This is a genomic window from Citrifermentans bremense R1 (genome assembly GCF_000426865.1).
Taxonomy (GTDB): domain Bacteria; phylum Desulfobacterota; class Desulfuromonadia; order Geobacterales; family Geobacteraceae; genus Geomonas; species Geomonas bremensis.
Window position 1 is genome coordinate 1 of the sequence record NZ_AUGE01000006.1, and the last position, 115,343, is coordinate 115,343.

Annotated in this window: 89 protein-coding genes and 1 tRNA gene (1 of these 90 running past the window's edge); 72 read left to right on the forward strand and 18 right to left on the reverse strand. The window is 61.7% G+C overall.

Annotation, left to right across the window (positions count from 1 at the left end; all coding sequences use genetic code 11):
* Window positions 1-777 (reverse strand): phosphate ABC transporter permease subunit PstC (gene pstC / locus K419_RS21680; RefSeq protein WP_035496968.1); only part of this gene is annotated, 777 nt, incomplete at its 3' end.
* A 267-nt stretch (window positions 778-1,044) separates the two neighbouring features.
* Entirely contained in the window at window positions 1,045-2,316 is a 1,272-nt protein-coding gene (locus K419_RS22750) for a two-component system sensor histidine kinase NtrB (RefSeq protein ID WP_084154133.1), read from the reverse strand.
* 784 nt (window positions 2,317-3,100) lie between these two features.
* On the opposite strand from K419_RS22750, the gene K419_RS0106350 reads away from it, so the two are divergent.
* From K419_RS0106350 to K419_RS0106395, 10 genes are all read left to right on the forward strand, one after another.
* On the forward strand, window positions 3,101-4,096 hold the full coding sequence (locus K419_RS0106350) for a sulfate ABC transporter substrate-binding protein (RefSeq protein ID WP_026840848.1): 996 nt from the start codon (window positions 3,101-3,103) through the stop codon (window positions 4,094-4,096).
* A gap of 40 nt (window positions 4,097-4,136) precedes the next feature.
* The gene (locus tag K419_RS23045) at window positions 4,137-4,292 is read left to right on the forward strand and encodes a YezD family protein (RefSeq protein WP_012530156.1); all 156 of its coding nucleotides are present in this window, start codon (window positions 4,137-4,139) and stop codon (window positions 4,290-4,292) included.
* Window positions 4,293-4,515: 223 nt separating this feature from the next.
* Window positions 4,516-5,724, forward strand: a complete 1,209-nt coding sequence (metK, locus tag K419_RS0106360) for a methionine adenosyltransferase (protein WP_026840849.1) — start codon at window positions 4,516-4,518, stop codon at window positions 5,722-5,724.
* Between the two features lie 25 nt (window positions 5,725-5,749).
* Entirely contained in the window at window positions 5,750-6,232 is a 483-nt protein-coding gene (locus K419_RS0106365; RefSeq protein ID WP_026840850.1) for a hypothetical protein, read from the forward strand.
* Between the two features lie 101 nt (window positions 6,233-6,333).
* A complete protein-coding gene (locus tag K419_RS0106370) occupies window positions 6,334-7,599 on the forward strand; it encodes a radical SAM protein (RefSeq protein WP_035496947.1) in 1,266 nt (421 codons plus the stop codon).
* Between the two features lie 20 nt (window positions 7,600-7,619).
* A complete protein-coding gene (locus K419_RS0106375; RefSeq protein ID WP_026840852.1) occupies window positions 7,620-8,621 on the forward strand; it encodes an ABC transporter substrate-binding protein in 1,002 nt (333 codons plus the stop codon).
* A gap of 2 nt (window positions 8,622-8,623) precedes the next feature.
* Window positions 8,624-9,421 carry an ABC transporter ATP-binding protein gene (locus K419_RS0106380; protein ID WP_026840853.1) on the forward strand — a complete coding sequence of 266 codons (798 nt, stop codon included), beginning with the start codon at window positions 8,624-8,626 and terminating at the stop codon, window positions 9,419-9,421.
* A gap of 9 nt (window positions 9,422-9,430) precedes the next feature.
* Window positions 9,431-10,318 (forward strand): ABC transporter permease, encoded by an 888-nt coding sequence (locus K419_RS0106385; protein WP_026840854.1) that lies wholly within the window; start codon window positions 9,431-9,433, stop codon window positions 10,316-10,318.
* 13 nt (window positions 10,319-10,331) lie between these two features.
* Window positions 10,332-11,156, forward strand: coding sequence for a nucleotide-binding protein (locus tag K419_RS0106390; protein ID WP_026840855.1), 825 nt, complete (start codon window positions 10,332-10,334; stop codon window positions 11,154-11,156).
* A 90-nt stretch (window positions 11,157-11,246) separates the two neighbouring features.
* On the forward strand, window positions 11,247-11,711 hold the full coding sequence (locus K419_RS0106395) for a GNAT family N-acetyltransferase (protein WP_026840856.1): 465 nt from the start codon (window positions 11,247-11,249) through the stop codon (window positions 11,709-11,711).
* Window positions 11,712-11,774: 63 nt separating this feature from the next.
* On the opposite strand, the gene K419_RS0106400 is transcribed toward K419_RS0106395, so the two are convergent.
* Genes K419_RS0106400 through cooS form a run of 4 tightly spaced genes read right to left on the reverse strand, consistent with a single transcriptional unit; the run spans window position 11,775 to window position 16,304 of the window.
* A complete protein-coding gene (locus tag K419_RS0106400; RefSeq protein WP_026840857.1) occupies window positions 11,775-12,572 on the reverse strand; it encodes an ABC transporter ATP-binding protein in 798 nt (265 codons plus the stop codon).
* Window positions 12,569-13,327 (reverse strand): ABC transporter permease, encoded by a 759-nt coding sequence (locus K419_RS0106405; protein ID WP_026840858.1) that lies wholly within the window; start codon window positions 13,325-13,327, stop codon window positions 12,569-12,571. The genes K419_RS0106400 and K419_RS0106405 overlap by 4 nt, the downstream gene beginning before the upstream one ends.
* Window positions 13,328-13,329: 2 nt before the next feature.
* A complete protein-coding gene (locus K419_RS0106410; protein WP_026840859.1) occupies window positions 13,330-14,289 on the reverse strand; it encodes an ABC transporter substrate-binding protein in 960 nt (319 codons plus the stop codon).
* 14 nt (window positions 14,290-14,303) lie between these two features.
* Window positions 14,304-16,304: an anaerobic carbon-monoxide dehydrogenase catalytic subunit gene (gene cooS / locus K419_RS0106415; protein WP_026840860.1), complete on the reverse strand. Its 2,001-nt coding sequence runs from the start codon at window positions 16,302-16,304 to the stop codon at window positions 14,304-14,306.
* A gap of 417 nt (window positions 16,305-16,721) precedes the next feature.
* Here cooS and cysT point away from each other — a divergent pair, with 417 nt between their 5' ends.
* The 3 genes from cysT to K419_RS0106430 are packed head-to-tail and all read left to right on the forward strand — an operon-like array spanning window position 16,722 to window position 19,528.
* Window positions 16,722-17,552 (forward strand): sulfate ABC transporter permease subunit CysT, encoded by an 831-nt coding sequence (cysT, locus tag K419_RS0106420; protein ID WP_026840861.1) that lies wholly within the window; start codon window positions 16,722-16,724, stop codon window positions 17,550-17,552.
* Between the two features lie 26 nt (window positions 17,553-17,578).
* Window positions 17,579-18,460: a sulfate ABC transporter permease subunit CysW gene (gene cysW, locus K419_RS0106425; RefSeq protein WP_051292899.1), complete on the forward strand. Its 882-nt coding sequence runs from the start codon at window positions 17,579-17,581 to the stop codon at window positions 18,458-18,460.
* A gap of 3 nt (window positions 18,461-18,463) precedes the next feature.
* A complete protein-coding gene (locus K419_RS0106430; protein WP_026840863.1) occupies window positions 18,464-19,528 on the forward strand; it encodes a sulfate/molybdate ABC transporter ATP-binding protein in 1,065 nt (354 codons plus the stop codon).
* Window positions 19,529-19,780: 252 nt separating this feature from the next.
* Here the strand turns inward: K419_RS0106430 and K419_RS0106435 are convergent.
* Window positions 19,781-19,857, reverse strand: a tRNA-Arg gene (locus K419_RS0106435).
* A gap of 68 nt (window positions 19,858-19,925) precedes the next feature.
* Window positions 19,926-20,621, reverse strand: a complete 696-nt coding sequence (locus K419_RS0106440; RefSeq protein WP_026840864.1) for a DUF1573 domain-containing protein — start codon at window positions 20,619-20,621, stop codon at window positions 19,926-19,928.
* Window positions 20,622-20,870: 249 nt separating this feature from the next.
* On the opposite strand from K419_RS0106440, the gene K419_RS0106445 reads away from it, so the two are divergent.
* Window positions 20,871-22,943: a DUF3426 domain-containing protein gene (locus tag K419_RS0106445; RefSeq protein ID WP_026840865.1), complete on the forward strand. Its 2,073-nt coding sequence runs from the start codon at window positions 20,871-20,873 to the stop codon at window positions 22,941-22,943.
* Between the two features lie 98 nt (window positions 22,944-23,041).
* On the opposite strand, the gene K419_RS0106450 is transcribed toward K419_RS0106445, so the two are convergent.
* Together K419_RS0106450 and mutS are read right to left on the reverse strand one after the other, a co-directional pair.
* Window positions 23,042-24,301 carry an N-acetylmuramoyl-L-alanine amidase gene (locus K419_RS0106450; protein ID WP_026840866.1) on the reverse strand — a complete coding sequence of 420 codons (1,260 nt, stop codon included), beginning with the start codon at window positions 24,299-24,301 and terminating at the stop codon, window positions 23,042-23,044.
* Between the two features lie 3 nt (window positions 24,302-24,304).
* A complete protein-coding gene (gene mutS / locus K419_RS0106455) occupies window positions 24,305-26,914 on the reverse strand; it encodes a DNA mismatch repair protein MutS (RefSeq protein ID WP_026840867.1) in 2,610 nt (869 codons plus the stop codon).
* Between the two features lie 307 nt (window positions 26,915-27,221).
* Between mutS and K419_RS0106460 the strand changes: the two genes are divergently transcribed.
* Together K419_RS0106460 and K419_RS0106465 are read left to right on the forward strand one after the other, a co-directional pair.
* Window positions 27,222-28,508, forward strand: coding sequence for a nucleotide sugar dehydrogenase (locus K419_RS0106460; protein WP_026840868.1), 1,287 nt, complete (start codon window positions 27,222-27,224; stop codon window positions 28,506-28,508).
* A 27-nt stretch (window positions 28,509-28,535) separates the two neighbouring features.
* Complete coding sequence (locus K419_RS0106465) at window positions 28,536-29,906, forward strand: putative sensor domain DACNV-containing protein (protein ID WP_026840869.1); 1,371 nt, start codon at window positions 28,536-28,538, stop codon at window positions 29,904-29,906.
* 6 nt (window positions 29,907-29,912) lie between these two features.
* Here the strand turns inward: K419_RS0106465 and dinB are convergent, their stop codons facing one another.
* From dinB to lexA, 3 genes are read right to left on the reverse strand one after another with little or no spacing between them, the layout of a single operon-like run.
* Window positions 29,913-31,142 carry a DNA polymerase IV gene (dinB, locus tag K419_RS0106470; RefSeq protein ID WP_026840870.1) on the reverse strand — a complete coding sequence of 410 codons (1,230 nt, stop codon included), beginning with the start codon at window positions 31,140-31,142 and terminating at the stop codon, window positions 29,913-29,915.
* A 12-nt stretch (window positions 31,143-31,154) separates the two neighbouring features.
* Window positions 31,155-31,400, reverse strand: a complete 246-nt coding sequence (locus K419_RS0106475; protein WP_051292901.1) for a hypothetical protein — start codon at window positions 31,398-31,400, stop codon at window positions 31,155-31,157.
* Window positions 31,401-31,404: 4 nt separating this feature from the next.
* Entirely contained in the window at window positions 31,405-32,010 is a 606-nt protein-coding gene (lexA, locus tag K419_RS0106480; RefSeq protein ID WP_026840872.1) for a transcriptional repressor LexA, read from the reverse strand.
* A 483-nt stretch (window positions 32,011-32,493) separates the two neighbouring features.
* On the opposite strand from lexA, the gene K419_RS0106485 reads away from it, so the two are divergent.
* Window positions 32,494-33,573, forward strand: a complete 1,080-nt coding sequence (locus K419_RS0106485; RefSeq protein WP_226377644.1) for a porin — start codon at window positions 32,494-32,496, stop codon at window positions 33,571-33,573.
* 176 nt (window positions 33,574-33,749) lie between these two features.
* Here K419_RS0106485 and K419_RS21690 read toward each other — a convergent pair whose 3' ends face one another.
* Window positions 33,750-34,391, reverse strand: a complete 642-nt coding sequence (locus tag K419_RS21690) for a ChaN family lipoprotein (protein WP_226377645.1) — start codon at window positions 34,389-34,391, stop codon at window positions 33,750-33,752.
* Window positions 34,392-34,533: 142 nt separating this feature from the next.
* Here K419_RS21690 and K419_RS0106495 point away from each other — a divergent pair, with 142 nt between their 5' ends.
* The 5 genes from K419_RS0106495 to K419_RS0106510 all read left to right on the forward strand — a co-directional run bounded on the left by K419_RS0106495 (window position 34,534) and on the right by K419_RS0106510 (window position 39,887).
* Entirely contained in the window at window positions 34,534-36,585 is a 2,052-nt protein-coding gene (locus tag K419_RS0106495) for a M1 family metallopeptidase (RefSeq protein ID WP_026840874.1), read from the forward strand.
* A gap of 282 nt (window positions 36,586-36,867) precedes the next feature.
* A complete protein-coding gene (locus K419_RS0106500) occupies window positions 36,868-37,686 on the forward strand; it encodes a flagellin N-terminal helical domain-containing protein (RefSeq protein ID WP_026840875.1) in 819 nt (272 codons plus the stop codon).
* 62 nt (window positions 37,687-37,748) lie between these two features.
* Window positions 37,749-38,024 (forward strand): hypothetical protein, encoded by a 276-nt coding sequence (locus K419_RS0106505; RefSeq protein WP_026840876.1) that lies wholly within the window; start codon window positions 37,749-37,751, stop codon window positions 38,022-38,024.
* A 125-nt stretch (window positions 38,025-38,149) separates the two neighbouring features.
* Complete coding sequence (locus K419_RS24410) at window positions 38,150-38,359, forward strand: GSU3473 family protein (RefSeq protein WP_084154137.1); 210 nt, start codon at window positions 38,150-38,152, stop codon at window positions 38,357-38,359.
* Window positions 38,360-38,645: 286 nt separating this feature from the next.
* Complete coding sequence (locus K419_RS0106510) at window positions 38,646-39,887, forward strand: ISL3 family transposase (protein ID WP_026840877.1); 1,242 nt, start codon at window positions 38,646-38,648, stop codon at window positions 39,885-39,887.
* A 131-nt stretch (window positions 39,888-40,018) separates the two neighbouring features.
* On the opposite strand, the gene K419_RS0106515 is transcribed toward K419_RS0106510, so the two are convergent.
* Both K419_RS0106515 and K419_RS0106520 read right to left on the reverse strand, forming a co-directional pair.
* On the reverse strand, window positions 40,019-40,732 hold the full coding sequence (locus tag K419_RS0106515) for a CAAX prenyl protease-related protein (RefSeq protein WP_026840878.1): 714 nt from the start codon (window positions 40,730-40,732) through the stop codon (window positions 40,019-40,021).
* Window positions 40,733-40,936: 204 nt separating this feature from the next.
* Window positions 40,937-41,635, reverse strand: coding sequence for a PEP-CTERM sorting domain-containing protein (locus K419_RS0106520; RefSeq protein WP_026840879.1), 699 nt, complete (start codon window positions 41,633-41,635; stop codon window positions 40,937-40,939).
* A 733-nt stretch (window positions 41,636-42,368) separates the two neighbouring features.
* Here K419_RS0106520 and prsT point away from each other — a divergent pair.
* From prsT to K419_RS22760, 31 genes are all read left to right on the forward strand, one after another.
* Complete coding sequence (gene prsT / locus K419_RS0106525) at window positions 42,369-45,014, forward strand: XrtA/PEP-CTERM system TPR-repeat protein PrsT (RefSeq protein WP_226377646.1); 2,646 nt, start codon at window positions 42,369-42,371, stop codon at window positions 45,012-45,014.
* Between the two features lie 118 nt (window positions 45,015-45,132).
* Window positions 45,133-46,512 carry a TIGR03013 family XrtA/PEP-CTERM system glycosyltransferase gene (locus tag K419_RS0106530; RefSeq protein WP_026840881.1) on the forward strand — a complete coding sequence of 460 codons (1,380 nt, stop codon included), beginning with the start codon at window positions 45,133-45,135 and terminating at the stop codon, window positions 46,510-46,512.
* A 19-nt stretch (window positions 46,513-46,531) separates the two neighbouring features.
* Window positions 46,532-47,338, forward strand: coding sequence for an XrtA/PEP-CTERM system exopolysaccharide export protein (locus K419_RS0106535; RefSeq protein ID WP_026840882.1), 807 nt, complete (start codon window positions 46,532-46,534; stop codon window positions 47,336-47,338).
* 64 nt (window positions 47,339-47,402) lie between these two features.
* The gene (locus K419_RS0106540; RefSeq protein ID WP_026840883.1) at window positions 47,403-48,902 is read left to right on the forward strand and encodes an XrtA system polysaccharide chain length determinant; all 1,500 of its coding nucleotides are present in this window, start codon (window positions 47,403-47,405) and stop codon (window positions 48,900-48,902) included.
* Between the two features lie 22 nt (window positions 48,903-48,924).
* Complete coding sequence (locus K419_RS0106545; RefSeq protein WP_026840884.1) at window positions 48,925-49,809, forward strand: XrtA-associated tyrosine autokinase; 885 nt, start codon at window positions 48,925-48,927, stop codon at window positions 49,807-49,809.
* A 64-nt stretch (window positions 49,810-49,873) separates the two neighbouring features.
* Window positions 49,874-50,992, forward strand: coding sequence for an XrtA/PEP-CTERM system-associated ATPase (locus K419_RS0106550; RefSeq protein ID WP_026840885.1), 1,119 nt, complete (start codon window positions 49,874-49,876; stop codon window positions 50,990-50,992).
* On the forward strand, window positions 50,989-52,242 hold the full coding sequence (locus K419_RS0106555) for a TIGR03016 family PEP-CTERM system-associated outer membrane protein (protein WP_026840886.1): 1,254 nt from the start codon (window positions 50,989-50,991) through the stop codon (window positions 52,240-52,242). Before K419_RS0106550 ends, K419_RS0106555 begins: the two co-directional genes overlap by 4 nt.
* Before the next feature lie 78 nt (window positions 52,243-52,320).
* Window positions 52,321-53,160 carry an XrtA system polysaccharide deacetylase gene (locus K419_RS0106560; RefSeq protein WP_026840887.1) on the forward strand — a complete coding sequence of 280 codons (840 nt, stop codon included), beginning with the start codon at window positions 52,321-52,323 and terminating at the stop codon, window positions 53,158-53,160.
* Window positions 53,161-53,171: 11 nt separating this feature from the next.
* Window positions 53,172-54,206: a FemAB family XrtA/PEP-CTERM system-associated protein gene (locus K419_RS0106565; protein WP_026840888.1), complete on the forward strand. Its 1,035-nt coding sequence runs from the start codon at window positions 53,172-53,174 to the stop codon at window positions 54,204-54,206.
* A complete protein-coding gene (locus tag K419_RS0106570) occupies window positions 54,206-55,141 on the forward strand; it encodes a glycosyltransferase (RefSeq protein WP_026840889.1) in 936 nt (311 codons plus the stop codon). Before K419_RS0106565 ends, K419_RS0106570 begins: the two co-directional genes overlap by 1 nt.
* Window positions 55,141-57,561 (forward strand): glycosyltransferase family 2 protein, encoded by a 2,421-nt coding sequence (locus tag K419_RS21695; protein ID WP_035496952.1) that lies wholly within the window; start codon window positions 55,141-55,143, stop codon window positions 57,559-57,561. Before K419_RS0106570 ends, K419_RS21695 begins: the two co-directional genes overlap by 1 nt.
* Window positions 57,562-59,451 carry an asparagine synthase (glutamine-hydrolyzing) gene (asnB, locus tag K419_RS0106580; RefSeq protein ID WP_026840890.1) on the forward strand — a complete coding sequence of 630 codons (1,890 nt, stop codon included), beginning with the start codon at window positions 57,562-57,564 and terminating at the stop codon, window positions 59,449-59,451. It abuts the gene before it with no gap.
* Window positions 59,439-59,966: a serine O-acetyltransferase gene (locus K419_RS0106585; protein ID WP_026840891.1), complete on the forward strand. Its 528-nt coding sequence runs from the start codon at window positions 59,439-59,441 to the stop codon at window positions 59,964-59,966. Before asnB (K419_RS0106580) ends, K419_RS0106585 begins: the two co-directional genes overlap by 13 nt.
* Window positions 59,963-61,204 carry a glycosyltransferase family 4 protein gene (locus tag K419_RS0106590; RefSeq protein ID WP_026840892.1) on the forward strand — a complete coding sequence of 414 codons (1,242 nt, stop codon included), beginning with the start codon at window positions 59,963-59,965 and terminating at the stop codon, window positions 61,202-61,204. The genes K419_RS0106585 and K419_RS0106590 overlap by 4 nt, the downstream gene beginning before the upstream one ends.
* Window positions 61,194-63,710, forward strand: coding sequence for an RIFT barrel domain-containing protein (locus tag K419_RS0106595; RefSeq protein WP_026840893.1), 2,517 nt, complete (start codon window positions 61,194-61,196; stop codon window positions 63,708-63,710). The genes K419_RS0106590 and K419_RS0106595 overlap by 11 nt, the downstream gene beginning before the upstream one ends.
* Before the next feature lie 15 nt (window positions 63,711-63,725).
* The gene (locus tag K419_RS0106600; protein WP_026840894.1) at window positions 63,726-64,751 is read left to right on the forward strand and encodes a polysaccharide deacetylase family protein; all 1,026 of its coding nucleotides are present in this window, start codon (window positions 63,726-63,728) and stop codon (window positions 64,749-64,751) included.
* A gap of 33 nt (window positions 64,752-64,784) precedes the next feature.
* Window positions 64,785-65,900 (forward strand): GNAT family N-acetyltransferase, encoded by a 1,116-nt coding sequence (locus tag K419_RS0106605; RefSeq protein ID WP_026840895.1) that lies wholly within the window; start codon window positions 64,785-64,787, stop codon window positions 65,898-65,900.
* Window positions 65,897-66,793, forward strand: a complete 897-nt coding sequence (locus K419_RS0106610; protein WP_026840896.1) for a formyl transferase — start codon at window positions 65,897-65,899, stop codon at window positions 66,791-66,793. Before K419_RS0106605 ends, K419_RS0106610 begins: the two co-directional genes overlap by 4 nt.
* Entirely contained in the window at window positions 66,783-67,868 is a 1,086-nt protein-coding gene (locus K419_RS0106615) for a DUF362 domain-containing protein (protein ID WP_026840897.1), read from the forward strand. The genes K419_RS0106610 and K419_RS0106615 overlap by 11 nt, the downstream gene beginning before the upstream one ends.
* A complete protein-coding gene (locus K419_RS0106620; protein ID WP_026840898.1) occupies window positions 67,865-68,998 on the forward strand; it encodes a radical SAM/SPASM domain-containing protein in 1,134 nt (377 codons plus the stop codon). Before K419_RS0106615 ends, K419_RS0106620 begins: the two co-directional genes overlap by 4 nt.
* Before the next feature lie 9 nt (window positions 68,999-69,007).
* Window positions 69,008-70,150 carry a glycosyltransferase gene (locus K419_RS0106625; protein ID WP_026840899.1) on the forward strand — a complete coding sequence of 381 codons (1,143 nt, stop codon included), beginning with the start codon at window positions 69,008-69,010 and terminating at the stop codon, window positions 70,148-70,150.
* Complete coding sequence (locus K419_RS0106630) at window positions 70,147-71,469, forward strand: O-antigen ligase family protein (RefSeq protein ID WP_026840900.1); 1,323 nt, start codon at window positions 70,147-70,149, stop codon at window positions 71,467-71,469. Before K419_RS0106625 ends, K419_RS0106630 begins: the two co-directional genes overlap by 4 nt.
* Window positions 71,466-72,698 carry a glycosyltransferase family 4 protein gene (locus K419_RS0106635; RefSeq protein ID WP_026840901.1) on the forward strand — a complete coding sequence of 411 codons (1,233 nt, stop codon included), beginning with the start codon at window positions 71,466-71,468 and terminating at the stop codon, window positions 72,696-72,698. The genes K419_RS0106630 and K419_RS0106635 overlap by 4 nt, the downstream gene beginning before the upstream one ends.
* Window positions 72,699-72,713: 15 nt before the next feature.
* Window positions 72,714-73,988 (forward strand): UDP-N-acetylglucosamine 1-carboxyvinyltransferase, encoded by a 1,275-nt coding sequence (locus K419_RS0106640; protein WP_026840902.1) that lies wholly within the window; start codon window positions 72,714-72,716, stop codon window positions 73,986-73,988.
* 109 nt (window positions 73,989-74,097) lie between these two features.
* Complete coding sequence (locus tag K419_RS0106645) at window positions 74,098-75,405, forward strand: oligosaccharide flippase family protein (RefSeq protein ID WP_026840903.1); 1,308 nt, start codon at window positions 74,098-74,100, stop codon at window positions 75,403-75,405.
* Window positions 75,406-75,430: 25 nt separating this feature from the next.
* Complete coding sequence (gene asnB / locus K419_RS0106650; protein ID WP_026840904.1) at window positions 75,431-77,275, forward strand: asparagine synthase (glutamine-hydrolyzing); 1,845 nt, start codon at window positions 75,431-75,433, stop codon at window positions 77,273-77,275.
* A 29-nt stretch (window positions 77,276-77,304) separates the two neighbouring features.
* Window positions 77,305-78,531, forward strand: a complete 1,227-nt coding sequence (locus K419_RS0106655) for a hypothetical protein (RefSeq protein WP_026840905.1) — start codon at window positions 77,305-77,307, stop codon at window positions 78,529-78,531.
* A gap of 11 nt (window positions 78,532-78,542) precedes the next feature.
* Entirely contained in the window at window positions 78,543-79,850 is a 1,308-nt protein-coding gene (locus K419_RS0106660) for a phenylacetate--CoA ligase family protein (protein WP_026840906.1), read from the forward strand.
* A 7-nt stretch (window positions 79,851-79,857) separates the two neighbouring features.
* Window positions 79,858-80,823 carry a glycosyltransferase gene (locus K419_RS21700; protein ID WP_051292905.1) on the forward strand — a complete coding sequence of 322 codons (966 nt, stop codon included), beginning with the start codon at window positions 79,858-79,860 and terminating at the stop codon, window positions 80,821-80,823.
* A gap of 9 nt (window positions 80,824-80,832) precedes the next feature.
* Entirely contained in the window at window positions 80,833-81,954 is a 1,122-nt protein-coding gene (locus K419_RS22755; RefSeq protein WP_051292907.1) for a CapA family protein, read from the forward strand.
* 65 nt (window positions 81,955-82,019) lie between these two features.
* The gene (locus K419_RS22760) at window positions 82,020-85,334 is read left to right on the forward strand and encodes an Ig-like domain-containing protein (protein WP_051292909.1); all 3,315 of its coding nucleotides are present in this window, start codon (window positions 82,020-82,022) and stop codon (window positions 85,332-85,334) included.
* Between the two features lie 86 nt (window positions 85,335-85,420).
* Here K419_RS22760 and K419_RS0106680 read toward each other — a convergent pair whose 3' ends face one another.
* Together K419_RS0106680 and K419_RS0106685 are read right to left on the reverse strand one after the other, a co-directional pair.
* Window positions 85,421-86,614, reverse strand: a complete 1,194-nt coding sequence (locus K419_RS0106680; RefSeq protein ID WP_026840907.1) for a VanZ family protein — start codon at window positions 86,612-86,614, stop codon at window positions 85,421-85,423.
* Window positions 86,615-86,643: 29 nt separating this feature from the next.
* Window positions 86,644-87,360: a Crp/Fnr family transcriptional regulator gene (locus tag K419_RS0106685; RefSeq protein ID WP_026840908.1), complete on the reverse strand. Its 717-nt coding sequence runs from the start codon at window positions 87,358-87,360 to the stop codon at window positions 86,644-86,646.
* Window positions 87,361-87,652: 292 nt separating this feature from the next.
* Here K419_RS0106685 and xrtA point away from each other — a divergent pair, with 292 nt between their 5' ends.
* The 19 genes from xrtA to K419_RS0106780 all read left to right on the forward strand — a co-directional run.
* Window positions 87,653-88,498, forward strand: a complete 846-nt coding sequence (gene xrtA / locus K419_RS0106690; protein ID WP_026840909.1) for an exosortase A — start codon at window positions 87,653-87,655, stop codon at window positions 88,496-88,498.
* Window positions 88,495-89,121: an exosortase C-terminal domain/associated protein EpsI gene (locus K419_RS0106695; RefSeq protein WP_026840910.1), complete on the forward strand. Its 627-nt coding sequence runs from the start codon at window positions 88,495-88,497 to the stop codon at window positions 89,119-89,121. The genes xrtA and K419_RS0106695 overlap by 4 nt, the downstream gene beginning before the upstream one ends.
* Before the next feature lie 119 nt (window positions 89,122-89,240).
* The gene (locus K419_RS0106700) at window positions 89,241-90,527 is read left to right on the forward strand and encodes a nucleotide sugar dehydrogenase (RefSeq protein ID WP_026840911.1); all 1,287 of its coding nucleotides are present in this window, start codon (window positions 89,241-89,243) and stop codon (window positions 90,525-90,527) included.
* A gap of 23 nt (window positions 90,528-90,550) precedes the next feature.
* Entirely contained in the window at window positions 90,551-92,623 is a 2,073-nt protein-coding gene (prsK, locus tag K419_RS0106705; protein ID WP_026840912.1) for an XrtA/PEP-CTERM system histidine kinase PrsK, read from the forward strand.
* Between the two features lie 10 nt (window positions 92,624-92,633).
* Window positions 92,634-93,998, forward strand: a complete 1,365-nt coding sequence (gene prsR, locus K419_RS0106710; RefSeq protein ID WP_026840913.1) for a PEP-CTERM-box response regulator transcription factor — start codon at window positions 92,634-92,636, stop codon at window positions 93,996-93,998.
* A 21-nt stretch (window positions 93,999-94,019) separates the two neighbouring features.
* Window positions 94,020-95,009 carry an AAA family ATPase gene (locus K419_RS0106715; protein WP_026840914.1) on the forward strand — a complete coding sequence of 330 codons (990 nt, stop codon included), beginning with the start codon at window positions 94,020-94,022 and terminating at the stop codon, window positions 95,007-95,009.
* Window positions 95,006-95,890, forward strand: coding sequence for a DUF58 domain-containing protein (locus K419_RS0106720; protein ID WP_026840915.1), 885 nt, complete (start codon window positions 95,006-95,008; stop codon window positions 95,888-95,890). Before K419_RS0106715 ends, K419_RS0106720 begins: the two co-directional genes overlap by 4 nt.
* Before the next feature lies 1 nt (window position 95,891).
* Complete coding sequence (locus K419_RS0106725) at window positions 95,892-96,425, forward strand: hypothetical protein (protein WP_026840916.1); 534 nt, start codon at window positions 95,892-95,894, stop codon at window positions 96,423-96,425.
* Window positions 96,422-97,417 carry a VWA domain-containing protein gene (locus K419_RS0106730; protein WP_026840917.1) on the forward strand — a complete coding sequence of 332 codons (996 nt, stop codon included), beginning with the start codon at window positions 96,422-96,424 and terminating at the stop codon, window positions 97,415-97,417. Before K419_RS0106725 ends, K419_RS0106730 begins: the two co-directional genes overlap by 4 nt.
* On the forward strand, window positions 97,417-98,367 hold the full coding sequence (locus K419_RS0106735; RefSeq protein WP_026840918.1) for a VWA domain-containing protein: 951 nt from the start codon (window positions 97,417-97,419) through the stop codon (window positions 98,365-98,367). The genes K419_RS0106730 and K419_RS0106735 overlap by 1 nt, the downstream gene beginning before the upstream one ends.
* Window positions 98,364-99,143: a hypothetical protein gene (locus K419_RS0106740; protein ID WP_026840919.1), complete on the forward strand. Its 780-nt coding sequence runs from the start codon at window positions 98,364-98,366 to the stop codon at window positions 99,141-99,143. Before K419_RS0106735 ends, K419_RS0106740 begins: the two co-directional genes overlap by 4 nt.
* A gap of 2 nt (window positions 99,144-99,145) precedes the next feature.
* Window positions 99,146-100,510, forward strand: a complete 1,365-nt coding sequence (locus K419_RS0106745; protein ID WP_026840920.1) for a BatD family protein — start codon at window positions 99,146-99,148, stop codon at window positions 100,508-100,510.
* A 162-nt stretch (window positions 100,511-100,672) separates the two neighbouring features.
* The gene (locus K419_RS0106750) at window positions 100,673-101,830 is read left to right on the forward strand and encodes a prenyltransferase/squalene oxidase repeat-containing protein (protein ID WP_026840921.1); all 1,158 of its coding nucleotides are present in this window, start codon (window positions 100,673-100,675) and stop codon (window positions 101,828-101,830) included.
* A 14-nt stretch (window positions 101,831-101,844) separates the two neighbouring features.
* Window positions 101,845-103,053 carry a 3-dehydroquinate synthase gene (locus K419_RS0106755; protein ID WP_026840922.1) on the forward strand — a complete coding sequence of 403 codons (1,209 nt, stop codon included), beginning with the start codon at window positions 101,845-101,847 and terminating at the stop codon, window positions 103,051-103,053.
* Window positions 102,995-103,303: a hypothetical protein gene (locus K419_RS21715; protein ID WP_035496955.1), complete on the forward strand. Its 309-nt coding sequence runs from the start codon at window positions 102,995-102,997 to the stop codon at window positions 103,301-103,303. Before K419_RS0106755 ends, K419_RS21715 begins: the two co-directional genes overlap by 59 nt.
* Window positions 103,290-104,093: a TatD family hydrolase gene (locus K419_RS0106765; RefSeq protein ID WP_026840923.1), complete on the forward strand. Its 804-nt coding sequence runs from the start codon at window positions 103,290-103,292 to the stop codon at window positions 104,091-104,093. The genes K419_RS21715 and K419_RS0106765 overlap by 14 nt, the downstream gene beginning before the upstream one ends.
* A gap of 459 nt (window positions 104,094-104,552) precedes the next feature.
* Window positions 104,553-114,146 carry a PKD domain-containing protein gene (locus K419_RS24355; RefSeq protein WP_026840924.1) on the forward strand — a complete coding sequence of 3,198 codons (9,594 nt, stop codon included), beginning with the start codon at window positions 104,553-104,555 and terminating at the stop codon, window positions 114,144-114,146.
* Window positions 114,147-114,195: 49 nt separating this feature from the next.
* The gene (locus K419_RS0106775; RefSeq protein ID WP_026840925.1) at window positions 114,196-114,864 is read left to right on the forward strand and encodes a PEP-CTERM sorting domain-containing protein; all 669 of its coding nucleotides are present in this window, start codon (window positions 114,196-114,198) and stop codon (window positions 114,862-114,864) included.
* A gap of 156 nt (window positions 114,865-115,020) precedes the next feature.
* A protein-coding gene (locus tag K419_RS0106780; protein ID WP_026840926.1) for a YdjY domain-containing protein crosses the window boundary here: on the forward strand, window positions 115,021-115,343 show its 5' end (the start). Its footprint extends 436 nt past the window's final position; the window shows 323 of its 759 coding nt (coding positions 1-323); the start codon lies at window positions 115,021-115,023; the stop codon falls past the right edge of the window.

Genomic DNA, 115,343 nt, shown 5'->3' on the forward strand with positions numbered 1-115,343 from the left:
CATGGTCTCGCCGATGGCCCGGCCGAGGCCGAGGATCGAGGCCCCCAGGATGCCTGATTTGCCGTAGGGGAGGATGGCGATCTTAATCGTCTCCCAGCGGGTCGCGCCGAGCGCGATCGCCGCTTCCTTCTGGCTCTGCGGCACGGCGAGCAGCACCTCGCGGGTGATGGAGGTGATGATCGGCACCACCATGATCATCAGGATGAAGATGGCGGCCAGCATGCTGACGCCGTAGGGGGCGCCCTGGAAGAGCGGGATGAAGCCGAAGTGCTCGATGAGGAAGGGCTGGACCGTGGACTGGAGCCAGGGCGCCATCACCAGCACCCCCCAAAGGCCGTAGATGACCGAGGGAATCGCCGCCAGCAGCTCCACCAGGGGGGCGACCAGGGCGCCTACGCGCGCCGGCGCTATTTCCGTGATGAAGAGGGCCGCGCCTATGCTCAGCGGGGTGGCGAGGGCGAGCGCCAAGACCGAGGAAACCACAGAGCCGTAGAGGTAGGGGAGGGCGCCGAAGATCCCCTGGACCGCGTCCCACTCCGTCGACTTCACGAACTGCCAGCCGAAGGCCTTGATGGCGGGCATGCTCTCGCCGGTCATCTCGTAAAGCATGAGCGCCAGGATCAGGATGATGCTGAAGGCGAAACAGGTGGTCAGGTAACGGAAGACGGCGTCTCCGTTCAGCTTCTTGGCCTGTGCCGGTTCGTGTTTTTTCCTTGCCGATTGCACGGTCGTCTCCGTTGCGTCTGTGTAACAGGAACTGGGTAATTCGGTTTCCAAACTTAGCCTCCGGGAGCGGCCGACGCACTCCATTCCAGGGGACCTCGTCGGCTACGGATCAGGCGGAGAGTTGTCGCCGTCTCCGCGTTGCTCGTTCATTGCATGCGCCCTAACATGCGCCACGAATGTTACAGGCCCGTTACAGTTTGGCTAAATCTTCCTGAACCGGCGATGCTTGCTGGAAAAATCCGGCAACGTTCGTGACCGGCGCGATTGGCGTGACTGGCAGGGGGGCGGGAGAGGGGGGGCGACTATTGCCGGGACCATCTAATTCAACGGGGAAGGTTGTTTGTGTCGATGGACGGGAGCTTCGGCTTTTGGAAGCAATATGGAGAACGTGGTCCCCTTGCCGTTTTCGCTGGCGACGCGGATGAAGCCCCCATGGCGCTTGACGATGCCGTAACTGATGGAAAGCCCCAGTCCGGTCCCGTTGCCCGCCTCCTTTGTGGTGAAGAAAGGCTCGAAGATCCTGCTCTGCGTCTCCTGGTCGATCCCGGAGCCGGTATCGGAAACGGCGATGCGCACATGGGGCCCCGGCCGGGTGTGGTCGTACGCCTGAACCTCGTGGGCGGCGAGATCTACAGCGTCGACAGTTATGGTGAGCGTTCCCCCTTGGGGCATAGCGTCCCTGGCGTTGGCGGTCAGGTTTACCAGTACCTGCTCCATCTGTGCCTGGTCCACCAGTATCGGTAGAGTGTCGGGGGCGGGCTCCCATGCCAGCTCGATGCCCGGCCCCGCAAGCCTTGTCAAAAGCACGAAGATACCTTCGACCAGGTCGTTGCCGTGGATCCTGGTTGTCTGCATGGGCTCCTGCCTCGAATAGACCAGCAGGTTCTTCACCACCGTGATGGCGCGATGAGTGGCGGTGTTGATGTTCTCAAGAAATCCTCGGTATGGCGCCGGAGGGGACAATTCGGTCATGAGCAGTTCCGTGTACCCGATTACGGCGGTCATGATGTTGTTGAAGTCGTGGGCGATGCCGCCGGCGAGCGTCCCTATTGCCTCCATTTTCTGCGCGTGCAGCAGCTGGCTCTCCATCTTTTTCAGTTCGGTGATGTCGTGAAAGGTCCACACCCGCACGGCCGTCTTCCAATCCAGGTAGTGCGGCCTGGAAAAGCGCTCGAAACACCTGCCGTCGTTCAGTTCCACTACGTCGTAGCTCTCCCGATTCGGCTGCCACTGCATCTCGCTGAAGTTCTCGAAGAACAGCACCGGGTCGCGTACCTGACCCAAGAGCGACAGGAGCAACTTGTCGGAATTCCCGCAGGGAATGGCATCGTTACCTATGCCCCACATCTCCAGGAAACGCCGGTTGCACGCGACTATCTCCCCGTTTCCGTCCACCGCCATGATGCCGTCGTGGGTATGCTCGATGGTGGCTGACAAAACCTGGTTGGCCGCCTCAGCACCGTTAAGGTTTTCGGATAGTTTGGCAAAAGTGCGCAACTGCCGGATAGACATTGTCGCGTCTTCCGGTTCGAATCCAGGCGGAGGTTGCAGGGCGAGGCCCCGATCAGCCGCCAGCTGTTGTTGGCTCATGCTTCTCCTCCTCTTTGCCGCTTGCGCCTTGGCTGCGGCCAAAGGTTAGCACTGGTTTCGGAAACTCATGACTGCAGCATAAAGGGGCAATTTTGCGGTTGTGTTACAGCGGCGTGAATGTTTGGGCTCTGATCGCGGCTTGGGCAGAGGCGGTTCGGGGAATTCGGCAATTGGCATAGAGCGCACGAATTGTTTGCACGAATTCACCTGATCGCCACACGCCTGCAACATTCAGAGACTAATCTCGCCACAAAAAAGAGAGACAGAGGAGAAAAAATTATGGAGTTAATGCCGGTTGGAGATCGTTACCTTTGGTACTGCGATTGGTGCGACACGAAGAACGTGACGCCTTGGGTGAAAATGGAAGAGAAGGAAGTTTCCTGCGCCGCATGCCACAAAACATTCCCTTCCTACGACCAGACAGCCCCGCGTGCTTTAGGGGCGGAGCGTTGTGCCGCTGCGGATTTTCGGTAACCAAAAGGAGCATGATGAACTGGTAATACGGCCTTCCTTTGGGAAGGAAGATGCAGGCCGAGGGGAACCAGACCGTGCAGCGTATTGCGACTAAACTACGACCTTATTGCTGTAGAATTTATTTGATGATGCAAAAAAACTGTTGACATGTGCGCTGTGGTTTAGTAGCCTACCGACACTATAGAGAATAAACGATGTGCTGTCGCATCTTTGCTCAGCAGGACAGTAGCTATCCGGAATGACAAAGGTGCTTTTTTTTATCTCATTAGTCTATCTTGTCGGTGGATTAAACATGAAAGGGGGGAGCTTCATGAAACAGCAGATTCGCACCGCATTACTCACCCTGTTGGTGGCGGCCTTGCCACTGACAGCCTTCGCCGCCCAGGAATTCCTCAACGTCTCCTACGACCCGACCCGGGAGCTGTACCAGGACTTCAACAATGCCTTTGCCAGGAAGTCGGGGCAAAAGGCGACCTTCAAGCAGTCCCACGGCGGCTCCGGAAAGCAGGCGAGGGCAGTCATCGACGGCCTGGAAGCGGACGTCGTCACCCTGGCTTTGGCCTACGACATCGACGAGATCAGCGACAAGGCGAAGCTGATCCCGGCCAACTGGCAGAAAAGACTCCCCAACAACAGCTCTCCCTACACCTCGACCATCGTCTTCCTGGTGCGCAAGGGAAATCCCAAGAAGATCAAGGATTGGAACGATCTGGTGAAGCCGGGCGTCTCGGTGATCACCCCGAACCCGAAGACCTCCGGCGGTGCGCGCTGGAACTACCTTGCCGCATGGGGCTATGCCCTGAAGCAAAAGGGGGGCAACGAAGCAAAGGCCAAGGCGTTTGTCGCCGAGCTCTTCAAGCATGTGCCGGTGCTCGATTCCGGCGCCCGCGGTTCCACCACGACCTTCGTGCAGCGCGGCCAGGGGGATGTGCTCCTCGCCTGGGAAAACGAGGCATTCCTCGCGGTCAACGAGCTGGGCAGGGACAAATTCGAGATCGTCGTCCCTTCGCTCAGCATCCTCGCCGAGCCGCCGGTGACCGTGGTCGACAAGGTGGTCGACAGGAAAGGGACCCGCAAGCTTGCCGAGGAGTACCTGAAATACCTCTACTCCCCGGAAGGCCAGGAGATCGCCGCAAGGCATTACTACCGCCCGCGCGACAAGAAGGTTGCCGCCAAGTACGCCAAGGTGTTCCCCAAAGTGAAGCTCGTCACCATTGACGGCAACTTCGGAGGCTGGCGCAAGGCCCAGAAGACCCACTTCGCCGACGGCGGCGTTTTCGATCAGATCTACTCCGGCGGAAAGTAGCCCGGAGACAACCCGGTTGATGCAGGTTCCTGGAGGGGGCATGGCGACGACACCCGAACAAGCGGGAAAGTGGAACAGCGATCTCGAGCAAAAGATCCGCCTGGCTCTCGGAGACATCCGTTTCGGGACGGTGACCCTCGTCATACAGGATGGCAAGGTCATCCAACTGGACAAAAACGAAAAGATCAGGATCTAGGCCATGTCAGGATTTAGTCCTGCACTAAATACAATCGGCCTCCGCTCTCCCCCTCCCTTGACGGGAGGGGGGACTTTTACGGTACAGCCGGCTTTAAAAAATTTTCGATAATCGTTACCCGTCGAGCTGACCAGACAAACTGGAGGCCAGGCTGTAACCGTTTACCTACGGTTATGCCTGGCCTCTTTTTTTACCGGCAGCCGAGACAAAAGGAGAAGCGACCATGTCCGAGCAGCGCTTTTTATTCACCTCCGAATCCGTCACAGAGGGGCATCCCGACAAGCTGGCGGACCAGATTTCCGATGCCGTTCTCGACGCCCTGCTGGCGCAGGATCCCGACTCCCGCGTGGCCTGCGAGACCAGCGTGACTACCGGACTCGTGCTCCTCTTCGGCGAGGTCTCCAGCCAGGCGCGCGTCAACTTTGCCCGCATCGCCCGCGACACCATCGCCCAGGTCGGCTACACCGACACGAAACTGGGGATAGACGCGGAGCACGCCGCGGTGCTGGTCTCTCTCGACCAGCAGTCCGCCGACATCGCCCAAGGGGTCGACGTGGCGCTGGAGCAGCGCAAGGGTAGCGATCACGACGGCTACCTCGACTCGGTAGGTGCCGGAGACCAGGGGATGGTATTCGGCTTCGCCACCGACGAGACGCCCGAGTACCTCCCTACCAGCATCGCGCTGGCGCACAAGCTCGCCCGCCGACTCACCGAAGCGCGCAAGTCCGGCGACATTCCCTACCTGCGTCCCGACGGCAAGACCCAGGTGACGGTCGAGTATCGGGGGGACACTCCGGTACGGGTCGACACGGTGGTCATCTCCGCACAGCACGACCCCGAGGTCGAGCTCGAACAGATCCGCAAGGACCTTATCGCCAAGGTGATCGGGAAGGTCGTGCCGGATTCGCTCTTGGACGAGAAGACCCGCATCTTCGTGAACCCTACCGGCCGTTTCGTCATCGGCGGCCCGCACGGCGACGCCGGGCTCACCGGCAGGAAGATCATCGTGGACAGCTACGGTGGTTTCTCCCGCCACGGAGGAGGAGCCTTCTCCGGCAAGGACTCCACCAAGGTCGACCGCTCCGGCGCCTATGCCGCCCGCTACGTCGCCAAAAATCTCGTCGCCGCCGGGCTCGCCAAAAAGGTGGAGGTGCAGATCGCCTACGCTATCGGCGTCGCCCACCCGGTATCCATCTTCGTCGACAGCTTCGGGACCGGCGCCCTCGGCAACGAGGAACTTGCGGGGCTCATCTCCAGCCATTTCGACCTGAGGCCGGCGGCGATCATAGAAGAGCTGGGGCTCAAGCGCCCCATCTACCGCCAGACCGCAGCCTACGGCCATTTCGGGAGGCCCGATCTCGATCTTCCGTGGGAGCGGACCGACAAGGCGCAGGTCTTGCGCGATGCGGCTCGCGGCGCGGCAACCAACTGATAGAGGTTCCAGAAGGAGGGACATCATGGCAACAGCGATACCCGGAGACCTGATCGAGCTACTGAACGATCCCGCCGCGACCAAGGTGCTGGCCACCGTGGACGAGGACGGCGTTCCGCATCTGGCCGTCAAGCAGTCGCTTTACGTCGACGTCGCGGGGCGGTTGGTCTACACCGAACTTTTGGAGTCCTCGCGCAGCAACCGGAACCTGGTGCGGAGCATCTGGTTCGGCAAGAGCGTTTCGGTCATCGTGAGCGGAGCGGGTGGGCGGAGTTTCCAGGTGAAGGGGAAACCGGTGAAGACCCACATCTCGGGGCCGCTCTTCAGGAAGCACTACCAGGAGATTCGCTCGCTCCTCGGTGACGTGGACGTCGCGGCCGTCTGGATCATCGAGCCGCAAGAGGTGATCGACGGCAGCTACGCTGCCCGCAGCGCGGAGGAGAGGTCTAGGTTCCCCTTCTTCGACCACCTGGACCGGCTGGTCAAACCCGCTGCTCCGGCCGCCTGAGCCGCGGCCCCCCCTGGGTCTTCCTGAGATATGCGGGATACTAGCCCCCCCTCCGCAAGGGGAGGGGGATACAGTCAAGCACCACAAAGACGAGGACCACCATGGCTAATCTTAATCTGGCAATAAAAGAAAAACGGCCGCTAAGCCGCGCGGAGGTGACCGAGAAGTACCCGGACATCCCGCCGCTGGTCATCCTGAAGGCGGACGTGCAGCGGCGCGGCGTGCACTACAGCGAGGCGGCCCTGGGCGCGCTCGACCTGGAGCTTCACGCCACCACCGGCACCCACATCTTCGGCGCCCGCGACGGCAAAATAGCGGCGCGCCCCGAATCGTTCCTTCTGCGCGACGGCTCCTCCATCATCACCACGCCGACGCCGCTGGAGCTGGACCCGTACCTGGTCGACCTCCACGAGGGAAGACCCTTTCTCTTCGAGGACGGCGAACCGGTCGAGGAGGTGGATTACTGGCCCCGCCCCGACTTCTACGACAAGACCTCCTCTTCGGGGACGCTGATGCAGAACGTGGTCAGCGCGCGCCCGCAGCGGCTCAACATCTTTCCCTACCGCTACTGCACCTTCTGGAACAACGGCAACGGCTGCAGCTTTTGCGACATCGTGACCCAGATGAAGAAGGGGAAGGAGGAACTCGGCATCCCGGCGCGCCTGGATCCGCTCGAGGTCAAGGAGGTGGTGCGTGAGGCGCTGCTGGAGCCGGGACGCTACGCCGCGCTCTTTCTCACCGCAGGCTCGAACGTGGCCGGGAAACGGGCCTTCGACGACGAGGTGGACTACTACATCGAGATCCTGCAACGGGTGGGGGAGCTCTTCAGCGTCCCCAATATCCCGAGCCAGCTGATCGGGACCGCATTCGACGACGGCCAGCTTGAGCGCCTGTACCGCGAGACCCCGCTCACGAGCTACACCGCGGACATCGAGGTGCTGGGGGAGGAGCTTTTCAACCGGCACTGCCCGGGGAAGGCGGAGTATATCGGATACAAGGAGTGGAAACGGCGGCTGGTCCGCGCGGTGGACATCTTCGGCCCCGGCCGCGTGAACACCGGGCTTGTCGCCGGAGTCGAACTGACGAGCCCCGGAGGCTACAAAAATGAGGACGAGGCGCTGGCCCGAACCCTGGAAGAGGCAGAGGACCTGGCCAGCCAGGGGGTGAGCACGGTCTACATCGTCTGGTCGCCGCGCCCCGGAACCGCGATCGGGGACCAGAAAAACGCCTCTCTCGAATATTACGTGCGGCTCGCGGCCGGGCTGCACGGGTTGAGGGGGAAATACCGGCTCCCCATCGGCTTCGACGATTATCGCCGCTGCGGCAACCATCCCGACAGCGACCTGTCGCGGCTGCACAACTTCTAAAGGTTCAAAGGAGGATCACCATGAAGAGATCACGCATCACAATCGCACTCCTCTTGCTTCTTGCCCTTTTCACCGCATCCGTCGCGCGGGCCGAAGTCAAGGAGGTGCGTTTCGCCAAGCAGTACGGCCTGAGCTATCTGCCGCTCATCGTCATGGAGCAGCAGAAGCTGGTGGAAAAACATGCGAAGGCGGCCGGGCTAGGCCAGCTGAAGGCGAGCTACGCGACGCTCGGCTCGGGAGCGGCGATGAACGACGCACTCCTCTCCGGCTCCATAGATTACGCCTCGGGGGGCGTCGCCCCCATGCTCACCATCTGGGGCAAGAGCCGGGGCGAGGTGAGGGGGGTGGCTGCCCTCGACACCATCCCGATCTACCTGAACTCCGTCAACCCGTCGGTGAAGGGGGTGAAGGATCTTTCCGACAAGGACAAGATCGCGCTTCCCGCGGTGAAGGTCTCGATCCAGGCCGTGCTGCTGCAGATGGCCGCGGCCAAGGCATTCGGAGCGGACGAGTACGACAGGCTGGACCGCCTCACCGTCTCCATGAAGCACCCTGACGCCATGGCCGCCATCCTCTCCGGCAGATCCGAGGTCACCGGGCACCTGGCGAGCCCCCCCTTCATGTTCCAGGAGCTGAAGGACAAGCGGGTGCGGACCGTGGTCAACTCCTACGACGTACTCGGCGGGCCGCATACCTTCGATCTGGTTTGGGCCACCAAGAAGTTCCACGACGAGAACCCGAAGATCTACCGCGCGGTGCTCGCCGCGCTGAACGAAGCGGTCGCCTACATCGGAAAGAACAAGCGTGCGGCGGCGGAGCTCTACTTGAAGGCCTCCGGCTCCAAGGAGCCCGTCAGCGAGGTCTACGAGATACTCTCCCGCCAGCCGGTGCATTACACGACGACGCCGCTTAAGGTCTCGGCCTTCGCCGATTTCATGAACCGGACCGGGTCGCTGAAAGAAAAGCCCAAGGGGTGGAAGGACCTCTTCTTCCCCGAGATCCACGGCAAGAAAGGGAGCTAGCCATGGCGAGCTCTAAAGGGACATCGGCGGAGGCGCCCCTTCTGGAGGTGCGCGGGGTGACCCTGCAGTACACCACGCGCGAGCAACGGGTGACCGCCACCTGGAGGGTCGATTTCGATGCCTGGGCCGGCGAGCGCCTGGTGCTCCTGGGCCCTTCCGGCTGCGGCAAGTCGACGCTTTTGAAGGCGGTCGGCGGTTACCTGAAGCCGGTCGAGGGGGAGGTGCAGTTCCGCGGCAAGCAGGTGCACGGCCCCGGGCCGGACCGGGGGATGGTGTTCCAGGAGTTCGACCAGCTCCTCCCCTGGAAAACGGTGAAGCAAAACGTAGCCTTCGCCCTGCAGGAGGGGAGGGGCGTCCCCCGCCGCGAGGCGGAGGAGCAGGCGCTCCATTTCATCGCCAAGGTGAAGCTTTCCCGCTTCGCTGACGCCTATCCGCACACCCTCTCGGGAGGGATGAAACAGCGGGTCGCCATCGCCCGCTGCCTGGCGACCCGCCCGGAGCTGATCCTGATGGACGAGCCGTTCGCGGCACTCGACGCGCTTACCCGGCAGCAGATGCAGGACGAGCTCCTGGAGTTGTGGCAGGAAAGCCCCTTCGCCATGCTCTTCGTCACCCATTCCATCGACGAAGCGGTCCGGCTGGGCCATCGCGTCATCCTCCTCTCGCCCCACCCGGGGCGGGTCAAGGAGGTGCTCGCCCTGGACGGGAAGGGGGGACTGGAGCCGGTGCAAAGCGGGGCCGAGCTGCAGGAGCGGATCCACCGCTCCCTTTTCGAGACTGCCTGCGACTATTCGATCTAGGGGGAGAACATGGAACAGTCAGACACAATAGCTCTCGCGTCCGCAGCTCAGGTCCTGGCGCAGCGCGCCCCCGGCCCAGTCGTGGTCGAGGTCGAATCGGCGCGACCGCTCTCCCCAGCCGAGAGGCTCTGGAACCTGGCGGCGCTCCGCAAGCTGCTCCTTCTTTCCCTGCTCCTCGCGCTCTGGCAGGTTTACGCCGTCACGCTCGACAAGCCGCTGCTCTTTCCGACCCTGGACGATACGCTCGCCGCGCTTTGGAACGGCATCCTGCACGGGGAGCTCCTGAGGCGGGTGGGGCATTCGCTACGGACGCTGGTGACGGGATACGCCATCGGCGCCACACTCGCCGCGCTTCTCGCGGTGGCGGCCTACAGCACCAGGCTCGGCAACGACCTAATGGAGATACTGACCGCGACCTTCAACCCGCTCCCCCCCATCGCGCTTCTCCCGGTCTCGCTGATCTGGTTCGGGCTGGGGCAGGCGAGCATTGTCTTCGTGCTGGTGCACGCGGTGCTCTGGCCCATGGCGCTGAACGCCCACACGGGGTTCACCGGCATCACCCCCACCATCCGGATGGTCGGGCGCAATTACGGGCTCACCGGCTGGCGCTTCGCCTGGCGCATCCTCTTCCCAGCCGCGTTTCCGCAGCTCCTCACCGGATTTAAGATCGGCTGGGCCTTCGGCTGGCGCTCGCTCATCGCCGCCGAGCTAGTCTACGGGGTAAGCTCCGGCTCCGGCGGGATCGGGTGGTTCATCTACGAAAACAAGAACCAGCTGGAGACCGCCTCGGTCTTCGCGGGGCTATTGACCATTATCCTGATCGGGCTGGCCGTCGAGAACCTGCTCTTCGCTGAGATCGAGCGACGGACGGTACTACGCTGGGGAATGAAGCACTGAAAGGAGGTGCGCCATGGCTGTGGAACATCTGGTTATCGCAGGCAAGAGCGGGGTCGGCAAGTCGACCACCGCGGCCAATCTGAGCGCCGCCCTGGCGGAGAAGGGGAAGCGGGTGCTCCTCATCGGATACGACAGCCGCTGGAGTTCGACCGGCATCCTGTGCGGCGGAAGCGAACTGACCCCGCTGCCGGGATGGCAGGGCGAGGATGCGCCGCTCCAGGCGCTGGGACACGCGGGCGCTCTCTGCCTGGAAGCGGGGGCGGCGCTTAAGTCCGGAGCCGCGACCGGGGGCGAGATCCTCACCCATCGGCTGGTCGCCGACTACGACCCGGAGTACGTGGTGCACGACACCGCCTGGGAGCCGGCAGGGAGCTTCACGCTCCCGCCGGGAATCGACGGGGTATCCCGCCTCCTGGCCGTGACTTCGGCGGACAAGTGCGCGCTGCAGGCGGTGAACGACATCTTCGCCTGGCTCAACACCGTGGCCTCCGCCGAGTGCCGGTTCGGCGGAGTGGTGGCCAACAACCTCTCCGGGCCGCTGTACGAGGCGATAGTCTCCGACTTCGCCAGTCAGACGGGAGCCGTCATTTCGGCCACCGTCCCACGCTCCATCATGGTCTCGGTGAGCGACTTCTACAGCCAGACGCTGCTGCAGTCGGCCCCCTTTTCCCACGTCTCCTACGCCTACCGGAAACTGGCCCGGGACCTGGTCAAGGGGGTGGAGTCCCGCCGCCCGAAACCCCTCGGTCGGGACGCGCTCTCCGGTTGGTCGCAGAAGTGGGGGGACATCATCACCGAGTTGGAGACGGGGGTGGTTAAGGATGGACTCGGAATCTAGCGGGCGCGAGTGATTAAAATAGTTGACTTCCTGCAGTTATCAAAGTACCTCCTTGGCAGATCCTCATAATTCAATCCGTGCGAGACTCCAATGAATATCGAACCGGCAACACCCGAGGATGCGGCCGAAATCCTCGCGCTGCAGAAGGCCGCCTACCTGAGCGAGGGGGAACTCTACGGGGACCTCTCAATTCCTCCGCTGACGCAGACCCTGGAGGAACTGGCCCAGAGCTTTGGCCGCAACACGATCCTGAAGGCGGTGCGAGAGGGGAGCATCGTGGGCTCCGTCAACGGCCGGATGAGCAAGGGGCATTGTCTTATCGGCCGGCTCATGGTGCGTCCGGACCTGCAGGGAAGGGGGAAAGGAACGCAGCTTCTGACGGCAATCGAGGCGAAGTTCGCGGACGCCGACAGCTACCTGCTATTCACTGGGGAGAAGAGTGTCGCCAACATCCGCCTCTACGAGCGGTTGGGCTATCGGGTTTACGAGCGGAAGGAAGTGCCTGGGAGCGTGGCGGTGGTGTTCATGGAGAAGAAGGGGCGGGCGGCAACATGAAAATTGAGGGAACCTAGGGTCCCCTCCCCCTTTGGGGGAGGGGAGACAAGCGGAGTGCCGGATTTAGATCTGGTACTCGACCGCGGCGGCCTGCTGGTGCACCAGGTGGAACTCGGTGAAGAGCCGCTTCCTGAAGGTGGCGAATTCCTGCTCGGTCCTCTCCCGCGGGTGCGGCAGCTTCACTTCGAGGATCTTCTGGATCCGCCCCGGCTGCGGCGCCATCAGCACCACGCGCTGGCCCAGGGCAATCGCCTCGTCGAGGTCGTGGGTGACGAAGACGACGGTCGGTTTCGTCTCCGTCCAGATCCTGAGCAGCTCGTCCTGCAGGTGCAGCCGGGTGAAGGCGTCGAGCGCCGCGAACGGCTCGTCCATGAAGAGGACGCTCGGCTCTACTGCTAGTGCCCGGGCGATGGAGGCGCGCTGCTTCATCCCGCCGGAAAGCTCGTGCGGGTGCTTGTCGATGGACTGGGACAGGCCGACCATCTCCAGGGCCGCCAGCGCCTTTTCCCGCGCCTGAGCGGCGGGCACTCCCCGGGCCTGCAATCCGAAAAGCACGTTGCCGAGCACGGTGCGCCAGGGGTAGAGGCCGTAATCCTGGAAGATCATGATGTGGTCCGGGTTGGGCGCGGTTACCGGCTCCCCGTCGATCAGCACCGATCCCGAAGTCGGCTTCTCGAACCCCGCCATCAGGTTGATGAGCGTGGTCTTGCCGCAGCCGCTGGGTCCCACCAGGCAAACGAACTCACCTGCCTTGATGTCTAAATCGAGCCGGCTCAGGGCTATCTGCTGATCGCCGCGGGCCGACCTGAACCGCTTCTCCACGTTGCGAAGCTGTATTTTGCTAACGGGCGTTTCACTCATGCAGCCACCCCCCAGCGCCGTCCTATGGCCTTCTCAAAAGTTTTCATAGCCTTGTAGATCGCGAGCCCCAAGAGGCCGACGAGGAGCATGCCGGCCATCACCTGGTCGGTTCTCAGGAAATTGCGGGCATCCACGATCATGAACCCCAGTCCCGACTGGGCCCCCAGCATCTCGCCGGCCACGAGGTGAATCCAGCCGGTGCCGACCGCGATGTGCAGCCCGACCATGATGCCGGGAAACGCCGCGGGGACGATGACCCGCACGAAGGTCAGGAAAGCGCCGGCGCCGAAGTTGGTGGAGACCTTCAGGTAGACCGGCGGCACCCCTCTCACCGAGCTTATGGTGGTCAGGAGCACGGGGTAAAAGGAGGCTAGGAAGATGATGAACACCGCCGGGGCGTTGCCGATCCCGAACCAGAGCACCGCCAGGGGGAACCAGGCGATCGGGGAGATGGGCCGAAGCACCTGGATCAGCGGGTCGATGGCCCGGTGACAGCGGGTGAAGCGCCCCAGGAATAGCCCGAGCGGGATGCCGGCCACGACAGCCATGAGGTAGGCGGCGGCGAAACGCGCGAGACTGATCCCGATGTTGGTCCAGAGCACACCGTTATCGGAGAGCTCCTTTATCGCCAGGACAACGTCGGAAGGGGCGGGGAACTGTTCCGGGGGGTAGCGCCTTGCCGCGACCTGCCAGATAAGGACGAACGCCGCCACGGTTAAGAGCGGCACCAGGTAATTTTCCAACCAGGAACGCACCGTTACACCGCCTTCCGTGCGAAGCGGTCGTCAAGGTACCCGGTGAGGTCGACCTTCTGCTTGGCGACGCCGAACTTGAGCATGTAGTCCTGGGTGGCCGCGAAATCCTTCTTGTTGGGGACCAGGTTCAGGAAGCTCAGGCGGTCGCGCGGGGAGGTGAGCACCCGCTCGACGATCTCCGGCCTCTGCCCGAGCACCTTCGGGGAAGCCTTCGCCGCCAGCACCGGGTTGGCCTCGATGAAGGAGGCGGTGCGCAGGAAGCCCGATACCATCTCCTGAACCGCTTCGGGGTACTTCGCTATCACGCTCTCGCGCACGTTCAGCACGCAGCAGATGTGGTCGCGCCAGATGTCCTTGGAAAGCATGAGCACCTTGCCTACCTTCTGGGCCTCCGCCTGGGCTCCGAACGGCTCGGCCACCATGTACCCCTGGATACGCCCGGTCGCCAATGCGTTCACCATCTCGGGGGGCGCCATGTCTATGATCTTGAGCTCCTTCGCCGGGTCGATGTGCTTGTCGGTCAGCGCCTTGCGCAGCAGCAGGTTATGGGTGGAAAACGGGCTCGGAACGGCGATGGTCTTTCCCCTCAAGTCCTCGATACGGTTGATGTCGCCGCTGTTTTTCACGGTGATGGCGCTGCCGTTACGATGTCCCAGGAGCACTACCTTGACCGGCACCCCTTTCTGCCGCATGGTCAGCCCGATGGGGGTCAGCAGGAAGGCAGCATCGATGGCGCCTACCTTGAGCGCCTCGGAGATCTCCGGCCACGACGAGAACTTCACCGGCTGAATGCCGACGCTCTTGAACCGCTCCCGCTCGGCGGCGATCATCAGCAGATGGTCAGTGAGGGGGAGGTAGCCTACCTTGATGTTCACCTTGGCGCCTCCGGCAAAGGCGAAACCCGGTACCGCCGCCGCGGCCAGCGCGAGGCCGGTCGTTTTGATAAATTCGCGTCTGTTCATATCTACTCTCCCTCCTAGTGACTGTGCGTGTGCCCATGATCGTGGGCGAATTGGTGTGCCTTTTCTGCCTGCAGGGCCGAGAGGCGCCGGTTGGTCGCAGGGGCTGCACTCTGCCAACCCAGGGCCTCCCGCCGCTCATCGAAGTCTGCCACTATGCGCTGGGCCAACTGGACCGGGTCCTGGTCGACCACCATTACTGAGCCGAGTGTCTCCCGGGTGTCCTGATAGAAGAAATCGGAGACCCGGTCGGAGCCTGCGACCGGCGGCGTGATGCAGTGATAGGAGTTGAGCCCCAGCAGGCGGAAGCTTAAGGCCGCCCCGACACCTTTCTCGTTGGACCACTCGGGACTGGAAACTGCGAGCGGCAGCCGGGGGAGCGATTCACCGGAAGCCGCGGAGATGGTGCGGAAAAATGCGGAGGCCCTTGCGTTGTCGAGGCATTCACCCATGTGCCACACCGGCGGGAGGTTGAGAGGCGCGAGTGCGGCGTTCAGTCCCGGTCCGCTTCCTTCCAGCCCTTCGGGGAGGCAGAACCCCATCTTCAAAAGGGCGAAGGCGGCGCAGCCGTTGGTGAGCGCCAGCACGTCGTGGGCTATCAGTTCCTCGGCCACCCTGACGATGGCCTCTTCGTACACCACCTTCGGGTTGTTGCACCCCACCAGGTTCACCACGCCGCGGATGCGGCCGCTTTTCAGGTGCTCCAGCAACGGCTCGGCGCCGCCGAAGGTCGCCAGGATGTTCTCCACCGAAAAGCCGACCTCGGCATCCATGCGTGCCTTGGGGACGAACACCTTGCCGGCCTGGCGCTCGCCGTAGGCCTGGATGCCGCGGCGGACGATGCGCTCCGCGAGAATGTCCGCCTGGTCGAGGTTCGAGTGGTGGTGGTCGAAGGCGATGTGCTCTGCGCCCGGAAGCCTGGCGGAGTCGCTGGTGGTGACCACCCGGGTGTGGAAGCAGGCGGCGACGTCCATGATCCCCGGGAAGACGTCCTGTACGTCGGCTACCCAGAGATCCAGGGCGCCCGTCGCCAGGGTCAGTTCCGCGCCTGCCGCGTTTGCCAAGGGCGTTATGTCGCCGAACTTGGCCAGAGCCGAGTGTCCGGAGCAGCAGATGCCGTAAAGCTTGATGGTGCCGGCGCCGGCGGCACGCGCCTCGGAGAGCAGCGCTTCGCCGCGCGCAGCCTTGACGATGGCAGCCACCAGCACCGGCGAGTGGCCGTGGACCGCGATATTGACGCTGTCCAGGGTGATGGCGCCCAGGTTGGTGCTCACGCGGCTCCTTTTGGGGAGGCCGTAGAGGCAGTCCATGGCGATGGCCGAGCCGACCACGCTGCTCCAGGCAAAGGCGAGGCCGCAGCGCAGTATCTGGTTCGCCACATTGCGCCAGTCGCCGTCGGTGCCGGTGCCGGTTCTGTGCAGCGCCTCGAAGACCTCGTGGTAGGCGCCAATCGGGAGGATGTCGAGGTCCTTCCAGACCTGGATGCGCTCGGCCGGGGCCATAGCTTCCAGTGTCTTGTGAGGGCCGGGGAGGGTGCGGCAGAGATCCTCCAAAAGGATCATGGCTATTTCGCCCGCCATCTCCTGGACGCTCTTTGCCTCGCCGTGGATGCCAAAAGATTTCGCCGTTGCGATCACCTTCTCGGGACCGAGGATCGGCAGGTCGAGGGAGCCGTCGGCAGCGCCCTTCAGCGCCAGCATCACTTCACGGCCGCGTGCGCCATGTGCGGCGACGCCGGCTGCGGTCCAGCGGAGCATGTTGCGGGCGACGATGAGGTGCGCGTCGGCGCCGCAAACACCCTTGGGGCTCTTGGTGGTGATGCGGCAGGGGCCCATGTGGCAGTTCTTGCAGCAGGTCCCGTTCAGGCCGAATCCGCAATGCGGCTTCTGGGCGTCGAACCGGTCGAATGGCGTCTCGATACCGGCTGCTTCCATATGGCGCAGCATCTCCCGAACCGCCGGGTCCGGGGTCGATGCCATGACGTCTGCTTTGCTGGGGAAGGTGTTTTTCTTGGTCATGTGGTGCTCGCTATTATTAAAGTTGATATCATGGGTCGGCTTTTCTTTACCAGTACTACCCGGTACGTGTCAACAAAAAATGATACATTTTCTATCATGAGTAACTGTCATAATAGTTGCCTGGGGTTTTTGTAAGCCTTGCTGCTTTTAATGCGACGGACAGCCGGTTTTGTTTAGTTTATTAATCTAAAAAAACCTTATTTATTAGGATGTTGAAGGAGATGGTTTTAACTGGTAGCCTTGGAGTCGCCCTCCCGAATTGCACCTTCTGGAGGCGGTGGATTTCTGCCTTTACTGGGTACAAATACTAAACTCTACTTACTAGACAAAAAAAGTATTTTTGTTTTCTTGACAAAAATGCTGAAATGATGTTATCCACAAGTCTACCGATCTGGTGAATTAAAAGCGGAGGGTGGTATGGCCTGGTCGAACAGAAAAAATAACGTACTACCCGGTTTCACCCCGGCGCTCGGGTACACAGTCTTCTACCTGAGCCTCATCGTCCTCATCCCCCTTTCCGCACTCTTCTTCAAGACCGCGACCCTTTCCTGGGACGACTTCCTCGCTGCCGTGAGCGCGCCGCGCGTGCTTGCTTCGTACCGCGTCACCTTCGGGGCTTCCCTCGCCGCCGCTGTCGTCAACGCCTTCTTCGGCGTGCTGGTCGCCTGGGTGCTGGTGCGCTACCGCTTCCCCGGCAAGAAGCTGATCGACGCGCTGGTCGATCTTCCCTTCGCCCTCCCCACGGCGGTAGCAGGCATCACCTTGGCAAGCATCTATTCCTCGAACGGCTGGCTCGGGCGCTACCTGGAGCCGAGCGGGATCAAGATCGCCTTCACCCCTCTGGGCATCGTCATCGCCATGATCTTCATCGGCCTTCCCTTCGTGGTCCGCACGGTTCAGCCGGTTTTGGAGGAGCTGGACCAGGAGGTCGAGGAGGCGGCCTCCTGCCTGGGAGCCGGCCGCTGGCAGACCTTCCGCAGGGTGCTGCTGCCGACCATGCTTCCGGCCATACTGACCGGGTTCGCACTGGCGTTCGCCCGGGCAGTGGGGGAGTACGGCTCCATCATCTTCATCGCCGGCAACATGCCGTTGGTCTCCGAGATAACGCCGCTGCTCATCATCACCAAGCTGGAGCAGTACGATTACGCGGGCGCTACCGCCATCTCGACCGTGATGCTCGTGGTGTCGTTTCTGATGCTTCTTTGCATCAACCTTTTGCAGAAGTGGAGCAGGCGTTTCGCGGAATAGGGGCGTAGCTTCGGGAGGGAAGCAAGATGCAGGTAGGCAGGGTATTGAAAAAACACAACCAAAGGGGAGGGGGGAGCACCTCGGAGCCCGCGTGGGTGCGCTACCTGCTGGTGACGGTGGCGCTTATATTCCTGGCTCTCTTCCTGCTGCTCCCTTTGGCGGCGGTTTTCGCGCAGGCGCTGGATAAGGGGTGGGAGGCCTACCTCGAAGCACTCAAGGAACCGGATACGCTATCGGCGATCCGCCTCACCCTGACTACGGCCGCGGTCTGCGTCCCTCTGAACCTCTTCTTCGGGATCGTCGCTTCCTGGGCCATCGCCAAGTTCAACTTCCGCGGCAAGAGCTTCCTGATCACGCTGATAGACCTGCCGTTCTCGGTCTCCCCGGTGGTGTCCGGTCTCATCTACGTCCTCATCTTCGGGCTGCAGGGGTGGCTCGGCCCCTGGCTGCAGGACCACGACATCAAGATTATCTTCGCGGTCCCGGGGATCATCCTCGCCACCGTCTTCGTCACCTTCCCGTTCGTCGCGCGTGAACTGATCCCTCTCATGGAGGCGCAGGGGCGCGAGGAGGAAGAGGCGGCGCTGACGCTTGGGGCGAGCGGGCTGCAGACCTTTTTCCGGGTCACCTTCCCCAACATCAAGTGGGGCATCCTCTACGGCGTGATCCTCTGCAACGCGAGGGCCATGGGGGAATTCGGCGCCGTCTCGGTCGTGTCGGGGCATGTGCGCGGCTCGACCAACACCATCCCGCTCCAGGTGGAGATCCTCTACAACGAATACAGCTACGCGGCGGCCTTTGCCGTCGCCTCGCTCCTTGCGCTGCTGGCGCTGGTGACCCTCGCCGTCAAGACCGCGGCCGAGTGGAAAATGCAACAGACCGTTACGGTCTCGGAAAAAGAAAGGTAGCCCATGAGCATCGATATCGAGGCGGTCAGCAAGACATTCGGCAGCTTTAGCGCACTCTCCGACGTGAGCCTCAAGGTCCCCTCCGGGGAACTGGTGGCGCTTTTAGGCCCCTCCGGGTCGGGGAAGACCTCCCTTCTGCGGATCATCGCAGGGCTGGAAACCCCCGACAGCGGCAGGATCCTGTTCGACGGGGTGGAGGCCACCAACCGCCAGGTGAAGGACCGGCAGGTCGGCTTCGTTTTCCAGCACTACGCCCTTTTCAGGCACATGACGGTGTTCGACAACATCGCCTTCGGACTCACCGTGAAGCCCAAGAAGGAGCGCCCGGGGAAGCAGGAAATAAAGGACAAGGTCCACTCGCTGCTGAAGCTGATCCAGCTGGAGCAGCTCGCCGACCGCTACCCCGGCCAACTCTCGGGGGGGCAGCGGCAGCGCGTCGCGCTGGCCCGGGCACTTGCCGTGGAACCGCAGGTGCTGCTCCTCGACGAGCCGTTCGGCGCGCTTGACGCCAAGGTGAGGGTGGAACTGCGCCGGTGGCTTAGGCGCCTGCACGACGAGATCCATGTCACCAGCGTCTTCGTGACCCACGACCAGGAGGAGGCGCTCGAGGTCGCCGACCGGATTGTGGTCATGAACCAGGGGCAGATCGAGCAGCAGGGGACCCCGTCCGAGGTCTACGACCGCCCGGCCACCCCGTTCGTTTACGACTTTCTTGGCAACGTCAATCTCTTTAAGGGGAGGGTGCACGAGGGTACCGCACAGATGGGGGGGATCAAGCTCTCGTCTCCGGAAAATGCGTCGGCCAACGACGCGCCTGCCGTGGGCTACGTCCGTTCGCACGACATCGCCATCGAAAGGGATTCGAGCGAAGGTGCGCTCAAGGCCGAGGTGCGCTACCTCCTCTCGGTGGGGCCGCTGGTCCGGGTGGACCTCTCTTTGCCGGACGGCGGTCCTATTGAGGTCGACCTGCCGCGCGACGAGGCGGACAAGCTGGGGCTGAAGGTAGGTGACCAAGTGTTCGCCCGCCCCCGCAAGATGCGGGTCTTCGTGGACGACTACCAGATCTAGTCGCGTTTCGAGCACCCCTGGCTCCTGGCGCAGTACCAGAAGCTGTTAGGCAAGGAGTTGGCTTAAGGCGGGTAAGTCACAATTACCGCCGTCATTCCGTCGCAGTCCTTTATCTGTACCGGCACTGAAGCGGTGCCTAAATGGTTCTACGCCATCTTCCGAAGTAGGAACAGTGACAAACAAAAAAACCGTTGCCTCTGTAAGTCTCTCGAAAAGACTCAGCAGAATTGCAACGGTTTTTTTAACAAAAGTTGGTGGGCGAGATGGGATTCGAACCCATGACCCCTGGCTTCGGAGGCCAGTACTCTATCCAACTGAGCTACCCGCCCGGCAAAGAACTACTTATTACACCATTTCCTGTAGCAACTCAAGGCCTAAGTGAAAAAAAGATGACTGCTTACTTCGCCAAGGTGCCATAAACGGGAACGGTGATCTCCTTCTTCTTGGCGCTGCTGGTCACTATGTGCACGTAGCCGCTCAGTATCTTCGATTCCGACTTCCCCACTATGCTTAGATTCACCGAGCCTGTTTCTCCCGGCTTCAACTCACTCTTCCCTATGGTTGACTTTATCTGCAGCGTGTTGGAATTGACGTTGACGGCGATGAGCCTGATGCTGTTGTTGCCGTTATTGGTGACATTGATGGTGACCAGTTTGGCAACACCAGGCGTCACTGATCCGAGGCTCAACTGCCGCGGGGTTACCTGCAGTTCTTCGGAGACCGTTCCCTCCATGTTGAAGGTGTAGGAGGGGGTCTTGCCGGCATTGGTGAGCATGGTTACGCTCTTCAGGACCTTCCCCCCGAACTCGGTAGAGTCGAAGACGACGTCGATTTGCGCACTCTTTCCCGGCTGAATGGTGGAAGTAGAGGGTTTGGCCGCGGTGCAACCGCAGGATACTTCAATCTTCTTTATCTGCAGCGGAGCGTCGCCGCTGTTTCTGATCTTGAAGCTATGCTGTACCTTCTTGCCTTGAGTGACTGTGCCGAATTTGTACGTTCCCTGTTCCACAGAAAGTTCAGGGGCTGCCCAGGCAACATTGGCAACCAGAACCAGGCTCGGTATGAGTGATATCTTAACGAGGCGATTTCTCATGTCAGTACCTCTTTTAAATGAGTTGATTGAGTATTTCGAGGTATTTATACCACAAAGTGACGTAGTGGGCCAGAATGAATTGACACTGCAAAATCCATCTGATATAGGAAATCGGGAGAAAATTAATGGAGCGTACCGTCGGCTTTTATTTAACTCGACCGGCTACACTTCATCGTCGGCGTGACAGGACCTCTCATCCAGTCAGTAGTATCACGTCGGATCTTTTTCAAAATGAATCGGAGGGGCTGAATGATTCTCCAATGTGATCAATGCAACACCAAGTTCCGCCTGGACGACTCCAAATTGAAGCCGGGTGGAGTGAAGGTCCGTTGCTCCAAGTGCCGCCATGTTTTTGTGGCAGGTGCCGAGCAAAAGCAGGAGGAGTCGGAGTTCGACGCCCTGCTCTCGGGGCTGGGTGCTCCTGCCGCTGCCGCTGCCGCTCCTGAGGCGCCGGCTCCTGCAGCAGAACAAGCTGCAAACGATATGGCTGCAGTCGAGGCCGGTGTCAAACCGCAGCAGCAGCCTGAAGAGTCCGATGGCTTCGGCTTGGGCGATTTTGACTTTTCTGCAGACGCGGACGAGGCGTTATCGCCCGCCCCGACGCAAGATACGGCTGTGCCCGAAAAGGCTGCAACTGCCCCGGCTGACGACCTTGATTTTGGCGATCTCAGTTTCGATACTGCCCCTGCTGCAGAGCCCTCTGCGCCGGCGGCACCCGAAGCAGAATTCGGCGAATTCGGGGACTTTGATTTCGATGAGGAAACCGTAGCCGCTCCCACAAAGGAGCAGCCTGCCGGCGATGAAATAGATTTCGGCGAGGTGAGCTTAGATCAAGCGCCGGTGCCTGCAAAAGAAGAGCAAGCGGCGCCAGCCGCGGCAGATGCCTTTGATTTCGGCGAGTTTTCCTTTGACGAGGAGACGCCGCTGGTCAAGGAGGAGAGCCCGGCACCCGCGGCAGCGGATGCCTTCGAGTTCGGGGAGTTCTCCTTCGACGAGTCGGCCCCTGCCGCCAAGGAAGAACCGCAGGCTCCTGCTGCGGCGGATTCGTTGGATTTCGGGGAATTCTCTTTCGAAGAGGGGGCAGGCACCCCCGAGCCGGCGGCGCCTGCAGCTGCGCAATCGCTCGATTTTGGCGAGTTGTCCTTCGATGAGACACCCCGCGCCGCTAAAGAAGAGACAGCGGAGCCTGCTGGGCCGTCGCATGATTTCGGCGAGTTCTCCTTCGAAGAAGAAGCCGGTACGCCGCAGCCCGAGGCACCGGCCTCTGCCGCCGGTGCCGGTGAATTCTCGTTTGAAGAGGAAGCTGCCCCCGCCGAGGAAAAGCCGGCAGTTGCTGCCGCCACCATGGATTTCGGCGAGTTCTCCTTCGAAGAAGAAGCTGCCGGTCCCAAGGAGACTGCAGCCGCCGAACCGGTCGCGCCTGGACAGCCTTCCCCTGCAGAACCGGATGAAGAATTCAGCTTCGGCGAACTCTCCTTCGGTGAAGAAGCTGAGCCCGAGCCCGCTTCCAAGCCGGCAGCCGGCCCGGTAGTCGGCGCTGCCTTGGCGGGAGCCGCCCTGGCCGGTGCCGCCGGTCTAGCCGCGGCCGGTAAGGCCAAGGATGCTGCACCTGCTGCTCCCGCCGCTCCGGTCTCGTCGCAGCCCCCAAAGGCGGCTGCTTCGCCGCTCGACTTCCACTTTGGCGCACAGCCCCCCGATGTAGCGCCCGGGGAGTTTGCGGAGGACGAACTTCCTCCTCTCTCTATAATTTCCCGCCGCAAAGGTCGGTCGGCATTCACCATCGCTATCGTGGCCATCTCGGTCATCGTGGTGCTGGCCTTGAGCGCTGCAGGTCTTTACGTGCTGCAAAGCGGTCCGGCCGCGCTTCAGAAACTGGACAAGATGGGAATCGGTTTCGTGGCAAAGTGGTTTGGGATGGAGGTACCGGAGGAAGGGCGCATCACCATCAGGAACCCGCTGGCCTCCTTCTACCAGAACCCCCAGGCCGGGGAACTGTTCGTGGTGACCGGCGAGGCCGTGAACTCCTTCCGCAAGGCCCGCGCCTCCATTCAGGTGCGGGTGAGCCTTTACGACAAAAGCGGCAAGGTGCTGATGCAGAAAACGGCGTACTGCGGCAACAGGCTCTCGAAAGAGCAACTGACGACGCTTCCCTTGGAGAAGCTTGAGTCGATCATGAACAACCAGTTCGGCGATTCCCTTTCCAACCTCGGCGTGAAGCCTGGGCAGCCGATCGGCTTCGTGGTGGCCATCGCCAACGTTCCCAAGGAAGCGGCTGATTTCGGAGTCGAGGTGGTGGGCTCGACTGTAGCCGCCGGCCAGTAACGACAGCTCCAGTTTCCTGAAACGCAAAAAGGCCGGCTTGATGCCGGCCTTTTTGCGTCTGCAGTGTTGCTGCGCACCCAGGTTATCTTGGCGATGCTTTACCCGGCGTGGATCTTGTTGAGCGAGGCGATGTACCCCTTGATGCCGGAGAGGATTCCGTCGGCTGTCAGCTCTTGGTATTGGGGATCCTTGAGCTTTTGCTCGTCGCGGTCGTTGCTGAGGAATGCTGTTTCCACCAGGATGCTCGGCATCGTGGCCCCGACCAGCACGTAGAAGGGCCCCTGTTTCACCCCCAGGTTTTTCACTGTTGCGTAACCCGTCTGCGCCTTTTTGAAAAGCGCCTTTTGCACCTCGTCGGCCAGATGCGCGGAGTCGTTCAGCTTGTAGTTAGCCATCAGATCGAATAGGACCGCCTGCAGCATGCTTACCTTTTCCAGCGAGGTCCCGTTTTCCTTGGCCGCGAGCTGGGCTGCTTTCTCGGTCTTGGCCAGGTTGAGGTAGTAGGTCTCGATGCCGTTGGCTGCGCGGCTAAGGGACGCGTTGGCATGGACGGAGACAAAGAGGTCGGCTCCTACCTTGTTGGCCATGGCCGTTCTCTCCTGCAACTCAATGAAGACGTCGGTCGACCTGGTCATCACCGCATCGATCCCCAGTTCCTCCCGCACCTTTTGCGCCAGCTTGAGGCCGATCTGGAGCACGATGTCCTTTTCGCGGGTCCCCGAGGGGCTGACGGCGCCGGGGTCGTGCCCTCCGTGGCCGGGATCGATGACGATTCTCCTGATCCTGCCGGGCTTGAACTTGCCGGCGGACTTAGGCTTCTCAGCCGGCTTCGCCTTCTCCGTCGGCTTCGGCTCGGGGGGGGCGGTTTCGATAACTTCCTTGGACGCGGAGATCTCCTGCCGGCGGTCGCCCTTCACGTCGACGATGATACGGAACGGGTCGGAGAAGGTGAAGACCTTGTAGTCCTTGATGCTGTCCAGATCGAGCACCACACGTACGGTCGCCGCCTGAAACTGAGCGATCCTCACGCTTTTCAGCAGGCCGTCCCCGATGCTCAGGTCCTTGACCCCTTGGTTCAGCTTGGCGCCCTGCAGGTCCAGGTAGAGGCGGTTCGGGAGCTTGTGGTGCTCGAAGGGGATCTCGCTCCCTGCGGTGATGGCGATGCGGGTGTAGTCGGGGGTGGACCAGTGTTTCAGTTCGGTGACCGGGACCAACCCTTGAGCGGTGGCGGCGCCGGCCTGCGCCGAGAGAAAGGGGGTGAGCAGCAGCGACCCCTGTGCCGCGAGCATCCGGCAGGATAGCCATTGGTAGTAGGGGAGCGAAAGTCCCAGGTATTTTACGAAGTCCCTTCTGTCCATCTTCTAGATCATCCTCTTTAGTTCGTCCACGAGGTTCAGCGCTTCCAGGGGTGTAAGAAGCGCTACTTCGACTTCCTTGAGCCTCTCCCTGATCTGGTCGTCGCCCGCGCCGAAGAGCGAGAGCTGCGGGGACGGGGGAGGGACCTTCTTGCCGCGCGCCAGGCGCGGTACACCTCCTTCGCCGTACTCCCCCTTTTCCAGGTTGACCAAGATCTCCTTGGCCCTTTCGATCACCGCCTGGGGGAGACCGGCCAGGCGTGCCACCTGGATGCCGTAGGAGTGCGAGGCGCCACCGGGAACGATCTTCCTCAAGAAGATGATGCGTTCGTTCCATTCCCTGACGGCTATGTTGAAGTTCTTGATGCCGGGGCGGGTGACCGCGAGTTCGGTCAGTTCATGGTAGTGGGTGGCAAAGAGGGTCTTGGCCGCGTGCATCTTGTTGTCGTGCAGGAATTCCGCCACCGCCCAGGCGATGGAGACGCCGTCGAAGGTGGAGGTGCCGCGGCCGATCTCGTCCAGGATCACCAGGCTTCTGGCGGTAGCCCCCCTCAGGATGGCGGCGCTCTCCATCATCTCGACCATGAAGGTGGAGTGGCCGCGGGCAAGGTTATCGGATGCGCCCACCCTGGTGAAGATGCGGTCCACCAGCGGAATGAGCGCCTTGTCCGCCGGGACGAAGCTCCCCATCTGGGCCATCAGCGAGATGAGGGCCACCTGGCGCATGAAGGTCGACTTACCGGCCATGTTCGGCCCGGTGATGATGATGAGCTGGTTCTCCCCGTTGTCCAGCAGCGTGTCGTTGGGAACGAAGCGCTCCGAGGAGTGCATGTCCTCGATGACGGGGTGCCTCCCCTCGGTGATGCTGAGTTCGCTCCCCTCGTGCACCTCGGGTCGGCAGTACCCCTTGTCGTGGGCGAGTTCGGAGAGGCTTGCGAGGACGTCCAGGCAGGCGAGGCGGTCGGCGGTGCGGGCGATTCTCTCCCCTTGAGCCGCGGCTGCTTCGCGGACTTCCTGGAACAGCGAGAATTCCAGATCCTTGATCCGGTCCTCGGCACCTAGCACCTTCTCCTCGTACTCCTTGAGTTCGGGGGTGATGTACCTCTCGGCGTTGGCGAGGGTCTGTCTTCTGATGTAGTCGTCGGGGATGGCCGAGACGTTTGCTTTGGTCACCTCTATGTAGTAGCCGAAGACCTTGTTGTAGCGGATCTTGAGCGACGAGATCCCGGTCCGCCCCTTCTCCTGTGCCTCCAGCCTGGCGATGAACCCCTTCCCCTCGCGGCTGATGGCCCGCAATTCGTCGAGTTCCTGGTTGTAGCCGTCCGCGATGATGCCGCCGTCGCGCAATACAAAAGGAGGGTCGTCCACGATGGCCCTGGAAATCAGGTCGCACAGTTCGTCGAGCGGGTCGATCCCGGCGTCCAGCTCCTTGAGGAGCCCGGCGCCGCAGGCAGCTACCTGCTCCTTGATGGCGGGAAGGCGGCTGAGCGAAGACCTGAGGGCGGAGAGATCCTTGGCGGAGGCGGAGGCAAGGCTGATGCGTCCGTTCAGGCGTTCGAGGTCGTAGACCCCGGCCAGGAGCGACTTCATCGCTTCGCGGGTGCCGGGCGCCTCCATCAGTTCCTGGATCGCGTCCTGCCTCAGCCAGATCTTCTTCAGATCCATGAGCGGGTAGTTGATCCATTGCTTGAGCTTGCGGCCGCCCATGGCGGTGACGGTGCGGTCCATGAGCCCCAGCAGCGACCCCTTGCGCTTTCCTTCCGAGAGGGTTGCGGTGAGTTCCAGATTCCTCCTGGTCGATTCGTCGAGGAGGAGGTGCTCGTTTTCGTTGTACGGAGTGATGCCGGTTACATGGGGGGCATGCCCCTTTTGGGTGTCCACCAGGTAGTGCAGTACGGCGCCTGCGGCGAGAAGGGCGATGGGGAGGCGGTCGCATCCAAGCGACTCGGCAGTCGCTCCCTTGAACTGGTTCGCTACCAGTCGCTTGCAGTAGTCCGGGTCGTAGACCCATTCCTCGAAATAGGTGATGCTGCGGTCCACGATGACGTGGGCGACTTCTTTCCGCTTCGGTTCCTCACGGAAGCTGACCGGGAGGATGATTTCGCGGGGGCCTATGCAGGTCAGCTCGGCCAGGGCGGCTTGAAGCCCATCCAGTTCGGTCACCCTGAATTCCCCGGTGGAGAGGTCGAGGTAGGAGAGCCCGTAGCACTCGCCGTCACAGCAAAGCGCCAGCAGGTAATTGTTTTCCTTGGGGGAGAGCGAGGCGTCTTCGATCACGAGCCCGGGGGTGATCACCTTCACCACTTCGCGCTTGACGATTCCCTTGGCCTGCTTCGGGTCCTCGGCCTGCTCGCAGATGGCGACCTTCTCCCCTGCCTCGACCAGTTTCGCGATGTAGGGGGCGCAGGAGTGGTAGGGGACGCCGCAAAGAGGGACCTCGGAGCCGTCGGCGTTCTTGTTGCGCGAGGTGAGGGTGATGCCGAGGATGCGGGAGGCTTTGACCGCGTCGTCCAGGAACATCTCGTAGAAATCGCCGCATCTGAAGAAGAGGATGGCGTCAGGGTGTTCGGCCTTGATCTCAAGGAATTGCCGCATCATGGGCGTCATTTCAGACATTTGGGAACCTTTGTTGGAGGATAAAACGGCGGCCATCTTAACAAAATAGCCGCATCATGTAAAGCACCGCCCGCCACCGCGGTGGACCTTTTTGCCGGGTGCTCCAGGTCTGGATAAGAGGGCCGGCGGTATTTGGGAGCTTTGGGGTAAAACATTTAAAGTGCGTTAATATTTGAAGCTGCCGTCGACGAGGAGTATGCGCCGCAAGCGGCAAATCACGATATCGGACCTGGCGGGGGTGTTGAGGACGAGGCTCGCCTGGCCGCAGTGGGCACATCGAAGCATGTGCCGGATAGGGAGGTACATCATGACGCACAATCGTAAGATTTCGGTGGTAGGGCTTGGGTACGTTGGGCTCCCGGTGGCGGTCGCCTTCGGCAGGGTGCAGCGCACCATAGGGTTTGACATCAGCGCGAAGAGGATCGAGGAGTTGCGTTCAGGATGGGACCGCACGGGGGAAGTTTCCTCAGAGGACCTGGTCGGCGCCGACATCTGCTTCACCGACAAGATCGATGAGCTGGCGCGTGCGGATTTTCACGTGGTGGCGGTGCCGACACCTGTCGATCCAGCCAATCAGCCGGACCTCTCCCTGCTCCGCAGCGCATCGGAAACGGTGGGGAGGGCGCTCAAAAAGGGTGACATCGTGGTCTACGAGTCGACGGTCTATCCGGGCGTCACCGAGGAGGTCTGCCTCCCCATCCTGGAGTCGGTCTCGGGGCTGAAGAGTCCCGTCGACTTCACCGTCGGTTACAGCCCGGAGCGGATCAACCCTGGCGACAAGGAGCATACCTTCACCAGCATCCTCAAGGTCGTTTCCGGCCAGGACCAGCACACCTTGGAGCAGGTGGCCGCAGTGTACTCCTCGGTGGTCAAGCCGGGGGTGCACCGTGCACCTTCCATCAAGGTCGCCGAGGCCGCCAAGGTCATCGAGAACACGCAGCGCGACCTGAACATCGCCCTCATGAACGAGCTTGCGCTGATTTTCGATCGTTTGGGGATCGACACCAGCGAGGTGCTGGCTGCGGCGGGAAGCAAATGGAACTTCCTGAACTTCAAGCCGGGGCTGGTAGGCGGCCACTGCATCGGCGTCGACCCCTACTATCTCACCTATCAGGCTGAGAAGATCGGGTACATCCCCCAGGTTATCCTGGCGGGGCGGCGCATAAACGACGGCATGGGTAAATTCATCGCGCAGCGGGCGGTAAAGGAGATCATCAGGGCGGGGCACCACGTGCTTGGCTCGTATGTGACGGTGCTGGGACTGACCTTCAAGGAGAATTGCCCCGACCTGCGTAATTCAAAGGTCATCGATATTCTGGCCGAGCTCAGTGACTATGGGTTAAAGGTGCAGGTATGCGACCCGATAGCAGACCCGGCTGAGGCGCAGCAGGCCTACGGGGTAACACTCAAGGAGCTGGGAAAACTCCATCCTGCGGTTGCTGTTATCGCCGCGGTCGCCCACGACTCCTACCGCGCCTGGGGGGCCGCCAACTTCACGAGCCTTATGGTAGAGAACCCGGTGCTCATAGACGTAAAGGGTATTTACGACAGCCGGGCCATGTCTGCGGCGGGGATTCGGGTCTGGTGCCTGTAGTCGTCGGCCGAGGCAGGGGAGAGGAGAATGTCAAAGATCAAGGAATCACTTACGCGTACGCCGTCGCAGTTTGGACACAGTTACCCGAGGGACCTGGTCTCCTTCATCTTCGAACGCTGGGAGGATGAAGCATTTGTCGCCCGCCTTTGCTGCGGGGAGAGCGGGGAGTTCCAGCTTCCCGACCGGGGGATCCTGGAGCAGGTGATCTCTACCTGCTATCAGGCAAGCCTGTTGCGGGAAGAAGAGCGACCGGTCATGTTTCGCCTGATCATCAGGGATTCTTACCTGTTCGCCGCCCATGAAGGCCCACCCACAGGGATGCATCGACTCATTTTTTCCAGAACTCGTCCTTTTAACGAGTATGAATTGCACCGCTTGGCCCCTGCGGCCGATTTCTACCGGACCCTGATCGGCATCTTTGTCGAACCGGCGCAAGGGGCTCAGATCTGGGGACTGCTGCATTCCGGAACCCGCTGGATGCATGCGGTCTACGGCGGGAGGAAGACCTCGCCTCCCATGCCGTTGAGCCTGGTTGTGTACGTTACCGGACCCGGTCAGATCTCGGTCTGCATCGGAGACAACATCATCGCCTCGCTGAACGGAGGACAGATCAACTGCCCGACGCTCGACGTCTTTAATTCGAAATGGCTCAACACAAGCCTTGGCGCTCTCAACACGGAGACCTGGGCTTTGCACCAGGCCGCCCGTGCCCGCACAGACCGCGTCTGGGCCGAGTTGGACCCGCAATTGGGCAGCAGCATCGGGCAACAGGCGATACGGCGCATTATCAGCGTGATCAGGAACTCGAACCATGGCGGCTTGCTGGTGTATCTTCCTGCCGAGATGGCAGAAGAGATCCAGGAGGACAACCCTTACCTGACCATCAAGTACCAGTTCCTGGAGTACGATTCCAGGCAGCGCTTCCTGAGTCTGACGCTACGCATCATGAACACTTTGGCCGAGATCTACGGCGATCCTGATTCTCCTGGCAAGCAGGTGGGGTGGCAGGAATATGTAAACAGCAAAAACGAGAATATAGCGCTTCTGGACGAGGCCATTTTCGACGTCGCCCATTTCATTGCAGCACTTTCCGCAGTCGATGGCGCAGTGGTGATAACCAAACGGCAGGAACTGTTAGGTTTCGGCGGGGTAATCTCGGGGGATCTGGACAGCGTGGGAATGGTGGCCCATGCCCTTGATACCGAAGGGGAGCAGTCAGAGCCGGTTTTGAGCGAGGGGGTAGGGACCCGGCACCGGGCGGCCTACCGTCTGTGTCAGAGGCTGCACCAGGCGATAGCCATAGTCATCTCGCAGGATGAGAGCGTACAGATAGTGAAGTGGCATAACGGCATGGTCACTTATTGGGACCAGGTGCCTACCGGGGTGCCGGGGTTTTAGAGGGCGTCAATCGGCATCGACATTCCGGACCCCCTCCGGCCTCCACGCGGGCGAGATCACCTTCGCCCCCATTTCTTTACCGAGCAAGCTCCCAAAGGTGACGGCGAAATCACCGAACTTGTTGTTGACATTATCCATGGCGCTCGCGACGAGCGCCTTTTTTCGTTCCTCGGCAAAAAGCGGCAACTGTTCGGTATGGTGTCTGAGGTTGGCGATTTTTACCCCCAGGAGCCGGACCGGTTGCGTCAGGTCCAAGCTATCCAGGATCTTTGCCGCCGTTTGATATATTTCCTCGCTGTTGTTGGTGTAATCTCCGCGGCTTTGCTGTTTGGAGAAGGTGGTGAAGTCGGCATAGCGGACGGTGAGGGTGACGGTCCGGCCGGTTACCTGGTATTTCCTGGCGCGCCTTCCCACCATCTCCGAAAGTTGAAGCAGGTGGCGCAGGATCTCGCTTCGCTCCGTGATGTCACGGTCCAAGGTGGTGCTATGGCCGACGCTTTTCACCTCCTCTGCCTCGTCTTCAGGGACCACCGGCGAGTCGTCCACCCCGAGCCCCATGAAATGCAGTTTTTCCCCGGTTATGCCAAAATGCTTCTTCAGCGTCTCGACCGGGAATCTCCCGAGCTCGCCGCAGGTCTTGATGCCGAATTTCGCCAAGTGTTGCTGCATCTTGGCCCCTATGCCGCACAACGCCTGGATCGGTAGCCGTTCCATTACCTGTGCCACCTTTTCCGGCTCGATGATGGTCAGTCCGTCAGGCTTTTGCATGTCGGAGGCAAGTTTGGCCAAGAGTTTGTTGGGAGCTATCCCGACCGAGCAGGTAAGGCCGAACCTTTCCCTGATCTGCTGCTTGATGAGATCGGCGATCCGCTCGGCCGGGCCGAAGAGTGCCAGACTCCCGGTGACGTCGAGGAAGGCTTCGTCGATGGAGAAAACCTCCACCAGCGGGGTGTACTCACGCATGATGGCGATGATCTGTTTTGAGGTGTAGCTGTATTTGCGGTTGTTGCCGACAACGAATATAAGCTGGGGGCATTTCTGGCGGGCCTCCCAGCTGTTCATTCCGGTCTTGACTCCGAAAGCGCGTGCTTCGTAGGAACAGGTGGTGATGATGGTTCGCTTGGCCGCACCTATTACGGCAACGGGCTTGCCGACCAGCGCCGGGTTCGACTGCTGTTCCACCGAGGCGAAGAAGGCGTTCATGTCGATGTGAAGGATGATGCGAGTGGCTTCCAATTCTCGTCCCGGCTACTGCTCCTCGACCGCCATCAGAATCCAACTCTGATCGTAGGTGTCGAACATGAGCTCAAAGAGATTGCTGCCATCGCTTACCGCGAAGTGCAGCCTGGTGACGCCGCCGAAGGAGTCCTTCCAGAAATAGGAAGTTGCGATAATGGCATGCTTGCGGCAACGCCATTCGAACCATACCGGCTTGATTTGTGTTCCAGGGGTGAAGATGGCGGCGACTCTGACATTTTCGGCAACGGGCGGCATCAAACTACTCCATTTGCCGGTAGATGCCAACAACTTTCCCCACTATAGACACCTCCTGCTCCCCCTTCTCGATTATGATCGGCTCGTAGTTCGGGTTCTCGGGTTGTAGTCTGATGCGGTCCGCTTCGCGGTAGAACCTTTTCAGCGTGGCCTCCCCATCCACCATGGCCACCACGATATCCCGATTCGAGGCGTGGGGTTGGGGACGCACCAGCGCTAGGTCCCCCTCCACAATATGGGCGTGGACCATCGAGTCCCCTTTGACCCGCAAGAAGAAAGCGCCACCCGAAGTGAGTTGAGAGCGGTCGATGGCGAAGTGCCCCTCGATGTCTTGTATGGCCGGGTGCAGCAGGCCCGCGCGCACCACTCCCACTATGGGGAGGCTGGCCGCCTGGCTTTGGTTGCACAGCGTAATCCCCCTGGTACTCCCCTCCTGCCGGCGCAGGTATCCTTTCTTCTCCAGGGCTTCCAGATGCTTCATCACTCCCAGTGTCCCCGAAATGCCAAGCTGCGCAGCAATTTCACGCAAGGTAGGGGGGTAGCCGCACGTCTCTAGATGCCCGGTGATGATCTGAAGCACCTCCGTCTGTCGTGCCGTTAGCTGTTCCATGACGATCCTCCGTTGGTTTTCTTATGGCAACCTTACCAAATGGCAACCATGCTATGTCAAGCTGGAAATCGTCCTTTTGTAGCAAGTATTGTCAGTTTTTCTTGAGCAAGAACGTTTATCTATTATAGTGTAGCCTGTTCCCGTTTCGGGAGCCGAGCCCCAAGTGGAGGGAATGACATGTGTAAAGCTGAAAGCGTAATGAAAGTGGCACCACCGGTACTTGAAATGGAGAATATGAGCAGACACGGTGGCCTCATCCGACGGCAAAACAGCAGCTACTTTAGAACTTTTCTATCGCGGGGGGCGTCCCTGGTGAGGGGGGGCACGGCGCTGTTATTTTCCCTCGCCCTGTTTGCTGGTTTGGCGTCTTACGCCCGTGCGGCGGATACCTCCTCGATTTACCACACTCCGCTGGCAGGAGAGCCAGGCCAAATCGATTTCATGGGTGAAAAGGTCACTATCCCCCCCCTCGATCGAAGCGACATGACCTCCATTACGCTCGGTGCGTCGTTGCTCACCCCGCAACAGGGGGGGACCACTGCCATCCCTGTGGCTGTTTTCTACCACCGTCGTATCAAGGACGATTACCGTGCCCGCTACACCGTCAGCCTCTTCGTGAATGAACTGGAGTACGACCGGAACCTGGGAAGTGTTGAACTGGTTACCCATTTTGAGAACTACACCCTGCCGGTGCCGCAAAGCGAGGTCCTTGAAGGCCAGGAGATGAAGGGCACCTCCCTTTACTGGGGCACCCTTCTCGGGTCGGTGGGGGCGGGATGGCGTATCCCAGTGTATCCCCGGGAAGTGGATAACGACCTTCGGTTGCAGCTATTGGGACGGGTCGGGTACTTCTATGCCGACACCGGTAAGGATACCGCTGCTAATCTCTCGGTACCCAACGACACCATGCTCTATGGTGCCAGGGCTCGCGTGCACTATGACACCATGCGCCGCAACCTGCTGGAACTGCCGCACCAAGGGTTTGCCGCAGGGGGGGATCTGGATTTGATGCATCGAGACAAGTGGAGCGAGCAGTCGGCTACCGCGGCGCTGGGTGGAAACCGTGATTACCTGCAGCTTTCAGGCTATCTTGCCGGGGCTGCGGGGATACCGGGAAGGTCGGAGCGCGACCGCCTAATTTATTGTGCCTATGCCGGTCACACCTTCAACAATAACGGAGACAGGTTCAACGCCTTCCGTCTCAACGGAGCCTCTTTCCCGAGCGAGGCCGACGACGTGGTCCGTCCTCACTACACCGGCATCATTTACGATAACATCCCGGTAACCTCATATGCCACCGTCTCAGCGGGTTATCGCCGCGAGCTTACCTTCTTTCTTTACCTTAGCCTGTACGGATCCTACATCTGGGCCGACCGGGCAACCGTTGAAGGCGCGAATCGGGTCACCTTCCACGGCAAAGACGGAGGCGCGGGGACTATCACCCTCGATAGCGCCTTTTTGTGGGACTCGTCCTTTTATCTGGCCTATACATGGGAATCGGGTATGATCCGAAACGGCCGGTCAGGAGGGGGGTACACCATGATGTGGAACAAGCTCTTCTGAGAATTTCCCATGTCGAGGGAAAAGGGACGGAAACTTTGGGCACTGCTACCGTACGGGATGTTGCGACCGCATGAATGCCCACAGTTTTGATTTCGGCAGGTATAGAGGGCCAAACTTTCCTCCTGTTACCAGCACCATTTTCGTCTTCGGGTGTTGTTTCACGTAGTGCGCCGCAATCATCCCATTCCGCTGTTGCGCAAGGTCTGAGCCTCGCAGAAGTACTGGAACACGCGCCCGTTGGATACACTTTCGAAAAGCGGCTGGAACGTCCGCTTTATGAACTCGGTGTGCGTGTTGTTGAGATCGGCATTGGTTCCGATTGGCAACCCTTTTCTCTCCTCCTCGGTTAATGCCTTGTACCCCTGTCGCGAAACTTTTATCACTGTCTCTCTGGGGACATTCAAGGCGACCAAAGGGATCTTGTTGTCCCGGGCAAACAAGAAAATTTCACGGTAAAGGCGCCAGTCGTAGGTCCAGTTCTGCGCGAAGACAGGCTGGAACTGCTCCTCGGTTATTTTGCCGCTGACCCAGTCGTCGAGTTGCTGCTGGCTATTGGACTGCATCACTTCCAGTCCGATAGCCATCCGTTGTTTATGGTCTAGGAGTGAGCGAATGATCGATAGTTGCAGTTCATGGGCAGCCGGCTTATCGTGGACCTCGCCAATCAGCGCTAGGTCGGCTGCTTTGGCCTTTGCCGTCAACTGTTGGAAGGTGACTATCTCGTGATCCCTTACACGCGTGATGGAAACTGCATGGGCTTGGACAGACCCAAATAGGCATAACAGCAATAGTAACGGCGTACGAAGCATGATGAGCATCTGCAATCTCCGCTGGGGCGTGTGACAACAGGAAATAGAAGCTGCAGATTACAACAATAGCTGTTAGAGCAAAAGTAGAAATGACGGCGGTACGCAGGAAGCTTTTTACTGCCTGGAAGCTGCGTGAGTGCGGAGGGACGTTGTGAAATTCCTGTTAATATGCAGTACGGTGCTTCTTTTGGCCGTCGCGGGGGGAGGGGGTGCCGGTGGTGCCGAACTAGGTCCACGGGTGGAGGCGCAGGAGGTTTCTATTTCGTTGGAGCCTGAACGTCACCTGGTGGTGGGGCAGAGTAGCATCGTATTTGAGCATGGTGCGGAGAGGGTCTTGTTACGGCTGGCTGAGACTGCGCAGGTCGAGTCCGCTCGGGCTGCGGGCAAAGAGATTCCTTTTTCCTTCGCTAGGGGGACACTGGTCCTTGAACTGCCTCAAGGCGAAAACGTTACCATAACCGTCTCGTATCGGGCCGAATTCAACGACCCTGTCTCCCGGAATCCGGCGGCAGGTGAGGATCCAAGTTATGGCGTCAGCGCTGCGATCACAGCTGAGGGGACTTTTCTTGGTGGCGGTTCCCACTGGTACCCAGTTCCGTCACAGGTGCCTTTGTGTCGCAAAATCAGCATAACCGCCCCGGCGGGGATCGAGGGCATCACTAACGGGGCCAGGATACTCAGAGAAACATCTGGGGGAGTGACGAAGTCTGTGTGGCAGGAGTCGCGGCCGGTTGGGGTGCCATCGGTGAGTGCCGGGCCGTACCTGATTGAGGAGAGGCAGGCGGCGGGTGTCACGCTTTACAGTTATCTTTACCGGGACAATGCCAATTTGGCGCCTCGGTACTTGCACGCGGCTGCCAAGTACCTGTCTTTTTACCAGGGGCTCTTCGGTCCGTACCCCTTTGAAAAATTCGCAATTGTAGAAAACTTCTTTCCGACCGGTTATGGTTTCCCATCTTTTACGCTACTTGGCGGAACAGTAATTAGGCTTCCCTTCATCGCCGACACCAGTCTTCCCCATGAGATCGTCCATTCTTGGTGGGGTAATGGGATAGACGTCGATCTGAGCCAGGGGAACTGGTGCGAAGGGCTCGTTACCTATCTAGCCGATTACCTGCTTAAGGAACGCCGCTCACCAGCCGAGGCGCTGGAATACCGCAAACAGCTCCTGATCGACTACGCCTCGCTGGTAACTGCTGAAAACGACTTTCCTCTTACCAGTTTTGTCAGCCGTAATGATCCTGCCTCGCGTGCCATAGGGTACGGAAAGGGTGCAATGCTGTTTCACATGATCCGTTCCCAGATAGGGGATGACGCGTTCTTCAATGCCCTGCGGGCAATAGCTCGTGATCGCGTGTATGGTTCGGCTTCATGGAACGATCTTGTTGCGGCATTCTCGCGTAGCGCTGGCTGTGACCTCTCTCCTTGGCTGGCAGAGTGGTTGTCTCGTCCTGGCGGCCCGCGTTTTTCATTGTCGCAGGTGGAGAAGAAACGCCAGGGGGATGGATGGTTGGTGACCGGTACGGTCTATCAGTCCTCCCATCCATTCGATGTACGGTTGCCGCTAACTCTAGAGACCGAGAGTGGAGTGATTGAGAGCGTGGTACCGGTGCACGATCAAAATAGTGTTCGCTTCGCCATATTCACGCCTGTACCGCCGAAACGGCTCCTGCTTGATCCTGAAGCTTCCATCTTCCGAATTATTTCTCCTGCAGAAATCCCGGCTACTGTAAACAGCATCAAAGGGTCTACCTCACTTGTCGGTGTCATTACTAAGAATTGCAAGGCACCGCCAGAGTTATTTAAAGCCATGCTTGATTCCCTTTCCCAAGCTGACGCGCGCGTGCTGATCGAGTCAGTCTTGGATCCGGCCCAGGCTCAATCCGACGATCTGGTTTTTTGCGGGATGCCGCAGAAGATTTCTCTGCTGCAAATTCCGCAGCAGGTAAATACAGCCTATAAGTCAACCATTGCAGCCGCAGGCGACGATAGCCTACTTTTCGTGGTCCTCAAACATAATCCCCCTGGAAGAGGGGTTATCGCGTTGTTTCAAGCGGAATCTAGGGCCGCAGCTGAAAAGTACGCTGCAAAAATAACGCATTATGGCAAATACGGTGTTCTGATCTTTTCTGCTGGTTCAATCAGAATGAAGGGAACCGGCATAGCAGCCGGAGAAGGGCGCTTGATAGATTTCTTAAATTGAAGCTCACCAGGCTTTTGATCGCTGTTCTTTCTGTTGATCCAATCGCCTCCTCTCGCGGAGGGGGCTGTTCTTTCATCCCTACCACATTCCCTTGGTTGAAAATTTATAAACACAAATTAAATTTATTTAAGTTGTCGGCTGCGTCTCCGATAAGGTTACAGAATCGCGAGGGAAGTGGTTCTGTAGAGATGGCCACTCTGCAGAACGTTCCTGCATGCAAGCAAAACTCCGGTTCGAAAACCACCGGCAGAACGCCGGGTCGCCTAGAAAAGGAGCAACGCCATGACAGTAAGTGATATTTCCTTGACCGCCGGGATGCGAACGAACCTTCTCTATCTGCAGAACACCAGCCAACTCCTTAATAGAACACAGCAGAGGGTATCTTCGGGAAAACAGGTGAATAGCGCACTGGACAATCCGACCAACTACTTTGCAGCCCAGAATGCTACACAGCGCGCAAGCGACCTATCTGACCGAAAAGATGGCATGTCTGAGGCGGTGCAGACTGTGAACGCGACCAACGCAGGCCTCACCGCTATAACCGGACTGATCAACGCCGCCAAAGGTGTAGCGCAGTCGGCCCTTTCTACTAGTGATACTATCACTCGTGCTAAGCTTGCTTCACAATACGACACCATCCGCTTCCAGATTGATAACATCTCCTCTGATTCCGGTTATCGCGGTCTCAACTTGTTGAGTAATATTAACACGTTGACAGTGAACTTTAATGAAGATGCTACCTCCAAGCTCAATGTGATAGGGTTCTTGGGAAACTCGATCGGTCTGAGCCTTACTGCAGCGAGTGGTACCTGGCAAGCCAACTCGAACATTACAACGGATATGGCGCTCATGGATACAGCTATATCCACTTTGAGGAGTAACACCCAAACCTTGGCTGCAAACCTTAATATCATCACTACGCGTCAGAGCTTCACCGACCAAATGATCAACACTCTGCAAACAGGTGCCGACAATCTGACCTTGGCAGATATGAACGAAGAAGGCGCCAATATGCTGATGCTGCAGACGCGGCAATCATTAGGGACGACATCACTGAGCTTGTCATCGCAGGCTGCTCAGTCAATACTAAAGTTGTTTTAGTTTAATTCGGCGGAACGGCTTTCCTTGGCCGTTCCGCCTGTCGCCTTTGATCTGGAGCACATATGAAGAGCGCAAAATACAGGTCACGCGAGGAGCATGTCGCACGTCGAGGGACAGGCTGGGAAAACGGCGGGGCAGTCATTTCGCAACAGGCTATGCTCTTAACTGACGTGATGCCTGCTTCAGTGGAAATGAAGCAAAGCAACGCTGGGTTGTATGTTTTCGACCTTAGTCAGGAGCGGGCAAATATCATGAAGCTCGCCTGCAGCGTATTGCTGCGCCAGACACCCCTTGCCACCTCTTCGAAGGCAGCACAAGTGGTGTTCAGGCAGTTTTGACATGTGTAAAATCGATGTTCAACATTCCTATCACTGAACCCGTCGCCATAGTTACAGGGCCTGGAAATTGCAGTATGCCCTGCGTCTATCTGGAATGGTTAGCCTGGCGGGTCGAGGAGGGGCGCATGCTTGTTCAAGTGAATTGGACAAACAACCGTTACGATTACGTGAATGACTATATGCTTGACAGTCTGATAGAGGCTGGAGTTGTCGCAAGATTTCTTCGATCTACAGGTTGGGTCATCGTTGGCATAGATCCCATCCGTTCCCCTAAGCAGCCTAACACTTATACTGGTCCTGAGAGACGGATATTTGGTGAGTGCAGCGCCAAATAGTATGCTGGCTGTCGGATCCTTTTACAGCTATGAGCAGGCGTGTCGACTTCTCTTACATGTTTCACATCTTGCAGATTTCCCACTAGATGCTGTCATTTGTGTCATCTTTGCTCCGTGCCCTACCTTATCAGCGCTAAAGGGACTATGTCATTGGTTGCTGTTGTGACTGCCCCGATGGTCTGCACTATTGCCTTAAGGGTGGCGGAGTCATTTCTTGGCTCTTCAGGGTTTTCCGTGGGTAACAAGATCTGATTTGCTATAATCCCTCCTTTGAAAGGGGGGAGCTATGCGAGATACCGACCTGTATCGCCACCTGCTGGGTCTGGAGTCGCCGTGGACTGTTGCAAAGGTCGACCTGTCAGTATCAACCCAGCGTGTGGATGTTGCCGTTGAGCATCCCAAAGGCCAGAAGTGGCCTTGTCCGGTCTGTGGTGACTTGCTGCCAGTCTACGATCACTCGGAAGAGAGAGTCTGGCGGCACCTTGATAGCTGCCAATTCCAAACCTTCTTACATGCCAGACCACCTCGCGTTCAATGCCCAAAGGATGGCGTCCATCAAGTGCGGTTGCCGTGGGCTGAGCCCAAAGCGAGGTTCACACTGCTGTTCGAGCGCTTGGCAATCGACGTGATGCAGGTAACCCACATACAGGCTGCTCGCCAAATCCTGCGTATCAGTTGGGATGTAGCGTGGCACATCCTCTCTCGGGCCGTCCAGCGCGGACTGCAGCGTAAAGAGCCTCGGCTGATCGAGCACCTGGGTGTCGACGAGAAATCAATCGCCCGTGGCCAGCGGTACTTCACCCTGGTCTGCGACCTCGATCTTGGCACCGTTGAACACATCGGTGATGGCCGCGACAAGCGCAGCTTTGAAACGTATCTTGAGAGCCTGACCGACGAGCAACTCGCGGCGATCACCGCCATCGCGATGGACATGCACGAGGCCTACTTCCAAGCGGCATTGGCCAAGGTCCCCGATGCGGAACGGAAGATCGTCTATGACCTGTACCACATCACGCAGCACATGACCGGTGCGGTCGACCAGGTCAGGCGCACGGAGCACAAGGTTCTTGCGGAAGAGGGGGATAATCGCCTGGCCCGGACCAAGTACATGCGGCTCTACGGCCAAGAGAGAGTCCCTCGAAAGTACTGGGCGAGTTTCTATCTGTTACGTAAGAGCGACCTCAGGACGGCTAAAGCCTGGGCGTTAAAGGAAAATCTGAGGCGCCTGTGGCGGTACAAACGTCTCTCGGCGGCAAGCTCCCACTGGAAGAGCTGGTATTTCTGGGCGACCCACTGTCGGCTAGACCCGGTGGTGAAGGTTGCGAAGATGCTGAAGGCCCGCCTGCCGCAGGTGTTCAACTACTTCATCCACCGCGTAACAAACGCTCTGAGTGAGGGCATCAACTCGAAGGTAGAGGTTATCAAGAACGCCGCTCGTGGTTTTCGGAACGCGGAGCGGTTCAAAATCATGATCTGGTTCAGACTTGGCGGACTCGATCTTTACCCCGTCACCCACGGAAAATCCTGAAGAGCCCATTTCTTCTCGGATAGCATAGGCGATGGCGTCAAACCCACATCACCAGATTTTTTAGGTGGATTGGGTAGGCCTGCGCGAGTGGCATAACGGGTGATTGTACCTGATGTTGAACGTACTTAGACTTACCAGAAGTGCCATTTACCCGTGAAAAGCACAAAGCAGGCGAGGGCAAAGTTGGTGATGGCGTGTGCCAGAATGCATTGCGCAATGCTTTTGGTCTTGTACACTATCAGGCTGTAAACGACGCCGGCTATCGTGCCGGCTACGATAAGATGGTGTTCTAAGCCGAACAAAACTGTAGAGATGAGGAAAGAACTCCAGGTAAAGGAGCCAATCGGGATCGATTCGAAGTCCGTATCCACAAGATAGCGCAGCAGAAAGGATCTCCAGAATACTTCCTCCATGATAGGCACAACGAGGACGGCACCTGCAACCCGAAACGCAGTCATTAATACCCTTACCACTCCGTCTGGGAGCAGCATCGGATTGAAGCCGCCAGGAGGGGACGCGAGTGTGACGACCCAGTCTGCTGAAACCCAAATTGCGAAGGTTAAAAGACCGATTAGGACAACAGAAACAGTGCTCCACAGTTGTCCAAGATCCTGGATGCGTATTTCATGGTAAAACGGGGAATGCTTGTATAGCAGCAAAGCTACTGCAACAGTCTTTATCGGATATAGGTAGAACAACGTAGTGATAGGTAGATCCAGCCAGTGCTGCTGTATGGCATACCGGAAGGATTCCTCTAATGCAATGAATGCCATGAACATGGCGAAGGGGACTGTGCGTCGATAGATGGCCATGTTAAGCCGTGGAAAATACACGGGATTGGTCATGATAGCCCCTATTGCCACAATCTAAGATCTTCAGCTGTAAAGCCGAGGCGGCTTCGGAAGAAATTAAATGTGTCGGGATCTTTTACAGTTGTCCCAAGGTGTCGGGTTTCTTGACATGCTGTACCTGCGTTACTTTTTGCGACGTGTTATACGAAAAAAAGGCGGCACTTGAAAGTGCCGCCAATTCTCATGACTGCCTGGCATCTAGACGTTCTTCCGGCGTTTGCAATAGATAGCAAGGCTAAGTAAGCCAGCTCCAAAAAGTACCATGGTCGCAGGTTCCGGAGTGGGGATGATGTCTACTCCGGCATCGAAGCTAGACGTCCCCCGATTACGTCCGAAATCTATAGTCACAACCTCGCTAAGGGTAAAGGGGTTGACTAAATCTATGAGCGCGCTGTCCTCCGCGTGGAAGGACATCCCCGAGTTAATTAAGGAGAGTTCCGGGAGTTGTTGCGTGCTAGTGCCATCGGTACTGTAAGTTATTGTGTTAGTAATTTGATCTCCCACTTTGATGGACCCGCCAATCCCATACTTCACGAGAGCATTGGGGGATAAGTCTGTCCTCAGGTTCGGTAAAGACAACCCAGAGTCAGTCAACGTGAAAGTGAGTGACCCTCCGAGGGTGGAAGATGTGAACACAGCACTAAGGTGAAGGGCTTGCGGCCAAGAGGCGTATGGATGGCTAAATCCCTGTGCGGACTCAACCGTTACTAGGTAGTTGCCTACTAGCATGTCCATAAAGCTAATCTTACCGTTTATGCCACTCATGTCGCCGACTTGCCCATCTGTGATCGTCTTTGACTCTGTTCCACTTGTTACTGTTAAAGTGAGGGCTTGTGCCGTTGTTCCGATGCCTAACATCAGCATCATACCTGCCAACATTGCAGCCATGCGTTTCATATTATGGTCTCCTTTATCCACAAGTTGCTCCATTATCCGAATCGTAGTGTGCGATGCTACTGCAACTGCGGTGCCAAAGCTTTAAGATGCTATAAATACATGTTTGTAACTGCTTCATGTGGAAGGGGTGTAAAGGAAACCGACAGTGCCAGGGGACGAACTGGACTCCAGGCTCTGGTGCAGGCTCAATGGAGTCAGCATGTGACATTAGTGTTTAGTTATTTAGACGGGTTCTACATATTAAAGGGGTTGAGAAATAAAAACCGGGAGAATCAGCAAAGAGCTCGTACTAGCAAGGATATTCTATTGCAGACGCTTACCCTTCTACTCATGTGACAGTAGGAGCATTCGAAAGGGTAATAACCGGAGGTCTACTTTGACAACTTTGCTGGCACGCGAGATGCTTACTGAAATGGCCTTCTATACAAGGTTCATCTCATAAAAATGGCGTGAAAATTATATTTGTGATTGTTAATTATACATTTTATAGATTCTGGTGCTTTGCTTCTGCTTTGTAATCTACTACCTCTCAATATTAGAGTCATGTTTTTGTATTGAGCTATCCGTGACAACTCTCTGTTTCGTAGTCGTTAAAATGGGGTATTCCGCCTGCTATAGTCAAAAAATTCACTTGATAATTAGAGCCCCTTCTGTTAAAAAATCCGACAGCAACCTTTAATCTTCTTTTTCTAGCAGATGCTCTCAACTTTCGGTTATCTCCGAGGTGATTATGATGAAGAAGTTTTGTCTCGCGTGTGTCATCCTGCTCACCTGTGTTGGATGCAGCAGTAAGACGAAAGAGTCACTATATAACGAAGGAAAGCAACAGATGGAGGCTTCTAATCCTGGCGCTGCCGTGGTCTTCTTCAAAAACGCGCTGGAAAAGGATGGGAATTATCTGGAGGCACGTTTCCAGTTAGCCAAGGCATATGCCGCACTTGGAAAGAACGAGCAGGCGGAAAAGGAATTCACCAAAGTCCTGACCCAGAATCCGACTAGGGACGAGGTACTGCTGGAACTGGCTAAGCTGAATAATGCTGCTGGGAAAGGTGACCAAGGTTTCAGATATGCCACGCAATATCTCGCAAAACATTCAGGGGCGGTTGACGGTCTCGAGGCTGCGGGGATTTCCTGTCTTGTCAGTAAAAAGCACCAGGAAGCACGTGAATACCTTACCCAGGCTCTCAGAGTCGATCCTTCCCGCAGCGCCACAAAGTTGGAGCTTGCGTCGGTAGATATGGCCACAGGTGATACTGAGAGGGCCAAGGCTTTACTCAATGAAGTGATCCTAGCGGAACAGAAAAATTTTAAGGCGCTCTACATGCTGGCAGCCATAGAGAACAATTCGGGCCACGGCGATAAGGCTGCCACCCTGTATCAAAAAATATTGCAACTGGACCAGAATCAGGTCCATGCTCTGTATAAACTAGGGCTGCTGTATTTGGAAAGGGGTGAGGTGGACAAGGCTGATCAAAGTGCCGACCAGATGATGAAGGCCTTCCCCAAAAAAGGTGATGGTTACCGCCTTAAAGGGCTGGCGGCCTTTTACCGCAAAAGATTCGACGACGCCATTACTTCGCTGCAGCAGTCTGTGAAGCTCTCACCGACCCTTGAGGCATATCATTTCTTGGGACTTAGCTACTACAGCAAGGGCGAGTTGGAGAACGCCCTGAGCCAGTTCCGCGTGGTGTTGGACCGGGTGCCTGAAGCTCGCAAGTCTAGGCTCATGACTGCGCAGACCCTATTGGCGCAAAAGCGGACTGAGGACGGCATAGCCGAGATCAAGAAGGTTTTGGCCTCCGACGACAACGACGCTGTGGCCCACAACCTCCTGGGAGGGGCCTACATGTCACAGGGGCTCTTCGAGGAGGGGATGCGCGAGCTGAACCTAGCCACAAAGCTCGATCCCAAGATGGTCAACGCCCACCTCAAGAAGGGCGCCTTTTATTTCAGTAAGGGGAGGTATACCGAAGGAGAGACAGAACTTGCCACCGCCGTTCAAGCCGCTCCCGACGCCCAAAACAGCCGGCTTTTGCTTGCTTCCTACTACCAGAGCCAAAAAAAGCCGGCGAAGGCGCTCTCGACGCTTAAATCGGGACTGAAAGGGGGCAAAGGCGATGCCCCGCTTTACAACGCTATTGCTTCGCTGCAGTTCTCTGGGGGAAACAAGGCGGAGGGGATCAAGACTCTGGAGCAGGCCAAGCGCGTTGACCCCGGCTTTGCGGCGACCTACCAGAACCTTGCCGGCGTTTACGCCGCAACCGGAGATTATCCCCGCGCGATGGCGGAGCTTAACCAGTTGCTCGCCAGGGATGCCGGCAACCTGCGCGCTCTGCTCGGCCTTGCCGCCCTGAGCGAAATCAGTGGCAAAGAGTCGGACGCAGTCGCCTATTACCAGAAAGCTACCCAGACCAAGGCGCCGGAAGCGTTCCTGGCCCTGGCTGGTTACCATCAGAAAAAAGGCAATGCGGCGAAGGCCATAGCCGTTTTGGACGAGGAGATCAAACTAGATCCTCGCGCCATTTCGGCGCTCGAAGCAAAAGGACGCATTCTGGCGTCGCAGAAGGAGTACCAGAAGGCCCTAAAGGTATTCGACCAGGTCGAGGCCCTTAACGAGGAGCGTGGCGTTGCACTCAAGATAGGCGCCTATGTGGCGATGAACGATTCTTCCAAGGCCGTCGAGCAGGCAGGTCGTCTCATCGCGAAACGTCCCGGTTCCAGCCAGGGGTACCTGCTCCTCGCCACGGTCCACCAGAGTCTCAGGAATATCCCTGCCGCTATCAACGAGGTGAACAAGGCAATCCGCGCCGATGGCAAGAGCGTGGAGGCCCGCATCGCCCTGGGGAACCTCTACCAAGCCACGAAGGAGTACGACAAGGCGCTCGCCTCTTACCAATATGCGCAGAGGATGAATCCTGATTCCGTCGCCGCCCAGTTCGCCATCGGTGCTCTTTATGACAGTACCGGTAAAAAGAATCAGGCGGCTGATGCATACCGTGCGGTCCTGCAGAAAAATGACAGATATGTCCCGGCCCTCAACAACCTTGCCTACCTCTGTGCCGATGGGTACGGCAGCAAGGAAGAAGCGCTTCGGCTGGCGATCAGTGCTTTCAAGCAGCAGCCGGGCAACCCCGGCGTCATGGACACCGTCGGCTATGCACTGGCCAAGAACGGCCGCAGTGCTGACGCAGTGAAGGTTATGGAACGTGCCGTCGCGCTGCTTCCCAACGACCCGACCGTGCGCTACCACCTAGGACTTGCCTACTATTTGGCCGGGGACAGGGCGAGGAGCGAGCAGGCGCTGCAAAAATCCCTTTCACTGGGGCAGTCGCCGGACACCAAGGCGGCGCAGACGCTCCTGGCGGAGTTGAAGAGATAAACATCCTGCCGCATCCTCAGTTGCGCCAAGTTTATGGCTACGACTGGCAGCGATGTCGTCATACAGTTTCCTGTTCTTGTAGAAGGCCACCATAAACGGCAGATCGGGAATAAGAGTTATGAACCTCCGTGTAGCCTTCAACCTTTTCACCGATGCCCTCATGGCCCTGGCCGCACTGATTTTTGCGGCCGGCGTCCGTTTCGGCCGCTTCGACCTGCCCGAAAACTGGGCGGCGGAGCAGGGGGTGGCAGCTGGCACGATCTTCGTGGGGGTCACCCTTTTTTCCTCCTACCTCATGGAGGTGCACAGTCTCCCCAAGGAGAGCCGCAAACGCGAGATCTTTGCGGCCTGTTTGCAGTCCGGCTGCGCCGCCTTTTTCCTGCTCTCCGTGCTCTACTATCTGGACCCAAGCCTCATGCTGGGGCGTGGCGTCCTTTTCTTTGCCCTTGGCTTTTTCATCATCTTCCAGTTCGCGTGGTACGCCATTTCCGGAATTGAAGCCCGCACTGTTCCTTTCGCGCAGCGCGTGCTAATCCTTGGCACCGGCGACCTTGCCTGCCGGCTGGGAGGACTGATCACCTTACAGGGCGGTTCCTTCACCTTGGCCGGCTACCTTGAATGCGGTGAAGGGATGCCGGCGGCAACGGTGCACCAGTCCGAAACCTTCAATTCCCAGGTGATGCCCGTTGAGGGGGACCTGTTGCAGACCGCGCGCAACCACAAGGTCTCCATCATCGTGGTGGCGCTTGCCGAGAGGAGGGGAGTCCTGCCGTTGCAGGAGATGATGCGCTGCAAGCTGAACGGTATAGAGATCGTCGACGCTCCCACCTTCTACGAGATCGTACAGGGAAAGCTCATGCTGGAAGAGATGACGCCGAGCTGGATCATCTTTTCATCAGGGTTTCGCAGGAACGCACTCATCAACGTCTACAAACGTTGCGTCGACATCCTCCTTTCCGTCGTCGGGCTCCTTTTGGTCGCCCCCTTCTTCCCCTTGATCGCCCTGGCCATCAAGCTGGATTCCCCGGGGCCGCTCTTCTTCAAGCAGGTGCGCGTTGGCACCGGGGAAAAGCCGTTTCTTTTGTACAAGTTCCGCTCCATGTGCCAGGACGCCGAGCGAAATGGCGCCGTCTGGGCAGCGAAAAACGACGCGCGCGTCACCCGCGTAGGAAAGTTTCTGCGCAACTCGCGTATCGACGAGATTCCCCAGCTCTACAACGTGCTCAAGGGGGAGATGAGCTTCATAGGCCCCAGGCCTGAGCGCCCCGAGTTCGTGGAGAACCTTAAGAAAGATATTTACTACTACTCGAAACGGCACACCATCAAACCCGGGGTCACCGGGTGGGCCCAGGTCCGCTACCCCTACGGCGCCACGGTTGAGGACGCCAAGGAAAAGCTTCGCTACGATCTCTACTACATCAAGAACCTTTCCTTCCTTCTTGACACGCAGATCATCTTCGAGACCGTGAAGGTGGTTTTGTTTGGCCGGGGGCGGTAGGAGGGCAGGAGGTGCCCAGATGAAACTGAAAGTCCTGCTTTTGTCCGTCTTTCTCATCACGTGCATGCCCCTTTTTGTCCTGGCGGCTGACTACCAGATCGGCGAGGGAGACAGCCTCGACATTGCGGTCTGGGGGGTGAAGGAGCTGAATTTCCCGGTAAAAGTGCGTCCTGACGGCAAGATCACGGTCCCCGGACTGGGCGAGGTGGTCGCCAGCGGCATGGCTCCCAGTGCACTGCAGGCTCATCTCGCGGCAAGACTCAAGGAACTGGTGAAAAACCCCATCGTCACCGTCACCGTGCGTGAGATCACCAACTCCAAGGTCTACATCTTCGGCTCGGGCGTTAAGGCCGCCGTCTACGACCTCTCTCGCCGTACCACTTTGTTGCAGCTCCTTTGCACCCTGCCGGACGTGAAGACCGCCGATCTCCGCAATTCTTACCTGTTGAGGGGAGGGCAGAAGGTGAAGACCGACCTGTACCGGCTCTTCACCCTGGGGGACATGGGGCAGGACCTGCTCCTTGAATCCAACGACTCCCTCTTCATCCCGCTTCTGACCGACCGCAGCGTCTACGTCCTAGGCGCGGTCAACACCCCGAAGGCGATCGAGTACCGGGAGGGGATGAAGGTGATGGAAGCGATCCTTGAGTCGGGGGGGTTCAACAAGTTCGCCAACCAGAACGAGGTGCTGGTACGCAGGAAAAACGGCGCCCAGGAACAGTCGCTGGAGGTTAAGGCCAAAAAGCTGTTCAAAGACGGTGACTTGAGCCAGAACATCGAGCTCAAGCCGGGCGATTACGTGCTGGTAAAGGAGAGTTTCTTCTAGCGCTTGGAAATATTCCCGCAGCATTTTCCGGATGGAAGCAGCACCTTTTGAGGACAGGAGTCTTATGCAGTCGCCAGAGACCGAGTACAAGAAGTATCTGCAACTGTTGATCAGTAACAAGGAGCGATTTGTCGTCATCGCCCTGCTGCTGATGACCGTGGCCTTCGTGGTCAGTTTCGTGGTTCCGCGCAAGTACCAGGCCACGAGCACCGTCTTTATCGAGAAGAACGTGATCAGCGAGCTGGTCAAGGGGATCACGGTGACCCCCTCCATGGAAGACACCATCAACGTCCTCACCTACGAGATCACCAGCCGCACCTTGCTCACCAAGGTCATGGCCAACCTCGATCTGGATCTGGGCAAGAACGACAGCGAGACCGAGGAGCTGATCAAGCAGCTGCAGCAAAGCACCAAGGTGAAGGTAAAGGACAAGAACCTCTTCACCATCTCCTTCACCCACACCAATCCCCGCATAGCCAGGGACTACGTAAACACGCTGGTGCGCCTTTACATCGAAGGGAACATCTCCTCCAAACGCGGCGAATCCTATGACGCCACCAAATTCCTCGCCGAACAGATCGACACCTTCAACGCCAAGCTGCAGAAGGCCGAGAACGAGGTGAACGCCTACAAGCGCGACAAGGGGGGGATCATAGCCATCGACGAGGGGAAACTCTTCGAGGAGATCAACCTCGCCCAGCAGAAGCTCTACGACCTTGAACTCAGACGCCGCCAGTTGGAAGGGATGCGCCAGATCACCAAGCGGACCGGGGATCCCCTGCAGAGCAGGCTCGCCGGGCTGCAGAAAAGGCTCGACGAGCTGCTGGTCGAGTACACCGAAAGCTTCCCCGAGGTGGTGAAGGTCAAGGGGGACCTCGAGACCGTGAAGGCGCAGATGTCGGCGCGCCGGGGGCAGCAGTCCCAGTCGCTCGATCCCGCGGAGCTGGCCAAAATAGAATCGGAAATCTCCGCCATCAAGATCACTGAAAACGGCCTGAGGCGCTACATAGACACCAACCGCGCCCTCTTGCAGACCATCCCTTCGGCGAAGGCGGGACTCGAGAAGCTGGAGCTGGAGAAGAAAAACCAGAAGAACATCTATGACCAGCTCTTTGCCCGTCACGGGCAGTCCGAGGTCTCCAAGCAGATGGAGGTGCAGGACAAGTCCACCACCTTCCGCGTCGTCGACCCGGCCCTGCTCCCGGTGAAGCCTTCCAGTCCGGACCGGCTGAAGCTGATGCTGCTGGGGATGGTGGGGGGGGTGGCAGGAAGCTTTGCGCTGCTTTTCCTGGTCGACCATCTGAACAACACGGTCAAAGAGGTGGAGTTCGTAAAGGGGCTGGGGGTGCTGGTCCTGGCGGTTATTCCGAGGCTGCACGACCCGGAGGTCGAGGCGAAGAGGCGCAGGCGCTCGCGGCTGATCCTGGGCTGCGCTTTGGTGTACTTCCTGGTGCTTATGGTTTTCCCTGGCATGGAACTCCTGGGGCTACCCTATATGGACAAGGTGCTGGACTTATTGTCCGCGCCGGAAGCCCGGTTGCGGATCAAGGGGCTTTTGCAGTGACCGCCGCAGAAACGAGGTTGATATGAGCAGAATAGAGGAAGCGATGGAAAAGGCGGCACGCATGAGGAAGGGGATGGAGCCTCCCCCTCCCGAGCCTGTGCGCGAGCCTGCGGGAGCCTCGGCGCTCCTGCATCAGACGCCGCACCCTGTGGGAAGCCCGGCGCTCCCGCCCCAGCCGCCGCAGATTTCGCCGGTCTCAGCGCAGTACGGAAGGCTCGCGCCGCAAAACCCCTTCCTGGTCAACCTGCACGACCCGCACTCGCCTGCGGCCGAGGAGTACCGGAAACTCAAGTCGGCGCTGGTGAAGATGACCACCGGCGACGTGTTTCGCAACTGCCTCATGGTGACCAGCTCGATTCCCAGCGAGGGGAAGAGCCTGACCGCGCTGAACCTGGCCATAAGCCTCGCCCAGGAACTGGACCACACTGTGCTCCTGGTCGACGCCGACCTGCGCCGCCCGTCCGTGCATCGTTATCTCAACGTGGAGCAGGGGGTGGGGCTTTCCGAGCTTCTGACCGGCGAGGCGCAGGTGGGTGAGACCATCATCCCGACCGGCATCGGGAAGCTCTCCATCATCAGGGCCGGGCGCGCCATCGAGAACCCCGCCGAGCTGTTCACCTCCCAGCGCGGCAAGGCGCTCCTGACTGAGCTGAAGCTACGCTACCCGGACCGCTACATCATCCTGGACACCCCGCCGGTGCTCCCTTTCGCCGAGGCGCGTTCCCTGGCGCATCTGGTGGACGGGGTGCTCTTCGTGGTCATGGAGCGGCTCGTATCCCAGGCCAACCTGAAAGACGCGCTGGAGTCGCTCAAGGCCTGCCCCATCCTCGGGATGGTGTACAACGCCGCTACGGTCGACCACAACGACGGGCGCTATTCCTATTACCGCTCCGCCGACAACGCCTAGGTTACCGGCGCCATCCGGTGCCACGGCCGGCAAGCTCCGGCCCCCGCAGCACCCGGGAGTACCTATGTACGAAGCATTTTTCCAGCTGCAAAAAAAGCCGTTCGAGCTCATCCCGGACCCGGATTTCATCTATCTCAGCCGCTCGCACAAAAAGGCGCTCACCTACCTCGACTACGGCATCAGGGAGCGGGTGGGGTTCATCCTCCTCACCGGGGAGGTGGGATCCGGCAAGACCACCATCATCAGGGATCTCCTGAACAAGCGTTACGAGCGCGTGGTGCTGGCGAAGATCTTCAACACCCGGGTCAATTCGGAACAGCTGTTGGCCATGATCAACGACGATTTCGGGCTCCCGGTCGCCGGAAAGGACAAGATCTCCCTGCTGCGCGAGCTGAATGATTTCCTCCTGGAGCAGTACGCCCTGGGGAACCATCCCATGCTGATCATCGACGAGGCGCAGAACCTTGCGGCCGACCTCTTGGAGGAGATCAGGATGCTCTCCAACCTGGAGAGTGCCCACGGCAAGCTTTTGCAGATCGTGCTGGTGGGGCAGCCGGAACTGCGCGAAACGCTGGCAAGGCCCGAGCTTTTGCAGCTCAGGCAGCGCATCAGCATCAACTGCCACTTAAAAGCGCTCTCCCTGGACGAGATGTCCGAGTACATCGAGCACCGCATGACGGTGGCGGGGAATAAAGACGCCCTTAGCTTCCCGCCGGGGACCCTCGACCTCGTCTACCAGTTCAGCCGCGGCATTCCCCGCCTGGTCAACATCATCTGCGATTTCCTGATGCTCTCCGCCTTCGCCGAGGAGAGCACCGTAGCCTCGGTCGAGATGGCGCGCGATGTCTTAGGAGACCTGGAGTTCGAGCAGCATTTTTGGGGGGACGGCAAGACCGGCACCAGGCCTGCCGCTGAGGCCGCGGCGAGACCGGCCGGCGGGGCGGAGGATGAGCGGCTCTCCACAGCCCTCTCCGAGGTCTGCGCCACCCTCGCATTGCTGCGCGAGGATTTCAACACGCATGTATCGAGGGTAGACAGCGAGGTGGCGCAACTGGGGCGCTCGGTGGCGGGGCTTGGCGCAGCGCTCGAACAGATACGGGAACAGGCGGTCCAGGAAAGCAACGTAGAAGGAGGTTTCGTGCGCAGGCTCTTCGGTTCCGGCGCGGCGAATGCGAACAAATGAAAAAGTTTCCGACCAAGAAATCGAATCCCTTCCGGCTCGGCCTGTTGGCCGCCACCCTCCTTGCGGGTGCCGCCCCTGCCGCTGCCGGCGACCTTACCTTCACTCCGCTTTTGACCCTCTCCGAGGAGTACAACGACAACGTCCTGGAGACGGCCCACGACAAGAAATCGGATTTCGTCACCAGGGCCCAGCCAGGCGCCGCGCTTCGCTATGGCTCCCGGTTTCTCACCGGGGACCTCAGCTACAACTTCGACTACCACTACTATGCACGCGGGACCAGGGACGAGGAGAAGAACCACTACGCGAGCCTCCACGGCACAGCGGAAATAGTGGACAACTTCTTCTTCCTCGAGGTAAGCGACACCCTGAGCCGGGTTTCGCTAGACGTCACCCGCGATGTAACCGGAGAGAGCCTCTTCGCCAACCAGTCCGACCAGAACACGGCCATCGTTTCCCCCTATCTGCTGTGGCATCTGGGGGAGAAGGGGACGCTCAAGACCGGTTACCGCTTCCGCGATACCACCTACTGGGGGTCGCCGGCCATCAGCAAGCGGGAGAACCAGGGCTTCGCCGAGGCGGGCCTGGAGCTCTCGCCCAAGTTTTCCCTCTCAGCCGGGTACGTCTTTGCCGCCGTCTCCACCGACATCATCGACTACGACCAGCATGATCTGAGCACCGGGTTCAAATATGAGTACGCCGACAAGTCCTTTCTCTTCGGTGGCATAGGGAACCGCTGGCAGCGCTTCTCCGGCTCGCGCGACGTGAGCAACCTTTTTTGGAACGGCGGGATCAGCAGGGATTTCGGGCAGCTGGTCGCGACCCTGCAGACCAAGGTCGTTTTCACCGAGGACCCGCTCGCCGTCTCTACCAAGGAAAAGACCTACGAAGGATCGCTGGAGAAGACCCTTGACCATGGCGCTGCCGGGGGGGCTATCGGCTACACCAAGTACACCGACACGACGAGCATGGCCACCGACAGGAAAAAAGCATACTTAAGCGGCTTTTCGCGGTACGAGCTGGCCCCGCGCCTGAGCGGCTCCCTTGTGCTGCTACTGGATAGAGTGAGCCGCCGGGCCACAACCGATTACGCCTACCACCTGAGCGGGACCGCCGGGGTAAGTTACGCCTTCAACTATGACATCACCGCCTCGCTCAGTTACAGCTACATCGACTACCGCCGTGACTGGGAGAGCGCGGCCGATGCCAGGACAACGAACCGGCTGATCCTTTCGCTGAAGAAGCTGTTCTAAGGCCACGACCGCTTGATCGCAACTTCCTGCCGGATCCGATCAACAGACCGCGCCCCTTTGGCGCCCGGGAGGTGAAGAGTGTTGAACGCCCTCACCATAGACGTCGAGGACTACTTCCAGGTAAACGCCTTCGAGCCTTACATCCCCCGTGAGAACTGGGACCGCTATCCCCTGCGCGTTGCGGGCAACGTCGCGCGCCTGCTCGACCTTCTGGATGAGTACCAGGTGAAGGCGACCTTCTTCGTGCTGGGATGGGTTGCGGAGCGTGTTCCCGGCACGGTGCGCGAGATCCAGGCTCGCGGCCACGAGGTGGCTTGCCACGGCTACGGCCACCAGCTCATCTTCCGGATCGGTCCGCAGCTTTTCCGCGACGACATCCGCAGGGCCAAAGCGGTGCTCGAGGATATCACCGGTACGGCTGTCCGGGGGTACCGCGCTCCCACCTACTCCATCACCAGGGAATCGCTTTGGGCCTTCGACCTGTTGCTGGAGGAAGGTTTCAGCTTCGATTCCAGCGTCTTCCCGGTCTATCACGACACCTACGGGATTCCCGACGCGCCCAGGTTCCCGTACCTGGTGCGGCGCGCGGCAGGGACACTGCAGGAGTTCCCGCTCACCACGCTCCCCTTGAAACTGGCGGGAAAAAGCGTGCAGCTCCCCATAGCTGGCGGGGGGTACCTGAGGCTTTTGCCGGCAGCGCTCATCAAGTGGGGCATCGACCGGGTCAACCGGGTGGAGGGGAAACCGTGCGTCCTCTACCTGCACCCCTGGGAGATAGACCCGGACCAGCCGCGCATCCAGGCGGGGTGGAAGTCGCGCTTTCGGCACTACAACAACCTCGCAAAGACTGAGGACAAGCTTCGCTACCTGCTCAAGGGGGTCCGCTACGGCACCATGAGCCAGGCGCTGGGGCTCTGAAGGAAGGGAGCATGTCAGGGTACCGCGTCACGCAAGAAATCGATCCTTCCCGCTGGGACGCCTACGTCGACTCCATGCCGGCTGCGACCTCCTACCACCTGAGCGCCTGGGGGAAGATCATAGGCGAGAGCTTCGGGCACCGGACCCATTACCTGGCGGCAGTGGACCAGAAAGGGGAGGTAGCGGGGGTGCTTCCCCTGGTGCACATGAAGAGCGCGCTCTTCGGCAGCTTCCTGGTTTCCGTCCCCTTCGTGAACTACGGGGGGCTTTTGTGTCGGGACAGCGGCTGCGAACAGGCGCTCTTGCGCGAGGCGGATGTGCTGCGCCGAAGCTGCGGTGCCGCGCATGTGGAGCTGCGGCACTTGGGCTGCGGCATCGAGGGGCTACCCTCTCGGGAGCACAAGGTCACCATGATGCTAGCCCTCAGCGAGGATCCCGACGTACAGTGGGCCAACTTCAACGCCAAGCTCAGGAACCAGATCCGCAAGGCGCAAAAAAGCGGCCTCTCCTTCCAGACCGGCGGAGTCGAGCTTTTGGATGATTTCTACGACGTCTTCGCCCGCAACATGCGCGATCTGGGGACGCCGGTCTACGGCAAGGAGTTCTTCGGGAACGTCCTCGGCTCCCTCCCCGAGACGACCCGCATCGCGGCGGTGCAGTCGGAGGGGAAGGTGATCGCCGCCGGGATACTGTCGCGCTACAAAAAAAGCATGGAGATGCCCTGGGCCTCCTCCATCGCCGAGTACAAGACGCTTTGTCCCAACAACCTCCTCTACTGGGAGTCGATCCGTTTCGCCATAGGACAGGGGTGCGCCTCCTTCGACTTCGGGCGCTCCACCCCCAACGAGGGGACCTACAACTTTAAGAAGCAGTGGGGGGCGGAGCCAGTACAGCTTTACTGGCAGTATCTGCTGGAAAAGGGGAAGGCATTGCCGGAGCTCAATCCCAAGAACCCGAAGTTCCAGGCCGCCATCAGCATTTGGAAACGGCTGCCGGTGGGGTTGACCAGGCTGATCGGCCCCGCGATCGTGCGCAACATACCGTGATGCAGTTCACGGTGATCATTCCGGCCAGGGACGAGGAGCGTAACATCGGACGCTGCCTCGACTCGATAGCGAGGGTCGAGTGGGATGCTTCCGAGTTCGAGATCATCGTGGCGGACAACGGCTCGCAGGACCGCACCGCGGAGATAGCGGCACAAATGGGGGCGACCGTCTACAAGCTCCCCGGGCTCACCATCTCCGCGCTCCGTAATTACGCGGCCTCAAGGGCCCGCGGCGCGATCCTCGCCTTCATGGACGCCGACTGCACCGTAGAACCCTCGTGGCTGAGGGAAGCCTCGAAGTACCTCGATCGCGAGGAGATAGCCTGCTTCGGCGCCCCCCCGCAGGTACCCGCGCAGTCCACCTGGGTGCAGCGGGCCTGGTTCGAGGTGAGAAGAAAGAAGGTGTCGCTGGGGGAGACCTCCTGGCTTGAGTCGATGAACATGTTCGTGCGGCGGGAGGCCTTTTCCGGCTGCGGCGGATTCGACGAAAAGCTGGTCACCTGCGAGGATTACGACCTCTCGGTGAGGCTTCGCGAGCTGGGGGGGCTTTTCACCGACAGCTCCATCGCCGCCACCCATTACGGAGAGGCGGCGACCCTGGCGCACTTTTTCAGGAAGGAACTCTGGCGCGGCATCGGGAACCTGAAGGGGGTATCGAGCCACGGCATCAGGCTCTCCGAGCTTCCCAGCCTCTGCCTGCCGCTTTGGCACTGCCTGGTGCTCCTGATCCTCGCGGGGGGCATCTGCGCCGGGGGAGTCTTTGGTGTGGGAGTCGCCCTTTACGCCGCATCGCTTTTCCTGCTCTGGCAGTCGTTGCTGCTTTCGCTTTGCTTGTTTAAGTACTACCGCGGCTCCCTATGCCTCGTCGCGCAGATCTTCGTTCTCCTGAACGTCTACTACGTGGCCCGGGGTGTCGCTTCTTTGAGGCAAGCCTGATGGTCTGGACCCAAATGCTCATGATCGCGCTGCTGCTTCTGCTAGGCTACCTGTACCTGGGGTACCCGGCGTTGCTCTGCCTTTTGGCCAGGCTCTTCCCCAAGGCGCACCGCTTCGACGAGGGGTACACCCCCACGGTGACCCTCGTCATCTCCGCCTACAACGAGGTGGAGGTGATTCGGAGCAAGATCGAGAACTCTTTCGCGCTCGACTACCCTGCGGACAAGCTCTCCATCATGGTGGTCTCCGACTGCTCGGACGACGGCACCGACGAGGCGGTACTCGAATACGCCTGCCGCGGGGTACGCCTGGTGCGTGCCAGCCTGCGGCGCGGCAAGACCTCCGCTCTAAACCAGGCCATGGCGCTCGTGGAGAGCGAGGTGGTGGTCTTCTCCGACGCCAACGCCATCTACGACAAGAACGCGATACGGAAGCTGGTCCGGCACTTCTCCGACCAGGCGATAGGGTACGTGGTGGGGTATGCGCGCTACCTGGAGGAGACACGCACCGCGGCGGGGACCAGCGAAGGGGCCTACTGGAACGTCGAGGTGCTGATCAAAAAATGGGAGTCTGATTTCTCCTCAGTGGTCGGCGGCGACGGCGCCATCTACGCCATCCGGCGTTTTCTCTACCAGCCGATGCAGGAGAGCGACATCAACGATTTCGTGAACCCGCTGCAGATCGTGGTCAAGGGGTTTCGCGGCATTTTCGATCCCGAGGCGTACTGCTTCGAGCAGCCCGCCGGAAAGTTCGAGAAGGAATTTTCCCGCAAGGTGCGCATCGTGAACCGCAGCTTCAACGCGCTCTACCGGGTCCCCGAGGCCTGCAACCCCCTCCGCACCGGCCGTTTCGCCTGGCTGTTGGTAAGCCACAAACTGCTGCGCTGGTTCTCCCCGTACCTCCTGCTTTTGTTCCTGTGCGCCCTGCTGCTTGACTGGGGGAGGGACACCGGCTCGTTGCTGCACCTGACTGCGGCGGCGCTGACCGGCTTGCTCTTTCTCCTGGCAGGGGTGGGGAAGCTCTTGGACGGCAAAGGGAAGTCGTTTGCGCTTTTTCATCTCCCTTACTATTTCCTGCTTATCAACCACGCCTCGGCCAGGGGGATACTGCTGCGCCTTCGTGGCACCACCATCACCACCTGGAACACGGTGCGCCAGGGGGATGCGGTGCCTGCTGCCGGGGGGAGATGGGTCCCGCGCCTGCTCGTTTTCACCTCTTTCGCCGTCCTGGCAGTTTTTGCCTGCGGCATGTTCAGCGATCCGCAGCGGCTCGCTCTTGCCGCCTGGTTGCTCGCTTTCGCCCTGGCGCACGCCTTCGTGATCTACCCAGGCTTGCTCCTCCCGCTGGCCCGGCTGCACCGGATAAAGGTCACTAGCGACGGGAGCTACTCCCCCGAGGTCACGCTGCTCATCCTCGCCTTGAACGAGGAGGCGGTTATCGAAAGCAAGGTGCTGAACAGCCTCGCCCTGGATTACCCTAAGGAAAAATTGAGGATCGTGGTTGCCTCCGACGGCTCCACTGACCGCACCAACGCCATCGTCGCCGGCTACGCCGCGCTCGGCGTCGAGCTTTTCGCTTACCCGTCGAACCGGGGGAAGATCGCCGCGCTGAACGACGCCATGCGCGAAATTGGCTCGGAGATCGTCCTCTTCTCCGACGCGAACGTCAACTACCACCCGCAGGCGGTGAAGAACATCGTGCGCAACTTCGCCGACCCGCGCGTTGGGGCCGTCTCTGGAAAGGTGATGCTCTCCAGCGGCACGCTGAGCTATGGCGTCGCGGAGAGGGCCTACTACAGCATCGAGCATTCGATCCAGAAGCACGAGGGGGCGGCCGGTGTGCTGATAGGGGGGGACGGTGCCATGTTCGCCATCCGCCGCTCCCTGTTCAACGCCCCCCCGGCCGACACCATCCTGGACGACCTGGTGATCGCTTTGGGTATTGCCCGGCAGGGGCACCTGGTAGTGCACGAGAAAGAGGCCCTGGGGTTCGAGGAAAACCTGCTGGAGTTCCGGCGTGAATTCCGCAGGAAGGCGCGCATCATCGCCGGCGGCTACCAGTGCCTGCTGCGGGGCGAGGTGCTGCCGCGCTGGGATCAGCCGCTTTTGATGTTCTGCTTTCTCTCCCACAAGGTGCTTCGTTGGGGGAGCGGGATCCTGTTCCTGGCCCTCATGGGGGTGCTGCTGCAGATCCAGTTCCTGCATGACGCCGCTTTTCTCCCAAGGTTCCGGTGGCTTTTGGCGCTGATGGTGTCCAGCGTGCTCCTCGCTTTGCTGGCGCAGTTTTGTCCCCGGATCCAGCGCCTTAAGGTGGCGAACCTCTGCCATTACTTCTGCATGTTGCTGGTCGCCTCGCTGGTGGGTTGCTATCTGGGGGTGACCGGGAAGCAACAGGTCACCTGGCGCAGGGAGGCAGCCTAGATGTGCGGCATAGCCGGCTTCTTCAGGTCCCTCTGTCCGGAGGGGGATACGCGCCTTTTGCGGCGGATGGGGGAGGTGATCAGCCACCGCGGCCCCGACGCCTCCGGCGAATTCCTCGACGAAGAGGTGGGGCTTTCCCACAGAAGGCTCAGCATCCTGGACCTTTCCCCCCTGGGGAACCAGCCGATGCACTCCCTGGACGGAAGGTACGTCATCGTCTTCAACGGCGAGATCTACAACTTCCTGGAACTGCGCGGGGAGCTGGAGCGCGAAGGGGTTCAGTTCAGGAGCAGGACGGATACCGAGGTGATCCTTGCCCTCTACGCCAGGGAAGGGGTGGCATCCCTCAAGCGCCTGAACGGCATGTTCGCTTTCGCCCTTTGGGACCGGGACACGAAGACGCTCCTTTTGGCTCGGGACCGGATCGGCAAGAAGCCTTTGTACTACTACCATGCCGGCGGGGACCGGATCGCCTTCGCCTCGGAGATAAAGTCGCTCCTCGAGGTCCCGGGGGTGGAGCGGCAGGTTGAGCCTACGGCGGTTGCGGATTACCTGAAGTACCTCTACATCCCGGCCCCGAAGACCATCTACCGGCAGCTCCACAAGCTCCCCCCCGCCCACTGCCTGGAGCTCAAGGCGGGAGAAGAGCCACGGATCCGCGAGTATTGGGATGTGGAGTTCAAGGCCGACTACGGGCTGACCCCCGAGGCGGCGGAAGAAGAGCTTTTGGACCTGCTGCAAAAGGCGACCGCCTGCCGCATGATCGCCGACGTTCCGCTCGGGGCCTTTCTTTCGGGCGGGGTCGACTCAAGCGCCGTGGTGGCGCTCATGGCGCGCGCGGCGCAGGAGCCGGTGAAAACCTGCTCCATAGGGTTTGACGACAAGCGCCACGACGAGACCCCCTACGCCCGCGAGGTGGCAACGCTCTTCGCAACCGAGCACAAGGAGTACCGGGTGAGCGCCGACCTGGCCGGCACGGTGGCCCTCTTGCCTCGCTTCTTCGATGAGCCTTTCGCCGACTCCTCGGCGCTTCCCACTTACCACGTCTCGCGCCTGGCGCGGCAGTCGGTGACGGTGGCGCTCGCTGGAGACGGCGGCGACGAGAGCTTTGCCGGGTACCAGAAGTACGCCATCGAGCTGAAGGAGGACCTGGCGCGGCGCGCGGTCCCCAGGGCGCTCCTCTCCCTGATCGGCAAGGCGGCAGGCGCCGCGTCGCACCCGCTTTTGAGAAAGGCGCGCTCCCTCACCCGGAGCGCACTCCTGGAACCGGCCGCGGCCTACTACCGGACCAACACCTTCGTGGAGGACGACCTTCTGGCGGAACTTCTGTCGGAGCCTTTTCGCCGCGCCTGCGCAGGCTACGACCCGGCCGAGCAGACCACGCGTTACTTCAGCCGGATGCAAGGGGCGGATCACGTGACCGCCATGCTCTACACCGACCTGAAGAGCTACCTTCCGGGGGACATCCTGGTCAAGGTGGACCGGATGAGCATGGCGCATTCGCTCGAGGTGAGGGCGCCCTTTCTGGACTACCGGATCGTCGAGTTCGCCGCGCGGCTTCCCTCCAGCTGGAAGATCTCCGGGGGGGAGAAGAAGATCATCCTCAGGAAGGCCTTCGGGCGCCTGCTCCCCGAGAGCGTCTTGAACCGCCCCAAGCAGGGGTTCACCGTGCCGCTGGACGCGTGGTTTAAAAAGGAGCTTAGGGAGTTCGCCGCCAGCCGGCTTCTGGACGACCCGACGCTGTCGCAGTACCTCTCCCTGAACGTGGTGAGGCGGGTCTGGGATGAGCACCAACAGGACAGGGCCCGGCACGGCACGCTCCTTTGGAGCCTGTTGATGCTGGCGCTCTGGCACCAGGAGTACCAGGGAGGTGCACCATGTTCGAAGTGATCAGAAAGGACCTGTCCCGGCTCGACCCTGAGGGAAACGCTTCCGCGAGGACGCTCGTAGCGGGGCTCCTCTCCCAGGGGTTCCAGGCCATCCTCGTCTACCGCTTCTTCCACTGGCTGCAGCAAAAAGGGTGGTCCGGCCAGCCGCTGCGCTTTTTCTGCGAACGCTTCATCGAGATCACCGCGGGGATCTCGATACCGGCCCGCTGCCGCATCGGGGAAGGGTTCCGGATCCACCACTTCGGCGGGATCATCTTCCACCCCACGGTACAGATAGGGCACAACTGCACCCTGTACCAGGGGGTGACCATCGGCGACCGCGGGGGGGAAGGCGGCGCCGCCAAGATTGGGGACAACGTCCTGATCGGCGCGGGGGCCAAGATCATCGGCGCCATAGAGATAGGGGACCACTGCGTGGTGGGGGCGAACGCCGTGGTGACGAGGAGCATGCCTGCGGGGACCACGGCCCTCGGCGCACCCTGCCGCCTCAAATACCCCGACGGAAGGATCGAATGATGGAGCCGAGACCTACACAAGGGGTGCCGCGGGTGATGGACCTGCGGGGGACCTACAAGGGAGGGGGAGGGCCGGACAAGACGGTCCTGAACTCGGCGGCGCAGCATGACCCCGCGCGGGTCTACGTGCTGGTGACCTACCTGCGCCAGCCAAACGACCACGAGTTCCAGATCCCGGAGATGGCGAAAAAGCTCGGCATCGACTACGTCGACCTCTGCGACGGGAGCACGGTCGACCTTGCCTGCCTGCGCGGGCTCACGGCCCTTTTGGACCGGCACCAGTTGGAGGTCGTGCACGCCCACGACGACAAGACGCTCCTTTACGCCTACATCCTGAGGTTGATGCGCCCGGGGCTGCGCATCCTTTACACCTGTCACTCCCACGCCGTGCACCGCAGCGAGAAGTTCGATTCGCTTGCCTCCTACCTCAAGTTCCGGGCGCGGCAGAAGCTGCAGATCTGGCTCATGAGTCAGTACCTGAGACCGGTCATCACCGTCTCCAACGACACCCGAGACCGGCTGGTGGCAAACGGGCTGGACGAAGCCGGGGTCGCCGTGCTGCATAACGGTATCGACACCACGGTCTGGCAGCGCGCCGGGAGCACCCCGGTGCTGCGGGACGAACTCGGGATAGGGGAGGGCGGTTTGCTGGTGGGAACCGTCGCCCGCATCACCCCGGAGAAGGACCTGGGGACCTTTTACGAGGTGGCCAGGCGCGTGGCCCTGGAGCTTCCGGCGGTGCGCTTCGTCATCGTAGGGGATGGCTACGGCGACGAGTTGGAGCGGGCGCGGCGCGACGTGGCGCGCCTGGGGCTGGAAGAAGTGGTGCACTTCACCGGGCACAGGAACGACCTGCGCGACGTCTACGTCTCCTTCGACGTCTTCCTGATGACCTCGGTCACAGAAGGGCTCCCCAACACGCTCCTCGAGGCGATGGCGCTAGGTGTTCCTTCCGTCTCCACTGACGTGGGTGGGATACCTGAGCTGCTGCAAGACGGCGAGGGGGGGTACCTGACCCCTGCCGGCGACGTGGAGCAACTGTCGCTGCGGGTGCTTGAGCTTTTGGCCTCGGTTGAGCTGCGGGATCGCTTCTCGCGGCAGTGCCGCGAGCGGATCGAGCAGCATTTCTCCTTCGGGCGCCGGGTCCGCTTCATGGAGGATTACTACCACTGGTTTGCCGGCGTGGGGGGCCTCCCCCGGCCGGAAGACGCGGGGAGGGCGCTTGGGCATGCTTTTTAAGGAGATCCTGATCAGGGAGCGCGCCGGCATTTCCCGAACGTCGGAGCCGGTGCGGGTCTCCGTCCCCTTTGCCAAAGGGGAGCTCGCCGATCCGGACGCCATCGGGCTGCGGGATGCCGCAGGGGAGCCGGTCCCGGTCCAGCTGCAGGCGCTCAGCCGCTGGAAAGACGGCTCGGTGCAGTGGCTGCACTGCGATTTTGCGGCCGACGTCCCGGCTTCGGTGCAGCTTCGCTACCGCCTGGCCCAGGCCGGCTCTCCCGCTCCCAAGGCGGGGTGCGAGCTGCGCGTGACGCAGGGAAAGGATAGCTGGCAGGTCGATACCGGCGCCGCCAGTTTCCAGCTCGACGCAAAACTCCTCCGCCCCTTCCTTAAAGTGCGGCGCGGGGAGGACCCTGCCGCGGGCGCCGGGGGGTGTCGCCTGACGGACTGCGACGGGGTCGGGCTTGAGGGGAGCATAGATCAGGTCTCGTTGGAGACCTTCGGAGCGCTGCGGGCCACGCTGCGAGTGGAAGGGGCTTTCGCTGCGGCGGTGCGCTTTTGCTGCCGGCTCCATTTCTTCGCCGGCAAAAGCCTCTGCCGCTTCGAGCTCACCCTGCACAACCCGCGCAGGGCCCGCCACACCGGCGGCCTGTGGGACCTCGGGGACCCTGGTTCCTTTTTCTTCCGCGGACTGCGCTTCGAACTCCCCCTGGAGCAACCGGGAGAACGCCTGGTTATCCCGGAGCCGGGGGAGGTAGCCAGCAAGCCGGTCCGCGGCGGGGCGCTCTCCCTTTTGCAGCGATCCAGCGGGGGAGACGCCGCAGTGGATGCGGGGTATCGGCTGCTGGAGGGGGGCAAGCTGCTGCGGGAAGGAAAAAGGGCGACCCCGCTTGCCTGGTCCGGTGTCGGCGCCAAGGGGGTCGGGGCGATTTTTCCCCGCTTCTGGCAGCAATATCCCAAAGAGGTTGCGGCAGCCCCTGCGGCGCTTTCTGTCTCCCTCTTTCCGGAATGCGACGAGCCGCACGAACTGCAGGGGGGGGAGCGCTCAACCAGTTCCTTCTGGGTCGACTTCTGCTGCCGTGCCGAGGACCTGGCGCCGCTCGCCGCCCCGCTGGCGCTCTCTCCCTCCCCGGAGACGGTGCGCGCCGCCGGGGTGCTGGGGGACCTGCCGCAGGAAACCGGAGATTTCGTCGACCGCTTCCTCGCGGGGCCGCAGGCGCTCTTCGAACGCCGCGAGGCGATAGACGAATACGGCTGGCGCGACTTCGGCGATATCTACGCCGATCACGAGGCCGTTTACCATCAGGGCCCCGAGCCCTTCGTCTCCCATTACAACAACCAGTACGACATCTGCGCGGGACTCTACCGCAAGTTCCTCGCGACTGGAGATCCGGGGTGGGGGGAACTTGCCTCCGACCTGGCCCGCCACGTGCTCGACATTGACATCTACCATACCGGCTGCGACAGGGAGGAGTACAACGGCGGGCTCTTCTGGCACACGGACCACTACATCAGCGCCGGAAGCGCCACCCACCGCACCTACTCGAAGGTGCACTTGGGGGTGAAGGATCCCCGCTACTGGGGGGGCGGACCTGCCGCCGAACATTGCTACACCACGGGGCTTTTGCTCCACTACTACCTGACCGGAGAGGAGCAGTTTCGCGACGGCGTCCTGGGGCTCGCCGACTGGTGCTACCTCTCCGTCTGCGGCGCGCCGCTTTTCGGTGCTGCGGCGAAGAGGCTCCTGGGGAACCTGTCGCAGCTAAAGGGAAGCGGCGACAGGGAGCTCTTTCACAGCTTTCCGCTTACCCGCGGCACCGGCAACGCGCTTGCCGCGACCCTCGACGCCTTCCAAGTCAGCGGCGACCGCAGCTACCTGCTGCGCGCCGAAGAGCTGGTCCGGGGTGTGCTCCACCCGGAGGACGACCTGGAGGCGCGGGGGCTGCTGAACGCGGAGACAGCCTGGTCCTACACGGTGCTGCTTTCAGCGGTTGCGAAGTTCCTCGACAAGAAGGGGGAGCTGGAGGAATACGACGATGCCTTCTGCTATGCCCGCGACGCCCTGTTAGCCTACGCCCGCTGGATGACGGGGCACGAGTACCCTTACCTGGAGAAAAAGGAGCTGCTCGAGTACCCCAACGAAACCTGGGCTGCGCAGGACCTGCGCAAGGCCGTGGTGCTCTATAAGGCTGCCCGCTATGCCGCCGATGCGGAGCGGCCCCTGATGCTGGAGAAGGCGGCCCGGTTGGTCGCGGCGGCAAGGGAACAGTTATACGGCTTCATTACCAGCAGCTGTACCAGGCCTGTCGCGCTCATGCTGCAAAACGGCTGGGTCGCGGCCGCTTTAGAGCGGGAGCTCTCTTTACCCCCGGCAGCTGCACGGCGCGCGGCCGCAGGATACGGCTCCCCCATCCCGGTTCTTAGTCTCTCCAGCGTAGTGGCGCGCGCAGCTAGCGAGTTTTGGAGGGCGTGCAGGCAAAGCAGCATAGGCCGCGAGATAAGATGGGTCAAGGCAAGGTTCGGTTGAGGGAGGACGGACACGATGCACAAGCACCTGAAGAACCTCTTGTTCAACATGCTTTTGTGCACCGAGGTGGACCGCATGTGCCGGTTTTTGAACCGGAGCAAGCTCCTCGTGGTGATGTACCACGGCATCACGGACCGCCGTTATCACCCCCCGTTCTGGACCCAGCTCCCGGTTGAGAAATTCCGCGAGCAGCTTGCCTTCCTGAAGCGGTACTACAGGGTGATCTCCCTGCGGGATATGGTAGCCGCGCTGCGTAAAGGCGCGCCGCTGCCGGAGCGCTCCGCCCTGATCACCTTCGACGACGGCTTCAAGAACAACTTTACCGTCGCCTTCCCGGCCCTTAAGGAGTTGGGGCTGCCGGCGAGCATTTTCCTCACTACCAGCTTCATCGGCAGCTACAGGCTTCTTTGGTTCGACGAACTCTTCCTGCTGATCCAGGAGGGCGCCCAGCGCGGCATCCATCTGCCGCTTGCGGGAGAAAAGGCCATGGACCACTACCAAAGGGGAGAGCTCTGGGAGGCCTACTCGCTCTGCGTGGAGACGGTCAAGCGGCTGAGGATGGAGGCGCGGGAGCCATATCTGGACCAGCTCCGCTGCCTGGTTCCGATCGACTACCCGCGCTGGACCGACGATATCGGGGCGCTGACCTGGCAAGACGTGCGCTTCATGGCAGACTCAGGCATCATCGACTTCGGCCTGCACACGGCATCGCACCGTATCCTGACCGAGCTGGAACCCTGGGAACTGGAGATGGAGCTTGCCTTGCCCAGGGACGTTTTCAGGGAACAGGTGGGGCGGGAGGCGGAAGCGTTCTGCTTCCCCAACGGCAAGCCCGGGCTCGATTTTCGCCCGGAGCACCAGTCGCTGCTTCGAGACTTTGGCTACCTATGCGCCTTCAGCACGGAGAGCGCTCTTTTCGACTGGTCCCGCGGCAACTGCATGGGGATCTCCCGGGTTGCCGCCGGTAACGACGGCACCTCTGAGTCCCGCCATTTCCGGCTCAACGCTTCCGGGGCTTTGTGGTTCGCCAAAGGAAGGTGACGGCCGCAGTTCTGGGAGGTGCCGGCTTTAACGATGGAAATGGAACTGGTACGGGATAAGGAGCGCTTCCTGGCACTGAGGCCGGAATGGGACGCCTTGTGCGACCGGCTGGGGGAGGACGCCTCGGTGTTCATGGGATATGGCTGGTACCGCTGCTGGTGGGAGCACTACGGCGGCGGCGCCAGGCTCCATCTGCTCGTGCTGCGCCGGCAGGGGAAGACGGTCGCCATTGCCCCTTTGCTGCTGCGCCGGGCTCGCTTGAGGGGGATGCCGGTGCGTGCCGTCCGGTTCCTTGAAAACGGCAATTCCCTGCACAACGATTTTCTGACCGCCCCGGAGTGCCGGGAGGAGGCGCTGCGCGCCATAGTGGGGGAGCTATACGCTCTTCGCTCAGAGTGGGACCTGTTGGAGCTGAACAACATCCCGGCCGACTCGCTGAACTTCCCGTTGCTCACCGGGCTTTTGGCCGGGCAGGGGGTCACAGTTCAGCAGCGGCAGTCGCTGTCGTCGCCCTATCTGGAGCTTGCTGGGGATTGGGAGACGTTTCTGCGGGGGCGCTCGACGCGGGTCAGAAAGACCTTGCGCAACATCCAGAACAGCCTTACGCGGGCTGGATGCTGCGAGGTCGAAGAGGTCACCGGGTTCGAGGAGTTCCTGGCGGTCCGGCAGGAGGTACTCGAAGTGGCGCGAAACAGCTGGACCGAGAAGGTGGGCGACTCGCTCGCCACCCCGGTCAACAGCGCCTTCTTCACCGATCTCGCGCAGGAACAGGCGGCAGCCGGTGCGCTCTCGCTGTGGCTTTTGCGCCTGGACGGGCGGCTGATCGCCTTCGAGTACCACCTGCGGGGGCGCGGCAAGGAACACGCGCTCAGGGCTTCCTACCACCAGGAGTTCGCCCATCTCTCCCCAGGCGCCTTTCTGGAGATGCAGGTGCTGAAGCACCTCTTAGTGGAAAAGGAGGAGATCGGGCAGTTCGATTTCGGGGGCAGCTTCGACAGCTACAAGAAACGGTGGTGCGACACGGGGCGCTCTTTGTACTCGCTGCAGGCCTTCCACAACGCCCCTTACTCGCTTGCCTGCGCCGTGGTGGAGACAAAGCTGGTACGCCTAGCGCGCAGCGTGCGCGACCGACTGAGGAAAACGACATGATCCCATTGAAGGTTGTGCTAGTGGTCAGCATGGACCCGTCGGACCTTTACTTTGCCAACCAGCTGGCCCGCCGGCTGAACGCTGCCGGCGTCGTGGTCGAGTCGCAAGGCGCCGGCTCCTCCTCCTTTTGGAGGCGGTCGCTTAAGGCCGCCTCGCTCTGCGCCACCCCGTGGAAGCTCCCAGGGCTTTTGCGGGAGCGGGGGATCGTCGCCGAGCACCTGCGGCGCACCGGCGCCATCGACCGCGCGGGCTTCGGCGCAGCCGGCTACCGTCTGGCGCTTCCCGACGGGTGCACCGTCCACCGCGCTCAGGGGAAGGGGGCGCTGCATGCCCCGCAGACGCTGGAAACGGTGCGGGGGTGGTCTCCGGACCTGCTGGTCCTTTGCGGCTGCTCGATACTCAAGGCCGAGTTCCTCTCCATCCCCCGCCTGGGGACGCTGAACCTGCATGGGGGGCTCGCGCAGCGCTACCGCGGCGTCTGGACCACCCTTTGGGCGGTGGTCAATCGCGAGCCGGAGTACGTGGGGGCGACGGTGCACTTCGTCTCCCCCGGGATAGACGACGGCGACATCGTTCACCAGGGGCGGCCGGAGCTGGAGCCGCACGACGACCCGGAATCTCTCTACGTCAAGGTGGTCAAGCTGGGGATCGAGATGATGGCCTCGGCCGTCGCCGCCGCAGCGGACGGCTCGCTGCGCCGCTACCCCCTCCAGCAGCGCGGGGAGCTTTACCTGTCCCGCATGGTCACCCCTCAGGTGCTGCAACAGGCCTGGCAGGCGACGGAGCAGGGGGTGGTGCGCGACTACCTGGCGCACAAGCAGGAGAGGGACAGGCCGGTGCTGACGCTGATGCGCGGCGCGTTTAACGGACAAGGCGGCAGTGATGGGATTTGAGGCTTTGAACCGGCGCAGATTCTTCAGGCTGATGGCGGGAAGCCTGCTCTTTTTGCACCAGTTAGGCGCAGGCAAGGCGTCCTGCGCGGTCGCGCCCCGGCGCAGCCGGGTGGTCGTAGCCTACGACCCGGCCGCCTCCAGCGCCGGCGCAGGGCTCGACAACAGCGACCTGGACCAGGAGGTGGTGCGGGACATGGTGAACCGCGCGCTCCTTGCCTTCACCGGCGCCTCCACCCTGGATGAAGCCTGGCGCCGCATCATCCCGGATACCGGCAAAAAGGTCGCCATCAAGGTCAACTGCCAGATCCGCGGCATCTACACCAAGGCGAAGGTGGTGGCTCCCATTGTCGAGGGGCTCCTGTCGGCGGGGGTTGCGGCGGACAACGTCCTCATCTACGACATGACCGACACCGCCTTCGATCTGGCCGGGTTTTCCCGCAACACCGGGCCCGGGGTGAAGGTGGGGAGGGTGGCGGACTTCGGCGGCTACAGCCGGTTGCTGTTCCACCGGCTGGCGAACCTCCTTACCGGTGGCCACGGCAATTCGGCGACGAACCTCTTCTCCAAGGTGGCCAACCGCCTCGGCGGCCCCTGGGACTGCCAGTACCTGATCAACGTCCCGGTGCTCAAGGCCCTGGACGGCTACAGCGGAGTATCCCTGGCCATGAAGAACCACTACGGGAGCATCGCCAACCCCGGCGAGCACCACGGGGACATCATGGAGTACATCCCGAAGCTGAACGCGCTCCCCGAGATCAGGAGCAAGACGCGACTGGTGGTTCTGGACGCCATCTTCGGCGAGTACAAGTGGGTCAACGGCCGTGATCAGAGCAACGTGGCCCGCGTGGACAAGATCCTCCTCTCGGACGACCCCGTGGCCATCGACGCCACCGGCTGGCGCCTGATCGAAGCGCTCAGAAAGCAGCACCGGCTGCCCCCCGTCGCTCCGCAGCCGTCGTACATCGCCAAGGCGCAGGCGCTAGGTCTCGGGGCGGCTGACCCCGAGAGGATCGAGGTCCTGACGCTCCCCCCCCGGGCAAAAGGGGCAATAGGCGGCGCGAAGGAGAAAAGGTGAGACTTCTCAAGGGATTGATACGCGAGCTCTCGCACGAGCTCCTGAGGGAGCGGCATCATGCCGCGGTGAAGGGCCTCGACAGCATCGCCTTTCTTACCTACCGCTGCACCAGCTGTTGCAAGACCTGCAATATCTGGCAGCGAGAGGGGAGCGGGGTGGGGGAACTGAGCCGCGAAGAGTGGCTGGAGATCATACCGGGGCTCGCCCGCTACGGCCTGCGTTCCTTCGAAATCTTCGGCGGCGATGCCATCCTGAGAAAGGACGCCATCTACGACATCACCTCGGCTTGCCGCGACCACGGCATCGCCACCTACTTCCCGACCAACGCGAACCTCTGCGACGAGGAGACGGTGCGCGGGCTGATCGAGGCGGGCCTTGGCACGGTGTACATCTCGATCGACGACGTGGACGAATTGCACGACCAGGTGCGCGGGGTGCAGGGAAGCTTCTCGAAGGTGCGCCAGGCCCTCGAGAACTTCTCGCGGCTGCGCGGGGAAGGCGAGACCCCCTCCATCGTCGTCTGCACCACCCTTTCCCGGCTCAACTTCAGGAACTTCCCGAAGCTTTTGAGCTTTCTGGAACAGTACCCCGTGCAGGCGGTCTACCCCCGCCCGCTTGGGGAGTTCTCCCGGGCCAACATCGAAGCGTCGTCCTTGGACGGAAAGCTTCCCGAGCCGTATTTCGCCTCCTCCGACGGGGAATCGCACCTGATGTCGGCCGAGGAACTCGTCGAGATGCGGACGATGATCCGCGAGGTGCGCGGCGGCAACTATCCCTTCTACGTCAACTGGCGCACCTATTACAGCACCAGCGACGACACTTTCCTGCGCGGCGAGTACCCGCGCTGCCACTGCAGGGTGGCCACCACCGTGGTGACGGTGAACCCAAACGGGGACGTGGTTCCCTGCCCCTTCTTCAGGAGCTACGTGCTGGGGAACCTGACCCGCGAGGGAATCGACAGCATCTGGGGAAACGAGCCGCACCGCCGCTTCATACAGGCCCAGCAGCGGGGTAACCTAGCCATATGCCGCAATTGCAACACCAGGGTATACTACAGCTCGCTTTCGGAGACGATACGTTACTACCTGCTGCGCACAGCGGAAGCGCTCGGTATTTTTCGTAAATTATAGGAGTCTGCCATGCCCTCTAAACTGCCTGGATACCCGAAGGTCATGCACGTGGTGCTCTCACTTAGCGCCGGGGGAGGCGCCGAATCCCTGGTACGCGATCTGATGCACGGTCAGGCGTTGGTTGCCGAGCGCCCCGTGGTCTGCTGCCTGCAGCTCGTGGGGGCCTTGGGGAGGCAGCTGCAGGACGAGGGTTTCTCGGTTTACTGCCGTTCCAAAAAAGACGGCGTCGATCTTTCCGCCATCGGCTGGCTTGCCGGCGTGATGCGCCGGGAACGGGTAGAGGTGGTGCACGCCCACCAGTACACCCCTATGTTTTATGCGGTTCCCGCCGCTTTTCTGGCCGGTGGCGCCAAGGTGATCTACACCGAGCACGGCCGTCTCTACCCGGACCTGAGGAGCTGGAAGCGTGCTCTTTTGAACCCCTTTCTCGCCCTGGGGATCGAGCAGATCATCTCGATTTCCGAGGGGACCAAGAAGGCGATGGCCGAGATAGACAATTTTTCAGAAGCAAAGATCGCCGTGATCCATAACGGGATCAAGCCCCCCGAGCCGTGCCCGGTCGACCTCCGGCAAAAAAGGAGCGAGCTCGGCATCCCCGAGGGGTGTCGCGTCATCGGGAGCGCGGCGCGGCTGGAGGAGGTCAAGAACCTGCCCATGATGCTGCACGCCTTCCGCCTGATTCAGGCTGAAAAACCGGGGACGCTGCTGCTGGTAGCGGGGAGGGGAAGCCAGGAGCAGAACCTGAAGGCGCTGGCGCGTGAGCTGGGGATCGAAGAGCAGGTCCGCTTCCTCGGGCTGCGTTCCGACCTCCCTGACCTGTACCGCCTCATGGAGGTGTTCCTGCTGAGCTCCTACTCCGAGGGGATCTCGCTCACCCTGCTCGAGTCGATGTCGGCCGGTGTGCCTCCCGTTGTGACCGGCGTGGGGGGGAACCCCGAGGTGGTAGTCGACGGCGCTTGCGGGTACGTGGTCCCCTTGGGCGACCACGAGGCGATGGCCGGGCGGGTGCTTTCGCTTTTGGATGACGAGCCCCTTTGCCGGCGCTTCTCCGTCAGCGCCAGGGAGCGCGTCCTCGCCGAGTTCGGGTTCGACAAGATGTTGGACGCCTACAACAGGCTGTACCTCGGCAGGCAGCAGAGGCCGGCCGCATGAGAGAACTGATCTTCTACCTTGTGCTCGTCGTGGTCTGCATCCTCTCGGTGAAGGACGCCTTCAAAGGGCTGGTCTGCTACACCTTGATCAATATCATCAGGCCGGAGCTCTTCTTCTGGGGAAGCAACGACGGTGCCCTTGCCTTCAAGGCGATCTTCGTCTGCATGGTGATTGCCTTCATCCTCGAGAAGCAGAGGCTTGGGGAGGCCAAGGGGTACTACGAGGTGTGGTGCCTTTTCTGGTACGCGGCAGCGCTGCTGGTCTCGGTCCTTCTCTCCGACTGGGCCCCTCATCCAATGGCCTACTACTACGCGCTGGAGATGTTCAAGCTCTTTCTCTACGCCTGGGTCATCATCGGCATCGTCAAGAACGTGGAGCAGCTGAAGACCCTGCAGACGGCCGTTTTTCTCGCCTTCACGCTCCTTGCCCTTTGGGGGTGGGATCAACACTTCCGCGGCAACGCGAGGTTGGAGGCGCTGGGGGGCAACTCCCTCAACGACTCCAACGGCATAGCTGCGGCGTTTGTCCTGGCCCTTCCCCTTGCCGTAGCGAAGCTGCAGGGGGGGAGCAGCAGGAAATGGAGGGTTCTCGGGGCGGTGAGCGCCGTTCTCATCGCCATGGCGGTGGTCTTCACCCAGTCCCGTGGCGGCTTTTTGGGACTTGCCGTCTGCATCTTCCTGTACTTCCTGCATTCCCAGAGGAAGGTCAAGTTCGTGCTGGTACTGCTGCTCGCCGTCACCTGCATTACCCCCTTCATCGCTGACGAATACATGGACCGGATCGGGACCATCACCAAAAGCGAGGAGGATCGGGACGGCTCCGCCGGTTCCAGGATCGTGCTCTGGCAGGCGGCGACGCTCATGTTCCAGGACAAGCCTTTCTTCGGCCACGGCTTCATGACCTTCGCCCGGGCCAAGGCCGACTACAAACTTGCCCTGAGCGGGAAGTTCGACGACGATCTGCTGAACTACGCCTTCGAGCCGTACAAGGTGTGCCACGGAACCTACTTCACGCTTTTGTCTGAGGCGGGGCTTTTGGTGATCATCCCGTACCTCCTGTTTTTGGGGGGCTTTCTGTTTCGCTACTACCGGTTCCGTTTCAGCGAGGCGCACCGGGAACTCGATCCCGAAACGAGGTATCTCGTGGAGGCTCTGGCCATCGGCATCTTGAGCCACGGGGTGAGCATCATGACCATCGACGCCCACCTGCAGATCCTGATGCCGATCCAGATCGTGTGCGGGGGGGTGTTCCTCAGGTTCCTGAGTTCTAAAGAAGCGACAGCGGCGTATCCCGCTGTTACAGGAAAGGTGACTGTATGAAGGTTTTGTACCTCGTCTTCGAAGCCCTTTTGGGGGGGCATGTGATGAGCGCCTACACCATCTCGCGCAGGATGTCCGGCATGGGGTACGGCTGCGTCTTCGCCGGCGGCAGGGGAGCCATGACGGACGAGATCGAGAAGCTCATGCCCTTCGAGGAGGTGCATATCCCGCTTTACCATCACGGCAGGCAGAGCTACTTCACCTGGGAGTCCTTCCAGGCGATCGGAAGGATCCGGGAGATCATCAAAAAGCACGACATCGACCTGATCCACGCGTTCGATTCCAGGTCGTACGTCCATGCCTACCTGGCCGCGCTCTTCGAGGGAAAGCCGATCCTCTGCACCCTCTGCGGAGGCCAGGACCCCTACTACAACCTTCCGGTAACCAGCAGCATGGTGGTGTTCTCGCAGGAACAGAAGATGAAGCTGGTGCAAAAGTACCGCTGGAGCGGCAACCGGGTGGTGATCAACATGGCCCGCATGGACCTGGACGAGCTCTACGACCCGGGAAACGCCATGCCGGACGAGGAGTGGGCCGCCCTGGGGCTGAGCCTCAGGCATCCGGTGGTGGTGACCATCAGCTCCTTCGACAGCTCCAAGGACAAGATGATCCGCCAGCTGCGCCAGGCCATCGAGGGGGTGGTGGCCTCCGGGGTCGACTGCCAGTTCGCTCTGGTCGGTGGAGGGAAGGGGGACCTTTACCAGGAGACGGTCGCCTGGGCCGCGGCTCTCAACCAAAGCTCCGAGTACCCGCGCGTGGTGCTCACCGGGCCGCAGAAGCGGGCCTTTCGCCTGCTGAAGCGGGCAAAGGTGGTGATCGGCTCGGGGCGGAGCGCCTTCGAGGGGATGTGCTACGGCGTGCCGACCATGATCGTCGGGGAGTACGGCTACGCCGGGGACGTCTGCGCCGCTGACATTGAGGGGATCGCCTACTACAACTTCTCCGGCCGGAACTTGAGCGCCGAAAGGCCGGCGGAAAGGATAGGGGAGCGGCTTGTAGAGCTTTTGTCCGACCCCGGGCAGTGCCGGGAGGTAGGGGAGTTCGGCAGGCAGTACCTTTTGGACAACCTGGACGTTGTACAGGGGTGCCGCCGGTACTCCGCGCTCTATCAGGAGGCGCTGGGGGATACCCTCGGCAAGGCGAGGAAGCTAGGCTCGTTCGCGAAGTGCCAGGCCCCGATCTGGCTCGACAACTTCGCGCATGACATCAGGCAGTTTTTGAAGAAATGAGTTAAGGGGGGAATCATGCCAGAAACAAGTCCCGTCGCCGGCAGCGACACCAAGTTCGTGGTCAAAAGATCCAAGCTGAGCGGAGTCCTCAAGGTGAGCGGAGCGAAGAACAGCGTCCTCTACCTCTTGACTGCGTCGCTTCTCACCGACGACCCCATCTACATCGACAACTACCCGAAGTACCTCCTGGACGCCCAGGTGCACCTGGACATGCTGGAATTCCTCGGCAAAAGCTGCAAGGTCGACGAGGACCAGGTGACCATCAAGACGGTGGCCAAGCCCGCCACGACCCTCGACTGGTCGGGGCGGTCGATCAGGAACACCCTGCTCATCCTGGGGGTCCTCACCGCCCGCTACGGGCGGGGCGCGGTGCCGCTGCCGGGGGGGTGCCAACTGGGGGACCGCAAGTACGACATCCACGAGATGCTCCTGACGGCTATGGGGGCTCGCGTCTGGGAGGAGAACGGCATGCTCTGCGCCGAGGCGCCGGGGGGGCTCGCCGGGGCCGACGTGCACCTGCCGCTCAGATCCACCGGCGCCACCCACAACGGGATCATCTGCGGCACCCTTGCCAAGGGGGTGACCACGATCTGGAACCCGCACCTGCGCCCGGAGACGGTGGACCTAGTCAACTTCCTGCGCAGCATGGGGGCGACCATCGAGATCTATGGGCAGCAGCGCATCGAGATCGTCGGGCGCGAGGGGATGTTCGGCACCAAGTACAAGGTGATGTCGGACAACATGGAGGCGCTCACCTGGCTCATCGGTTCGGTGGTGACCGGGGGGGATCTGGAGATCAGGAACTTCCCCTACCGTGAACTTGAGGTCCCCCTCATCTTCCTGCGCGAAAGCGGCGCCAAGTTCTACCAGGGGGATGACAGCCTGATCGTCAGGGGGGGGGAGTGCTTCCCGCTCGAGATCAGCACCGGCCCCTACCCGGGGATCAACTCGGACATGCAGCCGCTTTTCGCCGTCTACGGCGCCATGGCCCAAGGGCAGACCCGCATCGTCGACCTCCGCTTCCCCGGGCGCTACGCCTACGCTGAGGAGCTGGCGAAGCTGGGCGCCGACTGCGGCGTCGACGGCAACATGCTGATGATCAACGGCGGGCGCCCCCTTTCCGGCGCCAAGGTGCGGGCGGTCGATCTGCGCGGCGGCATAGCCCTGGCGCTGGCCGGGCTGTGCGCCTCGGGGGAAACCGTGATCAGCGACGCCTGGCAGGTGGAGCGGGGCTACAACGACTTCGTCCGGAAACTGAGAAGCGTGGGGGGAAAGATCAGCTATGCCTGACCAGGTTTGCCTGGATCTGCCCGGGGCGATGCTCCGGAAGGGGTAGTTCTGTCACACAGGCGCAGCGGGAAAGCTAAATCCCGCGCGCCTTCATCTAAGGAAGGTGTCAGTGTCATTTGCCAAGACAAGTGCGAGCGTCTTCGCCACAAAGATCGGCCAGATTGCCATAGCCCTGGTGCTGAGCATCCTGATCAACCGCGCTATCGGTCCGCAAAACCGCGGTCTGCTGGAGCTTTTGAGCTCGCTGCCGGTGGTGTTGGTGAGCCTCGGGCACCTGGGGATCGGCAACGCCAATCTTTACTTCATCGGGAAGGGGATCTACAGCAGGAAGAAGGTGATCGACAACTCGGTCAGCTCCTGCCTGATCCTGAGCGCCATTATGCTCCTGCTGATTTTCGCTGGGTACCACCTCTTCTACGACTCCATCTTCAGGGGGGTGCCACCGGGATACCTGCTGTTCACCGTCGCCTTGATCCCACTCATGCTTTTCCAAAAGTACCTCTATTACATATTGCTTGGCGACGACAAGATCTACCTGCAGAACAAGCTGCAGATATTCAGCACGGCGAGCAACGTCCTGGTCCTGGTCTTCTTCATCTTCGTTTTGCACATGAGCCTTTGGGGGGTGATCCTCTCCACCTTCATTTCCACCCTGCTCAGCACCTGGCTCTGCATCTACTACGTGATCGCCCGGGAGAAGGTGTCGCTCAGCTTCGATTACGACATGTTCCTCGCCTCAGTTAAGTTCGGCATGGTTCCCTTCCTGGCCTTGGCGGTGATGAACCTGATCTTCAGAAGCGACGTTTTCATCATCAAGTACTATCTCTCCGACGCCGAACTCGGCTACTACGGGCTCAGCGTCTCGCTTTGCGAGCGGATCTGGATACTCCCCGAGTCGATCAGTCTCGTGGTGCTGACCCGTGCCGCGCGCTCGCTGGACGACCACTCGGTGGAACTTACCGCCCGGGTCTGCCGCGTGACCCTTTGGGCCACGCTCGCCATCTGCGCGGCGCTGTTTCTGGCCGGGCCGTACCTGATACCGCTTCTTTACGGCAACGACTTTCTCCCCGCGGTCAGCTCGTTTCAGCTGCTCCTGCCGGGGATCGCCCTCATCTCCATCTACCTCGTGCTGCACAGCGACCTGACGGGGAGAGGGTACGCCCGCTACACGCTGATCGTCTTCTCGCTCTGCCTGGTGGCGAACGTGCTGTTGAACGTGCTCCTGGTTCCGACCATGGGGATCAACGGCTCCGCGCTCGCCTCCTCCATCTGCTACGGGGCAGGCTCGCTTGCGCTCGCCGTCATATACGCGCGCAAGTACCGCCTCAGTGCCGCGTCGCTGCTTTTGGTGAACCGCAGCGACGTCGAGGATATCGTGCAGCCGGTCGTGGCTAAGGCCCTGAGGATGATGGCATAACACGTTAAAAAAAAGGAGTTACGCGATGTGCGGTCTGGCCGGTATATGTTCCAGCGCAGCCAATGAGTCTATGGAAAGCGCCATCAAGAGGGCGGGCGACTCCATCGCCCACCGGGGGCCCGACGGCGAGGGGAGGTACCTCGACCCTTACTGCGCCCTGGCGCACCGGCGGCTGGCGGTGATAGACCTCGGCACGGGGCAGCAGCCGATCCGCAACGAGGACGGCAACCTGGTCCTCGTGTTCAACGGGGAGATCTATAACTACGCGGAGATAAGGGAACTGCTTCTGAAGCAGGGGCACGGGCTGAAGACCGCCTCGGACAGCGAGACCATCGTCCATCTCTTCGAAGACGGTGAAAAGGCGCTGCAGATGCTCAGGGGTATGTTCGCCTTCGCCATCTGGGACCGCGGCTCCCGAGAACTCTTCGCCATGCGCGACCGCATCGGCATCAAGCCCTTTTACTACGCCCTGACCGACGACGGCACCCTTGTTTTCGGCTCGGAGATCAAGGCGATTCTGGCCACGGGCCTTGTGGCGGCGACGCCCGACCCGGTCTCGGTGCGGGAGTACCTCACCTACAAGTTCACCATGGGGGAGCGGACCTTCTTCAAGGGGATCAGGTCGCTGGAGCCGGGGAACTGGCTGCGCTGGAAGGACGGCAAGCTCTCCGTGGGGAGTTACTGGCGTCCCTGCTACGACGGGCAAAGAGAAACGCCGGGCCTGTACCAGGAGTTCGAGCATACCCTGGAGGAGACCATAAAGTACCACCTGGTAAGCGACGTGCCGGTAGGGGCCTTTTTAAGCGGAGGGCTCGACACCTCCTCCATCGTCGAGGTCGCCTCCAGGCAGCTTCCCGGCAACCTCAGCACCTATACCTGCGGCACCCCGGACGAGCGGGAGGGGGATCTTTACTACAGCGACATCGTCGCCCGCATGTGCAGTACCTGGCACCACGAGATCCTGCACACCCCGCAGGAATTCTCGTCGTTCATGAAGAAGTGCATCTGGCACCTGGACGAGCCGGGAGGGGGGAGCACCGCAGTCCACGGCTACTACGTCGCCAAGAGGGCGAGGCAGGACGTCAAGGTGCTTTTGTCGGGCGAGGGGGCGGACGAGGTGCTGGGGGGGTACTACCACCACTGGCTCTCGGTCTACCGCGGCATGTCCTTCTTCGAGCGCGGGGCGAACTACCGGAAATGGAGCCAGTGGGGCGGGATCGCTTCCCGCGCCAGGGAGGAGTTCCTGTGGCCGGGCAAGGAGACGGCGCTGGAGGTGTTCATGACCAGGCACGTCTCTCCCATTTTTTCCGGCGACGGGCTCTACGGGACCGACTTCTTCGCCCCGGCCCGAGGCTACGACCGCCGGGAGCCGGTGCAGAGGTTGCTTCAGGGGTACCGGGAGATACCTCTTTGCAGCCAGGTCATGTACCTTGACCTCAAAAGCTACCTCTACCGGATCCTGCATATCTACGACCGGATGTGCATGGCGGTGGGGCTCGAGAACAGGGTCCCTTTCCTGGACCACAAGTTCGTCGAGTTCTGTTTCAAGATCCCTCCCCGGCAGCTTTTCCGCGGCATGCAGACCAAGTCGCTGTTGCGCCGCTACCTGGATCAGCGGCTGGGCAACGAGATCGCCTATCGCCCGAAGACAGGCTTCACGCTCCCGGTGGACGCCTGGTTCAGGCAGGCGATCCGCAGCGATATCGAGCAGGTGCTGGAGCGTTTCAAAAAGCGGGGGGTGCTGGAGCCGTCATTCGTGGACGAGCTATGGGGGCGGTTCCTAAACGCCGGGGGGGACCGCGAAGACATCTGGCGCCTGGTCTCCCTGGAATTATGGTTCCAATGCTTCATCGACGGTGAAACGCCCTGAAAACGCGGCTGGCAAGAAATATCTATGCGGTGCTGATCGCGGCACTGCTGGTTAATGCCGTGCTGGCAGCCTACTACCGCATGGACCCGCTGCGGCTGGACCTGATCATTGTGGACGACCTGCTGAACCGGGTGTTCGCGGTGGCCTACCGCGAGGACCGGCGGGAGATGGAACTGCTCACCCGAGCCTATTTCCGCGGCACCGAACTTCGGGTCCCCCCGGTGCAGAGCTGGAAGAGGCTGGAGCAGCAGGAAGGGGTGCGGCTTCTCGAGTACGCAGGGGCGCAGCGGCTCCCCAAGCAGGTCACCTTCGTCTACCAGCTCCCTGAGCGCCCTTACCTGAGAGCTTTGGCGCGCCGTTACGCGCTGGGGGAGCTGGTGCGCGGGGAGGAGGAGTACCAGGCGATGCTTTCTTTTTGCCGCTGGGCCGGCACCAGGTTCGATCACGGCAACAATGTACCCGCCGGGGGGATCACTCCCGTCGACCCCGCCGAGGTGCTGGCCGGCGCCGCGACCGGCAAGCGCTACTGGTGCGAGATCGCGGCCAAGATAACTGTCGAGGCGGCCACTGCGCTCGGTTGGCCTGCGAGGCTTATGACCGTCTCCAAAAGCGGCTACAGTTGGGACCATGCGGTCACCGAGTTGTGGTCCAACCACTTCAACAAGTGGTTCATGGTCGATACCGATTTTAATGTCATGTACCGCTACCGGGGGGTGCCGCTTTCCTGTTACGAGATCTGCCGTTTAGGGCCGAGGCTACGCCAAGAGGGGACGCTGGAAACGGTGCGGCTGGCGCCGCGAAAGCCGAGCCTCAAGGAAATCGACCTGCTCCCCTTCTACCGGTATGTGCACATCGATATGAGGAACGACTGGTTCACCCGCCCGCTCCGGCCGCTCAGTCCGGCAGGGGGGGACATCAACACCTGGTGGACCGGCCGGGACGACCTCGGGCCGATCTATTCGTCAAAGACCCGGGTGGACCGGCAGGAGTTTTTCGACTGGAAGTTGAACCAAGTGCAGATATTCGCGCTGGGGGTGACAAAGGAGAAGGGGACGAGGAGGCTGCAACTGCAGCTGGCAGCCTACAGCCCCTTTTTCGACCACTTCGAGCTCGTCTGCCAGGGGAGGGGATACAACTGCGCCAACGGCAGGATCGACCTGACTGTATCCGGCGGGGTGAACCGTCTGGAGGCAAGGTGTGTCGACAGATTCGGAAACAAAGGCCCGCTGTACCACGTCTCATACCTCATTAAGTAAGAGGAGATGCCATGCCCAAGAACCTGAGAAAACGACTAAGCAGGCTCACCTCCACCTTGTACGGTGGCAGCCAGAGGCAGATTCTGAAATCGCTGAACCAGAGCCAGTGGTGGCCCAAAGAGCAGATCGAGAAGCACCAGTTGGAGCGGCTCAGGGAGACGCTGGCTCACTGCTACGACAGCTATGACTTCTATCGCGAGCGCCTGGACCGTGCCGGAGTCGACCCGTGCAACATCAAAAGCCTCAAGGAACTTGCCAGGCTGCCGGTGCTGACCAAGGAGGAGTACCATAGCATGTACCGCAACGCCCCCGAGGCGAAGGGGAGGGTGGAACACAGGAAAACCTCAGGTACCACGGGGCTCGCCCTGCAGTTCAGGAAAACCATCGAAGCGACCACCATCATGCGCGCCCTCGATTCGCGGTCGCTGTCTTGGTACGGCATTGCGCCGGGTGACCGTCAGGCGCGTTTTTGGAGCGCCTCGGAGACCTCGGCCGGGCGCTGGAAGCAGTGGGGGGGGGACTACCTTTTGAACCGCTACCGTTTCTCGGTGAACCAGATCGACGACGGCTACGCCATGCGGCTTCTGGAGGACCTCAGGCGCTGCCGCCCCGACTACGTCTACGGATACGCGAGCGGCATCTACGAGTTCTCGAAGCTGATCCTGAGGCACAAGGTGACGGCCCCCCGGGTGAAGGCGGTGATCGTTACCAGCGAGATGCTCTACCGGCACCAGAAGGAGGTGATCCACGAGGCCTTCGGCTCCCCGGTGGTCCGGGAGTACGGCTCCACCGAGTTCGGTCCCATCGCCTTCGAGTGCGAGCAGGGGGAGCTGCACGTCATGGACGAGAACCTTATCGTAGAGAGCTGCAGCGATGACGGCGAGCAAAAGCTGTTGGTGACGGAGCTCAACAACAGGGACGTCCCTTTCATCCGCTATGAGATCGGAGATGCCGGGGTGGTGGGGGACAGACGCTGCTCCTGCGGGCGAAACCTCACCGTCCTTTCTGAACTCATGGGAAGGACCAACGGGTTCATCAGGCTCATGGACGGCAGCATCATCTACGACAACATTTTCGACTTCCTGATCACCATCGCGGGGGTGGACCAGATTCAGGTTGTTTTGGTTGCGCGCGACAAGCTGCAGATCTTCTTCAAGGGAAACGACATCGACTGGCCGGGGGTGGAGAAGGCAGTCGAGACGCTCAAGGGGTTCTGCGGGGGGCAAATAGAGATGAGCTGGCAGCAGGTGGATGAAATCCCCCTCGACAAGTCGGGGAAAAGGAACTATTTCAAGTCGCTGGTAGGCTATGGGGAATGAGGCAACGATGAAGCAAAAGCCATTTGTTAGCGTGGTGATACCAGTAAAAAACGAGGTGCGCTACATCCGCAGCTGCCTTGCGGCGCTCGAGGCGCAAGACTATGGCAGCGAAAGCTTCGAGTGCATCTTCGTGGACAACGGCTCCAGCGACGGCACCGCCGACATCATCAAAGGCCACAAGGGGCTCGCCCGGATGACCCTGCTCTTCCAGCAGGGCGGGACCATTTCGACGGTGAGAAACTGCGGCGCCGCGCGGGCACGCGGAGAGCTCCTCGCCTTTTTGGACGGCGACTGTACGCCCAGCGCAAACTGGCTTTCCGCCACGGTGGAGCTCCTTCTCTGCCGGGAGGAATTCGGCTGCATCGGCTGTGTCGACCCCCCGCCGGACCGCGGTTCCACCTGGGTCGAGGCGACCTGGTACTACCTGAGCTCGACCCGCCCCATCAACGTGAACAGGGAGGTGGACTGGGTCTCCTCCTTCAACATGGTGATGTGGCGCACTCTGTTCGAGGAGGTGGGAGGATTCGACGTCACCCTCTCCACTTGCGAGGACGCCGACCTCTGCTACCGCCTGAAAAGGCGTCGCGCCATCTTTATGACCGACCGCGCCCAGGTGAAGCACCTGGACGAGCCGAAGACGCTGTCGCAGTTTTTCATCCGGGAGCTCTGGCGCGGCAAGAGTTCGCTGCGCAACTTCTTGAAGACCCAGGATAAAAAGCGGGATCTGCTGAGCGTCATGGTGCCGATTCTGTACCTGGCACTTGTGGCGGGGAGCTTGGCGGCGCTTTGCCTCAAGCCGTACCTCTCCGGCGGCAAGCGCCTGCTCCTGGTCTCGCTGCTGCTGGTGCCGGTGGCGGTGCTGCTCAAGAAGGGGAAGGGGATACCTTCGGCCGGCGCCTGGATCAGGGCGCTGTGGCTTATGACCGTGTATCTGGTGGCGCGGGGACTCGCCATTTTCAATTTCGCCAGGTAGAGGAGCTGCATGAAGATCAATTTCGTAGGGGACATAAGCCTTGCCGACAGCCTGAACTGCCAGGGGTACGGTGTGCGCACCCTGATGAGGCGCGGGCATGGCGACAGACTTTTCGACGAGGTCGCGCCGGTACTGAACGGGGAGGGGATCTCCTACTGCAACCTGGAGACGGTCCTGTCGACCCAGGGGGAGGACCCAAACGACCTGGGTTCGGTGGACATGAGGGGCGAGCCGGCCGGTATCGCCGTATTGAACCGGCTCAAGCTCAAGCTGGTGAACATAGCCAACAACCACACCATGCAGCACGGCGCCGCCTGCTTCCACGAGACGGTCGAGCTTCTCAAGAGAAACGGGGCTGAGGTCGTGGGTCTCAAGGGGAGCGACGGGTGGCGCTGCGAGCCGGTCGTCTTCACCTCCGAGGGGGTCCGCTGCGGCATACTCGGATACTCCTTCCAGCACGACCGCTTCCACACCGTAGATCTTCCCTACGCCTGCGGCGACGACGCGGCCATAATCGGCGACATCGAGCGCCTGAAAGGGGAGGTGGAACTGGTGATCGTCACCTGCCACTGGGGGTACGAGTTCATGGACCACCCCACTGCCGACCAGATCGCGGCTGCCCGAAGCTGGGTCGACGCCGGGGCAAAGCTCGTCGTAGGGCATCATCCACACGTGCTGCAGGGGATGGAGCGCTACCGCGGCGCCTTGATCGCCTACAGCCTGGGCAACTTCATGTTCGACATGCTCTGGTGCGAGGAGTACCGCAAGACGGCCATCCTGCAGGTGGAATACCGCGACGGAGCTATCCACTACAGCACGGTCCCCGCCATGCTGGACATGAAGAACCGGCTGCGGCTTTTGCAAGGGGAGAAGGCACGGGAGTTCGACGAGTTGCTGTCCGGGTTGAACGACAAGGTGGCGCGGGAGGCCCTTTTGAGCGACCAGCGGCAGGGGATCAAGGCCTATGAAGTGGAGTACCAGGGGCTGATCAATCGCTGCAGGGTGAACTCCTACTGGTACTTCCTGAAGAAGTTCGCCTGCTATCGCAAGAGGTTCTTGCTGCAGCAGGTCAAAAAGACGGTGCAAAGCCACCTTGAGGATTTCCTCGGCATCTTTGCGGCAAGGGGGTAACCCCTCCTTACCCGCGCCGCTGCCCCGGCAACGGCGATGGAACAGATTTTAAACGGAGGAGTTTGATGATGAAGAAATCGGCGCGCTTTTGCTCGATGCTGATTGGCCTGCTGCTCGGGGCGGGTTCCGCCGCCCACGGGCAGGTGCTTTTCAGCGACGGCTTCGACGCCAGCCCGGACTGGCAGTCGGCCGAGTCTTTCGCTCCGGCGGCGAACGCCGCCTGGCCCAACACCTGGGCGGACCGCCCAGGCGGCCCCGTGCAGCCCCCGCCGCAAAACTGGACTTCCTACCGCGCAGCGGTCCCCAAACGCGACAACAAGGTGAAGACCTTCGTCCTTAGCGCCGAAGCGGCGCGCAACCCCGGCGGCAAAGGGATGACCTACAACCTCGAGTCCATCGGCTACGGTACCTGGGTCGGCGGCGGCATCGACACCTATCTGGGGGGCACCGGCTACAAGGAGATGTTCGTTCGCTTCTACCTGAAGTTCGATCCAGCTACCTTCCACTGGGGTACCGTGACACCGAACTTCGGCAAGCAGAAGGTGGCCCGCATCTCCAGGCTGAAGGTTGTCCCGAGCACCACGATCAACGCGCAGCTCTGGGACACCCCGGCCAACGGCAGCTACCAGATGCCGACCTTGTTCCCCGACCTCATGGACAATCCCGCTTACGACACCCCTCCCTCCAGCTACGGCGTGCACCTTAACTATTCCTACCGCTATGACCCGACCTACTACGTTTCCGACGGGAACAACGACGTCAATGTCTGGAACCTCCCCTGGCCTTCCGACGGCGGCTGGCACTGCTACGAGTACCGCGTCAAGATGAACAGCGCCCCCGGCGTTGCCGACGGCGAGTGGGAAATCTGGATCGACGGCGGGACTACCGCAGACCATCACTTCGTGAAGAAGGCGATCCCCTGGGTTCAGGCAGGCGGCAGCGTCAACCCGGGCTGGAACTGGGTCACAGTCCTCGATAACGCCACCATCCAGCCGGACATCGCCTACGCCAACTCGATCATGAAGCTGTTCCTCGACGACGTCGTGATAGCCACCAGCTACTCCGGCCCCCCGCCGGCTCCGGTGAACTTCACCGCGCAGGCAAGCGGCAGCACCACGGCGCACCTTCAGTGGACGGCCGGCACCAACACGGTCCCCTTCGAGACGACGGGCTACAAGGTACTCTACGGGCTCGACCGCACCAACCTGAACAGCGTCTACGACGCCGGCAACGTGACCCAGGCGGACATCCCCAACCTGCAGGCCGGCCAGACCTACTACTTCGCGGTAGAAGCAGTGAACAAGCAAAGCTACGACGCACAGGAAAACGTAAGCCTTAGCAGCCAGGTGGCAAGCGTGGCACTGGGAACCTCAGCCCCGGTTGCAGACACCGTGGCGCCGACCGCCTCCATCTCCTCTCCCGCCACAGGTTCAACCGTGAGCGGATCGGTCGCCATCAACGCCAACGCGAGCGACAACGTCGCGGTATCCAAAGTGGAGTTCTACGTCAACGGCGCCCTCTACGGCATGGTCGGGAGCGCACCCTACAGCGTCTCCTGGAATACCGCCAACCTTAATAAGGGTTCGTACCAGCTCTCCGCCAAGGCCTATGACGCAGCCGGCAACGTCGGGCTCGCCCAGGCGGTTTCAGTCAACGTGCAGAACGCATCCTCTACCTCACCCGCTCCGAGTGCCGACACCACCGCACCTGCGGTTTCCGCCTTCGCTATGCCGGCTACGGCCAGTGCCCTAAACGTCGCGGTTTCCTCTTTCAGCGGCAGCGACAACGTAGGTGTGACCGGTTACCTCATCACTGAGAGCGCAACCGCGCCTGCAGCATCGGCAACCGGTTGGACCGGCGCCGCTCCGACCAGCTTCAGCTTCGCAGCCGCCGGCGCCCGCACCGCTTACGCCTGGGTCAAGGACGCAGCAGGCAACGTATCCGCCAGCCGTAGCGCAGCCGTAACCATCACCCTTCCGGCCGCCACCGGCCCGGTAGTCAGCTTCATCACCCCGCAAGCCAGCGCCTCGGTCCCGAGCGTCACCCCCATCAGCGCAAAGGCAACCTCCTCCCTGGGCATCGCCCAGATGAGGATCTACGTCGACAACACCCTGATGCAGACCGCTTACGTCGACAACGTGGCTTACAACTGGGATACCACAACCGCAGCGAAGGGCGCCCACACCCTGATGGTGTACGCATTCGACAAATCCCTTAATCTGACCATCTCCAAGATCAGCGTCATCACCGGCGCAAGCGACACCACGGCGCCGTCGGTAACCTCCTTTGTCATGCCGGCGACGGCGACCACTCTGACCGTGCCGATCTCCGGCCTGGTCGCCAGCGACAACGTCGGCGTAGCCGGCTACCTGGTCAGCGAAAATGCAACTGCACCTGCCGCCTCCGCAACTGGCTGGAGCAGCACCGCACCTGCCAGCTTCTCCTTCGCGGGCGAGGGGGCCCGCTCGGCCTACGCCTGGGCCAAAGACGCGGCCGGCAACGTCTCCGCGGCAGCTAAAGCCTCGGTGACCATCACTCTTCCTGACCTTACCGCTCCTGTGGTTGCCGTAACCTCCCCCGCATCCGGGAACAGCGTCGCCGGTACCGTCACCGTAACCGCCAGCGCAAGAGACAACAAGGGCGTCTCCAAAGTCGAGTTCTATGTCAACGGCAGCCTGAAATCCACAGCAACCGCAGCCCCGTATGCCTTCAGCTGGGCCACCGCAACTTATACCAACGGTAGCTATACCCTGAGCGCCAAGGCGTATGACGCAGCCCGCAACGTCGGGCAGTCCGCCCCGGTTACCGCCAGCGTCAACAACGACACCACTGCCCCGGCGATCAGCAGCTTCTCCATGCCGGCCACCAGCACCAGCACCACCGTAGCGGTGTCAAGCCTGAGCGCCAGCGACAACGTCGCGGTAACCGGCTACCTGATCACCGAGAGCTCCACCACACCGGCAGCCGCTCTTAGCAACTGGAGCGCCTCCGTTCCGACCAGCTTCATCTTCTCCGGTAGCGGCGCACGCACCGCCTACGCCTGGGCCAAGGATGCGGCTGGCAACGTCTCGCTCTCCCGCTCCGCCTCCGTGAACATCACCGTGCCGGACACCACCCCGCCGGTAATCACCGTGATCTCCCCGAGCGCCGGGATCAAAGTCCCCAACAACTTGACCATCAGCGCCTCGGCAAAGGACCCCAGCGGCGTCATCCAGATCAGGGTGTACGTTGACAAGGTGCTCATGGCAACCACCAACGCATCCAGCATCTCCTACGTCTGGAACACCACCAAGGCAGCCGCAGGTACCCACAACATCGAGATCTGGGCCTTCGACTCCGCCAGAAACTACGGCATTGCCAAAGTGGCGGTACAAAAATAAGAAAGAAACTGCGTGCTAACAGAAGGGACGCAGAAAAATCTGCGCTCCTAATTAAAAACCCCGCCTTCCGCAGGCGGGGTTTCGTTTTAGTCTATTCCCGAGAGGTGCAGGTATAGCGCCGGCACGAGCCAGCCGGCTAGGGCCAAGAGCGCCTGGGTCAGGTCGGGGCTTCGGCCGGGGATCGCTAGCTGCTGCCACTCCAGCAAAAAAACGAAGCTAAAGACGGCTGCCGCTCCCGGCCAGGAAGGCCCTCTCGCTTGTTCACGCCCCTGCGCGAAGAGGAGCGACATCGCCGCGAAAGGCCACACTCCTTCCAGTATGCTCCCGAAACCGCTCAGCTCGTGAGCCAACTGCCCCTTAAACGGTATCCAGCTGAACGCTGCCGCCACACTCCCCACACCCGGTTTCAACTCGTAGAACGCGAAGCCGGCGACAAGCAGCAGACACCCCATTAAACGCCTTGATTTCTCCCCCAAAAAACCCGCCGCTAAAAGTAGCGGAACCGCCGCGAATAACCCCGCTAAGGCCTCCAGGGAGAGCTGGCGCCCCTGGATGAAGACCTTCGCGCAGAGAACGCCCGCGGCAAAAAAAGTGAAAAAGGGGAGGGCAAGGGCGCGCCGCCGTACGGTCTCCTGCGCCACCACTCCGAGCCCGGCCAGATAGAAAAAGTAGGTGGCTGCCTGCGCCAGGTCGAAGCGCGACAGGTCGTTGGCCGTGTACCAAAGCGGCTTGAGCCCGTTCTTGATCCCCCCGAAGTCGAGCGAGGGGACGAAGGGGGCCCATTGGGAGGAAAGCCAGAGCAAAAGGACGCAAAGGCCAAGCTCCCCCCGAATTCCGGCGGTGAGAACGCTCGCCCGCCAGCGCGACCAGGCCCCTTCGGGCACGGCCGCTTGCTGCCAGCAAAACGCAAGGAGCGCGCCGGCAAAGCTTCCCGCGGTGTTGGTGCAGAGGTCTACTACGGAGGGGGTGCGGTCGGGGAGGAAGGCCTGGGTAAACTCCATGGCCAAGCTGAGCGCGCTCCCGCCGACGAGCGCGCAGAGAAAGGGGAGGGCGCATCGCCCGTCATCCCGGCGGAAGAGGCGAAAGAGAAGATAGCCCAACGGGGCGTAGGCGATGACGTTGACCAGGAGGTCGCTTTTGGAGACGCGGCCGGGGAGATCAAGCGTGCACCAGTCGAAAAGGCCGGCGCCGGGGAGGCGCCAGCCGCTGAAGGGGAAGAGGGAGGCGTAGGCGATCAAGAGGATGCAGGCCAAGGCCGGAAAGAGCGCTTTTCGGTTCAAATGCTCCCCCTTTGTGTCGGCGCCCGCCCCTAGTGCCTGGCCCGCTGCTGGTGGAAGGGGTGGTTCAGGAGAATGGCCTTGTTCTGCAGCACGGAGATAATCCCGGACTTCTCCAGGGTCCTCAAGACCCGGCTCATGGTCTCGCGGGTGACGGAAGCGTAGCTCGCCATCTGCTGGTGGGTCATCTTCACGTCGATGATGATGCCGCGGTCGTCCCGCACGCCGTAGAGTTCCCCCAGGCGGTCCAGAAGCGAGATGACGCGGTCCTGCGCGTTCTCGGCGTTGAAGGAGAGTATCCTGATCATCTCCCAGGAGTCCCGGAGCCTGCCGCAGAGCAGTTCGATGATCTTGCGGCGGATCCCCTCGTTGCTCATCAGGTGCTGTTCGAAGTCGTCCTTGTGCAAAAGGCCTATCACCGACTCCTCGTGGGCGATGATGGTGGCGGGCGAGGTCTTGCCGTCGAGAAGCGACATCTCTCCGAAGAAGTCGTTCTTCTTGTGGATGGTGATGATCTGCTCCTTGCCGTCTTCGTTCAGCTTGACCACCCGCACCTTCCCCGAATAGATCAGGTACATGTAGTTGCTGGTGTCTTCCTCGTAAAGGACTATCTGTTCCTTATCGTAGTCCTGCTTCCGGAAGAGCCTTTCCACCAGTTCGATTTCGCCGGGCTCGAGGGTGGAAAAAAAGGGGATGCTGCTGATAATGCGCGCCTCTGCTTTTTGTTTTTGCCCCGCCTGCCGAGTCATCCGGTGTCTCCTCGTTTACATCTGAATCTTGGTGCCGGCGAGCAGAGTGAACCCGGGGTTGCAACGGCACTTCATTGGCTTTGTTCCACACATTGCCGGAAAGCGTAAGGGCGGTGTTGGCACTTGCCGACGCGTAATTGACTGTTTGCGAAATTGCTTCATTGTCTATTGTCAGAGTCCGGTTTACCACAATGAATTAATACTTGTCAATTTGTCCTTCACACTGTAAAGTGTAGCATCCAAAATCGACCCTGTTATTTGCCCACCTGTTGCGGATTAGAGGTTATCTCCAATGACAGTCGCCGAGTGTTTGAAACATCACAGGGTGCAGTTTCTTTTGGCGCTGTTGATACTGGCCGCCGTTTACTGGAGCGTTGTGCCTGAGATGGTTCAGCAGTGGTACGAGGACGAGAACTATTCCCACGGTTTCGTCGTCCCCCTGATCGCCGGGTACTTCGCCTACGAGCGCCGCAAGGATCTGGCCTCCGTGCTGGCCGAGCCTTGGTGGCCCGGGCTTTTGCTGGTGGCCGCCGGCCTTATGCAACTGGTGGTGGGTTGGCTTGGCACCGAATTTTTCACCATGCGCAGTTCCCTTGTGGTCACCCTTTGCGGGATGACCCTTTTTTTATTGGGAAAGAGGCTGTTCCGGCTCATGCTGCTGCCGCTTGCCTACCTCCTTTTCATGGTGCCGCTCCCCTACATCATCTACGACATGGTCGCCTTCCCCCTGAAACTCTTCGTGACCCGCGTCTCCATAGCGACGCTGAAGCTCATGGGGGTGGTGGTGATGAGGGAGGGGAATATCATCATGCTCCCTTTCACCACGCTGGAGGTAGCCGACGCCTGCAGCGGCATCAGGTCGCTCATTTCGCTCCTCGCGCTCGCGGTCGCCTACGCCTTCTTCCTGGAGATGGGGCCGTTGCGTCGGGGGGTGCTGATCCTCGCCGCCATACCTATAGCCATCTCGGCCAACGCGTTCAGGGTGATAGGGACGGGGGTCCTGGCCCAGTACTGGGGCGCCAAGGCCGCGGAAGGGTTTTTCCACGAGTTCGCGGGCCTTGCGGTCTTCGTGGTCGCCATCGCGCTCATGATCGGGCTCGGCTCCTTGCTGTCGCGCGGTAAAGGGGGGGCGGCATGAAGGCGCATTTCCTGGCGATCTACCTGCTTCTCGTTGCGGCCGGGCTCTACCTGCACCTGCATAGCGACCTGAGCGTCCCCATAAACCGCCCCTTGCAGCAGTTTCCGGCCGCGGTGAACAGCTGGCGCATGACCGACGAGGGGCAACTCTCCGGCGAGGTCCAGAACGTGCTCAAGGCCTCCGACGTCCTGATCCGGCAGTACCAGGGTCCGCAGGGGGAGAAGGTGCAGCTCTACATCGGCTACCACGGCGGCGGCAAGGGGGGAGGGGAGATCCACTCCCCCAAGCACTGCCTTCCCGGCAGCGGCTGGCTGGAGCACTCCAGCAACCGCTACACCATAAAGGCCGGAAAAGACGGCCTGAACCTGGTCCAGGCGGTGTACCAGAAGGGGGAAAGCAGCGAACTCTTCCTCTACTGGTACCAGGTGCGCGGCAAGAGCCTCTCCGAGGAGTTCTCGCTCAAAGGGCAGCAGATCCTGAACTCGGTATTGCACCGGCGCCGCGACGCCTCCTTCATCAGGGTTTCCATCCCCTTCCAGGGGGATGAGCGGCAGGCCAAGGCCGTAGGGGAGCGCTTCGTAAAGGAGTTCCTCCCGGCGATACGGACCTTCCTGCCGAGCTGAGCCGCCGGCGCGGCTCGCCATCTGCCTCATGGCGATGGCGGCGCGGTAAGGCGGCAGTAGAACTGCAGCGCGATCAATTCATTTTGGCGGCCTTGGTGCCGCAATTTCAGGAGGACGACTTGACGGTAGAGCGCATTGTCTCAGTGGTAGGGCTAGGGTACGTGGGGCTTCCGGTAGCGGTTGCCTTCGGCAAGGTGCGCCGCACCATAGGCTTCGACATCAATGGCACCAGGATCAAGGAGCTGCGCGAGGGGTACGACCGGACCGCCGAGGTGGAGGCGGCGGACCTGGCGCAAGCGGACATCCTGTTCACGGACCGGGTCGAGGACTTGGCTCAGGCCAATTTCCACATCGTGGCGGTCCCGACCCCGATCGACGAGGCGAACCAGCCGGACCTGAGCCTCGTCTGCCGGGCCAGCGAGACGGTGGGGAAGGCGCTAAAAAAAGGGGACATCGTGGTCTACGAATCCACCGTCTACCCGGGGGTAACCGAGGACGAATGCGTCCCGGTCCTGGAGCGGGTCTCCGGCCTCAAAGGCGGTGTCGACTTCAAGGTCGGGTACAGCCCCGAGCGGATCAACCCCGGCGACAAGGAGCACACCTTCACCAAGATCAAGAAGGTGGTCTCCGGCCAGGACTGTGAGACCCTGGAGGTGGTGGCGGAGGTCTACAGCTCGGTGGTGACGGCGGGGGTGTTTCGCGCCTCCTCCATCAAGGTGGCGGAAGCGGCCAAGGTGATCGAGAACACCCAGCGCGACCTGAACATCGCCCTCATGAACGAACTGGCGCTCATCTTCGACCGCCTGGGGATCGACACCTCTGAGGTGCTGGCGGCCGCCGGGAGCAAGTGGAACTTCCTCAAGTTCTCCCCCGGGCTGGTCGGCGGGCACTGCATCGGCGTCGACCCTTACTACCTCACCCACAAGGCGGAGAAGCTAGGCTACATCCCGCAGGTGATCCTGGCGGGGCGGCGCATCAACGACGGCATGGGGAAATTCGTGGCGCAGCGCGCCGTGAAGGAGATCATCAGGGCCGGGCACCCGGTGCTGAACGCGGTGGTCACGGTGCTGGGGATCACCTTCAAGGAGAACTGCCCCGACATCAGGAACTCCAAGGTCATCGACATCGTCAAGGAGCTCAAGGATTACGGGATGCAGGTCCAGGTCTGCGATCCTATGGCCGACCCGGAGGAGACGCTGCACGAGTACGGGGTGCGGCTCACCCCGAGGGCGCAGTTAAAGCCCGCGGTGGCGGTGGTGGCCGCCGTGGCCCACACTGAATTCGCCTCCCTCGCGGCACCTGAACTCTTGGCGCTCATGGGTCCCAACCCGGTCTTGATCGACGTGAAGAGCATGTTCGACCGGGAGCGGGTTGAAGGCGCCGGTGTCAAGGTCTGGGCGTTATAAAGGGGTAAATCCCAGAGGGGAACATGGCGCTTTCGCTTGTTGCGATCATCTTGCTTTTGTTTGCCATGCTGAGGATAATCCGGCTGGAGCGCAAAAGCGCCTGCCGTACCTTATTAGCCATCCCCTTTTGCGCCGTCGCCTTCCTGGAATTCTTCGACCTTGCGGCGCTGTACCAGTTCTTCCCCGAAGTGGACTGGAAGCGGTTGTCGCTTGGGGTCGAGGCGCTGCTCCCGGCGCTTTGGCTGCTGGTGAGCCTCACCTATGCCCGGGACCTGCCCGAACGCGGGCTTCCGCGCTCGACCCGCCTGATGCTCGCCGGCGCCTTCGCTTTGGTCCTGGTACCCGTCTTGATGCCGGGGGAGGCTCTTTTCTACGCCCCCGACTTCCCTCTGGAGCGGATGCTTTTTCTCACCGACGCCGGGTACTACTTCTACGTCGCGATGCTGGTCCTTTTGGTGGTGGCGCTCATGAACCTCGAGTCCACCCTGGTGAACGCCTCTTCGGAGGCGCTTTGGCGCGTTAAGCTCGACATCGTGGCGCTGGGCTCCGTGCTCGCCGTCTGCGTCTTCTACTACACCAACGCGCTCTTGTACCGCTCGCTCAACATGGAGCTGGTTCCCCTGCGCTCGCTTGTTTCCATCATCGCCGCGCTGATGATCGTCTACTCGCGCACCCACTGGAGGGGAACGGCGCGGGTGAAGGTCTCGCAGGCGGTCCTTTTGAAGTCCGTGGTCCTCACCGTAATCGCCGGGTATCTGTTGCTCCTGGGGTCCATCGGGGAGGGGATGAAGTACTTCGGCTCGCTCTTTCCCCGCGTGCTCGCCTTGTCGCTTGGGTTCATCGCGGGGATGCTCCTGCTCCTTTTGCTCCTCTCCGAGCGCGCCCAAAGGGAGCTGAAGGTCTTTCTCCATAAGCACTTCTACCAGAGCAAGTACGACTACCGGGCCCAGTGGCTGGGGCTCACCGAACGCCTGGCCAATTTCGAGACCGGCGACGGTCTTTTGCGGCTGGTCCTCTCCGCCTACTGCGACATCTTCGGCGTGCGGGGGGGGGCGCTGTTCCTGCACCAGGCAGGGTGCGGCTGGTTCTGCGCCACGGGGATCCAGGAGCTGGAAGAGGTCAGGGTAACCATCGCAGCCGACAACCCGCTCATCGCCTATCTGCGCGACCGCCGCTGGGTCTTTTGCAGCCGGGACGACAACCCGGAGATCCTGGAGGCCAACTGCCGCTGGCTTAGGGAACTGAAGGTGAGCTTCGCCATCCCTCTTTTCGAAGGGGAGGCGCTCACCGGTTTCATCGTTTTGGGCGAGCAGGTGGTTCCGGACGAAGAGTACCGCTACGAGGATTACGACCTGATGAAGGCTATCGCGCGCCAGGCTTCGGTGGCGATACAGCACCAGCGCCTCTCCGAGCAGCTCACCCAGGCGAAAGCGATGGAGGCGGTGGGGAATCTGGCCACCTTCGTGGTGCACGACCTGAAAAACCTGGCGGCCACCGTATCGCTCGTGGTGGAAAACGCCCGCGAGCACCTGGACAACCCCGAGTTCCAAAAGGACATGCTTTCAAGCCTCGGCAACACCACGAGGAAGATGCACACGCTCATAGGCCGCCTGCGAAACCTGGGCGAGAGCGAGCTCTTGCACATGCGCCCCGTAGATCTGCTGGCGTTGGCCCAGCACTCGGCGCGCCAGGTGCAGGGGAGGGCGGTCACGGTGCAGGGGACGCCGGAGAAGGTCATAGGCGACGAGGAAGAATTGGAGAAGGTGCTTTTGAACCTCTTCCTGAACGCGGTGGAGGCTTCCGAGCCGGGGACCCCGATCGTGGCGGAGGTGGGATGCGCGGATTCCCCCTTCCTCAAGTTGTCGGACAGCGGCTGCGGCATGTCGCCGCTTTTCATACGCAACGAGCTTTTTGCGCCGTTCAAGACCACGAAGCAGACGGGGCTCGGCATCGGGCTCTACCAGTGCCGGCAGATCGTGGCGGCGCACGGCGGCAGGATCGAGGTATGCAGCGTAGAGGGGGAGGGGACCGTGTTCACGGTATGGTTCCCGTCCCCTATGCTGGGCGGGGAACGGGTCATCACACAGCCGGCATGAGGGGGTGGCAGTGAAGAAACTGTTGATTGTCGACGACAACGACGATATCAGGCAGCAGTTGAAGTGGGGCCTGAACCAGGAATTCCAGGTCCTTTTGGCGGCCGACGGCCGCGAGGCGCTGCAGCAGTTCAAAAGCGAGAAGCCCGACGTGGTGGTGCTCGACTTGGGCCTTCCCCCCTACGCCGACAGTTCGGTGGAGGGGTTCCGCTGCCTGGACGAGATGCTCGGGCTGAACCCGGCGGCGAAGGTGATCATGCTGACCGGGAACAACGAGCGGGAGAACGCCCTGAAGGCGATGCGCATGGGGGCCTTCGACTTTTACGCCAAGCCCCCGGTTTTGAGCGAGCTGAAGGTGATCATCACCCGCGCCTTTCACCTGGCCAACATCGACGAGCAGAACCTGAGGCAGGTATCGTCCCAGAGCGAGGACGGCGAGCAGTGGGGGATGGTCGGCTCCTGCCCCGAGATGCAGGCCGTCTTTCACACCATCCGCAAGGTGGCCGGCTCCAACGCCCCTATCCTCATCACCGGCGAAAGCGGCACCGGAAAGGAACTGGTGGCGGGCGCCATCCACGAGGCGAGCTCGCGCAACAAGGGGCCGCTGGTGGCCATCAACTGCGGCGCCATTCCGGAGAACCTCCTGGAGAGCGAGCTCTTCGGACACGAGAAGGGTGCCTTCACCGGCGCCCACGCAGCGGTCAGGGGGAAGCTCCAGTACGCCCACAAGGGGACGCTCTTTCTCGACGAAATAGGCGAACTCCCGGTGAACCTCCAGGTGAAGCTTTTGCGCTTCCTGCAGGAGGGGACCATCCAGCGGGTCGGGGGGCGGGAGGAAATCGCCATCGACGCCCGCACCACCTGCGCCACCAACGTGGACATCGCCAAGGCGATCGAGGAAGGGCGCTTTAGGGAGGACCTCTACTACCGCATCGGGGTGATCAACATCAAGCTGCCTCCCTTGCGCGAACGGGGCGACGACATCCTCCTGATAGCCGAGAACTTCCTGAGGCTCTACTGCAAAGAGAACAAGAAGAAGACGGTCCGTTTCTCCGCCGCCGCTATCGCTTTCCTCAAGCGCCACAACTGGCCCGGCAACGTGCGCGAGCTGAAGAACCGGGTACAGCGCGCGGTGATCATGTGCGACGGCGCGAGCATAGGACCGCTCGACCTTGGCTGCGACGTGGAGCCTGCGGCGATGCCGGTTCCCGTGAGCGACGGGGTCTCGCTGAAGGCCGCCCGCGAGCGGATGGAGCGCGAGATGATACAGCAGGCGATCGAGCGCCAGCAGGGGAATATCATGAAGGCGGCCGAGGAACTCGGGGTGAGCCGCCCGACGCTGTACGACCTGATGAAGAAGCTCTCCATCCACCCGTAGGCAGACGAAGAAAGGTAACGCATGAGCGTCAATGGGAACCTGGCCGAGCGCGTGCAGCAGGAATCCGCTTTCCTGGCAGGCGTCGTCTCCGCGTTGGAAAAGGTGGTCGTGGGGCAGCGCCCGCTCATCGAACGGATCCTGGTCGCGCTTTTGTCCAACGGCCACCTCCTGATCGAGGGGGTTCCGGGGCTCGCCAAGACCACTCTGGTCAAGACCCTCGCCTCACTGATCGACGCGCGGTTCCAGCGCATCCAGTTCACCCCCGACCTCCTTCCCGCCGACCTTTTGGGGACCCTGGTGTACAACCCGCGCGAGGGCGATTTCACTACCCGCAAAGGGCCGATCTTCACCAACATCCTCCTTGCCGACGAGATCAACCGCGCCCCCGCCAAGGTGCACAGCGCGCTCCTGGAAGCGATGGAGGAGCGCCAGGTTACCATCAGCGACAGCTCCTACCCGCTCTCCGAGCCGTTCCTGGTCATGGCGACCCAGAACCCCATCGAACAGGAGGGGACCTACCCGCTCCCCGAGGCGCAGATGGACCGCTTCATGCTCAAGGCGAAGGTGGGATACCCAAGCCGCGCCGACGAACTGGAGATCATGCGCCGCACCGCCCGCACCTCCCGCAGCTTTTCCGCCGCACCTCTCATCCACCCCGACGACATCCTGCGCGCCCGGGCACTGGTGGACGACATCTACCTGGACCCGAAGATCGAGAAGTACATCCTCGACCTGGTGCTCGCCACCCGCGACCCGGAAAGCTACGGCTTCGCCGATCTTGCCGGCCTCATCGCCTACGGCGCTTCGCCCAGAGCGAGCATCTACCTCTGCATCGCCTCCCGCGCCCTGGCCCTTTTGCGCGGCCGAGGCTACGTGGTGCCGCAGGACGTGAAGGAGATAGGGCCGGACCTCTTGCGTCACCGCATCATCGTGAGCTACGAGGCGGACGCCCAGGGGGTGGGGGTGGAGGGGATCGTGGAAGAGCTCTTTTCCCGGACCGAGGTGCCATGACCGCCCAGGCTCCCTCCCCAGACCAGCTGCGCCGCCTGCGGGTACTTTCCTCCCGCCTGGTCACCGGGCTCTTCGCCGGGGAGTACCGGAGCGTCTTCAAGGGGAGGGGGATGGAGTTCGAAAGCGTGCGGGAGTACCAGCCCGGGGACGACGTCCGCAACATCGACTGGAACGTGACGGCGCGCGCCGGGCGTCCCTTCCTGAAGCAGTTCGTCGAGGAGCGCGAGCTGAACCTGATGCTCCTGGTGGATCGTTCCGCCTCGCTTGCCTGTCCCACCCCCCGCGGCGCGAAGAGCCGCCTGGCCGCCGAGGCAGCTGCACTTTTGGCCCTGGCCGCCGCGAAGAGCAACGACCGGGTCGGCCTTATCACCTGCAGCGACCGGGTGGAGAGCTTCATCCCCCCAGCCAAAGGGGCGCGCCAGGCGCAGCGCATCGTCGCCTCCCTTAGTTGCGGCGCTTCTTCCGGCGGCGGCACCGACCTGGCAGCCGCGCTCGATTACCTGGCGCGGGTCGACCGCCGCGCCGGGACCCTCTGCATCGTCTCCGACTTTCTCTCCCCCGATTTCAGCCGCGAACTTGCCGCCGTCGCCCGCCGCCACGAGGTGGTGGCGCTGGTCGTCACCGACCCCTCTGACTTCGAGCTACCGGACAGTGGGCTTCTTGACCTCTGCGACGAGGAGAACGGGAAGCGCAGCCTGATCGACAGCGCGAGCCCCAGGGTGCGGCGCTTCTTCCGGGAAGCCGCGCTGGAGAGGCGCGCGAGGCTCCTGGAGGCGTTCGCCTCTCTCGGCGTGAAGCACCTGGAGCTTTCCACCACTGAGCCGCCGCTGCACGCCCTGGTCCGTTTCTTCCAAGGAAACCGCCGCCAGGGGAGGCGTTGACGTGAGCGCCGGCCTCCATGCAGCGCTTGCAGCAGCGCCCCTTTCGGCGACGCTTGCCTCGCTGAGGGGGCCGCTCCCGGCGCCTGCGGCGCCCCCTTTCACGCTTACCCTGCTTTACCTCGCCCTCAGTTCCTTGATTGTCGTCGCCTGGCGCCGCCGCAAATGCCTTCCACCCGCCGGCGCGGCTCCCCCTTTTGACCCTCCGCAGACGCTGCCGCTTCTGGAGGAGATGGCGGCGCGTTTCGAGGCGGGGCAATTCTCCCCGGAGGAACTCTGTCTCATCCTTGCCTCCTTCGCCCGGGTGCGCCTTGCGCAGGCTACCGGCCTTCCCGCCAGCCGCCTGACCAGCGCGGAACTGCTGCAGCAGGCGGAAGCCTCAGGGCTCCTGTCCGCTTCCGAGCTGGAGCAGGCGGCCGAGCTCTTTGAGCTCTGCGACCGGGTGAAGTTCGCCGCCGAGCTGCCCGATTCTGAGCGGGCGCGACGCTCGCTGGAACTCGCGCGCGCTCTCTTTCCCCACTCCGGGGGCAAGCCATGAGGTTCCACGACCCGCAGCTGCTGTTTCTCTTGGCCCTCCTGGTCCCCTTGTTCGTCTGGATCCGCCGCAGCGAAAGCCGCCGACCCGCTCTTCCCCTGAGCGCCGCCTTCGCCGGGGAACCGCTTCCCGACACGCTCCGGTCGCGGCTGGCACGGCTCCTCCCTTATCTCCGCCTGGCGGTCCTGGCGCTGGGGATCGCGGCACTCGCCCGCCCGCAGGCGGTCGAGCGGGAGAGCCAGGTGCAAAGCCGGGGGATGGACCTGGTGCTGGCGCTCGATCTCTCCACCAGCATGCTCGCCGAGGAACAGGGGCGCGAGGGGAGGGGGGAGAATCGCCTGGCTGCGGCCAAACGGGTGCTGTCGGAGTTTATCGGCGCACGCAAGCAGGACCGGATCGGCCTCGTTGCCTTCGCCGGGCGCCCCTTTCCGGCGGCCCCGCTCACCTCGGACCACCAGTGGCTGCAGGGGATAGTGGAGCGGCTCGATACCACCTCCGTCGAGGACGGGACCGCTCTGGGCGACGCCATCCTCGCCGGGGTCAACCGGCTGCGCCAGCGCCCCGCCGAAAGCCGCGCCCTCATCCTCATCACCGACGGCCGCAATAACGCAGGAGCTTCGCCCCAACTGGCGGCGCAGGCGGCGAAGGCCCTGGGGATAAGGGTCCACGCCATCGGCATCGGTTCGCGCGGGAGCGCCGTGATCCCCGTCCCGTCCCCCTTGGGCGGAACCATCTACCGGCGGCTCGACGCGGACCTCGACGCCGCGACCCTAAAGGGGGTGGCGCAGATCACCGGCGGGCGCTACTTCGAGGCCGGCGACGCGACTGTCCTCTCCAGGGTCTTCGCCGAAATCGACCAACTGGAGCGGACCCCCGTCAAGGAGAAGGTTTTCTTCAGCTACGCCGAGCTGTTCCGGCCGCTTCTCGCCGCAGCGCTCCTCCTGTTTCTGGCCGAGATGCTCCTTCGCGGCGGGTGGCTCAGGAGGAGCTGCTGATGGAATGGGGCGCACCGGGATACCTCTGGCTGCTGCTTGCCGGAGCGCCGCTTTCCTTGCTCGCGCTTCGCTCCGCGCGGCGGGCGCGCCTATTGCGGCAGGAGCTGACCGGCGGCCGTCAGAAGAAGGTGGCGGATCTTCTCACCTGGGGCGTCGCTGCCGCCGCCATGATGCTCCTGGTCGCGGCCCTGGCCGGTCCCCGTTTCGGCGAGGAGTCGCACGAGCGGCTGGCGCAGGGAGGAGACATCCTGTTTCTCCTGGACACCTCCAGGAGCATGCTCACCCGGGACCTCGGCCAAAGCCGGCTTGACGCCGCCAAGGAAGCGGTGCGGAAGGCTATGGTCGGCCTGAAGGGGGAGCGGGTAGGACTTGTCGCCTTCGCCGGGAGCGCCTTCCTGGTCTGCCCGCTCACCACCGACTACGCGCTCTTCGATCAAGTGCTCAAGGAGGCGGGGGAGGAGACCCTGCCTCTTCCCGGGACCTCGCTTGCCGCAGCGCTCAAGGAGGCGCGCCGTGCATTGCAAGGTGAGGGTGACGGGCCGAGGGTCGTGGTGCTTTTAAGCGACGGCGAAGACCATGAGGGTGAATACGTTGCCGCCGCTCGCGCCCTGAACGCAGCGGGGGTGAAGCTTTACGCCGTCGCCGCCGGAACCTTGCCGGGGGGACCGATCCCGCTTCCGGGGGGCGGGGTCCAGAAGGATCGGGACGGCAGCTTCGTGCTGAGCCGGCTGCGCCCCGAAACGCTGCGGGAGGCGGCTCAATCGGGGGGAGGGGAGATGGTCGACATCGTAGCGCTCCCCGCCCGGCTCGCCACCCTGCCGCTGCAAAAGAGCGCAGCCAAACCGGCGTCGAGCCGGCAGGCCCAGCGGGAACGCTTCCAGGTCCCGCTCTCCCTCGCGCTAGCGCTCTTGTGCGCAGAGCCGCTTCTTCTCTTCCGGGGGAGGCCATGAGACGCAAACTTTCAGCCATTCTCCTTGTTCTTATCTTCCTGACCGGGCTCTATCCCGTGTTGCGCCATGACCTCTTCCACTTTGCCTGGCGGCAAGGGAGAGAGGCGCTGTCCCGCGGCGACAACGAGCGGGGCCTGCGCGCCTTTGCCTGGGCCGAAAGGATGCGCGGGGGCGTGCCTCTTCTTGCCTACGACGCCGGCGTCGCCCTCTACCGGGCGGGGGAGTACGTCCAGGCCTTAGAGCGTTTTTCCGCGGCCAGCGCCGCAGAAGATTCCGGCTTGAAGGAAGCCGCGCTCTACAACAGAGGGAACGCCGCGGTGAAGGAAGCGGACAGAAAGGGGGGCGATGCCTCTGGCGCCGCGGCGCTGCTGCGGCAGGCGGAGACGAGTTACCGTCAGGCGCTGGAGCTGAACCCGCGCGCCGCGGACGCAAAGCGCAACCTGGAGCTGGTTCGCCTGCGGCTTCAAGCACTCGACGCCGCGAAAGTCGGCGCCCCCGGGAGGGAATCGCGCGACGCCCGTTCCATCCCGCCTCAGGCTGCAAGCAAAGAGCGGCAGGGGGGGGAGCAGGGCAAAGAACAGGGAGCAAAGAGCCGCGGCAACAGGGCCGGGGAGGAGTCGGACCAGGGGGCGCGGCACGGGCGGCGCGCGGCGGAGATGTCCCGGGAGGATGCCGAGCGCCTCTTGGCCGAGGAGCGCGGTCGCGAGACGCTGGCGCCGCAGCTTTTGGGTGCCGGCGGCAAGGGGCGTCATGCCCCCGCCGGGAAGGAGTGGTGAAGATGAGATTCCCGCTTCTTTCGCTCTGTCTCTTGGGGCTCATGATTCCGGCGGCGGCAGGCGCCGAGGAGGCCGGCCCCGCCGCAGAACCCCTTCGCCTCGAACTGAAGCTGGCAAGGGCGCGGGTTTACCCGCGCATGCCGGTCCCGGTGACGGTCACGCTCATGGTGCGGGACGCGCAGTTGCGCGGGATAGGCTATCCCCGGCTTTCGCACCGCTCTTTGCAGGTGGGGGAGTTCTCGCTTCCCGCGAAGCGCGAGCTGGTTTTGGAGGGGGCCACTTACACCGCCTACGACTTCACCACCGTAGTCAGCGCCAGGCAAAGCGGGAGCTACCGTCTGGGCCCGGCCGAGTTGGAAGCCGACCTCGTCTCCCCGGCGTCCGGTGCGGCGGCCTTTTTCGGCGCCACCGAATCGAAGCCGGTAGCGCTCAAGTCGCAGCCGCTTGCCCTCACCGTGCTCCCCGTCCCGATGCAGGGGCGCCCGGACGGCTTTTCCGGTGCAGTCGGGCGCTTCACGGTGAGCGTATCAGCCCGCCCCCGCGAAGTGAGCGCCGGCGACCCGGTCACCGTGCGCACCGTGATAAGGGGGGAGGGGGCCGAGCGCGAATTCTCCTGCCGCCCCATCGAGGCCCGCGGCTTCAGGGGGTATCCCCCTGTTCAGGAAAAAGGGGCGGGGGAGCTTGTTTGCGAACAGCTCCTGGTGCCGGAGACCGGGGGCGCGGCGGAAATTCCCCCTGTCCGGATCAGCTTCTTCGACCCCTCCGCCGGACGTTTCGGCACGGCCCAAAGCGAGGCGCTAGCGCTTAGGGTGCGGGCCACAGCCGCAGCAGCAGTGCAGTCGGACCAGTCAGACAGGTCAGACAGTTCAGACAGGTCAGACAGGTCAGACAGGTCAGACAGGTCAGACAAGTCCGACAAGTCCGACAAGTCCGACAAGTCCGACAAGTCCGACCAAGCAAGCGCCTTCTGGCTGGCGCTTTCCGCTCTCGCGGCGCTCGTAGCTGCCGTCTTACTCTGCAGGAGGCTGCGCCGACAGACGCCGCCGTCCGAGGACGGCAGGCAGGGCTGGCTTGCCGCGGCCCGCTCGGCACACGCCTCCGGCGACGCGAGCGCCTTTTATGGCGCCGCCTTCAGGCTACTGCAGCGGGTGGGGGGGGAGCGCCAGGGGCTCCCTGCGGCGGGCTGGACCGGGCCGCTGCCGGAGGGGGCGTTCGGCCGGGAGCAGCAGGAGAGTCTTGCCGAGCTCCTTGCGCGCTGCGACCGGGTCCGTTACGGCGGCGAAACGCCGCAGCCCGAGCAGATGGCCGCGGATATGCTTCTCCTGGAGCAAGCGGGGAGTCCTTCAGCGGCACGGGAAAATATTTGACATTGAATAATGCTTACCGTTTAATGTGTAACGCAGCCTCCCGTTTCTAACTGGCCGTCCGGCAATTCCGGCGTCCATTCCCTCGCCGTCCGGAAGAGGGCAGGGTGGAGGGGGACAGCCCTCTTTTTTCGGCGCTATCGCCATTTCCTCAGGAGGCTCCTTATGAAGAAACTCTCCTTGCTTTTGACGACCGTCGCTGTCCTCCTCGGGACGCTCATTCCCCTCGCTTTCGCCGCCGAAAAACAAAAGAGTGTAGCCGTCTCCAAGCAGGACCTCTCGCTGAAGCTGGAGGTTGAGAACGCCATCGGCAAGGGGCTCTCCTGGCTCGCCTTGCGCCAGAATCCGGCGGGGCATTGGTCCCAGCCGGAATACCCGGCGCTCTCGGCCCTGGTGCTCACTTCCTTCCAGGGGGACCCGTCTGGGTTTTACAAACGGAAGTACGAGCCGCAGATCGGCAAGGGGTACCGCTACCTCCTCTCCAACGTCAGGCCCGACGGCGGCATCTACGGCAAGGATCTCGCCAACTACAACACCTCCATCTCCATGATGGCGCTCCTTATGTCCAACAACCCCGAGTACGAGCCGGTTCTCAAAAGGGCCCGCGGCTTCCTGATAGGGCTCCAGGACAAGAGGGGTGACCAGTTCGACGGCGGCATCGGCTACGGCGGCAGCTACAAGAACTCGGACATCGTCAACACCTCTTTCGCCCTGGAGGCGCTGCACTACACCCGCTACCTGAAGAGCGACGTGGCGGGGGAGGCCGAGGACCTGGACTGGAAGGCGGTGGTGAAGTTCATCTCCCGCACCCAGAACCTCCCCGGCTATAACGACCAGAAGTGGGCCACCGGCGACGCCGAAAGCCGCGGCGGGTTCGTCTATTTCCCCGGCGACTCGAAGGCAGGCGACAAACTCCTCCCCGACGGCCGGGTGGCGCTCCGCTCCTACGGCAGCGGCTCCTATGCCGGGCTTTTGAGTTACATCTACGCGCAGATGGACAAGAACGACCCCCGCGTGAAAGAGGTCTACAACTGGCTCAACGCGAACTACACGCTTGAGGAAAATCCCGGGATGGGGCAGGAAGGGCTTTACTACTACTACCACACCATGGCCAAGGCCCTGAGCACCTACGGCGTGGACAGCATCAAGCTCAAAAACGGCAAAACCGTCAGCTGGCGCACCGACCTGGCCAAGCGCTTCCTCGATCTGCAGAAGGAGGACGGCTCCTGGGTGAACCCTACCGGCCGCTGGTGGGAGAGGGATCCCGTCCTGGTCACCTCCTACGCCGTGCTCACCCTGGAGATCCTGTACCGGGGGCTGTGATTGAGGGAGGGGGCATGAAGACCATCCAGCAGCATTTCACCGTCGCCTATTCCTTTCCGGTGATCTTCACCAGCGACGCCTTCGGGGCCGGCAGCGCCGCGCTTTTGCGGGTTCTGGCAGGCGAAGGGGAAAGACCTCGGGTGCTGACCGTGATCGACTCGGAGGTGCTCCGGATCAACCCGTTTCTGCTGGAGAAGCTGAACCGTTTTGCGGCGGACCACGCAGCCGAAGTGGAAATCCTCGTTCCCCCGCTGGTGATGCGGGGAGGCGAGGCGTGCAAGAACGAGCCTGGGGAGGTGGAGAAGATCCACGCCCTGGTGGAGCGCCACGGCCTTTGCCGGCACTCCTTCATCCTCGCCATCGGCGGCGGCGCCGTCTTGGACGCGGCGGGGTTCGCCGCCGCCACCGCGCACCGCGGCGTCCGCCTGGTGCGGATGCCCACCACCACCCTTTCCATGAACGACGCCGGGGTGGGGGTGAAAAACGGCGTCAACGCCTTCGGGCGCAAGAACTTCACCGGCTGCTTCGCTCCCCCCTTTGCCGTGGTGAACGACTTCGACTTTCTCAGGCTTCTGCCGGCCAGGGAGCTTCGGGCGGGCATCGCCGAGGCGGTGAAGGTGGCGCTCATCAGGGACCGCGCCTTTTTCGATTTCCTCTACGCCTCGCGCGCGCTGCTCGCCGCCTTCGAGCCCGAGGTCATGCAGCGCATGATCGTTCGTTGCGCCGAACTGCACCTGGAGCACATCGCCACTAGCGGCGACCCCTTCGAGTTCGGCTCCTCGCGCCCTTTGGACTTCGGGCACTGGTCCGCGCACAAACTGGAGGAACTGACCCAGGGCGAGATCAGGCACGGCGAGGCGGTCGCCATCGGCATCGCGCTCGATTCCCTCTACTCCTTCGAGCTCGGTATGATAGGGGAGCTCGACCTGCGCCGCATCTTCGCCACCCTCGAAGAGATCGGCTTCCAGCTTTACCACCTGGCCCTGGAATGGGTCGACGTGGAAAAGTCGCTGCGGCAGTTCCAGGAGCACCTGGGAGGGGAACTTTCCATCCCGCTTCTGGACGGCATCGGCGCCAAATCGGACCGGCACGACATAGATGCGGCGCTCTACCGCAAATGCATCAAGACACTCGCCTCGCGCAGGAATCAGACGGAGAAAAGCGATGACCGGAAAAAGCTGCAGCTTGACCTCCCAGGAGATCCTGGACACCTACTTTCTTGAAAACCGGGCCCGCCTGCTGGAGATAGCGTCGTTTCTGGACCGCCTGGACCGCGCCGCCGATGCCGGAGAGGTGAGGGGTGAGTATCGCCGGCGCGCCTTCGAGAAAGCGTTGGCGCTTCTCCTGGAACCGGGGGGGGAGCGCACCAAGGCGATCCAGCTCCTGTTCAGCGACCCGAGCAGCGAGCCCATTGAGAGCGCGTTGGGGCTCAAGGCGACCGGCGCCTGGGGAGGCGAAAATGCGGGTAATTGATCCCCACATGCATCTGGTCTCCCGGACGACCGACGACTACCTGGCCCTTGCCTACGGCGGGATCCACACCGTCGCCGAACCAGCCTTCTGGCCCGGTTTCGACCGCGCCTCCGCGGCGAGTTTCCACGATTACTTCCACCAGTTGACCGTGACCGAACCCGCCCGCGCCGCCCGCTTCAAGATCAGGCACTACTGCTGGATCGGGATGAATGCGAAGGAAGCGGAGCACCTGGAGCTTGCCCGCGAGGTGATCGCCATGCTCCCGCAGTACCTGGACCGCCCGAACGCGCTCGGCATCGGCGAGGTGGGGCTCAACAAGAACAGCCGCAACGAGATCGCCATCTTCGAAGAGCAGGTGGAACTCGCCGCACGCCGCAACGAACTCCTGCTGATCCATACCCCGCACCTGGAGGACAAGCTCAAGGGGACCCGCATCATCATGGACATCCTCAAGAACGAGCCGCGCGTCACACCGGAGCGGGTGCTGATCGACCACGCCGAGGAGCACACCATCGGCGAGATCAAGGACAACGGCTTCTGGTACGGCCTCACCCTCTACCCCGACTCCAAGGGGAGCCCCGCCCGCGCCATCGATGCCGTGGAGATCTTCGGGCCGGACCGGATTTGCATCAATTCGTCGGCGGACTGGAGCGTCTCGGACCCCATCGCCACCTTGAAATGCGCCAACGAGATGCGGCGGCGCGGCCATCCTGAAGCGCTGGCCGAGCGGGTCTTCTTCGAGAATCCCCGGGATTTCCTGGGACAGTCCCCGAAGTTCGTCCTCCCCTGATTCCGCAGCTGGAGCGCATTGCCGGGCCTCGCCGCTATGCGGCGAGGCTGTCGTTTTTCTTTACACACCGCTACTGGCTCCCCCTTTGGTAAAACCCCCTTTAGTCGCAGTACTTTCGCTCATGAAGCTGCACCCCGCAACTCACCAATTCTCCGTCGGAATCCCTTACAGTACACCCGCTTAGTCCCCTTTGCGCCTCTGCGATATCAACTAGTTACCAGTTGGCGTGTTTCTTGCCGCTAATTAGCGTATTTCTTCGTCCGGGATAATGATAATCGACCACCACTGCAGCAGGCGCCAAAGCGGTTTACACAAAAGGCGCAATACTCGCTGCCTTATCTGAAAATGATGTAATTACGGCAGGTTCAGCTGATCCTGGCGTGAATTTCGCTTTGAATACATCCTCGCCCGGACGAAAACTTTAATTAACATTTATATCGCTGCAGCGGGAGGCATCTCATGAGACAATCCTTGAGCAAACACGGGACCCTGGGGACCTTGCTGTTCTTTTTGTTCTTACTATGCTCAGCCCTCCCGGCCCGGGGCGAGGTTTGGACCTACGCCTGCGGCGGAGATCCGTTCGCGAACCAAAAGAGCGTCTTCGATAAAAGCGAGTTCGTCTGCGCGGCAGGGACCGGGCTCAGCGGCAGTATGTTAAACGGCTGCGGCTTTTATCCCTGTGCCGACCTTTACGTGATGACCAACCGCACCTGGAGCGGCGGCGAGGCGCTGGCCGACGTGATGGGCTCGGAGAACAGGGTCGAGACGGAGATGATGGGCGGCGTCTTCGGGGTGGCCAATCAGGTGGTGATCGCGACGCCTGCCAAGATGTTCGTCGGCGAGTTCGACATCGTCCTCGACAACAACCTGGACCACAAGTTCAATGGCGCCGACCTGGTGAATGCGGCCGGCAGCGGCTTCGCCTTCAGGATCATCGACCAGGGGCACCCCCCGGTCGACCCCGGCCCGATGAAGGCGGGCGCCTTGGCCATTTCCCAGGGAGCCTCCGACGCCATCGCCAAGTGGAAGGCCGGCTGCGACCTGCTCGACGCGATGGGCGCCGCCTTGAGCCTCATGTCGGGCGACGTCGTCGGCGCCGCTATCGGGGTCCTTGGGAACATCACCGGGATCGCGACCGACTATAACGGCGCGGTCATCGCCAAGGCGACCGACCTGATCGGCGGCTTCGATCCCACGACCAATCCGCAGAAGGCCTCGGGGATCTACGGGAACATCGCCAAACACTGGTACGACCTGTACGAGGACCCGGCCGATCCGCTCTTTACCGAGATGGTCGGGTTGAACTACGCCGCTATCAATGCCGAACTCGCCGCGACTTCGGTGCCCGAGTCCTATCCCTTCTACGTGAAGGGGACCGATCCCAGGGAATACGCCCTCATCAAGATCGCCAACCGCGCCGTGGAGCAGGCGGCGCTGGTCAAGGCGCTGCGCCAGTCCTACGAGAAGTACCAGGGGGCGGTCGCCGTCTCCAACTACGAATACGCCTATCGTCAACTGGAGCAGACCAGGACCTACTCCCTGCTGCTCCTTGCCAACCTCGCCGGGTTCAGTTCGGACCTGCAATACCTGAAGGACGTGCTGACCGCGCAGGGGGTAGCGAACACGGTCATCAAGGTGAGCGACATGCAGGGGCTGAAAGACCGGGTCGCGGCCCTGGGTCTCACCGCCGAAGAGGCGGCCTCGCTTAAGGCTGCCGGCTTCAGCGACCAGCGGATAACGCTCCTCACCCAGTACATCGTCTCCATCTCGGTCCCGGCGGCCGACTTCACCATGGCTTCCTCCATCGCCGACCTCGCTGCCAAGGCGGATGCCGCCTACTCAGGCATCCAGAGCTTCGACCTCGGCATCCAGACGACCATGAACAACCTCTCCACGGAATTTACCCCGCACCACCCGAAAGCGGTCGCCGGCGGCCCCTACAACGGCACTACCGGCAGCCAGGTCACCTTTGACGGCGGGGGATCCAGCGACCCCGATACAGGCGACACCCTGGTCTACGGCTGGGACTTCAACGGAGACGGCGTTTTCGACGATGCCGCCGGCAAGACCGTGGTCCATACCTGGAGCAAGCCCTTCAGCGGGCTGATCGGGCTCAAGGTCACCGACCCGGCCGGCAACAGTTCGATCGCCTACGCCAAGGTCGTCATCACCGCCTCGAACCTCCCGCCGGTCATCACCTCGTTCACGCCCGCGGACAAGGCGCCGAGGGCGAGCGTGAAGGTCCCGCTTTCCTTCACCGTGGCCGCGGACGACCCCGAACAGAGGGCGCTTAGTTACCAGTGGAGCGTCGACGGCGCCCCGGTCGGCACCGGGACCGGCTATCTCTATGCGCCGCCGGCCGGTTTCAAGGGGACCGTCAAGGTCATGGTAGCGGTGCGCGACGACCAGGTCGACAACCCGCCCGCCGTCGAGGCGCGCGCGGTCACAGTATTCCTCGACTGCGATCCGCTTGACCCTGCGACGACGATCAGCTATTACCGCGATCTGGACGGCGACGGTTTCGGGGATCCCTCGGTGGTGACCCAGGCCTGCGCGGCGCCGGCAGGTTTCGTCACCAACAAGCTCGACTGCGACGACAGCAACGCTGCCATCGGCCAGGCGACCCTCAGGTTCTACCGCGACAGCGACGCTGACGGGCTCGGCAACGCCAACAGCTCCGTGATCGCCTGCTCGGCCCCGGCCGGTTTCGTCTCCAACAGCCTCGACTGCAACGACGCCGACGCTACGGTGGGCGCCCCCAGCATCACCTTTTACCGGGACTTCGACCATGACGGCTTCGGCGACCCGATGAACGCGCAGGTCGCCTGTTCGGCGCCTGCCGGCTACGTCGCCAACAGCCTCGACTGCAACGACGCCGACCCCGCCGTCGGGAACACCCTGACCACCTACTACCGCGACGCCGACGGCGACGGCTACGGTACTGTGGCCCAGTCCCAGCAGGCCTGTCTGCAACCGGCGGGATACGTCCCCAACTCGCTTGACTGCGACGACACGAACCCGTACATGAACCCGGCGCAGAAGGAGATCGTGCATAACGGAAAAGACGACGACTGCTCCGCCGCCACCCCGGACAACTATTCCAAAAGCTTCGTCCTCGCCATAGACGACTCCTCCTGGGTCTACTACGCGAAGAGCAACGGCGACGGCACTTTCAGCAACTACCAGAGGACCGGCTTCTACCTGGGAGGGGGGACCTCGCGCGGCATCGCCATAGGCGATTTCGACGGCGACGGCACCCTCGACTTCATAGGGGGGCGCGGTAACGGCTCCTACTACCTCTACAGCAACGACGGCAGCGACAACTTCACTTACAAAGGCATCGTCGGCACCCACAGCAACCCTGGCGGCTACGCCATGGACATGACTGTCGGCGATTTCAATAACGACGGCCTCCTGGACTTCGCCGGCAACGGCAACACCAACACCTGCTCGGTCTTCCTGAACGACGGCGCCGGCGGGTTCACCCGCTCGAGCTTCAACTACAACTGGACCGGGCGCGGCATGGATGCAGCCGACTTCAACCACGACGGCAACCTCGACCTGGCCGTCTCCTTCTACGGTACCAACGACGTCTGGGTGTACCTTGGCGACGGCACCGGGAAGTTCACCGGCTCGAAGGTAGGGACCGCCACCACCTCGGCCGGCGACAACTACGCCCTTGCCGCCGCCGACTTCCACAACGACGGCAACACCGACATCATCGTCTCGGGGAGCTCCAACGGCGACGCCTACCTCCTCAAGGGGAAGGGGGACGGCACCTTCCTCGCGGCAGTCGCGGTCCCGTCGCTCGACATGGGGTACCACAACTCCATGGACGCCTACGACTATAACGGCGACGGCAAGGCCGATATCGTCCTCTCCGAGTACACCGGGTACAGGATGTACTTCTATCCCGGCAACGGCGACGGCACCTTCGGCCCCCGCACCGCCATCAGTACCGCCAACTCAAGCGCCGCGCTCCTGGCCATCGCGGCGCCCCCGTCACCGCAACCGGCGTCGTTCCCGATAGCGGACGCGCAGCCAAAGGGGCAGACGATCCAGGTGGGGCAAAGCGCCAACTTCAACGGCTCCTTCTCCAAGGACCCAGCGACGATAGCCTCCTACAGCTGGAACTTCGGCGACGCGGGGACCGGTACCGGCGCGGTCGTCGACCATGCCTACCTGAGCGAGGGTCGCTTTACCTCGATGCTCACCGTCGCCGACCTGCAGTCGAGAACGGACCGCGACTTCGCCCAGGTCACCGTCATGGGGGCTCCCCCTGTGGCGAACGCCGGCGGCCCGTACTCAATAGGGGAGGCCGACGCCACCTTCGGACGCTACACGGCGAAGCTCGACGGCTCGGCTTCCAGCGACGACTTCGGGATAGCGAGCTATCAGTGGTTCCTCGGCAGCACGCTTTTGGACGACTTCGAGGACGGCAACGCGAACGGCTGGATTCCCGCCGCCGGTACCTGGACCGTCAACGGCGGCGCCTACGAACAGACCAACGCCTCGCTGAGCCGGGCCGACACCCTGACCGGCGACAAGAAAACGGCCGACTACACGGTGGAGACAGACTTCCGGTTCGTCTCCGGCAGCGGGCAGGAAGCGCTCCTCATCTTCCGCGCCCAGGACACCGACAACCACTACGAGTTCATCTTCCGCGGGCGGGGGCTGAACGACCTGTTGCTGTACCGGTATGTGAACGGGGGCTCGACGCAGCTGGCCCAGGCCTATCTCCCCTTCACGCCGCAGCTGAACACGACCTACCGGCTCAAGGTGGAGGCGTACAAGAACAGCATCAAGTGCTACGTGGACGGCGTCCTCTATATCGACGCCACCGACAGCACCTACTTGAACGGCAAGGTCGGCCTCACCACCTACCTTACCGACGTGAAATTCGACAACTTCACCCAGTATTCGATGAGGACGGGTGTGGCGCCCGAATTCACCGTGCTGGAGGGTAGCTACCCGGTGACCCTCAAGGTCACCGACAAGGTGGGGCAAAGCGCCAGCGCCGCCACCCAGATCACCGCGGCCAAGGGCAGCGCGCCGGTTGCCGCAGCGGGCGGCCCCTACACCTTCAGCGAGAGCTTCGCCAACGCCAACAAGTGGACCGTCACCCTCGACGGCTCCGGCTCCAGCGACGACACCGGCATCGAGACCTACGCCTGGAGCTTCGGCGACGGCGGCACCGGTACCGGCGTGAAACCGACCCACGTCTACACCGGCGCCGGCACCTACACCGTCACCCTCACGGTGACCGACCGCGCCGGCCTCTCCAACAGCACCACGACCACGGTCACCACCAAGGGGGACGCGGCTCCCATCGCGAACCCGGGGCTCCCCTACGCTGTGGACGAGCGTGCCGCCTCGGCCGGCAAGTGGACCGTCAACTTCGACGGCCGCGCCTCCACCGATGACCGTGGCATCTACGATTACCAGTGGCGGTTCGGCGACGGCGGCACCGGCAGCGGCCCCACGCCGACCTACCAGTACTCGGCCGCAGGGGTCTACACCGTGACCCTCACGGTCCGCGACCACGCCTTCTTAAGCCACAGCGCCTCGACCAGCGCCACCGTGAGCACGAACGCCTTCCCCGTGCCGCGTCCGGGCGGCCCCTACAGCGTGGACGAGAGTGCCGCCAGCGGCGGGAACTGGACCGTAGCGCTCGACGGCAGCGCCTCCAGCGACGACTACGGCATCTGGAAATACGATTGGAACTTCGGGGACGGAAGCACCGGCACAGGCGCCAAGCCGACCCACATCTACGCCGCGGCCGGGACCTACAAGGCGACCCTCACCGTGACCGACAACGGCAAGCAGGCCCAGTCGGCGACGGTCGACGTCGTGGTGGCCGGGAACCAGCCCCCGGTACCTTCGGCAGGCGCAGACAAGATCACCGAGGTCGGCTTCCCGGTGACGCTGGACGCGAGCGCCTCGACCGACGACTTCGGCATCTACAGCTACAAGTGGGATCCCGGCAGCCCCTCGTGGTCCTTCACCCCCTTCGAGCGGACCCCCGACGGGGTGCTCATCACCGGCGACTACAACAACTGGAACCGGTACCTGATCAGCAACGGCAGCGCCCCCAGAAACGCCGGCGACAGCTACACCGGCCGCGTCTCGCTGCAGGCGACCAGCAACGGCAGCAGATACCTGATGTGGGGGTTGAAGAGCGTCGGCGCGGGCTTCGGGATGGACCAGTACTACCACGCCCTCTACTTCAACAACGGCGCGATCCATGTCTATGAGAGCAACATCAACCGCGGCAGCTTTGGCTCCTTCGCCAACAACGTAAGCTACGACGTCCGCATCGACCTGAAAGCCAGCGGCGCCGTCTACTACTACCGCGTCACCGGCGCCGCCGATTGGACCAAGCTCTACGAATCCACTTTCTCCAACGCCACCCCTCTGCGCCTGGGGGCGTCGCTGCACAGCGGGCTCTTCCTCCTCTCGGACTTCACCACCCCGGCAGGCGCTCTGCAGCTTCCCGCATCGCCGCAGCTCACCAAGCCGCTGCTGCAGGCAACCTACGGCGCTCCCGGAAGCTACACCGCGGCCGTGACGGTCACGGACCACGCGCAGCAGTCGGTTACGGACGCGGCGACGGTGACGGTCGTGCCGGGCGAGGCCCCGGTGGCGCATACCGGCGGGCCGTATCTCACCAACGAGGACATACCGACCCGCTTCAACGCCCGCGCCTCCACCGACGACTTCGGCATCAAGAGCTACCGGTGGGATTTCGGCGACGGTGAAGGACTCAGCACCCGCAACCCCTGGGTCGACCACCGCTATACCCAGGCCGGGGTCTACAGCGTCACCCTCACTGTTACCGACTACGCTGGGCACACCTCCGTCGACAGCACGACTGCCACGGTGAGCGCGAACCCGGTCGTCTCCTGCGTGCCGTGGCAATTTTCCGGCGTGAACGAGATGCCGCACGACACCTGGAGCGGCAAGGAGATCACCCTGAAAGGCGTAGCCTGGTCGCTGCACCCGCCGCTCACCTACCGGTGGGAATTCGGCGACACGACCCCCGACGCAACCGGCACGGCGACCGATCCGCGCGCCATCCAGGCGAAGCACACCTACAACGGCGTCGACGGCCAGCCCTTCGTCGCGACCCTCACCGTGACCGATGCGCTCGGCAACAGCGCCTCGGACCAGTACCAGGTCAGGATCCGTCCCAAATCGCTCGACATCGAGATCAACCTTGCCATCGACGATGGGCTTTGGTGGCTGCACACAAACCAGACCCGCTCCTACTTCACCAAGGGGACCTACGGCGACGCAGTCATAGACGCCGGCTACTGGGATAACGCCGGGGGGTGGAACGGCGACGCCGGCGGCGGCATCAGCGGCCTCTACACATCGTCCCCGACCGCGTCGGCCGTACAGGCCTTCGAGGTGAACGGACACCTGGAGCTGGGCGACGTCCGCAAAGACCCCTACGTGGAGACGGTGGCGCGGGGGCTGCGTTTCACCGCCTCGCGCCTGCGCCAGATGGCGATCGGATCGCAGACCTATGGCGATCCGGACAGCAACGGCAACGGCCTCGCTATCGAGACCGTAGAGGCACGCCCCATCTACGAGGTGGGGCAGGTCATGGACAGCATCCTGGCCAGCGGCAGCCGCAACACCTACGCCATTACCGGCCCGAGCGGGGTCATGGGGAGAAGCTACTTCGACCTCTTGACTGACATGGTGGACGTCTACTCCTGGGGGCAGACCGACGGCACTGGCGGCGGCGGCTGGCAGTACTCCTGGAACGGCGGCATCGACAACTCCGCGGCGCAGTGGGGGGCGGTCGGACTCCTGGCCGCGGAGGAAGTCTGGAAGATCCAGGTGCCCAAGTGGGTGAAGGAGAGAAACAGCATCTGGCTCGACTACTCCTACGACGGGACCGGCTTCGGTTACAGCGGCAGGGGGAACGGCGTGAACACGACCCCCTCCGGGATGGTGCAACTCGCCTTCGACGACATGGTTGGCTACGACGACCCGGACACGACAGTTGACGAGCGCGACCCCAGGTGGAAGACAGCCGAGGCCTACATCGCCAACAACTGGACCAAGCCCTGGTGGTTCCCCAACAGCAGCCTCAACAACCGTTTCAGCTACTACGGCCATTACGCCTTCGCCAAGGCGATGCGCTCGGCCAAACCCAAGCCGGTGGTGAACCTGGCCGCGACCGGGCTTGACTGGTACAAGGACAACGTCAACGGCATGGCGCGCCGGCTGGTGAACCGCCAGCAGTCCAACGGCGGTTGGCCGCAGGACCAGGAACCGGGATGGTACGTGGGTTACGACCTGACCAACGCGTGGTCGGTGCTCATCCTCACCCCGACCCTGTTCGTGCAGCCGCCGGTCGCCGATGCGGGCGAAGACCGGGTCTGGGGGGTGGACGTCGAGCTCACCCTGGACGGTTCGCGCTCCTACCACCTCGATCCGTTCCGCAAGATCGTGCTCTACGAGTGGGACTTCGACGGCGACGGGGTGTTCGACGTGGCGAGCCCCGATCCCAAGGCGGCCCATACCTACACGCGGCAGCTCTACCCAGAAAACACGCTGCCGCGCGTGATCACCGTGACGCTCCGGGTGACCGACGACAACGATCCTCCCAAGTCGTCCACCGACACGGCGAAGATCACCATCGCGGTGCCGCCGCATCCGCCGGTGGCTGTCCCCGGAGGGCCGTACACCTGTTTCGTCAACGTCCCGTGCGCCCTCGACGGGAGCAAGTCGTTCGACATCGATCCCACCGACCTCATCACCCTCTACGAGTGGGACGTTAACGGCGACCGGGTCTACGGCGACGTGACCGGTGCCACGCCGATGGTGACCTTCACCACGACCGGCATCAAGAACATAGGGCTCAGGGTAACCGACAACGGCGTGATGAGCCCAACCGGGAGACTTGAGGCCTTCGGCTTCACCACGGCCACCGTGCTTCAGAACAGCACCCCCAGCGCCAACCCCGGCGGCCCCTACACGGTCGACGAGGGGAGCACGCTGCAACTTGACGGCAGCGGTTCCACCGATACAGATGGCAACGCCCTGAGCTACTCCTGGGATCTTGATCACGACGGAAGCTTCGAGACGGCAGGGGTGCGGCCGCTCTTCAGCCGCCCCGACAATGGGCTCTTCACGGTCACCCTCAAGGTTTCCGACGGCAGCCTCGAAGCTCTCCGCGACACCGTCGTTACCGTGCTCAACGTGGCTCCGGCGGTGAACCCGCTTCCGGCCGCCGCCATCAAGGAAGGGGCACTCTACGCCGCTGCCGGTTCCTTCACCGACCCGGGCACCGACAGCTGGAGCGCCACGGTCGACTACGGTGACGGCGGCGGAGTGCAGCCGCTCCCGCTCAGCGGCAAGGCGTTCTCCTTGAGCCACGTCTATCCGCGGGACGGGGTCTACGACCTCAAGGTCACCGTCTCCGACGACGACGGCGGAGTGGGATCGGCCACCGCCAAGGTGACCGTCGGCAACGTCGCCCCGGTCGTCAACGCCGGGCCTGACGGCTCCATTGCCGATGGGGCCACCTTCACCAGTTCGGGCTACTTCACCGACCCGGGTGCCGACTCCTGGAGCGCCACCGTCAACTACGGCGACGGAGGCGGCGACCAGCCGCTCCCCCTAAACCCGGACAAAACCTTCAACTTGAGCCACATCTATGCGGTGGCCGGATCCTACACGGTGGTCGTCACCGTAAACGACGGGATAGCGAGCGGCTCCGACCGCGCCTGGGTCGCCGTCAGCACGACGAGATGCCTCACTTCGCTCATCGCCAAGGCGAAGTCCGGCGCGGTCCAGCTCAACTGGTCGGCAGCGGAGCACACGCCGACCACGAAATACGACATCTACCGCAGCACCGAGGGGGCGAGCTCAGGCTTCGTCAAGGTGAGAAGCGGCTACAGCAACCTGTACCCCGTCTTCACCGATACCGGCCTCGTTAACGGCAGGACCTACTACTACCGCATCGAAAAGCTGCAGCCGACGGGTGGCTTCTGCAGTTCGCCGGTGGTATTCGCTAAACCGGTTTCACTGTTCTAGTCGACCAACCGGCGCCGCTTTCAGCCGGCACAGGAAAAGGAGATATGCCATGAAGAAGATGATTACTTTGATGATCTGCACCTTGCTGCTCTTAGCGGCAACCAGCGCCCAGGCGCTCGTCGTCAGCAACAGCTCCACCTATCTGAACGAAATCACCCCTTCGGGTGACGCGTTCGGTCCCGAAGTTTTCGCCGGGTTAGGTACCTTCAGCCGCAGCTATTCCGCTGCCGGGAGCTACAACATCCTGGCCTTCATCGACAACGACCTCGACGTAGAGCTGACCGGCTTCTACCCCGAAACGGCCGGGACGCAGGGAAGCTTCGACGACAGGTTCTCCTACCAGGTGGGCGACCCGTTCGACATCGCCGGTAACTTCCTGGCCGGCTCGCTGGACAACTCCGTAACCAGCGGGGGGGACGTGGCGGTCGCCATGGGATGGAGGTTCGATCTGCTGGCGGGGCAGACGGCGCAGGTGAGCTTCAGCGCGAGCGATGTCCTTCCCCTGGGCCCCGGCTACATCTGGCACCACGACGCCGTGCTGCTTGAGCCCGACTTTCAGCAGTTCGAATTGTTACCCGACAGCGTCATCTACTACGTGAGCTCATTGCGGATAGAAGATGCAGGCACAAATCCTGTTCCCGAACCGTCGACATTCATCCTTTTCGGATCGGCATTTTCTATTTTCGCAATCTATGCCAGGAAACGCAAAAACACATAGTACCGGCAGTTGTTGATTACTCATAACCTGTTATCATCGTGTACCTGGAAAAGGCGGGATTCATCTTCCCGCCTTTTTTTTAACTGTATTGACAGATAGCTAGCTTTTATGAAAGATTGATTTAACACAAGACTTTAACCAGATAGGGACGAAATCATGCGCTCTGCAAGAAGACTGTTAGCCGCAGCCACCCTCGCTTTTGCCATGTCGACTTTATTGCCCGCTGCCGCGCCCGGGGCGCAGGCGCCTCAGCCCATCCCGGCGCCCCCCGTTCCTGAAAACCAGGCGCCGCTGCTGGCTCCCCCGGGCGAAATCTCCCGCGATTACGCCGTTCCTGCCGTGCAAAAGGTGGCGCCGGGGAAGTACCGGCTGGGGGTGATCATGATCGACAAGGCCGCCAGGAGCATCTCCTTTCCTGCCGAGGTGAACATGAAGCAGGGGCTTTTGGAGTACCTGCTGGTGAAGGCCGGCGGCAAGAC

Coding starts and splice junctions, on each gene's coding strand:
- K419_RS22750 (WP_084154133.1), bottom strand. CDS start 2,316: ATGAGCCAACAACAGCTGGCGGCTGATCGGGGCCTCGCCCTGCAACCT.
- K419_RS0106350 (WP_026840848.1), top strand. CDS start 3,101: ATGAAACAGCAGATTCGCACCGCATTACTCACCCTGTTGGTGGCGGCC.
- K419_RS23045 (WP_012530156.1), top strand. CDS start 4,137: ATGGCGACGACACCCGAACAAGCGGGAAAGTGGAACAGCGATCTCGAG.
- metK (WP_026840849.1), top strand. CDS start 4,516: ATGTCCGAGCAGCGCTTTTTATTCACCTCCGAATCCGTCACAGAGGGG.
- K419_RS0106365 (WP_026840850.1), top strand. CDS start 5,750: ATGGCAACAGCGATACCCGGAGACCTGATCGAGCTACTGAACGATCCC.
- K419_RS0106370 (WP_035496947.1), top strand. CDS start 6,334: ATGGCTAATCTTAATCTGGCAATAAAAGAAAAACGGCCGCTAAGCCGC.
- K419_RS0106375 (WP_026840852.1), top strand. CDS start 7,620: ATGAAGAGATCACGCATCACAATCGCACTCCTCTTGCTTCTTGCCCTT.
- K419_RS0106380 (WP_026840853.1), top strand. CDS start 8,624: ATGGCGAGCTCTAAAGGGACATCGGCGGAGGCGCCCCTTCTGGAGGTG.
- K419_RS0106385 (WP_026840854.1), top strand. CDS start 9,431: ATGGAACAGTCAGACACAATAGCTCTCGCGTCCGCAGCTCAGGTCCTG.
- K419_RS0106390 (WP_026840855.1), top strand. CDS start 10,332: ATGGCTGTGGAACATCTGGTTATCGCAGGCAAGAGCGGGGTCGGCAAG.
- K419_RS0106395 (WP_026840856.1), top strand. CDS start 11,247: ATGAATATCGAACCGGCAACACCCGAGGATGCGGCCGAAATCCTCGCG.
- K419_RS0106400 (WP_026840857.1), bottom strand. CDS start 12,572: ATGAGTGAAACGCCCGTTAGCAAAATACAGCTTCGCAACGTGGAGAAG.
- K419_RS0106410 (WP_026840859.1), bottom strand. CDS start 14,289: ATGAACAGACGCGAATTTATCAAAACGACCGGCCTCGCGCTGGCCGCG.
- cooS (WP_026840860.1), bottom strand. CDS start 16,304: ATGACCAAGAAAAACACCTTCCCCAGCAAAGCAGACGTCATGGCATCG.
- cysT (WP_026840861.1), top strand. CDS start 16,722: ATGGCCTGGTCGAACAGAAAAAATAACGTACTACCCGGTTTCACCCCG.
- cysW (WP_051292899.1), top strand. CDS start 17,579: ATGCAGGTAGGCAGGGTATTGAAAAAACACAACCAAAGGGGAGGGGGG.
- K419_RS0106430 (WP_026840863.1), top strand. CDS start 18,464: ATGAGCATCGATATCGAGGCGGTCAGCAAGACATTCGGCAGCTTTAGC.
- K419_RS0106440 (WP_026840864.1), bottom strand. CDS start 20,621: ATGAGAAATCGCCTCGTTAAGATATCACTCATACCGAGCCTGGTTCTG.
- K419_RS0106445 (WP_026840865.1), top strand. CDS start 20,871: ATGATTCTCCAATGTGATCAATGCAACACCAAGTTCCGCCTGGACGAC.
- K419_RS0106450 (WP_026840866.1), bottom strand. CDS start 24,301: ATGGACAGAAGGGACTTCGTAAAATACCTGGGACTTTCGCTCCCCTAC.
- mutS (WP_026840867.1), bottom strand. CDS start 26,914: ATGTCTGAAATGACGCCCATGATGCGGCAATTCCTTGAGATCAAGGCC.
- K419_RS0106460 (WP_026840868.1), top strand. CDS start 27,222: ATGACGCACAATCGTAAGATTTCGGTGGTAGGGCTTGGGTACGTTGGG.
- K419_RS0106465 (WP_026840869.1), top strand. CDS start 28,536: ATGTCAAAGATCAAGGAATCACTTACGCGTACGCCGTCGCAGTTTGGA.
- K419_RS0106475 (WP_051292901.1), bottom strand. CDS start 31,400: ATGCCGCCCGTTGCCGAAAATGTCAGAGTCGCCGCCATCTTCACCCCT.
- lexA (WP_026840872.1), bottom strand. CDS start 32,010: ATGGAACAGCTAACGGCACGACAGACGGAGGTGCTTCAGATCATCACC.
- K419_RS0106485 (WP_226377644.1), top strand. CDS start 32,494: ATGACCTCCATTACGCTCGGTGCGTCGTTGCTCACCCCGCAACAGGGG.
- K419_RS21690 (WP_226377645.1), bottom strand. CDS start 34,391: ATGCTCATCATGCTTCGTACGCCGTTACTATTGCTGTTATGCCTATTT.
- K419_RS0106500 (WP_026840875.1), top strand. CDS start 36,868: ATGACAGTAAGTGATATTTCCTTGACCGCCGGGATGCGAACGAACCTT.
- K419_RS0106505 (WP_026840876.1), top strand. CDS start 37,749: ATGAAGAGCGCAAAATACAGGTCACGCGAGGAGCATGTCGCACGTCGA.
- K419_RS24410 (WP_084154137.1), top strand. CDS start 38,150: ATGCTTGTTCAAGTGAATTGGACAAACAACCGTTACGATTACGTGAAT.
- K419_RS0106510 (WP_026840877.1), top strand. CDS start 38,646: ATGCGAGATACCGACCTGTATCGCCACCTGCTGGGTCTGGAGTCGCCG.
- K419_RS0106515 (WP_026840878.1), bottom strand. CDS start 40,732: ATGACCAATCCCGTGTATTTTCCACGGCTTAACATGGCCATCTATCGA.
- K419_RS0106520 (WP_026840879.1), bottom strand. CDS start 41,635: ATGAAACGCATGGCTGCAATGTTGGCAGGTATGATGCTGATGTTAGGC.
- prsT (WP_226377646.1), top strand. CDS start 42,369: ATGAAGAAGTTTTGTCTCGCGTGTGTCATCCTGCTCACCTGTGTTGGA.
- K419_RS0106530 (WP_026840881.1), top strand. CDS start 45,133: ATGAACCTCCGTGTAGCCTTCAACCTTTTCACCGATGCCCTCATGGCC.
- K419_RS0106535 (WP_026840882.1), top strand. CDS start 46,532: ATGAAACTGAAAGTCCTGCTTTTGTCCGTCTTTCTCATCACGTGCATG.
- K419_RS0106540 (WP_026840883.1), top strand. CDS start 47,403: ATGCAGTCGCCAGAGACCGAGTACAAGAAGTATCTGCAACTGTTGATC.
- K419_RS0106545 (WP_026840884.1), top strand. CDS start 48,925: ATGAGCAGAATAGAGGAAGCGATGGAAAAGGCGGCACGCATGAGGAAG.
- K419_RS0106550 (WP_026840885.1), top strand. CDS start 49,874: ATGTACGAAGCATTTTTCCAGCTGCAAAAAAAGCCGTTCGAGCTCATC.
- K419_RS0106555 (WP_026840886.1), top strand. CDS start 50,989: ATGAAAAAGTTTCCGACCAAGAAATCGAATCCCTTCCGGCTCGGCCTG.
- K419_RS0106565 (WP_026840888.1), top strand. CDS start 53,172: ATGTCAGGGTACCGCGTCACGCAAGAAATCGATCCTTCCCGCTGGGAC.
- K419_RS0106570 (WP_026840889.1), top strand. CDS start 54,206: ATGCAGTTCACGGTGATCATTCCGGCCAGGGACGAGGAGCGTAACATC.
- K419_RS21695 (WP_035496952.1), top strand. CDS start 55,141: ATGGTCTGGACCCAAATGCTCATGATCGCGCTGCTGCTTCTGCTAGGC.
- asnB (WP_026840890.1), top strand. CDS start 57,562: ATGTGCGGCATAGCCGGCTTCTTCAGGTCCCTCTGTCCGGAGGGGGAT.
- K419_RS0106585 (WP_026840891.1), top strand. CDS start 59,439: ATGTTCGAAGTGATCAGAAAGGACCTGTCCCGGCTCGACCCTGAGGGA.
- K419_RS0106590 (WP_026840892.1), top strand. CDS start 59,963: ATGATGGAGCCGAGACCTACACAAGGGGTGCCGCGGGTGATGGACCTG.
- K419_RS0106595 (WP_026840893.1), top strand. CDS start 61,194: ATGCTTTTTAAGGAGATCCTGATCAGGGAGCGCGCCGGCATTTCCCGA.
- K419_RS0106600 (WP_026840894.1), top strand. CDS start 63,726: ATGCACAAGCACCTGAAGAACCTCTTGTTCAACATGCTTTTGTGCACC.
- K419_RS0106605 (WP_026840895.1), top strand. CDS start 64,785: ATGGAAATGGAACTGGTACGGGATAAGGAGCGCTTCCTGGCACTGAGG.
- K419_RS0106610 (WP_026840896.1), top strand. CDS start 65,897: ATGATCCCATTGAAGGTTGTGCTAGTGGTCAGCATGGACCCGTCGGAC.
- K419_RS0106615 (WP_026840897.1), top strand. CDS start 66,783: ATGGGATTTGAGGCTTTGAACCGGCGCAGATTCTTCAGGCTGATGGCG.
- K419_RS0106625 (WP_026840899.1), top strand. CDS start 69,008: ATGCCCTCTAAACTGCCTGGATACCCGAAGGTCATGCACGTGGTGCTC.
- K419_RS0106630 (WP_026840900.1), top strand. CDS start 70,147: ATGAGAGAACTGATCTTCTACCTTGTGCTCGTCGTGGTCTGCATCCTC.
- K419_RS0106635 (WP_026840901.1), top strand. CDS start 71,466: ATGAAGGTTTTGTACCTCGTCTTCGAAGCCCTTTTGGGGGGGCATGTG.
- K419_RS0106640 (WP_026840902.1), top strand. CDS start 72,714: ATGCCAGAAACAAGTCCCGTCGCCGGCAGCGACACCAAGTTCGTGGTC.
- asnB (WP_026840904.1), top strand. CDS start 75,431: ATGTGCGGTCTGGCCGGTATATGTTCCAGCGCAGCCAATGAGTCTATG.
- K419_RS0106660 (WP_026840906.1), top strand. CDS start 78,543: ATGCCCAAGAACCTGAGAAAACGACTAAGCAGGCTCACCTCCACCTTG.
- K419_RS21700 (WP_051292905.1), top strand. CDS start 79,858: ATGAAGCAAAAGCCATTTGTTAGCGTGGTGATACCAGTAAAAAACGAG.
- K419_RS22755 (WP_051292907.1), top strand. CDS start 80,833: ATGAAGATCAATTTCGTAGGGGACATAAGCCTTGCCGACAGCCTGAAC.
- K419_RS22760 (WP_051292909.1), top strand. CDS start 82,020: ATGATGAAGAAATCGGCGCGCTTTTGCTCGATGCTGATTGGCCTGCTG.
- K419_RS0106685 (WP_026840908.1), bottom strand. CDS start 87,360: ATGACTCGGCAGGCGGGGCAAAAACAAAAAGCAGAGGCGCGCATTATC.
- xrtA (WP_026840909.1), top strand. CDS start 87,653: ATGACAGTCGCCGAGTGTTTGAAACATCACAGGGTGCAGTTTCTTTTG.
- K419_RS0106695 (WP_026840910.1), top strand. CDS start 88,495: ATGAAGGCGCATTTCCTGGCGATCTACCTGCTTCTCGTTGCGGCCGGG.
- prsK (WP_026840912.1), top strand. CDS start 90,551: ATGGCGCTTTCGCTTGTTGCGATCATCTTGCTTTTGTTTGCCATGCTG.
- K419_RS0106715 (WP_026840914.1), top strand. CDS start 94,020: ATGAGCGTCAATGGGAACCTGGCCGAGCGCGTGCAGCAGGAATCCGCT.
- K419_RS0106720 (WP_026840915.1), top strand. CDS start 95,006: ATGACCGCCCAGGCTCCCTCCCCAGACCAGCTGCGCCGCCTGCGGGTA.
- K419_RS0106730 (WP_026840917.1), top strand. CDS start 96,422: ATGAGGTTCCACGACCCGCAGCTGCTGTTTCTCTTGGCCCTCCTGGTC.
- K419_RS0106735 (WP_026840918.1), top strand. CDS start 97,417: ATGGAATGGGGCGCACCGGGATACCTCTGGCTGCTGCTTGCCGGAGCG.
- K419_RS0106740 (WP_026840919.1), top strand. CDS start 98,364: ATGAGACGCAAACTTTCAGCCATTCTCCTTGTTCTTATCTTCCTGACC.
- K419_RS0106745 (WP_026840920.1), top strand. CDS start 99,146: ATGAGATTCCCGCTTCTTTCGCTCTGTCTCTTGGGGCTCATGATTCCG.
- K419_RS0106750 (WP_026840921.1), top strand. CDS start 100,673: ATGAAGAAACTCTCCTTGCTTTTGACGACCGTCGCTGTCCTCCTCGGG.
- K419_RS0106755 (WP_026840922.1), top strand. CDS start 101,845: ATGAAGACCATCCAGCAGCATTTCACCGTCGCCTATTCCTTTCCGGTG.
- K419_RS21715 (WP_035496955.1), top strand. CDS start 102,995: ATGACCGGAAAAAGCTGCAGCTTGACCTCCCAGGAGATCCTGGACACC.
- K419_RS0106765 (WP_026840923.1), top strand. CDS start 103,290: ATGCGGGTAATTGATCCCCACATGCATCTGGTCTCCCGGACGACCGAC.
- K419_RS24355 (WP_026840924.1), top strand. CDS start 104,553: ATGAGACAATCCTTGAGCAAACACGGGACCCTGGGGACCTTGCTGTTC.
- K419_RS0106775 (WP_026840925.1), top strand. CDS start 114,196: ATGAAGAAGATGATTACTTTGATGATCTGCACCTTGCTGCTCTTAGCG.